General features: G+C 38.5%; 93 protein-coding genes and 1 other annotated feature. Of the genes, 61 read left to right on the top strand and 32 right to left on the bottom strand.

What is annotated here, in order from left to right; genetic code table 11:
• The first annotated feature begins 337 nt into the window (after window positions 1–337).
• From Q4489_RS12795 to Q4489_RS12750, 10 genes are all read left to right on the top strand, one after another.
• Window positions 338–898, top strand: a complete 561-nt coding sequence (locus Q4489_RS12795) for an LON peptidase substrate-binding domain-containing protein (RefSeq protein ID WP_303480978.1) — start codon at window positions 338–340, stop codon at window positions 896–898.
• Window positions 899–971: 73 nt separating this feature from the next.
• Window positions 972–1,598 carry a sigma-70 family RNA polymerase sigma factor gene (locus Q4489_RS12790; RefSeq protein WP_303480982.1) on the top strand — a complete coding sequence of 209 codons (627 nt, stop codon included), beginning with the start codon at window positions 972–974 and terminating at the stop codon, window positions 1,596–1,598.
• Window positions 1,591–2,268, top strand: coding sequence for a ChrR family anti-sigma-E factor (locus Q4489_RS12785; protein ID WP_303480976.1), 678 nt, complete (start codon window positions 1,591–1,593; stop codon window positions 2,266–2,268). The genes Q4489_RS12790 and Q4489_RS12785 overlap by 8 nt, the downstream gene beginning before the upstream one ends.
• Window positions 2,269–2,279: 11 nt before the next feature.
• Complete coding sequence (locus Q4489_RS12780; protein WP_303480974.1) at window positions 2,280–3,239, top strand: DUF523 and DUF1722 domain-containing protein; 960 nt, start codon at window positions 2,280–2,282, stop codon at window positions 3,237–3,239.
• A gap of 92 nt (window positions 3,240–3,331) precedes the next feature.
• Window positions 3,332–4,732 (top strand): deoxyribodipyrimidine photo-lyase, encoded by a 1,401-nt coding sequence (gene phrB / locus Q4489_RS12775; RefSeq protein ID WP_303480972.1) that lies wholly within the window; start codon window positions 3,332–3,334, stop codon window positions 4,730–4,732.
• A 34-nt stretch (window positions 4,733–4,766) separates the two neighbouring features.
• Complete coding sequence (locus tag Q4489_RS12770) at window positions 4,767–5,243, top strand: nuclear transport factor 2 family protein (protein ID WP_303480970.1); 477 nt, start codon at window positions 4,767–4,769, stop codon at window positions 5,241–5,243.
• Entirely contained in the window at window positions 5,240–5,956 is a 717-nt protein-coding gene (locus tag Q4489_RS12765; protein ID WP_303480968.1) for an SDR family NAD(P)-dependent oxidoreductase, read from the top strand. Before Q4489_RS12770 ends, Q4489_RS12765 begins: the two co-directional genes overlap by 4 nt.
• 14 nt (window positions 5,957–5,970) lie before the next feature.
• Window positions 5,971–7,239 carry an NAD(P)/FAD-dependent oxidoreductase gene (locus Q4489_RS12760; protein WP_303480967.1) on the top strand — a complete coding sequence of 423 codons (1,269 nt, stop codon included), beginning with the start codon at window positions 5,971–5,973 and terminating at the stop codon, window positions 7,237–7,239.
• Window positions 7,236–8,012 carry a DUF1365 domain-containing protein gene (locus Q4489_RS12755; RefSeq protein ID WP_303480966.1) on the top strand — a complete coding sequence of 259 codons (777 nt, stop codon included), beginning with the start codon at window positions 7,236–7,238 and terminating at the stop codon, window positions 8,010–8,012. Before Q4489_RS12760 ends, Q4489_RS12755 begins: the two co-directional genes overlap by 4 nt.
• 15 nt (window positions 8,013–8,027) lie before the next feature.
• The gene (locus tag Q4489_RS12750; protein ID WP_303480965.1) at window positions 8,028–9,260 is read left to right on the top strand and encodes a cyclopropane-fatty-acyl-phospholipid synthase family protein; all 1,233 of its coding nucleotides are present in this window, start codon (window positions 8,028–8,030) and stop codon (window positions 9,258–9,260) included.
• A gap of 41 nt (window positions 9,261–9,301) precedes the next feature.
• Here Q4489_RS12750 and Q4489_RS12745 read toward each other — a convergent pair whose 3' ends face one another.
• Window positions 9,302–9,811: a DUF2062 domain-containing protein gene (locus tag Q4489_RS12745; RefSeq protein ID WP_303480963.1), complete on the bottom strand. Its 510-nt coding sequence runs from the start codon at window positions 9,809–9,811 to the stop codon at window positions 9,302–9,304.
• Between the two features lie 37 nt (window positions 9,812–9,848).
• Between Q4489_RS12745 and Q4489_RS12740 the strand changes: the two genes are divergently transcribed.
• The 5 genes from Q4489_RS12740 to kdsB all read left to right on the top strand — a co-directional run bounded on the left by Q4489_RS12740 (window position 9,849) and on the right by kdsB (window position 16,105).
• Window positions 9,849–12,185 (top strand): DNA internalization-related competence protein ComEC/Rec2, encoded by a 2,337-nt coding sequence (locus Q4489_RS12740; protein ID WP_303480961.1) that lies wholly within the window; start codon window positions 9,849–9,851, stop codon window positions 12,183–12,185.
• A gap of 201 nt (window positions 12,186–12,386) precedes the next feature.
• Window positions 12,387–14,081, top strand: coding sequence for a lipid A export permease/ATP-binding protein MsbA (gene msbA / locus Q4489_RS12735; RefSeq protein WP_303480980.1), 1,695 nt, complete (start codon window positions 12,387–12,389; stop codon window positions 14,079–14,081).
• 9 nt (window positions 14,082–14,090) lie between these two features.
• The gene (lpxK, locus tag Q4489_RS12730) at window positions 14,091–15,131 is read left to right on the top strand and encodes a tetraacyldisaccharide 4'-kinase (RefSeq protein WP_303480958.1); all 1,041 of its coding nucleotides are present in this window, start codon (window positions 14,091–14,093) and stop codon (window positions 15,129–15,131) included.
• A gap of 4 nt (window positions 15,132–15,135) precedes the next feature.
• Window positions 15,136–15,321, top strand: a complete 186-nt coding sequence (locus Q4489_RS12725) for a Trm112 family protein (protein WP_303480956.1) — start codon at window positions 15,136–15,138, stop codon at window positions 15,319–15,321.
• 13 nt (window positions 15,322–15,334) lie between these two features.
• Entirely contained in the window at window positions 15,335–16,105 is a 771-nt protein-coding gene (gene kdsB, locus Q4489_RS12720) for a 3-deoxy-manno-octulosonate cytidylyltransferase (protein WP_303480954.1), read from the top strand.
• A gap of 28 nt (window positions 16,106–16,133) precedes the next feature.
• Here kdsB and Q4489_RS12715 read toward each other — a convergent pair whose 3' ends face one another.
• Together Q4489_RS12715 and lgt are read right to left on the bottom strand one after the other, a co-directional pair.
• Window positions 16,134–16,904 (bottom strand): ribonuclease H family protein, encoded by a 771-nt coding sequence (locus Q4489_RS12715; protein ID WP_303480952.1) that lies wholly within the window; start codon window positions 16,902–16,904, stop codon window positions 16,134–16,136.
• A 5-nt stretch (window positions 16,905–16,909) separates the two neighbouring features.
• Complete coding sequence (lgt, locus tag Q4489_RS12710; RefSeq protein ID WP_303480950.1) at window positions 16,910–17,704, bottom strand: prolipoprotein diacylglyceryl transferase; 795 nt, start codon at window positions 17,702–17,704, stop codon at window positions 16,910–16,912.
• A gap of 228 nt (window positions 17,705–17,932) precedes the next feature.
• On the opposite strand from lgt, the gene Q4489_RS12705 reads away from it, so the two are divergent.
• Both Q4489_RS12705 and Q4489_RS12700 read left to right on the top strand, forming a co-directional pair.
• Window positions 17,933–18,847, top strand: a complete 915-nt coding sequence (locus Q4489_RS12705) for an aldo/keto reductase family oxidoreductase (protein WP_303480948.1) — start codon at window positions 17,933–17,935, stop codon at window positions 18,845–18,847.
• A gap of 108 nt (window positions 18,848–18,955) precedes the next feature.
• Window positions 18,956–19,438 (top strand): MarR family winged helix-turn-helix transcriptional regulator, encoded by a 483-nt coding sequence (locus Q4489_RS12700; protein ID WP_303480946.1) that lies wholly within the window; start codon window positions 18,956–18,958, stop codon window positions 19,436–19,438.
• 184 nt (window positions 19,439–19,622) lie between these two features.
• On the opposite strand, the gene Q4489_RS12695 is transcribed toward Q4489_RS12700, so the two are convergent.
• Window positions 19,623–20,864 (bottom strand): MFS transporter, encoded by a 1,242-nt coding sequence (locus Q4489_RS12695; RefSeq protein WP_303480944.1) that lies wholly within the window; start codon window positions 20,862–20,864, stop codon window positions 19,623–19,625.
• Between the two features lie 197 nt (window positions 20,865–21,061).
• Here Q4489_RS12695 and recR point away from each other — a divergent pair, with 197 nt between their 5' ends.
• A complete protein-coding gene (gene recR, locus Q4489_RS12690) occupies window positions 21,062–21,664 on the top strand; it encodes a recombination mediator RecR (RefSeq protein ID WP_303480942.1) in 603 nt (200 codons plus the stop codon).
• Window positions 21,665–21,699: 35 nt separating this feature from the next.
• Here the strand turns inward: recR and Q4489_RS12685 are convergent, their stop codons facing one another.
• Window positions 21,700–22,080 (bottom strand): STAS/SEC14 domain-containing protein, encoded by a 381-nt coding sequence (locus Q4489_RS12685; protein ID WP_303480941.1) that lies wholly within the window; start codon window positions 22,078–22,080, stop codon window positions 21,700–21,702.
• Between the two features lie 337 nt (window positions 22,081–22,417).
• Between Q4489_RS12685 and htpG the strand changes: the two genes are divergently transcribed.
• From htpG to Q4489_RS12655, 6 genes are all read left to right on the top strand, one after another.
• Window positions 22,418–24,379, top strand: a complete 1,962-nt coding sequence (gene htpG, locus Q4489_RS12680; RefSeq protein ID WP_303480939.1) for a molecular chaperone HtpG — start codon at window positions 22,418–22,420, stop codon at window positions 24,377–24,379.
• A 460-nt stretch (window positions 24,380–24,839) separates the two neighbouring features.
• Window positions 24,840–25,274: a hypothetical protein gene (locus Q4489_RS12675; RefSeq protein ID WP_303480938.1), complete on the top strand. Its 435-nt coding sequence runs from the start codon at window positions 24,840–24,842 to the stop codon at window positions 25,272–25,274.
• A 13-nt stretch (window positions 25,275–25,287) separates the two neighbouring features.
• Window positions 25,288–25,587 carry a S24 family peptidase gene (locus Q4489_RS12670; protein WP_303480936.1) on the top strand — a complete coding sequence of 100 codons (300 nt, stop codon included), beginning with the start codon at window positions 25,288–25,290 and terminating at the stop codon, window positions 25,585–25,587.
• Window positions 25,588–25,609: 22 nt separating this feature from the next.
• Window positions 25,610–26,812 (top strand): putative manganese transporter, encoded by a 1,203-nt coding sequence (locus tag Q4489_RS12665; RefSeq protein WP_303480934.1) that lies wholly within the window; start codon window positions 25,610–25,612, stop codon window positions 26,810–26,812.
• A 238-nt stretch (window positions 26,813–27,050) separates the two neighbouring features.
• A complete protein-coding gene (gene adk, locus Q4489_RS12660) occupies window positions 27,051–27,695 on the top strand; it encodes an adenylate kinase (protein WP_286269355.1) in 645 nt (214 codons plus the stop codon).
• A gap of 183 nt (window positions 27,696–27,878) precedes the next feature.
• Entirely contained in the window at window positions 27,879–28,271 is a 393-nt protein-coding gene (locus Q4489_RS12655; RefSeq protein ID WP_074495541.1) for an MAPEG family protein, read from the top strand.
• A 5-nt stretch (window positions 28,272–28,276) separates the two neighbouring features.
• On the opposite strand, the gene Q4489_RS12650 is transcribed toward Q4489_RS12655, so the two are convergent.
• The 11 genes from Q4489_RS12650 to hisG all read right to left on the bottom strand — a co-directional run bounded on the left by Q4489_RS12650 (window position 28,277) and on the right by hisG (window position 37,365).
• Window positions 28,277–28,729 (bottom strand): GNAT family N-acetyltransferase, encoded by a 453-nt coding sequence (locus Q4489_RS12650; RefSeq protein WP_303480930.1) that lies wholly within the window; start codon window positions 28,727–28,729, stop codon window positions 28,277–28,279.
• A 76-nt stretch (window positions 28,730–28,805) separates the two neighbouring features.
• Window positions 28,806–29,099: a DUF6559 family protein gene (locus Q4489_RS12645; RefSeq protein ID WP_303480929.1), complete on the bottom strand. Its 294-nt coding sequence runs from the start codon at window positions 29,097–29,099 to the stop codon at window positions 28,806–28,808.
• Window positions 29,100–29,216: 117 nt separating this feature from the next.
• Window positions 29,217–30,095, bottom strand: a complete 879-nt coding sequence (locus Q4489_RS12640; protein ID WP_303480927.1) for a hypothetical protein — start codon at window positions 30,093–30,095, stop codon at window positions 29,217–29,219.
• 132 nt (window positions 30,096–30,227) lie between these two features.
• Window positions 30,228–30,851 carry a bifunctional phosphoribosyl-AMP cyclohydrolase/phosphoribosyl-ATP diphosphatase HisIE gene (hisIE, locus tag Q4489_RS12635; protein WP_303480926.1) on the bottom strand — a complete coding sequence of 208 codons (624 nt, stop codon included), beginning with the start codon at window positions 30,849–30,851 and terminating at the stop codon, window positions 30,228–30,230.
• Window positions 30,848–31,621, bottom strand: a complete 774-nt coding sequence (gene hisF, locus Q4489_RS12630) for an imidazole glycerol phosphate synthase subunit HisF (protein WP_303480925.1) — start codon at window positions 31,619–31,621, stop codon at window positions 30,848–30,850. Before hisF ends, hisIE begins: the two co-directional genes overlap by 4 nt.
• Window positions 31,603–32,340 (bottom strand): 1-(5-phosphoribosyl)-5-[(5-phosphoribosylamino)methylideneamino]imidazole-4-carboxamide isomerase, encoded by a 738-nt coding sequence (gene hisA, locus Q4489_RS12625; RefSeq protein WP_303480923.1) that lies wholly within the window; start codon window positions 32,338–32,340, stop codon window positions 31,603–31,605. Before hisA ends, hisF begins: the two co-directional genes overlap by 19 nt.
• Window positions 32,341–32,344: 4 nt before the next feature.
• Window positions 32,345–32,959 (bottom strand): imidazole glycerol phosphate synthase subunit HisH, encoded by a 615-nt coding sequence (gene hisH / locus Q4489_RS12620; RefSeq protein ID WP_303480922.1) that lies wholly within the window; start codon window positions 32,957–32,959, stop codon window positions 32,345–32,347.
• A gap of 9 nt (window positions 32,960–32,968) precedes the next feature.
• Complete coding sequence (gene hisB, locus Q4489_RS12615) at window positions 32,969–34,039, bottom strand: bifunctional histidinol-phosphatase/imidazoleglycerol-phosphate dehydratase HisB (RefSeq protein ID WP_303480921.1); 1,071 nt, start codon at window positions 34,037–34,039, stop codon at window positions 32,969–32,971.
• Window positions 34,040–34,041: 2 nt separating this feature from the next.
• Window positions 34,042–35,154 (bottom strand): histidinol-phosphate transaminase, encoded by a 1,113-nt coding sequence (gene hisC / locus Q4489_RS12610; RefSeq protein ID WP_303480920.1) that lies wholly within the window; start codon window positions 35,152–35,154, stop codon window positions 34,042–34,044.
• Complete coding sequence (gene hisD / locus Q4489_RS12605; RefSeq protein ID WP_303480919.1) at window positions 35,151–36,458, bottom strand: histidinol dehydrogenase; 1,308 nt, start codon at window positions 36,456–36,458, stop codon at window positions 35,151–35,153. The genes hisC and hisD overlap by 4 nt, the downstream gene beginning before the upstream one ends.
• 7 nt (window positions 36,459–36,465) lie before the next feature.
• Window positions 36,466–37,365 (bottom strand): ATP phosphoribosyltransferase, encoded by a 900-nt coding sequence (gene hisG / locus Q4489_RS12600; RefSeq protein ID WP_303480917.1) that lies wholly within the window; start codon window positions 37,363–37,365, stop codon window positions 36,466–36,468.
• Between the two features lie 76 nt (window positions 37,366–37,441).
• Window positions 37,442–37,573, bottom strand: a sequence feature (His leader region).
• A gap of 305 nt (window positions 37,574–37,878) precedes the next feature.
• Between hisG and Q4489_RS12595 the strand changes: the two genes are divergently transcribed.
• The 8 genes from Q4489_RS12595 to fadD all read left to right on the top strand — a co-directional run bounded on the left by Q4489_RS12595 (window position 37,879) and on the right by fadD (window position 45,512).
• Window positions 37,879–38,235 carry a hypothetical protein gene (locus Q4489_RS12595; RefSeq protein WP_303480916.1) on the top strand — a complete coding sequence of 119 codons (357 nt, stop codon included), beginning with the start codon at window positions 37,879–37,881 and terminating at the stop codon, window positions 38,233–38,235.
• Between the two features lie 210 nt (window positions 38,236–38,445).
• A complete protein-coding gene (locus Q4489_RS12590) occupies window positions 38,446–40,374 on the top strand; it encodes an ATP-dependent DNA helicase (protein ID WP_303480915.1) in 1,929 nt (642 codons plus the stop codon).
• Between the two features lie 9 nt (window positions 40,375–40,383).
• Entirely contained in the window at window positions 40,384–41,082 is a 699-nt protein-coding gene (gene tsaB, locus Q4489_RS12585) for a tRNA (adenosine(37)-N6)-threonylcarbamoyltransferase complex dimerization subunit type 1 TsaB (protein WP_303480913.1), read from the top strand.
• Between the two features lie 110 nt (window positions 41,083–41,192).
• On the top strand, window positions 41,193–41,489 hold the full coding sequence (locus tag Q4489_RS12580; RefSeq protein WP_303480911.1) for a hypothetical protein: 297 nt from the start codon (window positions 41,193–41,195) through the stop codon (window positions 41,487–41,489).
• A 17-nt stretch (window positions 41,490–41,506) separates the two neighbouring features.
• Window positions 41,507–42,190, top strand: a complete 684-nt coding sequence (locus Q4489_RS12575; RefSeq protein ID WP_303480909.1) for a M50 family metallopeptidase — start codon at window positions 41,507–41,509, stop codon at window positions 42,188–42,190.
• 12 nt (window positions 42,191–42,202) lie between these two features.
• On the top strand, window positions 42,203–42,787 hold the full coding sequence (locus Q4489_RS12570; protein WP_303480907.1) for a Slp family lipoprotein: 585 nt from the start codon (window positions 42,203–42,205) through the stop codon (window positions 42,785–42,787).
• 14 nt (window positions 42,788–42,801) lie between these two features.
• A complete protein-coding gene (locus Q4489_RS12565; protein WP_303480905.1) occupies window positions 42,802–43,653 on the top strand; it encodes an alpha/beta fold hydrolase in 852 nt (283 codons plus the stop codon).
• Between the two features lie 203 nt (window positions 43,654–43,856).
• Window positions 43,857–45,512 carry a long-chain-fatty-acid--CoA ligase FadD gene (gene fadD / locus Q4489_RS12560; protein WP_303480903.1) on the top strand — a complete coding sequence of 552 codons (1,656 nt, stop codon included), beginning with the start codon at window positions 43,857–43,859 and terminating at the stop codon, window positions 45,510–45,512.
• Window positions 45,513–45,660: 148 nt separating this feature from the next.
• Here the strand turns inward: fadD and Q4489_RS12555 are convergent, their stop codons facing one another.
• On the bottom strand, window positions 45,661–46,398 hold the full coding sequence (locus tag Q4489_RS12555) for a YciK family oxidoreductase (RefSeq protein WP_303480901.1): 738 nt from the start codon (window positions 46,396–46,398) through the stop codon (window positions 45,661–45,663).
• Between the two features lie 244 nt (window positions 46,399–46,642).
• Between Q4489_RS12555 and Q4489_RS12550 the strand changes: the two genes are divergently transcribed.
• The 3 genes from Q4489_RS12550 to Q4489_RS12540 all read left to right on the top strand — a co-directional run bounded on the left by Q4489_RS12550 (window position 46,643) and on the right by Q4489_RS12540 (window position 50,893).
• Complete coding sequence (locus Q4489_RS12550; protein WP_303480899.1) at window positions 46,643–49,045, top strand: VolA/Pla-1 family phospholipase; 2,403 nt, start codon at window positions 46,643–46,645, stop codon at window positions 49,043–49,045.
• A gap of 110 nt (window positions 49,046–49,155) precedes the next feature.
• Entirely contained in the window at window positions 49,156–50,199 is a 1,044-nt protein-coding gene (gene sohB / locus Q4489_RS12545) for a protease SohB (RefSeq protein ID WP_303480897.1), read from the top strand.
• A gap of 7 nt (window positions 50,200–50,206) precedes the next feature.
• Window positions 50,207–50,893, top strand: coding sequence for a hypothetical protein (locus Q4489_RS12540; protein ID WP_303480895.1), 687 nt, complete (start codon window positions 50,207–50,209; stop codon window positions 50,891–50,893).
• A gap of 68 nt (window positions 50,894–50,961) precedes the next feature.
• On the opposite strand, the gene Q4489_RS12535 is transcribed toward Q4489_RS12540, so the two are convergent.
• Window positions 50,962–52,302 (bottom strand): dicarboxylate/amino acid:cation symporter, encoded by a 1,341-nt coding sequence (locus tag Q4489_RS12535; protein WP_303480893.1) that lies wholly within the window; start codon window positions 52,300–52,302, stop codon window positions 50,962–50,964.
• A 168-nt stretch (window positions 52,303–52,470) separates the two neighbouring features.
• On the opposite strand from Q4489_RS12535, the gene Q4489_RS12530 reads away from it, so the two are divergent.
• Window positions 52,471–54,822 carry an Ig-like domain-containing protein gene (locus Q4489_RS12530; protein WP_303480891.1) on the top strand — a complete coding sequence of 784 codons (2,352 nt, stop codon included), beginning with the start codon at window positions 52,471–52,473 and terminating at the stop codon, window positions 54,820–54,822.
• Between the two features lie 63 nt (window positions 54,823–54,885).
• Here the strand turns inward: Q4489_RS12530 and Q4489_RS12525 are convergent, their stop codons facing one another.
• Window positions 54,886–55,989 carry an arginase family protein gene (locus Q4489_RS12525; RefSeq protein ID WP_303480889.1) on the bottom strand — a complete coding sequence of 368 codons (1,104 nt, stop codon included), beginning with the start codon at window positions 55,987–55,989 and terminating at the stop codon, window positions 54,886–54,888.
• Window positions 55,990–56,541: 552 nt separating this feature from the next.
• Between Q4489_RS12525 and topA the strand changes: the two genes are divergently transcribed.
• On the top strand, window positions 56,542–59,184 hold the full coding sequence (gene topA / locus Q4489_RS12520; RefSeq protein ID WP_303480887.1) for a type I DNA topoisomerase: 2,643 nt from the start codon (window positions 56,542–56,544) through the stop codon (window positions 59,182–59,184).
• An 86-nt stretch (window positions 59,185–59,270) separates the two neighbouring features.
• Here the strand turns inward: topA and Q4489_RS12515 are convergent, their stop codons facing one another.
• A complete protein-coding gene (locus Q4489_RS12515; RefSeq protein ID WP_074495583.1) occupies window positions 59,271–59,642 on the bottom strand; it encodes a ribosome recycling factor family protein in 372 nt (123 codons plus the stop codon).
• Window positions 59,643–59,713: 71 nt separating this feature from the next.
• Window positions 59,714–60,463: an SDR family oxidoreductase gene (locus Q4489_RS12510; RefSeq protein ID WP_303480884.1), complete on the bottom strand. Its 750-nt coding sequence runs from the start codon at window positions 60,461–60,463 to the stop codon at window positions 59,714–59,716.
• Between the two features lie 71 nt (window positions 60,464–60,534).
• On the opposite strand from Q4489_RS12510, the gene Q4489_RS12505 reads away from it, so the two are divergent.
• Window positions 60,535–61,257, top strand: coding sequence for an AzlC family ABC transporter permease (locus tag Q4489_RS12505; protein ID WP_303480882.1), 723 nt, complete (start codon window positions 60,535–60,537; stop codon window positions 61,255–61,257).
• Complete coding sequence (locus Q4489_RS12500) at window positions 61,254–61,565, top strand: AzlD domain-containing protein (protein WP_303480880.1); 312 nt, start codon at window positions 61,254–61,256, stop codon at window positions 61,563–61,565. The genes Q4489_RS12505 and Q4489_RS12500 overlap by 4 nt, the downstream gene beginning before the upstream one ends.
• A 38-nt stretch (window positions 61,566–61,603) precedes the next feature.
• On the opposite strand, the gene Q4489_RS12495 is transcribed toward Q4489_RS12500, so the two are convergent.
• Window positions 61,604–62,713: a 1-acyl-sn-glycerol-3-phosphate acyltransferase gene (locus Q4489_RS12495; RefSeq protein ID WP_303480879.1), complete on the bottom strand. Its 1,110-nt coding sequence runs from the start codon at window positions 62,711–62,713 to the stop codon at window positions 61,604–61,606.
• 126 nt (window positions 62,714–62,839) lie between these two features.
• Complete coding sequence (locus Q4489_RS12490) at window positions 62,840–63,184, bottom strand: DUF3718 domain-containing protein (RefSeq protein ID WP_303480877.1); 345 nt, start codon at window positions 63,182–63,184, stop codon at window positions 62,840–62,842.
• A gap of 207 nt (window positions 63,185–63,391) precedes the next feature.
• Between Q4489_RS12490 and Q4489_RS12485 the strand changes: the two genes are divergently transcribed.
• Together Q4489_RS12485 and raiA are read left to right on the top strand one after the other, a co-directional pair.
• Window positions 63,392–63,901, top strand: a complete 510-nt coding sequence (locus tag Q4489_RS12485) for a GNAT family N-acetyltransferase (RefSeq protein WP_303480874.1) — start codon at window positions 63,392–63,394, stop codon at window positions 63,899–63,901.
• Between the two features lie 138 nt (window positions 63,902–64,039).
• Window positions 64,040–64,396 (top strand): ribosome-associated translation inhibitor RaiA, encoded by a 357-nt coding sequence (gene raiA, locus Q4489_RS12480; protein ID WP_303480872.1) that lies wholly within the window; start codon window positions 64,040–64,042, stop codon window positions 64,394–64,396.
• A 66-nt stretch (window positions 64,397–64,462) separates the two neighbouring features.
• Here the strand turns inward: raiA and lepB are convergent, their stop codons facing one another.
• Window positions 64,463–65,119, bottom strand: coding sequence for a signal peptidase I (gene lepB / locus Q4489_RS12475; RefSeq protein WP_303480870.1), 657 nt, complete (start codon window positions 65,117–65,119; stop codon window positions 64,463–64,465).
• Between the two features lie 301 nt (window positions 65,120–65,420).
• On the opposite strand from lepB, the gene Q4489_RS12470 reads away from it, so the two are divergent.
• Both Q4489_RS12470 and Q4489_RS12465 read left to right on the top strand, forming a co-directional pair.
• A complete protein-coding gene (locus tag Q4489_RS12470) occupies window positions 65,421–66,215 on the top strand; it encodes a DUF2884 family protein (RefSeq protein WP_303480868.1) in 795 nt (264 codons plus the stop codon).
• Window positions 66,216–66,313: 98 nt separating this feature from the next.
• Window positions 66,314–67,048 carry a tRNA-uridine aminocarboxypropyltransferase gene (locus tag Q4489_RS12465; RefSeq protein WP_303480867.1) on the top strand — a complete coding sequence of 245 codons (735 nt, stop codon included), beginning with the start codon at window positions 66,314–66,316 and terminating at the stop codon, window positions 67,046–67,048.
• Between the two features lie 53 nt (window positions 67,049–67,101).
• Here Q4489_RS12465 and Q4489_RS12460 read toward each other — a convergent pair whose 3' ends face one another.
• Window positions 67,102–67,869 carry a PEP-CTERM sorting domain-containing protein gene (locus Q4489_RS12460; protein WP_303480866.1) on the bottom strand — a complete coding sequence of 256 codons (768 nt, stop codon included), beginning with the start codon at window positions 67,867–67,869 and terminating at the stop codon, window positions 67,102–67,104.
• A gap of 232 nt (window positions 67,870–68,101) precedes the next feature.
• Here Q4489_RS12460 and prsT point away from each other — a divergent pair, with 232 nt between their 5' ends.
• Window positions 68,102–70,897 (top strand): XrtA/PEP-CTERM system TPR-repeat protein PrsT, encoded by a 2,796-nt coding sequence (gene prsT / locus Q4489_RS12455; protein WP_303480864.1) that lies wholly within the window; start codon window positions 68,102–68,104, stop codon window positions 70,895–70,897.
• A gap of 252 nt (window positions 70,898–71,149) precedes the next feature.
• Here the strand turns inward: prsT and Q4489_RS12450 are convergent, their stop codons facing one another.
• Both Q4489_RS12450 and rpsT read right to left on the bottom strand, forming a co-directional pair.
• Window positions 71,150–72,814, bottom strand: coding sequence for a Zn-dependent hydrolase (locus Q4489_RS12450; protein WP_303480862.1), 1,665 nt, complete (start codon window positions 72,812–72,814; stop codon window positions 71,150–71,152).
• 400 nt (window positions 72,815–73,214) lie between these two features.
• Window positions 73,215–73,475, bottom strand: coding sequence for a 30S ribosomal protein S20 (gene rpsT, locus Q4489_RS12445; RefSeq protein ID WP_074499044.1), 261 nt, complete (start codon window positions 73,473–73,475; stop codon window positions 73,215–73,217).
• Between the two features lie 375 nt (window positions 73,476–73,850).
• On the opposite strand from rpsT, the gene murJ reads away from it, so the two are divergent.
• From murJ to Q4489_RS12385, 12 genes are all read left to right on the top strand, one after another.
• Window positions 73,851–75,434 (top strand): murein biosynthesis integral membrane protein MurJ, encoded by a 1,584-nt coding sequence (murJ, locus tag Q4489_RS12440; protein WP_303480860.1) that lies wholly within the window; start codon window positions 73,851–73,853, stop codon window positions 75,432–75,434.
• A 120-nt stretch (window positions 75,435–75,554) separates the two neighbouring features.
• A complete protein-coding gene (gene ribF / locus Q4489_RS12435) occupies window positions 75,555–76,493 on the top strand; it encodes a bifunctional riboflavin kinase/FAD synthetase (protein ID WP_303480858.1) in 939 nt (312 codons plus the stop codon).
• Between the two features lie 39 nt (window positions 76,494–76,532).
• The gene (gene ileS / locus Q4489_RS12430) at window positions 76,533–79,370 is read left to right on the top strand and encodes an isoleucine--tRNA ligase (RefSeq protein ID WP_303480856.1); all 2,838 of its coding nucleotides are present in this window, start codon (window positions 76,533–76,535) and stop codon (window positions 79,368–79,370) included.
• An 81-nt stretch (window positions 79,371–79,451) separates the two neighbouring features.
• Complete coding sequence (gene lspA / locus Q4489_RS12425) at window positions 79,452–79,958, top strand: signal peptidase II (protein WP_303480854.1); 507 nt, start codon at window positions 79,452–79,454, stop codon at window positions 79,956–79,958.
• Between the two features lie 2 nt (window positions 79,959–79,960).
• Window positions 79,961–80,407: an FKBP-type peptidyl-prolyl cis-trans isomerase gene (gene fkpB / locus Q4489_RS12420; RefSeq protein ID WP_303480852.1), complete on the top strand. Its 447-nt coding sequence runs from the start codon at window positions 79,961–79,963 to the stop codon at window positions 80,405–80,407.
• On the top strand, window positions 80,407–81,336 hold the full coding sequence (gene ispH / locus Q4489_RS12415) for a 4-hydroxy-3-methylbut-2-enyl diphosphate reductase (protein ID WP_303480850.1): 930 nt from the start codon (window positions 80,407–80,409) through the stop codon (window positions 81,334–81,336). Before fkpB ends, ispH begins: the two co-directional genes overlap by 1 nt.
• Before the next feature lie 276 nt (window positions 81,337–81,612).
• Complete coding sequence (gene pilV, locus Q4489_RS12410) at window positions 81,613–82,161, top strand: type IV pilus modification protein PilV (RefSeq protein ID WP_303480848.1); 549 nt, start codon at window positions 81,613–81,615, stop codon at window positions 82,159–82,161.
• On the top strand, window positions 82,161–83,162 hold the full coding sequence (locus Q4489_RS12405; protein WP_303480847.1) for a PilW family protein: 1,002 nt from the start codon (window positions 82,161–82,163) through the stop codon (window positions 83,160–83,162). The genes pilV and Q4489_RS12405 overlap by 1 nt, the downstream gene beginning before the upstream one ends.
• Window positions 83,150–83,659 (top strand): pilus assembly PilX N-terminal domain-containing protein, encoded by a 510-nt coding sequence (locus tag Q4489_RS12400; protein WP_303480846.1) that lies wholly within the window; start codon window positions 83,150–83,152, stop codon window positions 83,657–83,659. Before Q4489_RS12405 ends, Q4489_RS12400 begins: the two co-directional genes overlap by 13 nt.
• Window positions 83,660–83,679: 20 nt before the next feature.
• The gene (locus Q4489_RS12395; protein ID WP_303480844.1) at window positions 83,680–87,231 is read left to right on the top strand and encodes a pilus assembly protein; all 3,552 of its coding nucleotides are present in this window, start codon (window positions 83,680–83,682) and stop codon (window positions 87,229–87,231) included.
• Entirely contained in the window at window positions 87,231–87,638 is a 408-nt protein-coding gene (locus Q4489_RS12390; RefSeq protein WP_303480841.1) for a type IV pilin protein, read from the top strand. The genes Q4489_RS12395 and Q4489_RS12390 overlap by 1 nt, the downstream gene beginning before the upstream one ends.
• 18 nt (window positions 87,639–87,656) lie before the next feature.
• Window positions 87,657–87,974: a TapY2 family type IVa secretion system protein gene (locus Q4489_RS12385; RefSeq protein ID WP_303480840.1), complete on the top strand. Its 318-nt coding sequence runs from the start codon at window positions 87,657–87,659 to the stop codon at window positions 87,972–87,974.
• 90 nt (window positions 87,975–88,064) lie between these two features.
• Here Q4489_RS12385 and Q4489_RS12380 read toward each other — a convergent pair whose 3' ends face one another.
• The 3 genes from Q4489_RS12380 to nadE form a co-directional block, all read right to left on the bottom strand.
• Complete coding sequence (locus tag Q4489_RS12380) at window positions 88,065–88,643, bottom strand: GspH/FimT family pseudopilin (protein WP_303480839.1); 579 nt, start codon at window positions 88,641–88,643, stop codon at window positions 88,065–88,067.
• A gap of 202 nt (window positions 88,644–88,845) precedes the next feature.
• A complete protein-coding gene (locus tag Q4489_RS12375; RefSeq protein WP_303480837.1) occupies window positions 88,846–89,406 on the bottom strand; it encodes a GspH/FimT family pseudopilin in 561 nt (186 codons plus the stop codon).
• A gap of 63 nt (window positions 89,407–89,469) precedes the next feature.
• Window positions 89,470–90,303 (bottom strand): ammonia-dependent NAD(+) synthetase, encoded by an 834-nt coding sequence (nadE, locus tag Q4489_RS12370; RefSeq protein ID WP_303480835.1) that lies wholly within the window; start codon window positions 90,301–90,303, stop codon window positions 89,470–89,472.
• A 140-nt stretch (window positions 90,304–90,443) separates the two neighbouring features.
• Between nadE and glnB the strand changes: the two genes are divergently transcribed.
• Window positions 90,444–90,782, top strand: coding sequence for a nitrogen regulatory protein P-II (glnB, locus tag Q4489_RS12365; protein WP_074499028.1), 339 nt, complete (start codon window positions 90,444–90,446; stop codon window positions 90,780–90,782).
• A 43-nt stretch (window positions 90,783–90,825) separates the two neighbouring features.
• Here the strand turns inward: glnB and Q4489_RS12360 are convergent, their stop codons facing one another.
• Window positions 90,826–91,587 carry an outer membrane protein assembly factor BamD gene (locus tag Q4489_RS12360; RefSeq protein ID WP_303480832.1) on the bottom strand — a complete coding sequence of 254 codons (762 nt, stop codon included), beginning with the start codon at window positions 91,585–91,587 and terminating at the stop codon, window positions 90,826–90,828.
• A 159-nt stretch (window positions 91,588–91,746) separates the two neighbouring features.
• On the opposite strand from Q4489_RS12360, the gene rluD reads away from it, so the two are divergent.
• From rluD to clpB, 3 genes are all read left to right on the top strand, one after another.
• Window positions 91,747–92,721 carry a 23S rRNA pseudouridine(1911/1915/1917) synthase RluD gene (gene rluD, locus Q4489_RS12355; protein WP_303480830.1) on the top strand — a complete coding sequence of 325 codons (975 nt, stop codon included), beginning with the start codon at window positions 91,747–91,749 and terminating at the stop codon, window positions 92,719–92,721.
• Window positions 92,702–93,463: a peptidoglycan editing factor PgeF gene (pgeF, locus tag Q4489_RS12350; protein WP_303480828.1), complete on the top strand. Its 762-nt coding sequence runs from the start codon at window positions 92,702–92,704 to the stop codon at window positions 93,461–93,463. Before rluD ends, pgeF begins: the two co-directional genes overlap by 20 nt.
• 146 nt (window positions 93,464–93,609) lie before the next feature.
• Window positions 93,610–96,183 carry an ATP-dependent chaperone ClpB gene (gene clpB / locus Q4489_RS12345; RefSeq protein WP_303480826.1) on the top strand — a complete coding sequence of 858 codons (2,574 nt, stop codon included), beginning with the start codon at window positions 93,610–93,612 and terminating at the stop codon, window positions 96,181–96,183.
• Window positions 96,184–96,198: 15 nt separating this feature from the next.
• Here clpB and Q4489_RS12340 read toward each other — a convergent pair whose 3' ends face one another.
• The gene (locus tag Q4489_RS12340; protein WP_303480824.1) at window positions 96,199–96,624 is read right to left on the bottom strand and encodes a DUF4124 domain-containing protein; all 426 of its coding nucleotides are present in this window, start codon (window positions 96,622–96,624) and stop codon (window positions 96,199–96,201) included.
• A 172-nt stretch (window positions 96,625–96,796) separates the two neighbouring features.
• On the opposite strand from Q4489_RS12340, the gene pssA reads away from it, so the two are divergent.
• Window positions 96,797–97,639 carry a CDP-diacylglycerol--serine O-phosphatidyltransferase gene (gene pssA / locus Q4489_RS12335; RefSeq protein WP_303480822.1) on the top strand — a complete coding sequence of 281 codons (843 nt, stop codon included), beginning with the start codon at window positions 96,797–96,799 and terminating at the stop codon, window positions 97,637–97,639.
• Window positions 97,640–97,837 lie beyond the last annotated feature (198 nt).

Below are 97,837 nucleotides of genomic sequence, written 5' to 3'. Positions count from 1 at the left end.
ATGACTATGCAAGAATCCAAGTGCCGCGATCAGAAGGCGTTTACCTTGAACAAAACTCAAACAGCAAAGATCAACACTCTCTAGTAATGATTAATGCTGAAATAGATAACGAGATGTTTGGCGGCGCAAATTTTGTTATTTAAAATACCTTGGCAACTCATGGTGTTATTCACGTGATTGATACCGTTATTACCAGTGCTGAGAATGAGTAGTAATTATCCCGTAGAACTTTTTAAATGAATGCATGTTAATTTGCCCCTAGAACAGGGGCATTTTTTTGTGATCAAAATGTAGGTTGGTTACGTAATAATTACAAAGACAGCAAGAATAGATTTTAATGAAGTTACCGATATTCCCTTTACCTGTATTTCTATTACCACAAGGAATTACACGGTTACGAATTTTTGAACAACGCTATTTAAATATGGTGAAACTGGCGACGAAAGCGCAAGGTTTTGCCATTTTGTCGACAGCGACTAATGCGCAAAAAGGTGAAAGAAATTTGGCGAGTTGGGTAGATATTATAAATTTTGATCAAGATGAACAAGGCGTGTTGGTCATCGATGTGAAATGTAAGCAATTAGTCACGTTATCTGAATTAATAGTAGATAAAGATAACTTACATCATGGCGATATAACGCACGTAGAACATTGGCCTGAACGTATGCATGACGATAAAACAAGTCACCTGTCGATGTCATTATTGAAAGTATTCGAAGACAATAAATTACTTACTGATATGTATCAATCTGGCTTTAAAGACAATGCTAATTGGGTTATTGCTCGCTGGTTAGAGCTACTGCCAATTAACCTTGAAGATAAAATGATGTTCGCGAATCAGCATTCATTTAAGGCCGCAAAACAGTTTGTTCAAAATATCGTATTACCTGAAAAATAAAAACTAAATTTGTGATCCGTAACATAACCTTGTGCGTATTAATGTCTATCTGAGTTTTATGGAAGTAAAAATGATGGCGGTTAGGCAAATAAACTTGTCAGTTATTGGTTCAAGTGTTACACCTAAAGCTATGAACGATTCAGCTGAACATCAGCAATTAAGTCAGTGGCTTATATCTGTTGCAGAGCAACGTGACAAATTAGCTTTTAGTGAGCTCTTTAAGTTTTTTGCACCAAAAATATTACGTATTGCAAAGACGAAAATAGGAAGCGAAGCGCAAGCTAGCGAAGTTGTACAAGAAACAATGTCTAATGTTTGGCGCAAAGCGCATTTATTTGATGCGCAAAAAGGTGCAGCAACAACTTGGGTCTACACTGTAATGCGTAACGTTACATTTGATTTGCTTAGAAAAGTTAAAAGCAATAGAGAAGATACGTTAAGTGACGATATTTGGCCAATTGCAGAGCAAAGTGCAGCCGACGATGAATTGTTTGAAGATCATCTAGCGAGCAATAACATCATGTCTGTTATCGAAACACTTCCTGAAAACCAGCAACAAGTGATTAAAGGTTTTTATTTTATGGAGATGTCGCAAGAGCAACTTGCAAATCACCTTGGATTACCTTTAGGCACGATAAAATCACGATTACGCCTAGCCTTAGCGAAACTAAAGGCGCAGTTAGGAGCAGACCATGATTAAACATCATCCTACTTTTGAAATGTTAAAAGCTTATGTTACAGGCGACCTACCCGCATCATTGGCTGCAGGTGTATCTATACATGCCGATAAATGTGATGAATGTCGTAAGCAAATAGCTTTATTAACTGAGCAAATAGCTGAAGTGAGTTTTGAACCTGAACATGATCCATTACATTTTGGAAATGTAAGTGACGAAACTATGTCAGTTGATTTTGAGCAAATGTTAGACAATATTTGTAGTGATGACAGTATTACGTTAACCAAGCCAACTGAAGCGAAAACAATTACATTACGTGATACACCGTATCAGCTTCCCAGAGCGATGCAACATATGGAAATATCAAGTAGCGCCAATATTGGCAAATTATCGCGCGCTAGAGTCATGCTTGATGAAGGCGAAATCCATACAAGTTTACTTCACATTGAGCCTGGCGGTGGTGTGCCCATGCATACGCACAACGGCTTTGAATTAACAGTGTTAGTTGAAGGTAGTTTCACTGATGAAATGGGGGAGTATTTTCCCGGTGATTTTATTATGCTTGATGGTCAACATGTTCATCATCCTGTTTCAGAGCAAGGGTGCCTTTGTTATACCGTCGCTAATGCGCCGCAGAAGTTTACACAAGGTATCAATAAGCTTCTTAATCCTATAGGCAACTTTATTTATTAGTGGGTGAAAGCATGCATAATTTATTTGATAAAAAAGACATTACGATTGGTATTAGTGCTTGTATTGCTGGTGAAAAAGTTCGATTTGATGCCAGCAATAAGCCTTCAAGTTTTTGTAACAAAGAGCTTGGACAACACGTGACGTTTAAAACCTTTTGTCCTGAAGTTGCGATCGGCTTGCCTGTACCTCGACCTACCATTAGGTTAATTGAAAAAGATAATGTCATTAAGGTTGCAAGGCCTGATGGCAGCGGTGATGTGACAGAGGCGTTATCTGCGTATGGTAAGAAAATAGCCAAATTTTCTGATAGTTTTAGTGGTTTTATTTTCTGTGCCAAAAGCCCAAGCTGCGGCATGGAGCGGGTGAAAATTTATTCTGCTGAGGGTAATTCGTTACCATCAACTGGTGTTGGTGCATTTGCCAAGGAAATTATGAAAGCAAATCCATTATTGCCCTGTGAAGAAAATGGTCGGTTAAATGATCCGATTATAAAAGAAAACTTCGTCGCGAGAGTTTTTGCCTACAAACATTGGCAATCACTGGTAGAGTCAGGGCTGACAAAGCACAAACTAACTCAGTTTCATAGCCAGTATAAGTATACCGTAATGAGCCATGATCTTGTTGCTTACAAAGAATTGGGTCAATTACTGGCTGGGAATGACTTACCACTTGAAGAGCTTGCCCAAGCGTATATCACTGGTTTGATGACAGCGTTAAAAATTAAAGCGACCCGTAAAAAGCACGCTAATACCTTAGCGCATATTCAAGGGTATTTTTCTAAGCATTTATCGGCTGAAGAACGCCAAGAACTGTGTCAACAAATTGATGCATATCGTACTGGATTAGTGCCATTATTCGTGCCGTTGACACTCATAAAACACTATTTGTTGTCTCACCCTAAGGCCTATTTAGCTAAGCAGGCCTATTTAAACCCTTACCCTGAAAGTTTAAAACTTAGATACGGCTATTAAGCATAACATTACAATCAAACGACGATAGCTTAACCAAAAGAGTTCGTCGTTTTTCTTTTCAAATAATAAACATACTAAGCAGATGAGACGTTATGCAATTACTTTGGTTTAGAAATGATTTACGTATACATGATAACCCTGCTTTAAAACACTTTTTAACCCATTACAAAGCAGGTGATCGCGCTGTATATATTTTAACACCACTTCAATGGCAACAGCATCATTGGGCACGTATAAAAATAGATTTAATTAAACGTCACGTACATTTGCTGCAAACGCAGTTAAAAGCATTAGGTGTGCAGCTTGAAATACATCAAGTTGACGACTTTAGAGAGCAAGTTGAATTTTTAAAAGGTGAAATTTCACGCCAAGACTCGGTTAATATCATCGCTAACGAAGAACTTGAGATAAATGAAAGAAATCGAGATAAAGCATTAGCGGACTCGGGCCTTTCTTTAACACTTTTTGAAGCCGACGTTATTGTTAGTAAAGGTAAAGTGCTGAATAAAGCGGGAGATATGTTTAAAGTGTTTACCCCCTTTAAGCGTGCGTGGTTAAGTCATGTAAAAACTTATGGTTTTGAGTATCTGGGTAAACCAAGCGCTCAAACGTTGTCTGTTGATATGACTGATAAATCAGGTTACGCAGCAGATAATGACTTGTTGAACAGCGATAACACTTCTTTGCATTGGCCACTAGTTGATGACGTTGAAGCAAACATTATTCCTGATTTTTTTGCGAACAAACATGACCAATATCATCAATTTCGAGATATCCCCTCAATAAAAGGGACCTCAGGTCTATCTCCTTATTTAGCTATCGGCGCGTTAAGTCCAAGATATTTACTGCAGTTAATTTTGAATAAACACCCTGATTTATTAACTGCGCATGATAGCTCCGCGTTTTCTTGGCTAAATGAACTTATCTGGCGCGATTTTTATCGTCACTTGTTACATCACTTCCCTAAACTTTGCCGACATCAAATGTTTAATGACAAATATGCGAACATTACTTGGCCTTATGATAAAGCGAAATTCAATGCGTGGTGTTTAGGGCAAACGGGTTACCCCATCGTTGATGCTGCGATGCGTCAACTCAATCAAACCGGCTGGATGCATAATCGCTTGAGAATGGTTGTTGCCAGTTTTCTCACTAAACACTTACTTATTGATTGGCGATTGGGTGAGCAATACTTTATGTCAACGTTAATTGATGGTGATCTTGCTGCAAATAATGGTGGTTGGCAATGGGCAGCAAGCACGGGATGTGATGCACAACCTTACTTTAGAATTTTTAATCCGATACGACAAGGGGAAAGATTTGATCCAAAAGGAGAGTTTGTTCGTAAGTATTTACCAGAGCTTGATAAAGTGCCTGACAAGCATGTGCACTTTCCGCATGGTTATATGAAGTCTCATCGTGATATAGCTTACTGGCCGGCAATTGTTGACCATAAAGCGGCGAGAGAACAAGCACTGGCGTTTTATCGATAAACGAATTTTATAGAAATGTATTTGAGGATTCATTTTGCTACATCATATTGAGCAATTATCTGAACAAGATATCACGCAGAAACCAGCGTGGTTGGTCAAATTCTGTGAGACTTATCAATCACTTTCTGCAGATAGTACTTTCGAAGAGCTTGCATTAATTTATCACCATGATGTGGTGTTTATTGATCCGATGCACCAAGTCGAGGGATTGGTAGCCTTAACAAGATACTTTAGTGAACTCTACGAAAATGTACCCTATTGCCAATTTGAGATCACACACGCTTTCTATCAAAATGACCACGCCGCGGTGTATTGGTTGATGACGTATCAACATTCAAAGCTTAATGGTGGTAAGCCAATTGCTGTAGAAGGGCACTCCTTTTTGAAAGCGAGGGGAGGGAAAGTCATTTATCATCGAGATTATATCGATTTAGGTCAAATGCTGTATCAACATGTTCCTGTTTTAGGACGAATCATTTCTTGGTTAAAAGCACGAGTAAATACAGTATGAACGTCGGCAAAAATGTATTGATTACAGGTGCCACGTCAGGAATTGGCGAAGCACTTTTTTCACTTTTTAGTAAACACTGTCACACCATGTATCCATGTGGCCGCAATGAAGATAAGCTTCAACAACTCAAAGAACGCTCTGCAACTTGTTGGCCTTTATCGTTTGACATTAATGTAACCGAGCAAGTAAACCTTGCGGCTAGTCAGGTGGATTCCATCGATATACTGATTTTAAACGCGGGCGATTGTGCTTACATTGATGATGTTATGGCATTTAATGCCGCTGATTTTGCACGGATTATTAATACTAATTTAACTTCGTTGGGTAACGTATTGGCGGCATTTTTGCCAAAAGTAAACAAAGGTGGACAAGTAGTATTGGTCAGTTCAGCGGCAACATTATTACCGTTTCCTAAAGCTGAAGCATATGGCGCCTCAAAAGCAGGGATAAATTACCTTGCTAACAGTTTGAGACTTGATCTTGAAAAACACCAAATCGGTGTAAGTTTAGTGCACCCAGGCTTTGTTGAAATCCCACTGACCGATAAAAACACCTTCAATATGCCTTTTATACTTTCAGCACCAGAAGCTGCACAACGCATCTATAAAGGTGTAATGAAGAAAAAACAATACATACATTTCCCAAAAAGATTAACATGGCTATTGAAAGTTCTCGCTTTTATGCCTCAATTTTTAAGACATCGTTTGATGTAAATAGGTGATTATCAATGAAGCATATAGCAGTGATAGGTGCAGGTATTTCAGGATTAACCGCAGCACATGTTCTGTCCAAAAAACATCATGTTAGTGTTTTTGAAAGCCAGAGTAATATTGGTGGTCACACGGCGACTGTTGATGTAGAAGTAGACGGTAGGTCCTATGCAATTGATACGGGTTTTATTGTCTTTAATAATAAAACTTACCCCAATTTTTTAGCTTTACTGGCAAGTATTGGCGTAGATAAACAAGCCACTGAAATGAGTTTCTCGGTGCATAACTGCCAAACGGGATTAGAATATAATGGCCATACCTTAGCGACACTTTTTGCTCAAAAACGCAATCTATTAAACCCCAAGTTTTGGCGTTTAATTTTAGACATATTACGCTTTAATAAACTTTGCAAAGCTGTTTATCAAAAGCAAAGTATTTTAGCACACGAAACCTTGGGTAGTTTTTTGCAGCAAAATGGCTTTAATAAATACTTTTCAGAGCATTACATTTTGCCAATGGGAGCGGCGATTTGGTCAAGCTCTTTAGCACAAATGGAGCAGTTCCAGCTACGCTTTTTTATTCAGTTTTTTTACAATCATGGTTTATTGAACGTTACAAATAGACCTCAGTGGTATGTAATACCCAAAGGTTCGAGAAATTACCTTACGCCTTTAATCGCGCCATTTAAAAACAACATTTCGGTAGATGCACAGATACGTTCAGTGCAACGACGTGATAATAGTGTAACGTTAGTTTTTCAAGACCAATCTGAAAAAGTATTTGACGACGTGGTGTTTGCGTGTCATTCAGATCAAGCGCTTTCGTTGCTAGATGCCCCTAAACCTAAAGAAACCGAAATACTTTCAGCAATGCCTTATGCGGCTAATTCTGTAGTACTACATACTGATGACACTTTGTTACCCGTGCGTAAAAAGGCTTGGGCAAGTTGGAATTATCAATTAAGCGATAACCGAACAAAACCTGCGAGCGTAACTTATAACATGAATATATTGCAGGGATTAGATACTGAACACACATTTTGTGTGACACTTAACCAAAAAGAGGCAATCGCGCCAGAAAAAATATTGAGAGAGTTTACCTATTATCATCCTGTATTTTCAGTGCAGTCACTTGCAGCACAACAACGACGTAGTGAAGTATGTGGTGTTGGCAATACGCATTTTTGTGGTGCTTATTGGTATAATGGGTTTCATGAAGATGGTGTAAGAAGTGCGCTTGATGTTGCAGCCAGGTTTGATTGTTTTTTAGCGAAAGACCACCAATGAAATCATCCACAGGTACACCATTAAATTCTTATATTTATGTTGGTGATATCCAGCACAGAAGATTTACGCCAAAACGGCACCAATTCTCTTATCGCTTATATATGTTGGCACTTAATCTAGATACGCTTGAACAGGCGTTTTCAGCCTCGCGCTTATTCGGCAAAAAATGGTGGCAGCCAATAAGATTTGTTGAAAAAGATTACCTCGCAGGTGAACCAGGAACGCTTAAGGTACGTATTGTAGAGAAAGTAAAGGCATTGGGTGGTACAGCGGCGATCTCTCAAGTTGTAATGCTCGTTCAGGCAAGATGTTTTGGTATTTACTTTAGTCCAGCAAATTTCTACTTTTGTTACGATTCAGAAGGACAATGTCAATACATGCTAGCGGAAGTGAGTAACACACCGTGGAATGAACGCCATTATTATTTGGTTGACTTACTGGGTGAAAAGGTCAACGAAAAAGCCTTTCATGTCTCGCCATTTATGGATCTAGATATGCATTATGTATGGCACGTTAAGCCGCCAGTGAGTATGGACGATAATTTGTTGATCCATATAGAAAATAGAAAAATGAATCAAGGTGATACGTTGACAGTATTTGACGCCCACTTACGGTTGAAGAAACAACCCTTAGCAGCCAAAGCCCTATTGAAAACATGGTGTCAATTGCCTGCTATGTCGTTGTCAATTGTTACGGGCATTTACTGGCAAGCATTCAAGTTATTTTTAAAAAAAATACCCTTTGTTTCTTATCAGCAGAAAAAAAGATTGTAGCAGTAGGAGCTTAATGTGGAGCAACTTGTAGAAAGTAAGGTTAATGAGCCAACAGAAACTTGGATTAACAAACGTTGTCGTGAGCTCGTATTCTCGGTATTAGATAACATTCAATTTGGTTGCATCGATATTGTTCAAGGTGCTGCTACCTTTAGCTTTCCTGCTAATCGAATTAATTCTGATAGTATTACCGGCACCATTGTTATTCATGATACATCGACTTACCGAGACTTTGTGCGTGGCGGTAGTATAGGTGCAGCAGAAGCATTTATTGATGGAAAATGGACCTCACCAAACTTAACTCACGTTATTCAAATTTTCGCTAGGGCACAGCAACTTACCGATGAACTTGAGAAAAATGCTTCTTGGCTCGGTAAGTTAAAAAATGTGATTTTTCACCGTTTTAATCGAAACAGTCAGCAAGGCTCAAAGCGCAATATTCTTGCGCATTACGATTTAGGTAACGAACTCTATACACGCTTTTTAGATCCAGAAATGGTGTATTCTGCCGCTATTTACCCATCCGAAGAGGCGAGTTTAGCGCAAGCACAAAAACACAAACTAGATATTATTTGTCAGCGACTTTCATTGCACGAAAATGATCATTTGCTAGAAATTGGTACGGGGTGGGGCGGATTAGCCGTTCATGCGGCAATGCATTATGGCTGTAAAGTTACCACGACGACGATTTCAGATGCACAGTACGCTTATGTGAGTGATAAAATAAAGGCACTCGGTTTAGAAGATCGTATTACCTTATTGAAAGAAGATTACCGTGCGTTAACTGGTGAATACGATAAGCTAGTGTCGATAGAAATGATAGAAGCTGTTGGCTATGATTATCTACCAAGCTTTTTTCAACAGTGTCACGATCGGCTTAAGCCAGGCGGTAAGTTACTGATCCAATCAATAACTATTGCTGATCAGCGGTTTGATTATTACCGAAAGAATGTTGATTTTATTCAACGATATATTTTTCCAGGTGGTTTTTTACCTTCGATCAGTGAGTTAACAAATCAACTTACGAAGCATACGTCGTTAGTAATGGAAGAGCTGCACGATATTGGATTACATTATGCAAAAACCTTGGCAGATTGGCGTAAGGCTTTTTTAAATGCTTGGCCTGAACTATCAACCTTAGGATATGACGAAGAGTTTAAACGTTTATGGCTATATTATTTTGCTTATTGTGAAGGAGCATTTTTAGAGCGCTCAACCAGTACAGTGCATTTAATCGCGAGAAAATAATATCGAATCTACAAAGCGGTTATTGTTAACCGCTTTAACCATCACCTTTTCATTCGTTTTTTCCACGCTTTATTCACGGAGTAACGCCAAAGGCCATGAATTCCAAAATAGCCTATTAAAGAAAATAAGGTTGCCAGTACCGCACAGCCCAGTAAAAAAGACGGACCTATAGTTGAAACGCTGTCTACAACCCATTGCCAGCTTGGAACAAACGCAAAAGCTTGTTCTTGCTTACCTAGAATCCACGTGCCAACAACATAACAAAAATAAAAAATTGCCGGCATGGTGACAGGGTTAGTGATCCACACTAATGCGATAGATAGCGGTAGATTTGCATGTACTATAATAGCTAAGCCTGCTGCTAACACCATTTGAAAAGGGATAGGAATAAAGGCACAAAATAAGCCAACAGCAAACGCTTTAGCGACAGAACGACGATTTAAATGCCATAAATTACCGTTATGAATTAAGTCACCGAAGATCTGCAAATGCTTATTTGCTTTGATTTTTTGATGATCTGGCAGCAGCTTTTTAATCGTTTTCTTAGGCATGGACGTCTAATTTATCAAGTTAAGGATTTCAATCACGATGGATCGTTGGTTATCGTCATTTCTCATTGGGGCGCTATTGTCACTTTTTTTACCAATAGTGCCAAGTTTATTTTATGCGCTCTTGTTTACGCTTTTAAGTCTAATCGTTGGTATTTTTTTGACAAATAAAAGCTTAGTTTGGTTTTGTTTGGGAGTTGCATGGATACTTTATCATGGCGCCCAGTATGAAGACATATGGCAGAATAATAATATTTCAACTGAATTATTGCATAAATCGTCTTATACAGTGATAGGTGAGGTGCTCAGTATTCCTCAAATGAAGGAAAAAACTCAACGGTTTAATTTTTCAATAACACAATTTTCTGGGCAAGTGCTTAATCAACCGATTAATGTAAGGCTTAGCTGGAAAAGTCATAAAAATGCGTTGAAACAAGGGCAAAAGTGGCAATTAAAAATAAAAATAAAACCCGCATACGGTCTTGCTAATGAAGGCGGTTTTCATTACCAAACGTGGTTAAGACAGCATAATATTCACGCAACGGGTTATGTTATTAAAGGGATGTCGCCGATTAAATCTAAGGCTAGTGTCAGACAGCATCTTTATGAACATTATCAAAACTTATTACCAAAACATCAAAACAATGCTTTATTACTTGCACTAACCTTTGGTTTAAAACATCAAATATCAGAGGCACAATGGCAGGTGCTCAATGCAACGGCAACACAGCATTTAATTGCGATTTCAGGGTTGCATTTAGGTGTAGTTGCGATGCTGAGTTACGGGTTTAGTAAATTAATATTGCGTTTATTATCATTAATCGCTCTCAGTTCTCCGCGCATTTCGAAAAAATTAACTGTTAGTTCACAAGTGTTATTTATTACGTTATTAACCCTTGTTTTTGTGACGTTTTATGCCTACATAGCTGGTTTTTCTCAACCCACAATACGTGCCGCAATCATGCTCATTATTTTGTGGTGTGCAAAATTATTAGCAACAAAATTTACCGCGACAAGGTTAATTCTTTTAACGATGTTTATTATTGTTATATTTTCTCCTTTTAGTCTTTTATCTGCGAGCTTTTGGTTATCTATTTCAGCAGTAAGTACCATTTTTTTATTTATTTGGCGTTATAAAAAACACGTTAAATCTGAGCATGTTTCGATATTCATTCGTTATTTTCACGTGGTACTGTATGCCTTGTGCTTTCAAGGCTTTTTGATTTTCACGCTTTTGCCTTTAACGTCATCAATGCAATATCAAGTGTCGTTAGTTGCCATTTTGGCCAATATTATTGCGGTGCCATGGGTGAGTGTAGTTTGCGTGCCGCTGACCTTACTATCAGTTATTGCTAGCGTAATTAATGAAACCAGTGCAACAGTATTAATCTCGTTAGCACAGTTAAGTTTAACCGTATTGTGGCACTGGCTTGATAGCGTTGCCAAGCTTTCGTGGGCCAGTATATCAATCGATCATAGCACATGGTTAATCCTTGCTGTGATGGTGTTCGTGAGTGTAGTAATGCTATTGATTACTTTTCGAAAACGAACCTTTATCTACTCAGTATGTGGCGTTTCATTAACGTTAGTTGGTCTAGCATATCTGCATAATAAGCAAAGCAGAGACTCCATTTGGCTGGTCGATGTACTGGATGTTGGACAAGGCTTGTCTGTGGTAATTCGCGCAAATGAACAAACCGTTGTTTATGATACTGGCGCCACTTATCCCAGTGGATTCTCTATGGCTAAGTCAGTGGTCAAGCCTTATTTAACCTATCAGGGGATTTCTGATCTTGATTTATTAATCATCAGTCATGATGATAATGACCATGCTAGCGGTCAAGCATTCCTTGAAGCACACTTTCAAGTAAAAGAATTAATGTTTAATCAGAAAAATCACCATACACCATGCTTAACAGGTCAAATTAAAAAAATTGGCCGGTTAACTTTTGAAGTATTACACCCTACAGAACGACAAGCTGATCATAACGATGATTCCTGTGTCGTGAGAATATCTGATGATAAGTTTAGTGTGTTATTAACTGGGGACATTTCAAAAAAAGTTGAACTAGCATTAGTCGATAATTATGGAGAAAAATTAAACTCAGATGTGTTAGTTGCCCCGCATCATGGGTCGAAAACGTCTTCTTCAAAGTCTTTTATTCAAGCAGTATCGCCAAACGAAGTTATTTTTAGTGCTGGCTTTTTAAATCGCTGGAATATGCCTCATCAAGATGTAGTTAATCGTTATCATCAAGTAAACATTAAAACATATACTACCGCTACAGACGGACGGGTGAGGGTGATTGTCGGGCCTGAAGGTTATCAAATGCAAACCTACCGAGAAACACATTGGCCATTCTGGTTTGCTAATTAACATAATGGCTATCTCTTGGTATTAATGTTGTGATGTTATTGATTAAATCAAAGCTTGGTTGGCGTTCTATAACAAGCTAGAATAGTTAAGATTGAATTTAATTGATAAGAGTAGTAAATGTCGACGTCGACAGAAAGACAACCGTTACAAAACGCTCCAGAAGAAAACCAAGATAAAACTTGGCAAAACTTTAAACGGTTAATGGGGCACACGAAACAGTATAAAACAGCAGGTATTTTTTCAATTATTTGCATGCTTGGCTATGCCAGTATAGATGTGTATTTTCTTTCAAAACTTCCTACGTTAATTGATGAAGGCCTAACCGGTGAGAACCCTGAGTTTATGAAATGGGCACCTTTGTTTGTTATTGTGTGTTTTATTATTCGTGGTATTTGTCATTTTCTCAGTAACTACTGCTTAGCGTGGGTAGGTAATAATGTTGTCGCCGATTTACGTCAATCTATGTTTAGTCACATAATGGCGATGCCGGTAACCTTTCATGATAAAACCTCAACAGGTACTTTAATTTCCAAACTGACATTCGATACTGAACAAGTGTTACAGGCTACTAGTAAATCGTTATTGACGATAGTACAACAAGGTGGGCTTGTTATTGGCTTATTGGTCTTGATGTTTTGGCAAAGCTGGCAGTTGTCGGCAATATTTTTGGTGATCACGCCAATCATCGCATTTATTGTTACCTACGTTTCAAAGCGTTTTCGCACGGTGAGTAAGAATATTCAAGACTCCATGGGCGAAGTTACCCGTACTGCCGAGCAAACCTTTAATGGCCATAAGGTGGTATTAACTTTTGATGGCAAACATCGAGAAGATGAGCGCTTTGCGGCAATAAATAAAAATAACCGCCAACAACGAATGAAAATGGTAGCAACTATGTCTGCAAGTGTACCGTTTATTCAAATTATTGCTTCCTTTGCCTTAGCGTTTGTGCTTTACGTTGCCACCCTAGATGGTGTGGTAGATAACATTTCTGCCGGTGTTTTCATGGGGGTGGTTACCTACATGACAATGCTACTTAGGCCTTTAAAATTATTGACTAATGTAAACAGTGAATTTCAAAAGGGAATGGCAGCTAGCAACAGTATTTTTGGCTTATTAGATGAAGCACTTGAACAAGACACAGGAACAATTCCATTAAAACGTGCTACTGGTGAGCTTCGCTTTGAACACGTTAACTTTTTATACCCTGGGGATGAAAAGCTCGCGTTATCTGATGTTAATCTTCATGTTAACGCAGGAGAAACAGTCGCGCTTGTTGGTCGCTCGGGCAGTGGAAAATCAACAGCTAGTTCTTTGTTATTACGTTTTTATCAAGCCACGCAAGGGCAAGTGTTATTAGATGGACATAATGTGATTGATTATCAGCTGAATGACCTTCGAAAGCAGTTTTCGTATGTTTCACAGCAGGTGGTATTATTCAATGATAGCCTAGCTAATAATATTGCTTATGGTCGTCCTGAGGCGAGCGAAGCAGAAATTATTGAAGCTGCCCGTAAAGCGCATGTACTTGAATTTGCCGAACAATTGCCAGAAGGTTTACATACAAACATTGGTGATAACGGCGCACTATTATCCGGTGGTCAGCGCCAACGTGTCGCTATCGCGCGTGCATTACTCTGTGATTCGCCCATTTTAGTGCTTGATGAAGCAACCAGTGCGCTCGATACTGAATCAGAGCGCCATATTCAAGATGCGTTAAATGCGTTACAAGAAAATCGAACGTCTATCGTTATTGCTCATCGTTTATCCACCATTGAAAATGCTGATAAAATTATTGTTATGGAACAAGGTAAGATCGTCGAACAAGGTGATCATAAATCATTACTCGCTGCCGATGGCGCTTATGCACAGTTACATAAGTTTCAATTTGGATAACTGTTAATCATGCGATTAATTGAAAAGGTGTGGTTTCATCAACATCCAGCACGTTATTTATTGGTACCCATTTTATTACCACTATCAGCATTGTTTTGGTTGATTAGCAGCCTTAGGCGATTAAGCTTTCGTTATGGTTTGTTAGCACAGACTAGGGCGAGCTTACCTGTGGTAGTCGTGGGTAATATTGGTGTAGGTGGCAATGGTAAAACACCTGTAGTGTTATGGCTTGTTGAGCGTTTGAAAGCATATAATATTAACGTAGGTGTTATCAGCCGCGGGTATGGCGCAAAGGCGCCCTATTATCCTTATGTTGTGAATAAACAAAGTGATGCGACCATGGTAGGTGATGAACCGATGATGATTTTTAATCGTCATCGAATACCAATTGTCGTTGACAGTGATCGTAATGCCGCGATTGAACAGTTAAAAACGATGTCAGTAGAGCTAGTGATTAGTGATGACGGTTTACAGCATTATAAAATGGCACGGGATCTTGAGCTGATCATCGTCGATGGTAAGCGATTATTCGGTAATGGTTTATTATTACCTGCAGGGCCTTTACGAGAAACAACACAACGCTTAAAAGCCGTTGATCATGTGATCGTAAATGGAAATTCAACACCACTAAGTTGCGGAGATACGCCACAACATGTGATGACATTAAAAGCAAAGTACCTGATAAATGTTGCGACGGATGAAAAAATCACTGTTGCTGATTTTCTTTTACGGTCGACTCAGGTAAACGCTTGTGCAGGCATTGGCTCGCCAGAACGCTTTTTTACCCTGTTATCTACGTTAGGTTTTTCGGTTATAAAACAAAAGTCTTTTATTGATCATCATGATTTTCAACAAAGAGACTTCGGTGATTTTGAACAGAATCTCCCTTTGTTAATGACTGAAAAAGATGCAGTTAAATGTCAAATATTTGCAGATAATAATTGGTGGTATTTACCGGTAGATGCGGAATTTAATGAGCTATCTGCTACAACGTTAATAGAATCATTGCTCACTTTAGTCAGCAATGAACGAGAACAAAAAGAAGAGTGATAATATGGCTTTTGATATTAAATTGATGGAAATTCTTGCTTGTCCGGTATGTAAAGGCAAGCTGCAGTATAAAAAAGATCAACAAGAGCTTTGGTGTAATTTTGACAAGATAGCCTACGGTATTGAAAAAGGCATACCTGTTCTGCTAGAAAGTGAAGCGCGCCGACTCAGTGAAGACGAACGTAATTAATACGGAGCTAAATATGTCATTTGTGGTAGTCATTCCAGCCCGCTTTGAGTCGTCTCGTTTACCTGGCAAAGTATTAGCCGATATTCACGGTAAACCAATGATACAGTGGGTTGTTGAAAAAGCGGTAAAAAGTGGTGCAGAAAAAGTGATTGTCGCTACCGATAATCAGCAGGTTGCCAAGGTTGTTGAAGGCTTTGGTGGTGAAGTGTGCTTAACCCGAGCTGATCATCAATCGGGGACAGAAAGGTTGGCTGAAGTAGTTGAGAAGTACCAATTTGAGCCAGAGCAAGTCGTTGTTAATGTGCAAGGAGATGAGCCTTTCATCCCTCCAGAAAATATTGCACAAGTAGCAAGTAACCTTGCTAACCAACAAAAAGCAAAAATGGCGACACTGGCTGTACATATTGCTGATGCTGAAGAAGCCTTTAATCCGAACGCAGTGAAAGTGCTTATGGATAAACAAGGGTATGCTTTATATTTTAGTCGAGCGACAATCCCATACGATAGGGAGCGTTTTTTAACTGCTAAAGATACAACAACTGTTGGAGATTTTTATCTACGCCATATTGGTATTTATGCTTACCGCGCAAGTTTTATCAATGAATATATTCAATGGCCAGCAAGTGAACTAGAGCAAATTGAATCGTTAGAGCAATTACGCGTATTGTGGCAAGGCGAAAAAATTCATGTTGCTGTAGCACAAAGCCGTTTGCCAGTAGAAGGTGTTGATACCCCAGAAGACTTAGCTAAGGCAATTGCCTTTGCGGCACAAATAACAGTATAGTGTGAATGAGCCCGCAACGCGGGCTTTTTTAGCCAGAAGGCATTGCTAGAATGGAAGTGATGTTGAGCGCATTTTCGTAGGTTACAAAGCTTTTTTGTTTTGTCATTCTTGCATAAACAGCCATGCGATCTGCTAATTCATTACCTTCTATATTAGCGTGACCTTTAACGTGGCTAACAATGACTTGTTGTTTGATTTGCTGATATAGCTCAAAACATGCTTTGATTATTTCTGGATTCTTGATCGGTTGACCATCTGCTTTTTTCCATCCCTTGCGTTGCCAACCTGGTGCCCACTTAGTAATACAATCTATTGAATAGCGCGAATCACTTAATACCTCAATACGCATACCGCTGTTTTTTCGTAAATACTGCTGCGCAAGTTTAAACGATTCTAGTAAACCTAAGAGCTCTGCGGTGTTATTTGTACCGTTAGCATCATATAAACCATACCAAAGCTGAGCGAGCTTATTTTTTTGATAAACAGCTATGCCCGTACCAGCTTGGCCAGGGTTAGGTGAACAAGCACCGTCACTATAAATTTGAATGTCAGCGTTTACACCATGTGCACTGGTGTTTGACGTATTTTCTGGTTTAGCGCTCGGTTTTTTTTGTGTTAATGAGCGTTTAGTTAGTGCTTTTGTATAACTTTCTTTAAATGCTTTTTCTGCATCTTGTTTGGTAGAAAAACCCATATATTGGGCATCTGCTCGGCCTGAGGTTAACTGCTGTACTTCTGGCCAATTATCAAAAACACCTGTTTTTATACCTTTCCAAATGACGTAATATTTTTTTGCCATAAAATTTATTTTTTACCTGTAACGGCCGGAGTTTGCTTTGCGCGTAGAAATAAAAATACGCCAACGAAAAAGAACGGAATGCTTAACATCTGTCCGGTATTTAACGCGGACTCTAGTGTGTAAGAGGCTTGCTGTTGCTTAAAGAACTCAATGACAAAGCGAGCACTAAAAGTTAGTATCAAAAATAAACCGAGTAAAGCGCCAACACGCTCTTTAATAGCAGTGCTTCGATAAAGTAATGTTAATACAGCGGCAATTAACAAATAAGCGATCGCTTCATAAAGTTGTGCCGGATGACGCGCTAAACTGTCAACACGTTCGAAAACGATAGCCCATGGCACATCACTTGGATGGCCTAAAATTTCCGAGTTTACAAAATTTGCTGAACGAACGAATATACCAAAAACTGCGGTTGCAATAGCTAATCTATCAAGTAGCCATAGCGTATTAACGTTATGGCGTTTGCAAAATAACCAGGTACCGATGATAGCACCAAGTCCACCACCATGACTGGCTAATCCGCCTTCCCATATCGCCAATATTTTTAATGGATTAGCGAAGTAAAAATCAGGATCATAGAAGAAGCAATGACCAAGCCTTGCACCAATAATAATGCCTAGCACCACATACATTAATAGATTGTCTAAGGTATCCACGTTTTTATTCTCTAAGGTGAATACCCATTTCATATAATACAAACCAGCAAAAATTGCGCTGGCAAATAGTGCTCCATACCAATGTATAGTGACAGGGCCCAGCGAGAATAATACAGGGTCTACGTTCCAAACAAAATGTGACACAGGTTAACCTTATTGTGGAAAATTGCAGGCGCTAATATATCAGTCTATTGGTAATTTGTGCAGTGAAATTGAGTGGAAATGATAATTTTACATAATAAAAACAGAAGCCATTTAGAGCATTTAATCATTCAAGCGAAGGTATTGTTGTAGAGAATAGCTTTTACCTTGCCAACATCATATTACTTCATGTTATATTGAAGGTATACAAGACATACTATGTATTAATTTATGAAAAACGTACACTTAGCTCAAACACCATATACTTCATCTCGGTTAATTTATGGTTGTATGCGCATATGCGGCGACAACTCCTTAGCAGCACGTAACAAAGGAAAACGTGCTATACACGCAGCTATTGAAGCAGGTTATAACCACTTTGACCATGCCGATATATACGGCGGTGGTGAAAGTGAAAGTTTATTTGGCGAAGTGATAAAAGCGTCACCTGCATTACGAGATAATTTAATTATTACGTCTAAAGCGGGTATTCGTCCGAAAAAAGAAAATGAATATGCACCAACGCGATATGACTTTAGTAAGAAATATATCTTAAACGCTGTTGAAGGCTCATTATCGCGTTTAAATGTTGATTATTTAGACCTATTCTTATTGCATCGTCCTGATTTTTTAATGGATGTGCATGAAGTAGCAGAAACCTTTGCGTTACTGAAAGCTTCTGGCAAGGTTAAACACTTTGGTGTTAGTAACTTTTTACCATCGCAAGTTGAAATGTTGCGTTCAGGGATGTCAATGCCTCTGGTGGCGAACCAAGTTGAAATTAATATTCATAACATTGATACCCTGCTCAATGGCACCTTAGATCAATGTCAACAACATCAAATAGCGCCAATTGCGTGGTGTCCTCTAGGCGGCGTCGCCTATTCAGCATGGGGAAATAGCTTTACCACAAGCGATGAGCAACGCATTGAAAATGAGCTAAATCAACAGGCGGAAAACTATCAATGTCAGCCATGGCAAGTGATACTAGCTTGGTTATTAAAGCATCCTGCAAAGATATTCCCGATTATCGGCTCTACCACGCCTGAACGTATCGAAGCAGCAAAAGTTGCATTGTCACTCGAGTATACTCGTGAAGATTGGTATCGCTTATTTGAAGCGAGAAATGGCCAATCAGTACCTTAGGGGAGCTATATTATCAAATCACCAGCAAGGCGTTTAGCGTTTCAACTTACTACTGAACACAAGGAACCACTCGATCTTACTAATCATTTACCGTTTCAAATTGCGGTAGTGAGTAACTTACTTGCGCTCAACAGAGATTGGAAAATTCGTAACTTATCTGATCTTGATCCGCGAGAAATGCGAGTTTTGCTTAATATTGGTTCTTATATGCCGATCAAGTCTGCTGACATCGCCTATCAATCTCGTCTTGATTCTTATACGGTTTCCCGAGCGGTAAAAAAATTACTTTCACTAGGCTTGATAGAGTCGCAACCTGATCAATTTAAAAAGAATGTGAAAAACCTTGTACTTAATGAGCAGGGGCTGACGATATATAAACATGTTACAGCGGCAATGGATGACCGAAGTAAGCAGCTAGAAAGTGTATTAACTGAAGAAGAAAAATCATCTTTTTATCAAATGTTAGCGAAAATTGAAGATAAAGCTGAGCAACTGTTAGCAGAACAAGCAAAAGAGTTAATTGCCCAAGGTGAAGATGCCCCAGCAGATCAAAAAGAACTTATACGTTGGCGCAAGAAAAGCACTAGCTAGGCTCTGTTGAACTTTTGCGTTTATTTTTGCTGCAATTTACATGGCATAACCATGCGACATTGCCAAGCCTTGAATAAAAAGCGTTTAGCTCGAACAAAATTTTATCTCAAAAGATCAACATTACCTAGGTTGTTAACATCAACAGCAACCTTCTGAGTTAAAGTTCACAAGGCTGCAGTGATGGCTAAAGTGCTTTTTGACGATAATATTTAATACATAACAGTAATAAAATGGCGATAAACGGCAAGCTTGACGTGACAACTCCTGCCCAACCAAATTGATACAGTACGACACCGGCTAGCAGCGATGCACTTGCTTGACAGCCAAAAATCACAAAATCATTGAATGCCTGTACTTTGTGTTTTTCATCTTCGTGATAGCTTCTAGGAAGCAGTGACGTTCCGGTAAGGAATAAAAAGTTCCAACCAACACCTAACAATAATAAAGCCCACCAATAATGAATAACTTGCATGCCAGAATAAGCGATAACTGCCACCACTGCATACAACAAGGTACCAATAAACATCAAATGCTTTAAACCTATTTTCTTTACTAACCAGCCGGTAAACAATGAAGGAACAAACATCGCAGCAATATGTGATTGAATAACCCATTTGGTATCAAGTAATGAATGGCCATGCATATGATGCATACTGATGGGAGTGGCAGTCATTAAGTAGCTCATTAAGGCAAAGCCAATGGCAGCACTGAGCATGGCTATGATAAATAAAGGTTGGCTGATAATGTCTTTCATCGCACGACCACTTTTTTTACCCGTATTGATAATGGGTTTTGCACCATCAAATTGTGTAAATATTATCATTGCTATTACTAATAATACGGCAATAAAAGCAAAGGAACCCGTATAGCCGTGTGGTGATGAAATCCAGTCTTTTGCCGTTACTGCAATTTCAGGTCCTAAAAAAGCAGAGAATATGCCACTGAGCATCAGTACTGATAACATTGACGGAACATCTTCTTGATTCTTCGTACTTTCAATTGCTGCAAAACGTAACTGCTGTACAAAGGCAGCGCAAAACCCTAATGACAGAGAGGCAAGACTAAACAATGTAAAACTTGCTATTTGAGTGGCGATCATTGCTAAAACGCAACCGACTAACCCTAAAGAGAAACCAAATAGTGTAGCCGCTTTTCGTCCAAGCTTTTTGGCTAACATTGCCGCTGGTATCGCAGCTGTTGCGACACCCACTATCATTAAAGTGATAGGCAAGGTTGCAAGTGATTTATCGGTAGATAACTCAGACGATAAAATACCGCCAATAAAAACGATCACTGGTGATGAAGCCATCACTAACGGCTGAATAATGAAAAGTAGGAAAATATTGTGCGGCAGTGCTAACCATTTTTTTAAGATAAATGCGGTGGTGATTAACAACACAAGAGTAATAACTACATTAGATAACATAAAAAATCTCTCGTATATAAAATTGAAATGGGAACAAAGGACAAACGCTTAGCAAGCTATAGCTCTGTTTAAGACGAATGATTTTATCGTTGATATTAAGGCAAATACTTATGAGTAGATAGAAAAATATCACATATAAATTTAACTTTTCTTGCTGAGTGGTTAGACTAGCGAAAATTGCTTTTCGTAAACTGTGTATGAAATTTAGTCCTCTGGTACAAGAATTAATAACCGCATTGAAATATTTGCCGGGTGTTGGTGCAAAGTCTGCTCAACGTATGGCGTTTCAGCTGCTTGAACGTAATAGAGTTGGCGGTAAGAAACTAGCCGATGTATTGCATCAAGCAATGGAGCATGTACAGCATTGCCAGCAATGTCGAAATTTTACTGAACAAAATATTTGCGATATATGTGCGAGTTCAAAACGACAAGATCGTGGTCAATTATGTGTAGTAGAATCGCCCGCTGATGTCATTGCCATTGAACAAACCGGTGAGTTTCAAGGGGTATATTTTATTTTAATGGGTCATTTATCACCGCTAGATGGAATTGGTCCGGAAGATCTAAAACTTGAGGTATTAGAAACACAACTTGCCACACAGCAATACAGCGAATTAATACTCGCGACTAACCCCACCGTAGAAGGGGAGGCAACTGCGCATTATGTTGCTGAGTTAGCGAGGAAATATCAAGTAAATATCTCGCGTATTGCGCATGGTGTTCCCGTTGGTGGCGAACTAGAATACGTTGATGGTAATACTTTATCACACGCATTTTCAGGTCGAAAAAATTACCAATAGCAAGGCGCTAGTTGTAGTAAAAGCATGGTTAATCGTTATTCTGCTAACCATGCTAATGCTTTAGCAGGGTCAGTAAAGTGCTTAACTTCTCCTGTTACAAACCAATTGCCTAGTTTAGAAACCGATTCTAGCCAGTCTTTATCACCATAGATTGCCACTTTTCTAAATTCATTGTTATGCTTTAAGCCAAACACTAAATCATCCCAAGCAGCACGCACTTCCCACCCTTCAAATGCTGATGCGTCAATAAATGCATCTATATTTGGTGAAACAACTTTAGCGAGTGCTGATTCAACAATTGGAATGATGGCTTGGTAATCTTCATGGGTTAATTTACCGGTGAGTTTTAATGAAATAAAGAAGTCATTGTTTGTGCGTTCAAGACCTATTGTCATGCCGTTTGAAAGTGATGTCATGATACCTGCCTTACTGTTAACGTTTGAAAATTTTAACGCTTACTTTGAGTGTAACACTAAATCGACAACCTGCTAAAAAGAGTGACAACTTAGTAAAATTTCCGAGGGTAATCGGTTAGAAATTTTAGCATTGCAATGGCTTTCTTATTGAATTTAAAGATAAAGCTATCACATATAGCGTCAGGTAATTGTGGTAAGGAAGGGGTGATTGATAAATAAATTTTCCGAATATATTTTTTGTGCTTGATTTTATTTTCGCTATCCCCATATCTGCTCTATCAAGAGGCGTTGTCCTCATTAACACCAATAACAGATAGTAAGATAGGAGATAGCTCGAATGTCTGATGCAGGTCAACCAGAAGTTCATGGCTTTCAAACTGAAGTAAAACAACTTCTTCAATTAATGATTCATTCTTTGTATTCAAACAAAGAGATTTTCTTGCGTGAATTAGTCTCAAATGCGGCAGATGCTTCCGATAAACTTAGATTTGAAGCATTAAAAAATGCCGATTTGTATGAAGGTGATGGCGATTTACGCGTTCGCGTAAGTGCTGATAAAGAGAATAATACGGTTACTATTTCAGATAACGGTATTGGTATGACCCAAGAGCAAGTGATTGAGCATTTAGGGACGATTGCAAAATCAGGCACCGCTGAATTCTTCTCTAAACTCTCTGGTGACCAAGCCTCTGATTCACAATTAATCGGTCAGTTTGGTGTTGGTTTCTATTCAGCTTTTATTGTCGCTGATAAGGTAACCGTTCGTTCAAGAGCTGCTGGCGCTAATGCTGATGAAGCTGTTGAATGGCAAAGTGAAGGCGAAGGCCAGTTTACGACTCGTCAAATTGAAAAGTCGAATCGTGGTACCGATATTATTCTTCATTTAAAAGATGATGAAAAAGAATTTTTAGATGACTGGCGCTTACGTTCAATTGTGACAAAATATTCAGATCACATCTCGATATCTGTTGAAATGCTAACACCAGAAGTTCCTGCTGTTGAAGCACAAGAAGAAGTAAAAGATGATGAAGGTAATGTTGTAACGCCAGCGGTTGACGCTAAAGATGCGGTTCCAGCTAAGTGGGAGGCGGTTAATAAAGCAACAGCGCTTTGGACACGTGAAAAAGCAGACGTTACCGAGGAAGAGTACAAAGAGTTCTACAAGCATGTGTCACATGATTTTGCAGATCCATTACTTTGGGAGCACAACAAAGTAGAAGGTAATACTGAATACACCTCGTTACTTTACATTCCAAGTAAAGCTCCATTCGATATGTATAACCGCGAAAAACAACACGGTTTAAAACTGTATGTTCAACGTGTTTTTATCATGGACGATGCAGAACAATTCATGCCAACGTATCTTCGTTTTGTGAAGGGGTTACTTGATTCTAATGATTTACCACTAAATGTATCTCGTGAAATATTACAAGATAACAAAGTAACACAAGCGATACGTAAAGGTTGTACTAAGCGTGTGTTAAAAATGTTAGAGAAGTTCGGTAAAAAAGACAAAGAACAATATCAAGCATTTTGGAATGAGTTCGGCCAAGTATTAAAAGAAGGCCCAGCAGAAGACATGGGCAACAAAGAAGCGATCGCTAAACTGTTGCGTTTTGCGTCAACACATGAAGATTCTTCAGTACAAAATGTGTCTTTGCCAGAATACATTGAGCGGATGAAAGAAGGCCAAGATAAGATTTACTACGTTGTGGCTGACAGTTTTGAAGCGGCTAAAAATAGCCCACACCTTGAAGTGTTCCGTAAAAAAGGGATTGAAGTATTATTACTTTCTGATCGTATCGATGAATGGTTAGTGAGTCATTTAACCGAGTTCGATGAAAAGCAATTGCAATCAGTCGCTCGTGGTGGTGTTGATTTAAGCGATTTAGAAGATGAAGAAGCAAAAGAAGCGCAAGAGAAGTTAGAAAAAGAATTCGACTCTGTTGTTAAACGCATGAAAGACGCGTTAGGCGATAAAGTTAAAGAAGTGAAAATTTCTAATCGATTAACTGATTCTCCTGCTGTTATCGTAACGGCCGAAGATGATATGAGCATTCAAATGCAGAAACTAATGGCACAAGTTGGTCAAGAAGTTCCAGAAGTAAAACCAATTTTTGAAATTAACGCTGAGCATGATCTAGTAAAACATGTGGCTGATGAAGCAGACGATGATAAATTTAACCAGTGGGTTGATGTGTTATTTGAACAAGCAACATTAGCTGAACGTGGTAACTTAAAAGATCCAGCATCATTTGTTACTAAATTGAATAAACTAATGATGAGCTTAACCAAATAAGGTTGTTCATTAAAAATAGTGAGTAGTTGATACTTGTTATACAAAAGCGCCGAAAGGCGCTTTTTTTTGTGCGTGCTCGTTGCTTCAACAGGTAAGATTCATTGTTGAGCTACACTTAACGATGATGTTGAAAAGTAAATTTTTTAACATGCGATGAAAAGCTAACAAAGCTTATCTACATTTATTCATTCCATCAGTTTAATTTCAACAATAAATTAAATAAAAATATTGCAAATACAAATAACAATGATTATCATTTGACTTAGTTGGTTTCATCTATTTGTACTGTTTGAACAGGGTTTTATTACTCTCGCTAACAGCAATACACGTTGTTCTAGAAGTTTGGGTGTTATCAACCTTTTAAACGCCATAATGTTAGTTTAATCGCAATAATGATGTAAATCTGTACTAAACAGTATGTGAACTTAGCCCGTTAATATTGTGAAAAGAAGGAGAGAAAATGCAGCATGAGCAATGGCAAGCATTATTAAACAATGGTAATGAATGCTTTTACGATAGACGTTGGTTACAAGCTGAATTCTATTACAAAGAAGCGTATGAGTTGTTGGCGGATAATTACCAAAATAATCCGTATGAAACTGATATTTTATTAGCTTGGATCTGCGCATGCCATAACCTTTCCGCACTGTTTGAAGTACAGGGTGATCTTGATGTGTCACTTCGTTATTTATTAGTTCCTCATGAATATTTGCAAGCATTGTCTGATGACAGTGTACGTGATGAAGATGTCAAGCTCATTGCCATTAAGGCGCTTAATATTACCTTACAGCGGCTATTATCTTTTTCAAAAAAATATCCAATTTGCCAAGACTGTGTAAACAAGTTAATGGCGTTAAAAGTGCGCTTAGCTCAGAACGAAGAAGTGTTGCATTAAAAGAGGAATAACGATGCTTGGCTTAAAGTTTTGGAAGGTAAAAGGCCACAGTATGGCACCACTATTTCCTCAAAATAGTGCAGTATTGGTGTGTAATTGGTTAAATTTTTTGCCAATAAAAGAAGGGCACCGAGTACTGATAAAGCATCGACGATTTGGCATAGTGGTAAAAACTGTTGCCGTGATTGATAGAAATGGTTTTATTTGGGGGAAGGGAGAGAATGAAACTAGCGAAACAATCGAAGAGTTAGGGCCAATGAATAAAGAGCAAATCATTGGTCGCATTATTTATGTTAATAAAGTGGCAATGTAATCCCTATCAGGGGTGATTATTCATGGCGACTTCACTTTATCAAAAAGCATTGCTATGGCGAAATACGAAAGACTTCCCACAGTATCGTAGACTCTTCTTACCTAGCTTTTTAATAGCACTTTTAATAATACCAGCAACGCAATCGTTAACTTTAAACGTGTTGTCTGATGCTTTTTGGCAAGTTGCTGTGTTTGTTGCAATGTCTCTTTCCCTTTACCACTTAGTGGTGAACTCAGTTTCGAAGACATCGAGTTACGAATATTTTGTTTCTACCTTCATAAGTACTCCTAATAGGCAAATTATATTGGCTGCTTTTTTAGGGTTATTACCTGGTTGTGGTGGGGCAATTATTGTTATTTCGCAATATGTTTCAGGCAGTATGAGGTTTGGCGCTGTTGTCGCCGTGCTAACGGCTACGATGGGAGATGCTGCTTTTCTGTTACTTGCTGCACAACCTAAAGTGGGTATTGCGATAATCGCTGCATGTTTTATCGTTGGTGTGTTATCTGGGATCATGGTTAATATGATCCATGGTGATGACTTTCTTCGACCAATATTAACAAACACTAGATACCAAAAAGGTTGTAAAACATCAACAAATAAACCGTTAAAACGAGTAATGCTACAAGGTAGATTATGGCAACTATTGTTAATCCCATGCGCAATTATCGCTGTTTTGATGGCTGCACAAATAGAGCTTCCATGGTTTTCGAGCCAACAAAATCGTTTTATACATAGCGGTGGTGCAATGTTGGCGTTTTTATTTATTCTATTATGGGCAACCACACGTGAAACAAAAAGCTTTAAGTCGATAGTCGCTGAAGATGATAAGCCCAAACAACATGCTATTTTCCAAAGGGTTGCTTTAGATACAAACTTTATTATTAGTTGGGTGGTTATTGCGTTACTTTGCTTTGAGCTCATCGTTTTTTTTACTGACCTGCAATTGACTCACCTTTTCTCAGCACTTCCGGCGATTACACCACTGATCAGTGTATTAGTTGGTATGATCCCTGGTTGTGGACCACAAATTTTAACAACTACCTTGTATCTGAATGGAGCTATTCCATTGTCTGCACAGCTTGGCAATGCGATTAGTAATGATGGCGATGCTTTATTTCCTGCAATTGCGTTATCACCGAAAGTTGCCGTTATTGCAACGTGTTACTCTGCTATTCCTGCCTTGCTAGCTGCCTACGGATACTTTCTACTTTTTGAGTATTAAATTGCTATTTTTCTAACTACCCTTGGCAAGAGACTTTAGACATTAGTCGAAGATCAGTGTTTAAGCGCTATTTTTTGTTAACTACGAGTAAATTCTTACTTGTTTGCTCTCTGTCTAAAATGTATAGTGTTGCTCGTTCAAATGAAGGTAGTTAATGTACTCATTTGGCGGGTTAATTGGCGCTTATACAGCAGTTAAACGGCCAAATTAGTATTTTTATAAGATAGGGCAAAGTTCTATGCGCATAATTTTGTTAGGTGCTCCGGGTGCAGGTAAAGGTACTCAAGCACAATTTTTAATGACCAAATATGGTATACCACAAATATCTACTGGCGATATGTTACGCGCTGCTATTAAGGCAGGTACCGAACTTGGTAATAAAGCGAAAGCCGTAATGGACGCAGGTCAGCTAGTCTCTGACGATTTGATTATTGGCTTGGTTAAAGAACGTATAGCACAAGAAGACTGTAAAAAAGGCTTCTTGCTTGATGGTTTTCCGCGAACAATTCCTCAAGCTGACGCAATGAAAGAAAATGGTGTTTCAGTTGATAGTGTTATTGAATTTGACGTAGCTGATGAAGTGATAGTTGAACGCATGGGGGGCCGTAGAGTGCACCCAGGCTCAGGCCGTGTTTATCATATCGTTTATAATCCGCCTAAAAATGAAGGTAAAGATGATGAAACTGGCGAAGAGTTAATCATTCGTCCTGATGATGAAGAAGGTACTGTACGTAAGCGTTTAGGTATTTATCATGATCAAACAAAACCTTTGGTTGATTATTACAAAGCAGAAGCTGATGCAGGTGCTTGTCGTTACATAACGATCGATGGCACTCAGCCCGTTGAGACAGTCAGTCAAATATTGGCAGAGAAATTGTCTTAACAAACAGAATAAACAAGATCAGGCCTACTTTTTAGTAGGTCTTTTTTTTGCTAATTTGTCAGTTTTTCACTGATATTTGTCTTTTTCCACCGCTGTAATTTTTATTCAGCTACGATACATTTTAACGTAGAGTTATTGTATTTATATTCAAAGTAGATCTCGTTTTATTTTTTAAGGAAGTTTATGTTAAACATATCAATTACCGGCTTTTATCTTGCGCTATTAGCGTTACTTTATATTGGCTTTGCTATACGCATCATTAAATTGCGCTATAAATACAAAACTGGCATCGGTGATGGTGGTCATGATGAGTTGGCACAAGCAGTGCGAGTGCATGGTAACTTTGCGGAATACGCACCCTTAGCCATGTTGATGCTTGCTTGCGCAGAAATTAATGGTAGCTCACAACTATTAATTCATGGCGTAGGCGCTGCATTTTTTATTGGTCGTATATTACATGGTATTGGTATTACGCAAACGCAAGGGCCAAGCAAAGGTCGACAAGCCGGTATGCTCATTAGCTTTGCAACGCTATTAGTGTTGGCAATTGAAAATATCCGTTTGTTTCTTGGCTAGAACGACTATGTTTCTTGTATCATGCTGATATGGGGAATACCGTCTTCCAAATAACCACTAGAGCATTTTACAAAGCCGTGTGTGTTGTAAAATGTTTCTAGGTGTTCCTGTGCTGACATTTTAACCGTCTGTTGAGGAAAATATCGTTGGCATGAACTTAATGCTCTTTGCATCAATTGATGCCCTAAACCATTACCTCTAGCATCGTTAGCAATAACGACTCTGCCAATCGCTGGGTTTGTTGAGTAGGTTGTACCAGCAGGTAAAACCCTTAAATACGCGGCAAGTTTTTCGTTTTTATACGCCATAATATGACGTGTTTGTGCGTGTCTGTCTAAATTATCAAGCTCTGGGTAATAACATGTTTGTTCAACAACAAATACATCTACTCTGAGTTTCAGCAAGTCATATAATTGATCAAGTGTTAATTCATTGAATGTAGAATCAAGCCAATGCATAAAGCGCCCATAAAAAACGGTCAAATAAGCGTGATGTTATTTGACCGTGTAAGATAACTCAATGGTTTTTACTGCTTTATTGCAATATTTGTAAAAAACCACGGTAACTTTTTTGTTCAAGATACGTCAGAATTTCTTTCTTATACTCGGCTACATTTAACGAGGGAAATTCTTTATCTAGCACTGTATTCAAATCATTTTGATCTAAAAATAGAATATAACCTAATGGCAAATATTCAGGATTAAAATCTTTTTGATAAACGACAGTTCTAATTTGTGAAGCGGTATAAGCATATTGAACGCCATACTGCTTTTCGAGTAATGGTAAAAGCTTACTACCATATTTTTTGATAGACCAATATTTAAACATAGCTAATCCTTAGCAGTGACATTGAATCCGTGTATTTTAGGGGCGCTATATTACATATTTGTTAATAAAATATCAATGATTTTTGACTATTTGGTTAGGAAAAAAGGCTTGTTTGCGTTACTTATTGATAATTTTGATGTTATTTTTATCAATAAAGAATCCCGCCTGGGTATAAGCTTTTGTGATCAATTGTTTCTTTCTTAATAGGGTTAAGCCTTTATTAATTGCGATGAAGGCTTGTTGACCTAATGGGTGCTTTTTACTGATGACAAAATGTCTGCTGTCATTCAATACAACGCCAACACCTTTAACTGGCACTAAATGAATTTTATCAAGGGTAAAAGATTTATCAGGTGTTGAATGAAATGCCATTAACATAAAATCCACCCACTGAATGTGTGTTAATCGTGCCTGGCTAAGCCATTCATCTTCGCTGATTAATTGTTTAATCGGTAAGCTTTCTAAAGTTCTCCAATCTGTACGCCATTTTGGTGTTGAAATAGCGGTAAACTGCTTGAGATCATCGAGTGAGTTAATCGCTAGTACAGCTTTATTATTTGGACTAGTATATATGCCTGCAACATATTCCCCATGACGAATAACCGGAGCTGAAATATAAACATGCTCGGCAAGTGCGTTAGCATCAGCAAGCCAATAGGAATCAAAACTAATTAATAATGTTCCTTGTTGGATCATTTTGGTATTTCGAAAATTTAATTTTCCTGGATGATATTTAAAGGTGTGGTTAAAGCCACCAAGGGTTAATGCTTGTTGAGCGATAATCATATCAACAACATCTCGCCTTATCGTTTTACCGGAAAAATCGTTGATGTCTAATACATTGCGGCCGTTCAAAAAACGTTGATAGTCATGATATACATCGTCACGAATTGAAATAACAATATCGTTCGCTAATGTCGTTGTTATGTTTAAAAGATAAATGAAAAGTACAGCAAGGGTAACAAGAAAGGTTTTTGTATGTGTTAATGAATGCATATAGACCTCAACAGCTAAGCCAGTGAAAGTCCATATTCTTTATTGAGTATAAATTGGATTAAGCAAAAAGAGTAGTGCCTACATAGTTTTTATTGCATGACACTACTTATTAGGGATTATTGATCTTACGCGTTAATTTTTTTGATGTCTGTTTTGTAACACTTGCATCACTTCGCTTAGATCTATGTTTTTGTCTCTTAACAACACAAGTGTGTGGTAAAACAAATCGGCACATTCACCTAATAAATCTTCTTTAGTTTCTGCCACAGCAGCAAGTGCAACTTCAACGCCTTCTTCACCAACTTTTTGTGCTATTTTCGTTGTTCCCTTGGCAAATAAAGAAGCGGTATAACTATCTTCAGGGTTTTCACCGTGACGCGCAGCAATGACTTGTTCTAGTTGGCTAAGAAAGTTCTGTTGAGTAAGCTGTTGCTCAGGGTAGCAAGATTCAGTACCTAAATGGCAGGTAGGGCCTATAGGCTCACATGCAATCAACAGACTGTCACGATCACAGTCGGCAACCACTTGTTTAACGTGTAAGTAATGACCAGAGGTTTCTCCTTTAGTCCATAACCCTTGTTGTGAGCGGCTGTAAAAAGTAGCTTTATGCTGCTGAAGTGTTTGCGATAGCGCTTCAGGTGTCATAAATCCTTGCATTAAAACAGCACCCGTTTTGTGATGTTGAATAATGGCGGGGATCATGTTTTCCATTTTTTGCCAGGCTAATTCAGCCAAATTGTCTTGAGTTACTATCATTGTCTGATCGCTATTTTATGGTTGTTTAAAGATTGTTTAAGTTCATCCATCGCAATGATGCCTTTATGAAAAACACTCGCCGCTAACGCTCCATCTACATCTGCTTGTTGAAATACATCAATAAAGTGTTCTATTTCACCTGCACCACCTGATGCAATAAGTGGAACTTGGCTTGCTTGCCTGGCTAAGGTTAATTGTGCAATATCGTAACCTTGGCGAACACCATCTTGATTCATGCAATTAAGCACTATTTCACCTGCGCCACGGTGTTGTACTTCTTTGATCCAATCAAAGGTATTCCATTTCGTTTTTTGCGTACGTGTTTCATCACCGGTAAATTGGTAAACTTGGTACTCTTTTGTTTCTTGGTTATAAAAACTGTCTATACCCACCACGATACACTGTTGGCCGAAAATATCAGCAAGTCGAGTGATCAATTCTGGTTCTGCTAATGCGGGTGAATTTATACTAATTTTATCCGCACCCATTTTTAAAATGAGTTGCGCGTCTAACTCTGTTTTAATACCACCGGCGACACAAAAAGGAATATCAATGACTTCAGCAATGCGACTTACCCATGTTTTGTCAACAACACGTTGATCTGAACTGGCGGTAATATCATAAAAAACTAATTCATCAGCACCTGCTTGTGCATATTGTTGTGCAAGGGGAACAATATCACCAATGATTTCGTGGTTGCGAAATTGAACACCTTTAACCACTTTTCCATCGCGTACATCAAGACAAGGTATTATGCGTTTGGCCAACATGCAATCGCCTCCTCTAAGGTAAATTTCCCCTCTAATAATGAACGGCCGAGTATCACGCCACTTACGCCAGTTGGAATAAGCGCCTTGATATCGTCTAAGGAGCCAATGCCACCAGAGGCTTGCCAATGAATATTAGGATATGCTGAACACATTTCTTGATAAAGTGCGACATTAGTGCCTGTTAACGTGCCATCTTTACTGATGTCGGTACATAAAACATGTTTTAATCCAGCATTTTGGTATTGTTCGAGTAGGTCTTCAAGTACTACACCGCTATCTTTTATCCAACCATGGGTGGGTAGCGTTTTACGGCCTTGCGTGTCAATTTTAATGTCTAGTGCTAGTACAATTTTTTCATTACCGTACTTTTCTAACCACTGGCTAACTAGTGTGGGTTCTTTAATAGCAAGACTACCAATAACAACGCGATTTGCACCGAGCTCAAGTAAGTCGATAACATCTTGCTCTGAACGCACACCACCACCCACTTGAATAATCATATTTGGGTGATCTACTACTGTTTTTAATGTGGAAAGTTGTCGTTTTGTACTGTCTTTTGCACCATCTAAATCAACAAAGTGCATCACGGTTGCACCCGCATTAAAATAAGCGTCTTGGCGCTCTTTAGGGGTATAAGCGTACTGAGTTTTCTGGGCGTAATCACCTTGAAATAAGCGAACTACTTCGCCATTTATCAGGTCAATTGCGGGGATCATCATAAGGCTACATCTCTATAAAATTTTGTATGATTTTGCTGCCAAGCTTGCTTGAACGTTCAGGATGAAATTGGCAACCAATGAAATTGTCTTTTGCAATCGCAGCTGAAAAGGGTTGTTCGTAGTCACAACTGGCCACGGTAAATTCACTTACTGGAGCCGCAAAGCTATGAACAAAATAAAAATAGTCGCCAACGTTGATGCCATTAAATACAGGGTGATCACTTATTGCCGTTAAGGTATTCCATCCCATATGCGGCAATCGAACATCTTTTGCTTGTAAAGGTTTTACCCTTGTTGGGATCAGCCCTAGGCAATCAATAGGTGTTGTTATACCGCCTTCATCAGATGAAGTTGTCATCAGTTGCATACCTAAACAAAAGCCTAAGGTTGGTTGTGTTAACTGTTGTAGGGTGGATACTAAGCCTTTTGCTTTTATATTGGCCATGGCGTGTTTTGCGCTGCCAACACCAGGTAATATTACTTTATCAGCTGCATTTATTGCGCTGATATCATCGGTTATGCTCGCTTGATAGCCTATTCTTTTCACCGCAAACTGCACGGAAGATAAGTTTGCACAACCGGTATCGACAATAACGACTTGTTGATTTTTGATACTCATATTTTACCTTTATAGCGTGCCTTTTGAGCTTGGTAATACATCACCACTTACGGTAATTGCTTGGCGAAGTGCACGACCAAACACTTTAAATAAGCTTTCTACTTGGTGATGACAATTACCTTCAGTAGTTGATAAGTGCAACGTGATCGCCATTGAATCTGCTAATGAACGGAAAAAGTGTGAAACCATCTGCGTTGACATTTTTCCAACATTATTGTCGGTAAACTTGGCATCAAATTCTAACCAAGGGCGTCCTGATAAATCGATAGCGCATTCTGCACGGCACTCATCCATCGGCAATACAAAACCGAAGCGACCGATACCGCGTTTGTCACCTAATGCTTGTTTGAGTGTTTGCCCAAGTGCTAATGCTGTGTCTTCAACACTGTGGTGTTCATCAATATGGTAATCACCATCAACACTTACTTGCATCGAAAACCCACCGTGGGTGGCGATTTGCTCAAGCATATGGTCAAAAAATCCTAAGCCAGTATTAATTTGTACATCACCAACTTTGTCTAAATTCACCGCAACCGAAATGTCAGTTTCTTTTGTGGTTCTCGTCACTTTTGCTTTACGGGCTTTAGTAAGCAACTGCTCGGCAATATCTGACCAGTTCATGGTTTCTCTGTCATATTTAATGCCTTGAATTCCCATATTTGCAGCCAACTGCAAGTCTGTTTCTCTATCGCCTATGACAAACGATTGAGTAAAGTTGACTTTACCTTGCTGCAAATAATCACTGACCAAACCTAGTTTTGGTTTTCTGCAATTGCAGTTATCTTCTTCAAAATGAGGACATAACAATACATCATCAAAAATAACGCCTTGTGAAGTGAAGAAATCCATCATTTTGTTATGGGGTAAATCGAAATCAGCTTGTGGGTAGCTATCGGTACCTAAACCGTCTTGATTAGATACCATCACAAGGCGAAATCCTTTCTTTTGTAATGACAACAACACAGGGACAACAGCAGGTTCGAAGACAAGCTTTTCCAGTGAGTCTACTTGTTTGTCGCTAATCGGTTCTTCAATTAACGTTCCGTCTCGGTCGATAAATAAAATATTTTGTTGTGACATGATTACTCTACTACTTCGTTAAATGCTTGTGATGGGGTAAATGTTGCTAGGGTTTGTTTTAACACCGTTAACTCGCGCTCACTCCCTATGCTAATTCGCAAGCAATGCGCAAGTTGCATTTGCTTTGATTGGTCACGAATTAAAATGCCTTGTTCTGCCAATATCGTAAATATACTGTTTTTTGTTTTTTCATCCGTACAACGAAATAACACAAAATTTGCGTCAGAATTAAAAACTGCTTTACACCAAGTTTGCTCATTAAGCCAACTGGTTAGCGAGTTTCGCTGTATAATTGTTTCTTGTACTCGTACTTTTACTTGTTCCAATCCTTTGTTTGATAATACTTCTGATGCAATTTCAGCAATAGGAGCAGGGACAGGATATGGAGCAATGACTTTACTTAATAGTGTAATAATATCGGTATTTGCTAAAGTAAAACCACAACGTAGGCCAGCAAGAGCAAAAGCTTTAGACAATGTTCTTAGTACAACAACATGTGGGTATTTCGCCAATAGGTTTGCAGCTGTGTTTTGCGGAGAAAATTCAATATATGCTTCATCAACCACCACAATGGCTGTGTCTGCAAATAGTTCGATGGTGCGAATGATATCGTCTTTATTCAACAAGTTGCCAGTTGGGTTGCCAGGTGAACAAAGAAATACAACGTTTACTTTACCTACTTGTTGTTCAAGCGCTGTAATATCTAATTGTTGTTCAACTAATGGTACTTTAACAATACCTGCGCCGTGATTTTCAGCGCTTATGGCATACATGCCGTAAGTTGGCGGACAAATAAGGATATTATCTTGATAGGCACGACAAAAAGTGCGAATAATTAATTCGATCCCTTCGTCAGCGCCACGGGTTGCTAAGATGTTTTCATTGTTAAGCCCACTATACTGACTATAGGCATCAATTAAATTATTTGGCTGGAAATCAGGGTAACGATTAATGCAATCACCATTGATTGAATAAATGCCAGGGCCTGAGGCTTCATTGGCATTTAACCAAATTTTTGAATTAAATTCACCGTTGCCTGCTTCTAAACGGCGAGCAGACTGGTATGGCACCATATCAACAATTTCTTGTCGTGCTAAGGCATTGATGTTTTTCATGCTGTTGTTTCCTCAAGCCTAATTGTGACTGCTCGTTTGTGAGCGTCTAGTCCTTCAGCGTCTGTTAGCTCTTTGATGCAGTCTGCAATATTTGCCAAGCCTTCCCGTGTAAGCTGTTGTACGGTAAAGCGTCGGGAAAAATCAGCTAACGACAAACTTGATACTACTTTAGAGTAACCATAAGTAGGTAAGACGTGGTTTGTACCACTAGCATAGTCCCCAGCTGATTCTGGTGTGTATGCACCAACAAATATTGAACCTGCATTACGCAATGAGCTAAGTAACTGCTCAGCGTTGTCAGTTTGTATGATCAAATGTTCAGGTCCATACAGATTCGACACTTCACATGCTTGAGCTAAGTTTTCGGTTAATATTAACCGGCTTTGTTTTAATGCCTCTAATGCAATGGCTTTACGTGATAGCACCGATACCTGTTTCGTCAGCTCATGATTTACTTGTTCTATCAGTACTTTGCTGTCTGATAATAAAATGACCTGACTATCAGGGCCGTGCTCTGCTTGAGATAATAAATCAGCGGCAACAAAAGCAGGGTTTGCATGCTCATCGGCAATCACTAATACTTCTGAGGGGCCAGCTGGCATATCAATAGCAAATCCGAATACATGTTGTGACAGTTGGGTTTTTGCTTCAGTAACGTATTTGTTTCCTGGTCCAAATATTTTATTAACTGGTGCGATTGAATCAGTACCATAGGCAAGTGCTGCACATGCTTGTGCGCCACCAACAGCATAAATTTCATCTATTCCACATAACTTGGCAGCGGCTAACACTTCAGGAGCAATATTGCCTTGTTTGTCAGGTGGGCTAACAAGCACTTTTCGATGACAACCAGCAAGCTGTGCTGGAACACCAAGCATGAGAGCCGTAGAAGGGAGTGGAGCACTTCCAGCTGGAATATATAGCCCAACGCTTTCTATTGCCTCCGTTTTTAACGTACACACTACACCTGGTGTTGTCTCCACGGTAATATCTGTAGGTTGTTGTGCTTGGTGAAACCGTTTGATTTGCTGATATGCTGTTTCAATAGCGGCTAAACGCGATTCACTTAATGATGCGATTGCTTGGTTAATTTGTTCATCGTTCACGCGTAAATTAGTTAAGGTAACGCCATCAAATCGCTGACAAAAATTGTAAAGCGCCTCGTCACCTTTCGCCTTTACTTCGTTAATAATATTGGCCACTTGAGTCGCAAGTAAATCACTTTCAGCAAGTGCTGGACGCATGAGAGCGGTTCGCTTTTCTTGCTTATTTAATGATGACCAATTAATAATGCGAATAGACATGATGTTACTACCCCATCATTTTTTCAATTGGCATGACTAAGATCGAGTCACAGCCGAGGTCTTTTAACCCTTCCATTGTTTCCCAGAAGAAGGTTTCTGTCGCTACTACATGCACAGCGACTAAATCGTCACGGCCCGCTAACGGTAGAATAGTTGGTGTTTCTTTTCCTGGCATTAATGCACTGACTTGATTAATTTTATCTTTAGGCGCGTGTAACATAATGTATTTGCTTTCTTTCGCTTTCATTACACCTTGAATACGAGGTAATAACGTATCTAAGATACTTTGCTTATTTGCAGCTAAAGGTGTTGCTGTTTGAATTAATGATGCTTTTGAGCGGAAAATTTCTTCAACTTCTTTTAAACCATTAGCTTCTAATGTTGCGCCGGTAGACACTAAATCGCAGATACCGTCGGCTAAACCAACTCTTGGTGCTACTTCTACTGAGCCTTTAAGTAAACAAAATTCAATATTAATACCTTGTGCATCAGCATAACGTTGCAACAATTGTGGGTAAGTGGTGGCAAATCGTTTGCCGTTAAGACTTTCAACACCTTGATAATTGAACTCTTCAGGCATGGCTATTGAAAGTCTACAGCCACCAAAGTTTAACTGTGAAGTTTTTATGTACTTTGATTTGGCACCTAAACGTTCGCGTTCTAATGCTGTTTCCTCAAGGGTATTATCACCAACAATACCCAGATCACAAACACCGTCCATGACTAATCCAGGAATATCTGAGCTACGTACGCGCATAATATCGATAGGCATATTGGCGACATGTGCAAGTAAGCGACGATCAGAAACGTTAATTTTTAATCCGCAACGTTTTAATAATGCTTGTGTGTCATCACTTAAGCGACCAGATTTTTGCATCGCAATGCGTAAGCGAGTATCAGTTGTCATTGTTTTATTCCTAATTTATTAATGTGTAAATTTAAAAGCCTAATTACCCTGTATATACAATTCGTTTGCCTTAAAAACGACAAAACCCCCGAAAGAGTTGGACTCTTTCGGGGGTTTTGGTAATGACTTTTACTTTATTCCGCTGAAAGGTCCAATAGCCCTTCAGCGAATAAACCTGAGTGGCTAATTCGTATGATGGTGATGATGAATTGCGTTCAGGTTTAAGTACATTTATTTCGTTCTCTTTTCTCATGGTATGTATAGCTTGAGGTAATTATTGTTACCTGTGCCACTACACAATCTAGTATTAAGTCGTTAATTGCTTTTTACATTACGGGTAAAATGAAATATGCGCAAGTAATAAATGTGAAAGTTTTATGAATAAATGGTCTAAATGTGTAAACTTTAATCTATCAAAGCCGATACAGAAGTTAATGGTATAGGCAATCTATGGTAATAGGTGTAAAGTGAAATCAGTTATCTAAACAAGGTGGCTGTCTATAAAGGTGAATAATGGATATTTTTACAACAGCGTTAACTAAGGTAAGGCCAACGCCGATTAAACCAGACAAACTACGCGTTAAGTCACTATCCAAGCAAGCGGCAACAAAAGCGCTATCTGATGATGTTGATCACGTGGAAGATCATCATTTATATTTTGTTAAAGACTCTCAATCTGACCAAAAATCCGCACATTCAAATGTTCAAGCGCCTGAGGCGGATCAAGAACAAACACCACCCCAATATGTCGTTGATGAAGTGGTAGAACCTGAAATTTTGCACAAACAAGATGTGTTACACCCTAAACCTTCACAAGATAAAAACGACAAAGACGATGATGAAAAACCCCATCTAGACATCTACGTTTAACACAGTTTTTCTCGATTTTTACATACTTTGATAATTCATTATGTATGCCTTTTTCGACCGGTAATAAACAAAGATCGTAGGTTATTAAAGGTTGGCCATTAAGGTTTACCTACGTTAATTCCATATTGAGATAATATTTCCATCAATGGTAACTTCCAATTCTACGTTGGCGCTTTATAATGGGCGAAAATTTCTTCTGCCTAGTACCCTATGACACCTGTAGAACAAGCATTTTCAACTTCTGGCGTATTAGCGAAAGTGCTTAATGGCTATTCGCCGCGCCAAGCGCAAATTGATATGGCAATCGAAGTTGAACTTGCGATAGAAAATCAATCAAGCTTAGTGGCGGAAGCTGGAACAGGTACAGGTAAAACATTTGCTTATTTATTACCGGCGTTACTTTCTGAAAAAAAAGTGATTGTTTCAACCGGTACTAAAAACCTCCAAGAGCAGTTGTTTCACAAAGATATTCCATTATTGCGGAAGGCAATGGCAACTAAAGCACAAATGGCTTTACTTAAAGGTCGAGCAAATTATTTGTGTTTATACCGTTTAGCGTTATATCAGCAAGAGAGAGGGCAATTAGATGCTCAATCATTAGCTGATTTTGTTAAAGTTCAATCGTGGAGTACGGCAACTCACACAGGAGACATTGGCGAATTAGTTGATGTTGCGGAAGATTCGCAAATATTTCCTTTTGTCACCAGTACCGTTGATAATTGTTTAGCGAAAGATTGCCCTAATATTGATGACTGTTATTTAGTTAAAGCGCGTAAAAAAGCAATTGATGCCGATGTTGTGGTGGTTAATCACCATTTATTTTTTGCTGATATGGCATTAAAAGACACGGGTTTTGGCGAGCTTATCCCTAAAGCAGATGTAGTGGTATTCGATGAAGCGCATCAAATACCTGATATTGCCAGTGAATACTTTGGTGATGCTTTTTCTACTCGTCAAATATTAGAGTTGTGTTCAGATGTATTACAGCTTTACCGCACTGAACTGACCGATGTAAAGCAACTCGGTAAAGCAGCAGAAAAATTACAAAAAACGGCAATGGAATTTCGCTTGCTATTTCCTCATGATCCAGGAAGAGGAAACTGGCGAGAAAAAATACAACTGCCTCGTATTCATCGTAGCTTTGAAAACATTAAGACCGATCTCGATTTTTTATATCAGGTGTTAAAGTTATGTATTTCACGTAGCGAAGCTATTGATAATTGTTTTGAACGAGCGGTAGCAACCTTATCAAAATACGATATTATGGCGAATGTTGAACAATTTGGCATGAGTTTTTGGTATGAAACTACACGTCGACATGTCGTGCTTCACTTAACCCCTTTAAGTGTTGCCGATAAATTTAGCGATTATATTACACAATCGAATGCCGGTTGGATTTTTACCTCTGCGACTATTGCTGTTAATGGTGGTTTTGAACACTTTACTGAACAATTAGGTATATCTAGTGCCAATACATTATTGGTTGATAGCCCATTTGACTACTTGCATCAATCGCAATTAATCGTACCGCGTTATTTACCTGATGCACAAAACCCAGCTAGGGCTAATGCACTGGCAGAGATTGCTATCCCGCTAATTGAAGCGAGTAAAGGCGCGTGCTTTATGCTCTTTACTAGTTATCGGATGCTGAACCTAGTGGCTGATTTATTAGCTGAACGCATCGATAATTCGTTATTAGTACAAGGGCAAATGAGTAAACGCAAAATGCTCGATGAATTTATTGAAAATGAAAGTGCTGTGTTATTAGCTACTGCTAGCTTTTGGGAAGGCGTTGATGTGCGTGGTGATAAACTTACTTGTGTGATCATTGATAAATTACCTTTTGCATCACCAGACGATCCTATGTTGCAAGCACGAAGCGAAGATGCACGTAGACAAGGAGGCGACCCTTTTCAAGATATTCAATTACCACAAGCCGTAATTGCTTTAAAACAAGGGGTAGGGCGGTTAATTCGTGATGTATCCGATCAAGGCATCATGGTAATATGTGACGATAGATTAGTGAACCGTCCTTATGGACAGGTTTTTTTAAGCAGTTTGCCAGATATGAAACGCAGCCGTGATACTTACGCTGCTGAACAATTCTTGGCTAATCTGCACCAAGTTAACAACCAGTAGTAAAATGTTATGTTAAATTTGATCGCAATAGATACTTCAACAGAAGGGTGTTCAGTCGCATTATCGTGGCAAGGTCAGCTCATTGAGCAATTTGAATTATGTCCACAATCTCACAGTACCATTTTGTTACCGATGATTGATGCAGCATTGAAACAAGCAGGTTGCTCATTACAGCAGTTAGATGGTTTGGTGTTTGGTCAAGGGCCCGGTAGCTTTACTGGTGTAAGAATAGGTATTGGCGTAGCTCAAGGCTTAGCGTTTTCTGCAGAATTGCCCGTTGTAGGCGTTTCAACTTTACAAGCTATGGCCCAGCAAGCGCTTGAACAATACAAACAAACTGAAGTTATCGCCGCAATCGACGCTAGAATGTCAGAAATATACTTATCTGCATACCGTGCAGATGAACAAGGTATTATGCAACCGATTGTTGATGAAACCGTTATTTCGCCAGATAAAGCTGCAGAATATTTAACTGAAGAATTAAGTCAACCCTTTGCCGTTGGCACAGGTTGGCAAACTTATCAGGAAATTTTAGCACCGCTAGCAGGTAATGCAGAGAGCATAGACATATTATTCCCTAATGCCGCAGCAATGTTGACCCTAGCTACGAAGCAATTTCAGGCGGGTAATGCGGTAGCCGCAGAACAGGCACAGCCGGTTTATGTGCGTGATACGGTTTCTTGGAAAAAACTTCCAGGTAGAGAATAGATTTGGCGAATAGCTGAAAATTTGTTACCTTTATACTTATGTTAGTAAATAGTTCGACAGCATACACGCCGCAGGTTAACCAGAACGTTAGTATTGAAAGCCCAAACAGGGTGAATAAAGAAAGCGAACAGTTAATTGTTCGTGAACAGCAGCAAAAGTCTGCAGAGCGTGAAAATAATAACGCACAACAACAACGGTTTGATGTTGATGAGCAATCGATCGCGTTAGTTGAACAAGAACAACAGCGTTTGTCGGCGCAAGATGAACCTACTACTTCTAATGAGCAGGCACAATATGATCAACCTTCGCAACGTCATCAAGTTGCAGTATCTGCCTACCAAGCGATCAATAATCATCAACAACAAGAGACTATTTCACAGTCTTTTGGTGTTGACTTATACGCTTAATCTAAAGAGCTACTTTATTGGTCCACGATAAACATTCTTTGCCCAACGTAAGCTTTTTTCAACGTTACCAACTTATATTCGTTTTTTTGATCGCTTTTTTTGTCGTTGAAATTCCTTTTATTTCTATTCCTTTAAAATGGTTTGAAAGTTATTTCCATGAACTCAGTCATGGCTTAGCTGCTCTTATTACTGGCGGTAGTATTGTTAGTATTCAATTAAACTTAGATGGCTCTGGCTTGTGTACCACGCAAGGTGGCAGTCGATTATTGATTAGTTTTATGGGGTATGCTGGTGCAAGTTTATTTGGTTTTGGTTTAGTCAAAGTGTCAACGATGCACCAAACACTAATGAAAGTTTTTATTGGTGTTTTATCCGTTGTCATTGCGATTAGCTTATTGCTTTGGGCTAAAAATTTATTAACGGTAGTGATTATTCTGTTTTTATGGATTTTTGTCACTTTAAAATTGTTTTATTTTAAAAAGGTTTATTTACCTTTTTTATTTCAACTCACTGGTGCTACAGTGGTACTTAATAGCATAAAGAGCCCATTATACTTATTTGACGGTCGTTCATTAGGTGATGGAGCTGCTTTAGCGCAGCTTACTTTTATTCCAGAATTTATCTGGGTGGTGATTTGGTCTGTACTCGGTATGATGACCACTTATTTATTAATAAAATCACAAGTGTCTCAGCAGTATTAAAAGGAGAATATTATGACAACTCGAATTATCGCTTTAAGTTTATTAACTTGGTTAACAGCTGCTTGTGTTCACATACCTGAAAAGCTATCAGTGGCAGACGATGCGAGCTTAACCAATTTTGAGCAAGCTAAAAGTCAAGAAAATGCCTTAAAAGGTTCAGTAGCCAGATGGGGTGGAGTTATTGCAAAAGTGAATAATGAAGCTGATAGAACGGTGATAGAAGTGGTTCATTTTGATCTTAAAGGTTCAACGAGGCCAAAAGTAAAAGATGAAACGAAAGGACGATTTAAGGTTATTTATTCTGGCCTATTAGATCCGGTTATTTATAAAGAAGGTCGCAGTATCACTGCCATTGGTCGTATAGGTGATCTAACGGAAGGAAAAATAGGCGAACATAGTTATCAATACCCAACATTGGTGGCTGATTATGTACATTTATGGAAAGAAGTAAAGCAAGTTGATATCCGTGTAGAACATTATCCACACTGGTATACCCCTTCACTTTGGCACTACGCTAACCCTTATTATCACAGACCCATTTATCGTCGTGTAAACAGCCCGACAAAAACCAATGCTACAAAAACTAACAATAAGTAAATGAATTAACAGCGATGATCAGCGAGTATACCGCGAGCCCTCATGGCATGCACATAGCAGGGCTTACTTCTGGCCCTCATAGCGAGCGGCCGATATTGTGTTTACACGGTTGGTTAGATAATGCCGCAAGTTTTACCCCATTGATGCAATGTTTATCTAATCACTCTATCGTGGCAATTGATTGGCCAGGGCATGGCCATTCAGATCATAGAAGCAAAGATGCCCATTATCATTTTTTAGACTATGTTTACGATTTAGTGTTGTTATTTGAACAACAAAAATGGTCGACGTTGGATATCATCGGCCATTCCATGGGGGGAATGATCGCACAAGCTTTTGCTGCTGCGTTCCCAGAAAAAGTTGCCAGTCTAACGCTAATAGATGCGATAGGGTTTATAACTGATGAACCCGATAATACAGCTGAGCAGCTGAGGAAAGGATTACTCAGTAGGATTAAATCCACAGATAAAAGTAAACCGTTACATCCAACAATAGAGTCAGCAATAAAAGCGAGAATATCGGTATCAGATTTAAACGAGAAAGATGCCTCACTCATTGTAAATCGCGGTCTAAAAAAAGTTGAACATGGTTATACATGGCGAGCTGATAGCAAATTGAAAAACATTTCACCGTATCGCTTAACTGAACCTCAAGCAACGAGTATAGTGAACAATATTGATTGCCCTGTTCAGCTTATTAGCGGTGATAAGGGATTAGGCTTTGTTGCGCGCGCGATTGACATTTTTAAGCCATACTTTAAAACGTTAACGATTAATCAATTGAGTGGAGGGCATCATGTTCATATGGAATCGCCGGAAAAAACAGCAAAATTGGTTGACGAATTTATTCAAAAACCTATTAAATAGTAAAAACTGTTGTTCAAATATGATTTTTTGCCGAAAAGTTATAGACATTAGACCAGTATTACAGTAAAACTTGCTGATTCAAACAAGTGTTTAAATTCGCTGGTCCTTATCTCTTGTAAAAATAACATTAAAAAAGAGATCAATATAAAATTATTAATAGCAAAGACTAGTGTTAAAGTTGCGTGCAAGAGAGGAGATGCATAGTGCAAAAAGTATGGCTTGAAAAAAGTTATCCGCCCGGAGTGTCTCATGAAATAGATCCGGATAGATATAGCTCGTTAGTTGAGATGTTCGATAAATATGTTGGCATATACGCAAATCGTGCTGCATTTATCAACATGGGAGCGGAAATAACCTATGCTGAGTTAGAAGAACAAGCTAAAGCATTTGCCGCATATTGCCAACAAGATCTTGGTCTTAAAAAAGGCGATAGATTTGCTATTATGGTGCCTAATTGTTTGCAATATCCCGTAGCACTATTTGGCGCTCTACTTGCGGGGTTAACGGTAGTTAACGTTAACCCATTATATACTGCTCGAGAACTTGAACATCAACTAAATGATTCAGGTGCAAAAGGCATGTTAATCATTGAAAACTTTGCTCATACTCTTGAGCAAGTCATTGATAATACCAATGTGCAACATATAGTGATGACATCGTTAGGGGATCGTTTAGGCTTCATTAAAGGTGCTATTGTTAATGCGGTCGTTAAGTATGTGAAGAAAATGGTCCCTGCCTTTAAGTTAAAAGGCACGATTCGTTTTAATACTGTGTTATCAAAAGGAAAAACGCTTCCTTATACACCCGTATTGTTGAAAGGTGACGACTTAGCATTCTTACAATATACAGGTGGCACAACAGGCCTTTCTAAAGGTGCAATGTTAACGCATCGAAATATGGTTGCGAATTTAGAACAAGCGAAAGCCGTTATTAAACCTCAACTGGAAGAAGGTAAAGAATTAGTTGTTACAGCATTGCCGCTTTATCATATCTTTGCGCTTACCGCGAACTGCTTAACGTTTTTAACGCTTGGTGGTACAAACTTACTGATCACAAACCCTAGAGACATGCCTGGGTTTGTTAAAGAGTTACAAAAGTATCAATTTACCGCCATTACTGGGGTTAATACGTTATTCAATGGGTTACTTAACACGCCAGGCTTTGCAGATTTAGACTTTAGCTATTTAAAAGTGTCACTGGGTGGCGGTATGGCGGTACAACGTCCGGTAGCTGAAAAGTGGGAAAAAGTCACTAAAACACGTTTATTAGAAGGCTATGGTTTAACGGAATGTGCACCATTGGTTACCCTTAGCCCCTACAATCAAGAACATTATAACGGCAGTATAGGCTTACCTGCGCCATCTACAGATATTAGAATTATTAAAGATGATGGTACAGAAGCAGATGTAGGCGAAGCTGGTGAATTGTGCGTTAAAGGCCCACAAGTAATGGCGGGTTATTATAATCGTCAAGACGCTACAGATGAAATTTTAAAAGATGGTTGGTTGGCAACTGGTGATATTGCAACGATGGATGAAAATGGCTTTTTTAGAATTGTTGATCGTAAAAAAGACATGATAATTGTTTCCGGTTTTAATGTTTTTCCAAATGAAATCGAAGAAGTTGCTGTTTCGCATGAAGGTATTTTAGAAGCCGCTGCTATTGGCATACCTCATGAAGTATGTGGTGAAGAAGTTAAGTTATTTGTCGTATTAAAAGATACTACGTTAACCAAAGAAGACATTATTAAACATTGTAAAAGTGAGTTAACCAACTACAAAGTACCTAAACATGTAGAAATAAGAGATGAGCTGCCAAAAACCAATGTAGGCAAAATTCTTCGAAGAGAATTACGTTAATTAGGGGCTGTTGAACTTTCCGTTTAGTTTGAACAAAATTTAATCTCTAAAGTTAAACAAGTTCTATTCTTTATGATTTAAAAATGCCGAGCAATGCTCGGCATTTTTGATTGCACGAAGCGTAGATATTTATTTAATAATCACACCCTTATTGCGCTTTAATAATTTGTCCAGTAGTTGATTGACTCTCATCAGCCATTAAATAAACATACAGGGGCATAATATCCTCGGGTGAAGCTAAAGTAGATTGATCTTCAGCGGGATACGCTGTTGCTCTCATGGGAGTAGCTGTAGCGCCAGGGTTAATTGCATTTACTCGTAAACCCGTTTCATCATACTCATCTGCAATAACTTGAGTTAACCCTTCAGTGGCAAATTTAGAAACACTATAAGCTCCCCAATAAGCTCGCCCTTTACTACCGACACTTGAAGTTGTGAATACTAATGATGCACTCTCTGCTTTTAATAAAGTAGGGATCAATGCTTGTGCTAATAAATGCTGTGCAGTGATATTAACTTGAACAATATCATCCCAAATTTGTTGATGAATATGTGTGTATGGGGTTAACTCACCTAACATCGAAGCATTAAGTAACGCACCATCTAACCGACCAAATTGCTGGGCTATAGTGTTAGACATATCAATATAATGTTGCTGAGTCGCCCCTTTTAAGTCTAAAGGAATGATTGCTGGTTCTGTGCCACCATTTGCCAGTATTTCATCGTAAACTTGCTCTAATTTGCTCACGGTTTTTCCTAACAGAATAACCGTTGCGCCTAGATTAGCGTATGTCAAAGCTGCTTGGCGTCCAATACCGCTGCCTGCACCGGTGACCAAAATAACTTTATTGATTAGGCAATTGTCTTTTATCGTGTAGTCGAACATGGTGATTATAAAATTTCGAAAATGAAAGGTTATTTTACTGATTGACAGTGCCTATGACGAGGAAAAGTTAAGCAAACAACCCTACTTTTGACAAAATATGCGGAATTTATGAAAAAAGCGCTAGCGAAAAGCCTTTTCATGAGTTAAGTTTAACTGGTCTAACTTGTTAAACTTGGCTGAGTCTTAATAATAAAAAACAAGTACTAATTACAATTATAAAAAGACTCGTCTATGGGGAGAAAAAATGAAAAAGCTAGTTCTGAGTCTCGCAATTGCAAGCACACTTGGCTTAGCTGCCTGTGATAGCGAAACTGTTAAAGATGTTAAAAAAGATGTAGCAAGCGAAACGCCTGCTGTTATTACGCCAGCACGTATCGTGTTTGATCCAGCCTCTGGTATTGAGGGGCTTTCTGTACCAAATGATTTGATTTTCTCAGGTTCGATAGATGGTACATTAGAAATTCCAGTAGAAGATCCTACAGACGGTTCTGATCCTTTTGTTGCTGCCAGCGCTTTAGATGGTTGGTCAACTGTTAATCCATTTGTGATCAATATTGATATGCCCGAGGGGCGCATGCTCGATGGCGACAGTGTTTTTAACCCGTCTTCAGTACGTGTTTTTGAAACAATTATGGGTGGAGATACAACTGATGCTGACTGCGCAGCTGTTGAGCGTGGCTTAGCTTGTAAAGTTGTTAAAGAATTAACCTATTTAGAAGATTTTGTTACGCAAAAATCAGGTAATTCGATCGCATTTGTGCCGTTAAAGCCTTTAAAAGGTAAAACTACCTATGTTTTTGCGTTAACAAATAGCTTACAAGACAGTGATGGTAATGCCATTGCAGGCTCTACAACTTATGAGCTGGCAAGACAAGATATCAATGAAAAACCATTAGGTAGTGAATCGCAACTTGTTCTACAAGGGGTGATTAACAGCTATGAAAAAGCGGTTGTTTCCGCTGGTGTCACTAGCGATGACATTATATACACCATGGCGATGACTACTCAGTCAACAACTGACGTACTATTTACCTTGAAAAGTTTAATGGCAAATAATTTACAGCAGGGCATATACCCGTCAATTGCTATGTCAGATACAGGCATGTCGGTTGCTGATGTATTAGCAGGGCAAATACCGCCACAAGCTGTACCATTATATTCTGCGGCTAATTACATGAAGGGTAGTATTACTTTACCGTACTATTCAGGAGTGCCATCAGCTGATAACCCAACAGCACCGGCAAATACTTGGTGGACAGCTTTATGTGATTCAGCGGCTATGTTAGCTGGCCTAGCTGCGCAAAATCCTGCGGCTATTCCTGCAGAGCCAATAAGCCCAACTGACGCACAATGTATGGCAATATCTCAGGCTAGCGGTTTGCCAGCTCCAGGTTTACGTGATTTAGGTATTGATACTGAGCGTAACCTAACGAAATATAACCCTGTACCAAAAGTGAATGCAATGATGCCACTGGAAGTACAAATGACAACGCCTGATTTAGCTTGGGTGAACCCTGTACGGGCTAGTATGGGAATGGATCCTATTACTGAACCTGCTGAAGGTTGGCCAGTTGTGATATTACAACACGGTATCACTACACAAAAAGAGGTAATGTTAAACCTCACGGGTATGTTAGCTGTTAACGGCTTAGCCACTGTTGCAATTGATTACCCTATACATGGTACTCGTGGGTTTAACCTTGATGGTGCACCGGGCGATGAAATTAACGCTACGACCGTCAGTGCGCTACATTATATGAACTTAGGTAGCATGTTAACGATGCGTGATAATACTCGTCAAAGTGCCATTGACCTACTGGGCGTTCGCTTAGGGCTGAACTTCTTTGGTGGTGTAGACAGTAATGGTAATGCGATAAACATTAACAGTAATGAAGTGCATTTTCTTGGGCATTCTCTTGGTGCTATTTACGGAATTAATGCGGTGACGTTAGCAAATACACCTTTAGCACCGACGTTTGATCCTTTGTTAAATATTACTTCAAATATTTTGGCGATGCCTGGTTTAATGTTAGCTAACTTTGGTATTGAATCACCAGCATTTGAAGGTTTAGCAAAATCAAACTTAGCGTATAGTGCATCGGAAGACTTTAAAAACTTCGTTGATATGAGTTTCCCTACTGGCTATACCCAAGAACAATTAACGGCAACCTATGAACAGTTTTATGCGGGCTTAACAGCTGCTCAACAAGCTGAGCTTGACGCCGTATTTGCGCAATTTACTTTAATAGCGCAAACAGTTACAGACTCAGGTGACCCGGTGAACTTTGTGCAACAGTTAGCAGCTACAGGTACGCCTACTTTATTATTTGAAATTGTCGGTAATGGTATGGATAACTTGCCCGATCAAGTGGTAACGAATACAGCACCGTTTACACCATTAGGCGGTACTGAACCTGCAATTGCATTACTAGGATTGCCAGGGGTTAATGAAACAACTCAAGGGTCAGGTGCTGTAAGGTTTCTATATGGACACCATGGTTCATTATTAGACCCAAGAGCTAATGCAGCATCACCAGATGAAGAAAAAAGTGCTGCTGTGATGACTGAAATGCAAAGGCAACTGATTAGCTTCATTTTAAGTAAAGGTCAAATGATTCAGGTTGAAAACACTGAACTTGTGAAATAATACTACCCTTTACATTATTCAAAAAAGCCTCAACGTATTGTGTTGGGGCTTTTTTTATTGAATATTATCCCCATTTACATGATAGAAGAACCATATATAGGGAGTATCCTTTGGAATTTATATACGATTATGGATTGTTTTTAGCGAAAACCATTACGTTTGTGTTAGCGTTCGCTGGTATTGTTGCCATTATTGCGGCTTCTGCGATGAAACAAGCTCAGAAGCGGGGTGAGTTAGAAGTTACTGATATTTCAGAACAACTTAAAGAAGTGGAAGAAGAAGTTACCCATCATTTACTCAGTAAAGAAGCGTTAAAAGAAAAAGAAAAGCAAAACAAAAAAACCGCAAAATTAAAAGCAAAAGAAGCGAAAAAATCACAGACTGATAGTGAAGAGTCAACAAAGCCTCGATTATTTGTGATCGACTTCAAAGGCAGTATTGATGCGAAAGAAGTTTCTGCGTTACGCGAAGAAATAACAGCTGTGCTAATGGTGGCTAAACCGCAAGATGAAGTTTTAGTAACCTTAGAAAGTGGTGGTGGTATGGCACATTGTTATGGTTTAGCAGCATCACAGCTAGCGAGAATTAAACAAGCAAACATACCGTTAACGATTTCTGTTGATAAAGTAGCTGCGAGTGGTGGTTATATGATGGCATGTGTTGCAGACAAAATTGTTAGTGCACCATTCGCGATTCTTGGTTCTATCGGTGTTATCGCACAAATTCCTAACTTTAATAAAGTTTTGAAGAAAAATGATGTTGACTTTGAGCAATTAACAGCAGGCGAATACAAACGTACCTTAACAATGTTTGGTGAAAATACCGATAAAGGTCGTGAAAAATTTAAAGAAGAGCTTGAAGAAATGCATGCGCTATTTAAAGAGCATATTACTGAGCATCGTCCAGCTTTAGATGTAGAAAGCGTAGCAACAGGAGAAACATGGTTGGGTAAAAAAGCGATCACGGTGAATTTAATCGATGAACTTATCATAAGTGATGATTACATTTATCAAGCGAATCAAAACCGTAAAGTGATCGGCATAAAATATTCGGTTAAAAAAGGCTTGGCAGAAAAGTTATCTAAGGCTGCATCGTTATCAATAGATAATACGATTAGTAAACTTTGGCAACACAATCGTATTTTTCCTAGTTAAATAACTAATGGAAGCAAACTTTTGGCATAAATGCTGGGAACGTAATACCCTAGGATTTCATCAATTAGACTATCATCCTTTACTTGAACGGGTCATATTGCCTGAACTGTTAAAGGATGAATGTTCAACAAAACAACCCGCGAGTTTCGTGCCTATTAAACGAGTTTTAGTGCCTTTATCTGGTAAATCAGATGATATGATCTGGTTTGCTGAATACGCTAATGTGGTAGGCTCAGAATTAAGTAAAATTGCTTGCCAAGATTTTTTCAAAGAAAAAGAGATTAACGTAAATTCACAACGTGTAGGCGATTTTTATGTGTATCAACATGAAAATATCACTTTATGGCAAGGTGACTTCTTCTCGTTAACCACAGAACTAGTGGGTGAGTTTGATTGGATATATGACAGAGCTGCATTAATTGCATTACCTGAGTCTATGCAACAGGCTTATATTCATCAGCTTCAACGTTTCATAAAGCCTCAGACCAAATTATTTTTATTAACATTAGAGTTTCCTGCTAATGAGATGTCGGGTCCACCTTTCCCTGTTGATGAACTGACAATATCAGAGTTTTTCTCAGGTTATAATGTGACTTGTTTGCATGCGGAAAGTTTGCCTGATAAACGCTTTGCTCAGCGAATGTTTAATGTCAGCCACTTAGTAGAAAAGCTTTATTTAATCACCCAAAACTAATAAAAGGGGTCAGGTACAATTAAATGTTAATGAATTTAATTGTACCTGACCCCTTTATAATATTCTTTTTATTGTTTTAAGTGATGAAAGTCGATTTCTTCAATTTTTCGACCTGCATTTTCGTTCTCAAACACTGATTGGTCTAGTTGGCCTTCAGATTTAGCCACAACTGTGGTTACCATACAGTCGCCAGTAACATTTACTGCAGTACGTGTCATGTCTAAGAGACGATCTACGCCTATAATTAACGCGATACCTTCAACCGGTAATCCAACTTGTTCAAGTACCATGGCTAACATGATCAACCCAACACCAGGGACTCCTGCTGTACCAATTGATGCCAATGTTGCGGTAAGTATTACCATTAAAAAGTCAGCAATTGTCAGCTCAACGTTAAACACTTGTGCAATGAATACGGTTGCCACACCTTGCATAATTGCTGTGCCATCCATGTTTATCGTAGCGCCTAGAGGCACTGTAAATGACGAAATTGCGTTATTAGCGCCAATCTTTTTCGTCGCCGTTTCCATGGTTACTGGAATAGTGGCATTACTGCTTGAAGTGGAGAAGGCAAATAACATTGCATCTCGCATTTTCTTTAAAAACGTTAGTGGGTTGAGGCCTGTTAATACTTTTAATAATACTGAATATGTTACCGTGCCGTGAAGAATTAATACCACGAATACAACCATGAAGTAGGCGAAAATATTTAAGAAAACACTAAAATCCATGGTAGCAAACAGTTTAGCCAGCAAACAAAATACGCCATAAGGGGCTAGGTTCATTAAAATGGTGACTAAACGCATAATAACAACATTTAAATCTTCAAACATTTTGGCTACGCGGCTACCTGTTTCTCCAGATAACGCAATGGCAATACCAAAAAGTAGTGCAAAAATTATCACTTGTAACATATTGCCTTGCGCGAATGCCGCAAAGGGATTCGTCGGAAACATCTGAATAAACACTTGCGCTAAACTCGGCGCTTCTTTTGCTTCAAAAGTTGTGTTAGTTGTCATGTTTACGCCTTCACCTGGCGCTACAACAAAAGCCATGAACATGGCAAAACTAATAGCAATAGCTGTTGTAACCATATATAAGCTAATGGCTTTACCGCCAATTCGGCCTAATTTTGTTGTATCTTGTAACGAGCAAGTACCACAAATTAATGAAACAAAGACGAGAGGAACGACTAACATTTTTAAACTTGCGATGAAAATTTGACCGCCAATTTCAAAGATACCATCAACGAAAAATGCTTTAAATGAAAACTCAAATAAGGCTAAGTCTAAGGTGAAATCTCCAGACTTGCCCATAAGTAGTTGAAGAATAAGGCCTACAGTTATGCCTAGCGTCATACCGATGACGATACGCGCTGTTAATCCAAAAGGTTTTTTAGTTGTTGTCATAATAATATTTTTTGGGTGAGGAGTTATATTTTTCGTAAAGAGTATCAGTTAATGGCGTTTTAAAAAACCTAGTGTTAAGATTTTTTAAATAAGTTAGTGACCTTTTTCTTTTTTTTCGGTTAGTATTAAACTGTTACCTAATTAACACAACATCAGGGAGATGCTTGTATGGCAGTAATGAGAACCCTCTTTTATATCATTAGTTGCATGGCTTTAATTGGCTGTGGTGGTGGAGATGGGGGACTTAGCCAAGAAGGCTCCTCTGATCCAACTACGCCTGATCCAATCACTATTTCACTAAGCTTATCAAGCACAGAAGAGGTGTCAAAAGACTCACCTGTGGATGTGATCGCTACGGTAATGCAAGGCAATAGTCCTGTGACCAATAAGCTAGTGACTTTCGATTTATCAGTTAACGATACCAATATTGCTTATTTTGAAAATAATGGAGCAAGCGCTACTAACAGTGATGGGGTTGCCAAAGTTACCTTATATGCAGGTACAAGTGAAGGGGGTGGTGAAATTACAGCCTCGTTAGCTTCGGGTGAAGAGTCAGAGGCAATAGGCTTTAACAGTGCCGGTGATGGTAATGTTGTGACTGGCCCGACAGTGAATGAAATTTTACTTTATGCCAGCAATCAACAGATATCATCGAGTGGTGCCCAAGGGGTGTTATTAACGGCAATCGCCAAGAATAGTAATAATGTGTTACTTTCTGGTATTGATATCTCTTTTGTTTCACAACCTTCAGGCTCAATACTTGTGTCTAATTCTGAGGATGGCGTACCAAGTTCAACCACGAACGCTAATGGTCAAGCGACGGCTATATTAACCACGGTAGGTAATCCTGAAAATAGAACGATTGTGGTTACTGCGAGTAATGGCGACATCAGTGATGATGTCAATGTATATGTTGTTGGTACAGAGGTTCAATTAACAGGCTCAGCTTCTTTAGCGTTGGATGATGCAAGTTCGTTTAGTATTAACGTACTTGATTCTGATAGCCGTGGTGTAGCTGATGTTGAAGTTGCGTTATCGTTAGCCAATACACCAACGGGTGGTATAGCATCATTAGAGTTTCCAGCAAGTGTCACTACTGACGCACAGGGGAAAGCGTTTGTTAATGTAACTGGTAGAACCGGTGGTACTAATGCAATTGTAGCAACGGCCCTAGGTGCTACAGCCTCTAAAAGTGTTTCTGTGCAGGCCGATTCTTTTACTTTTACTCGGTTCAATAATGGTGATGGCCAAATAATCAATCCTTCTACGGGCACAAGTACTCCTGACGTTTTATTATCAGATACGGCAACGGTGACACTTGATTGGAATCGCTCTGGTTCGCCAGTGGCTGATGGTACTAAAGTAGAATTTTCAACAACCCGCGGTAGTTTAGCTTCATCATCAGGTGTTATTGCTAATGGACAAGTTTCTGCTTCGTTAACATCAAGTGATGCAGGCAAGGCAATTGTCACCTTTACTGGAACAGATGACAGCGTTGAAATTTCTAATCAACTTGAGTTTGAATTTATCGCTGAAACCGTTGAACGAATTGTCGCTCAAGCTTCGCCGAATTCAATAGGGCCTGACGGGCAAACCTCGACTATTTCCGTGGTGGCAAGAGATGCTAACGGTAACTTAGTTAAAAATAAAACTATTGTCTTTAACTTAAGTGATGTAACTGGTGGCAGTATTTTCCCAGCTGAGGCGGTGACTGATAGTAACGGTAGTGCTTCAACCGTATATACTTCAAATACGGTGTCGGCCCAAGATGGTATTGAAATTAGTGCTACGGTTAAAGATCAACCAACGGTGACTGATACGGTAACTATGACCGTTGCAGACAGAGAACTGTTTATTGCTGTTGGTACAGGTAACGAAATAGAAGATAATGAGACAACGTATACTAAACGTTTTGTCGCCTTCGTTACTGATGCTGACTCAAATCCTGTAGTAGGTCAAAAAGTGACAGTATCTTCAGTGCCCGATGCTTATTATAAAGGCCGTTGGGTACCATTTTACGTGGGTGGTGAATTCCAAGTTTGGACAACCGCAGGTGAGTCTGGCGCTGCACATGCTGCAAGCGCACATGACAGAGATACCGCCACGTTCTTACAAGATACGCCGCCAATACGTTGTAATAATGAAGATATTAATTTAGATGGCATACTTGACCCAGGTGAAGACACCAACAATAGCGGCACATTAACCCCAGGTAATGTGATTTCTTCACTGCTAACTGTAACAGTTGAAGATGATAATACAGTACCTGTTGAAGCGGTAACTGATAGTGAAGGTAAGGTGCTAATTGATTTAGTGTATGCACAAAGTTATGGCAGTTGGGTCGATATTAATTTAATTGTCTCAGCAAAAGTTTCAGGTACAGAAAGTCATGTTATGACAACTTATACCTTGCCTAATTCAGCAGATGATGTGAATGATGAAGATATTTCACCACCTACTGCTAGTATCGGAATGAGTGGGCCATTTGGTGAACACTTCTCGTGTGATGGCATTCAATAAAAAATAAGCAAGTATAAAAAAAAGCCGCACTGCGGCTTTTTTTATGGGCTTTACTACGGCTCGCTATCGGCCCATTGCTTCAATTAAAACCGCTGAAATATCTGCGCCATGTTTTAAAGTTGTTTGTGCACTGGCATTGCCTTGCCCTGTACTATCAGTAAAGGGGGCAATTTCCATCATATCTGCCCCCGTAACTGCAAACTGCTCTGCAAGCGTTGTTAATATGTTAATTGCTTGTTCAGGCGATAAACCATCAGGTTCTGGTGTACCTGTCGCTGCTGCAAATGATTGATCTAACGCGTCAATATCAAAACTTACATAAAGCTCTTCTATGTTTTCTGATTTAAGGTGCGAAATAATATCTGCAAGTACTGCATCAACACCACGTTCAATAATTTCATGTGCCCAATGTTGTTGTACACCAAAGGTAGATTCCCAATGTGACTTTGGTTTGCCGCTAGAGCGTATACCTAATTGAATAAGGTGGCTAGGATCATGTAAATCATTAAGTATGTGCGTACACCATGAACCAAAACATAAATCGATACCAAGCCTTTCTACGAGTAAATCGGTATGCGCGTCAAAGTGAATAATTGCGGCACGTTTACCTTGTTTTTTCTTCGCTTGCAAATACGCTTTGGTTAAAGGGTAACTGTTTGAATGATCACCACCGATACCAAAAATACCTTTTTCAGGATATAGGGTGTAAAAATCATGTAAAACATCTTCGGTGATCGTTAACGGACTTACCGCTAATGGGCTGTGTTCGTCATTGTAAAGCGCTTTACGACAACTTGTAATAGTCCCTTCATTTAAATATTTATCGTGCAACAGGTGAGGTATCACACGCACATCACCCAAATCAAAACTCACCGACTCTGGATGATGTTCAAGTAACGCTGAACGAACAAATAATGGCCCCCAGTTTGCACCTCGTAAAATGCCACCGCCACAATCAGATGCAATGCCAAGTACAACAGCTTTGCTTGCTGTTGTGAGGCCTTGTAAACTTTCTTGCCATTTTTGTTCAATGTTTTCGGTAGTGCCGAATAACTTTTGATGAAGTTGTTCTTTGCGCTCCTTTGCAGTATTAACCGTGAAAACTCCATTTCCTGGAGGACATAAACTTTGTTGTATCTTCTGTAAAAATGCGGCATGCGTTGTCATAAAAAATCTCTAATGTTAAGCGTGGGAATTACCACGTGTGAGGTTTCATTGATGGTTAATTATTTATTGTAGTTATAATTTATACCAATTCGCATAAATATTCGGTCATTCAGCGAGAATTAAACGCTTTAGAGGCGCGATAATTGCGCAAAACGTGTTTGATGTAGAACAACTATACCTGCACACGTTTCGCTTATTCTCCCACCTCTGACATCGCTCTGAGCTGACTTAATCTCTATGCGAATTGGTATTAGTGAAAAATTTAGCGGATTAACGCTTATCATTCGGCGAAAACTCTACTATGATTACGCCAATTTTCTCACGCTAGCATTATAAAGCAATCGTCGTGATAGGTTAATCTAAAAAATTATTGCTTGTAAGCTTGCTTATTTACAGATATATCTAATAGTAATTTGTAAATTTATAAATATTGTTTTCAAAATTAGCGCTGTAATTGGTTAAAATTCGCTCGCAAACCAATCAGTTAAATACGTCAAGCTAGCGCAACGATATCTGACGCGTTACGTCAGCACATGTAGGATCAAATAGACTATGTCGAAATCTCTGGTAATTGTCGAATCACCGGCTAAAGCCAAGACAATTAACAAATACCTTGGAAAAAACTTCGTCGTAAAATCTAGCGTCGGTCATATTCGTGACCTTCCAACAGGTAGTACTGGGAAGAAAGCAGCCACCAAATCTCCGGCTGAAGTAAGAAAAATGTCTCCTGAACAAAAGGCCAAATATAAGGCGAAACGAGACCGTCAAGCGTTAGTCAACCGTATGGGAATTGACCCAGATAAAGACTGGAAGGCGGATTATCAAATCCTTCCAGGTAAAGAAAAAGTAGTTAGTGAGTTACAAAAACTTGCTGCGAATGCCGATACCATCTATCTCGCAACCGATTTGGATCGCGAGGGAGAAGCGATTGCATGGCATTTAAAAGAGATTATTGGTGGCGAAGACAGTAAGTTTAAACGCGTTGTGTTTAATGAAATTACTGAAAATGCTATCCAACAGGCTTTCTCCGCCCCTAGTATTTTGAGTATGCCTGGGGTTAACGCTCAACAAGCACGCCGTTTTTTAGATCGTGTTGTTGGCTTTATGGTTAGCCCACTATTGTGGAAGAAAGTTGCCCGAGGTTTGTCTGCTGGTCGCGTACAATCTGTTGCTGTTAAACTTGTAGTCGAAAAAGAACGTGAGATAAAAGCTTTTAATCCCAAAGAATATTGGGAGATAAATGCACACACTAAAACACAGCAAAAAGAAGAACTTGTATTAGGCGTAACGCATCATTTAGGCAAAACGTTTAGTGCGACTAATGAACAACAAGCGATGCAAGCTGTTGCGACATTAGAAAATGCATCATATCAAGTTGCTAAACGAGAAGATAAACCTTCGAAAAGTTCACCTTCGGCACCTTTTATTACCTCTACACTACAACAAGCTGCAAGTACCCGTCTTGGTTTTGGTGTTAAACGCACCATGAGCTTGGCTCAACGACTATATGAAGCGGGCCATATTACGTATATGCGTACAGATTCAACGAATTTGAGTAAAGATGCCGTTGAAATGTGTCGTGATTACGTACGTAAATCATTTGGTGATAGCTACTTGCCTGAAAGCCCTCGCACATATGGCAGTAAAGCGAATGCGCAAGAAGCGCATGAAGCAATACGTCCTTCTAATGTGAAGTTAGAAGCTGCATTATTAGAAGGGGTAGATGCTGACTGTAAAAAGCTATATGAGTTAATTTGGCGTCAATTTGTTGCGTGTCAAATGACGGCTGCTCGCTATACCGTAAGTACTTTAACAATTTCAGCAGCAGATTATGACTTAAAAGCAAAAGGTCGTGTAATGCAGTTTGACGGTTGGACCAAAGTGCACCCGCAATTGTCAAAAGGTGATAAAGATACACATTTGCCTGATTTATCAGTCCGCGATAACTTAACACTAGAAAAGTTAGATCCTAGTCAACATTTTACTAAGCCACCCGCTAGATTTGGTGAAGCGTCATTAGTTAAAGAGTTAGAGAAACGTTCTATTGGCCGTCCATCGACTTATGCCTCTATTATTTCTACTATACAAGATCGCGGCTATGTACGTTTAGAGAAGAAGCGTTTTTACGCCGAAAAAATGGGTGAAATTGTCACTGACAGCCTCTCAGCAAGTTTTAATAACTTAATGAGTTATAACTTTACCGCTGAAATGGAAAAAGAGCTTGATGAAATTGCCGAAGGTAAATTGCCTTGGAAAGATGTATTGGATGAGTTTTATAAAAACTTTACCCAACAGTTGCAATTAGCAGATAAACCTACTGATGAAGGTGGTATGCGTGCTAACGAGCCTATTTTAACGGATATTGATTGTCCAACCTGTGGCAGAAAAATGGGCATTAGAACGGCGTCAACAGGGGTGTTTCTTGGATGTTCTGGCTATGCATTGCCGCCAAAAGAGCGCTGCACAAAAACCATGAATTTAACGCCAGGTGAAGAAGCGGTTAGCGTATTATCTGAAGATCAAGAAACAGATGCATTACGTGCGATGCATCGCTGTCCTAAGTGCGATACCGCCATGGATAGTTATTTGATTGATGAAAAGCGTAAATTACACGTATGTGGTAATAATCCAGTTTGTGATGGTGTAGAACTCGAGCAAGGTACGTTTAAGATTAAGGGATACGATGGCCCTGTTTTAGAATGTGATCGATGCCAAAGCGATATGGAATTAAAAAATGGTCGATTTGGCAAATATTTTGACTGCACCAATAGTGAATGTAAAAATACACGTAAACTATTAGCTAATGGTGAAGCTGCGCCACCTAAAGAAGACCCAGTGCAATTACCTGAGTTACCTTGTGAAAAGTCAGATGCCCATTTTGTACTACGTGATGGGGCTGCGGGTATCTTTTTAGCTGCAAGTACGTTTCCTAAGTCAAGGGAAACTCGTGCGCCAAAAGTTGCAGAGTTAAAACGTTTTCGTGATCGTATTTCACCGAAGTTTTACTATTTAGCTGATGCACCTGAAAAAGATGCTGACGGAAACTTAGCGGTTGTACGCTATAGCCGTAAAAATAAGTCACAATATGTAATGACTGAGGTTGACGGTAAAGCAACCGGGTGGACAGCAACTTATCAAGACGGTAAATGGCAAGAAACCCAAGCGAAGAAAAAAACGACACGCAAGAAAAAATAAGCACTTTAATGTGTCAGTTAATAAAAAAAGCACTCAATGAGTGCTTTTTTTACGCTGGTAATTGTTTTTAAGGTTATTACGTGAGGTTAATCATCTAACCATTCAAGTTCATCGATAACTTTCCTTGCTTCTAAAACGGTACAGTCTGTTTTAGCCATTAATTCATTGACGGTTATACCATCATTTTTTTTGGCAATGGCTAATAAAATTTCATGACTGAGCTTATCGGTTTCTAGTCTTAATTTTTTTGCGAGCCAAAGCCACGAGTTTTCTCCTGAGTTTTCGATGAACAATACCACATCATTCAGTTGCTCAGCGGTACCTGTTAATTGCCAGTTTCTAGAACGACCAACCCTGTTTAGTTGACAGCCTATAGCTCTGATTTCAGCTTTTAAGGCAAATGCACGCATTGTTCGTCGTAAAAATGAAGGTAGCGTTATGGTGGTTGTGCGGATCATACAGTGATAATTAACATCAAGTTTAATGAATTTATTCTAATAATTTCTCGAGACGAAGACAAATGGTTATGCTATTTACCACCTGCTAGATCTAACTGGCTTCCGGTGCAATATGATGCTTCTTCGGAGAGTAACCAGCAAATAGCATGCGCTACTTCATCAACATGGCCACCACGCTTCATTGGAAGATTAGGTGACAGTCTATCAACTCTATTAGGCTCTCCGCCCTGCGAATGAATGTCAGTGTAAATTAACCCAGGCCTTACGCCGTTCACGCGTATATCTGCGTCAGCTACTTCTAATGAGAGACCTGTTGTTAATGTGTCGATGGCACCTTTACTTGCTGCGTAGTCAATATATTCATGTGGGGCTCCTAAACGAGAAGCGGCAGAAGATACATTAACGATTGCCCCACCATTACCACCGTGCTTAGTAGACATACGCTTAACGGCTTCGCGGCAACATAGGAAATAACTGGTGACATTGATACTTAACACTTTGTTTATGCGTTCAGCGGTCATATTTTCTATGCTTGATTGTTCAAATAAAGTCCCTGCATTATTGACCAATTGTGTAAGGTTACCATTTAGCAGATCAATTTCATCAAAAAGCGCTTTGATGTCACCTTCTTTTGATACATCGGCTTGAATGGCTTTAGCATTTCCGCCACTCGCTAATATCTCATCAACAACGTTATCTGCTGCTTGTTGATTACGTAAATAATTTACGATTACTGTAACATTCTGTTTTGCTAACATTTTTGCTGTTGCAGCACCAATACCTCTACTTGCACCAGTCACTAAAGCAATTGTGTTGTTCATAGTTTTTATTGACTTAATTTGTGTCAAGATACTGTATCATAACTATATGATAAACACGTCATTGTTAACGAATGAGAAACATCAAACGAAAGTATTTGCTAAAAGGTTTGCTAGACATGATGCCGTTGAACCTAGCGGTATTACCCTGGGGGATATTGTGTGGTTCATTAGCAATTCAACGAGACTTTACAATTTTTGAAGCGTTGTTAATGCCTTTGATTGTTTTTGCTGGGGCAGTGCAGTTAGTCTCTATCGAGTTAATTGCTGGAAATGCGTCATTGGCAACCATATTATTAACGACGTTTATTATTAGTTCACGACACTTTCTTTACGGACTTGCCTTACGAAATAAACTAAAGCATTTACCTAAACGTTGGCGTTTACCCCTAGGTTTTTTACTCACTGATGAGTTATTTGCGTTTTCAGGGCGAAAGCAGGCTTATCAAAACAGCAATCGTTTATATTATGCTTTGTCAGCTGGCGGTAGTTTTTATATTACTTGGTTTATATGGAACCTAATTGGCGTGTTAGCTGGGAGCTTCTTACCTGATTTAACTGAATTAGGATTAGATTTTGCGATAGCGGTTACCTTTATAGCTTTGGTTGTTCCAGGAATTAAAAATCTCTCAATTTTTATTGCTGTACTTGTTTCAGGCGTACTCGCTATTATTTTTAATTTATGGCAGTGGCAAATGGCGCTTATTTTATCAACGCTTGGTGGTATGTTTGCTGGTTATGCGGTCTATCAATATACAAGTAGGCAACAACTTGTTTCTCAAGGAAAAAGCAAATGACGTTACTTATTATTGTATTGATGGCTATGATTACTTTTCTCTCTCGATACCTTTTTATACACCCTAGTTTACCGTTAAAATTAAGCGATCGTGTTGGAGTTTTTCTAAGTTACAGTGCGCCAACGGTGCTAACGGCCATTTGGGTACCTATTATTTTCATTAGGGATGAGCAGTTATCATTATCAGTCAATAATCCGTATTTACTTGCTGGAGTCATTGCTATTTTTTGTGCCTACAGGTTTAAAAGCATCTATTTAACGCTTGGCATTAGTTGTTGTATTTTTATGCTTGCAAAGTTTTTCTTTTAGCCAAATAACCGTTAATCCGCAAATAAATGATTATTGCATTATGAAGAATGCGATGAAATCTCTCGTTCCTTTGCAATAACAGGGTTCGCGTACATTTGGATCAGTAATGATTTTTCTTGAGTGTTTAGTTTTTCAAAACGATGTGCTAGATGATCCAATGTGTTCATATCACCAGATTTTAGGTATTCATATGCATTTTGATTACTGGAAAATAAGTGATAATTGCTAATGATTTGTTGATCAATCGCTGCTGCAATAGCTTTACTGTCAAGGTAATCACCTTGTATTGCTTCACCAAACGCTAAATGAACATTACCTTTATGACCGACAATACCTTGCGTAATGCTGTGTAAGTCTTCGTGCTCTTGTTTCTCATAGCTGCCTTCTGTTTGCATCTTTGCTAATTCTTGCGCTTTATGTTGATCACAGGGATCAAATTCGTAAGAAATAGATACGGGAATAATATTTAATTGCTCAAGGTAGTCAGCAATGCTTTGATCTTTGGACTTATTGAGCAATAACATTGAGATTAATGCTGCATTTGTTTTATCAATACCATCCTTAGCACGACCTTCTTTTTGTGCAATCCAAATATTTTGTTTTTTATCAGTAAGACTATGCAGTATATACGCAGATAATTGCTTGGAAGCGGTTAGCATAGCGCGTTTGGTTTTTTCATTACGTTTAACAATAAAACTTTTATTGATCCGCATTAAGTCAGCAACCCATTGTTTGCTTAATAAATTATCCCCTACAGCAGCTTCAACAGTTGCGCAATTATTATCATGTAATACATAATTAATTAAAGCGACATCTAAGACAATGTCTCGGTGGTTACTAATAAATAAACATGGCTTGTTTGTAGGAATGTTAGCTAAACCACTATGCGTTAGAGAGGTGATTGTGCTTTTTACCAACGCGTTTAAAAATCGCGAAACATAACGTTGAATGTCATCTACATTATTAAATTTACGAGCTTTCTGTTTTATTTTAAACTTCACAATGAGTCGAGCAAATGCCGGAAAGGTAGAAAAAGTTTTAGGTAATGAAAAGGTAGCTATGGCATCGATAAACTCTTGTTCTGCAATTAAAGCATGTACTACGCTTTTAACTTCACTATCGTTATAGGGGCGAATATCGTCAAACATGAAAACTCAAAAAAAATAAACGGTTAGGCTGCAGAATTATAACTAAAAATCTACGTCTAAAAAATAAAAATACAAAAAAAAGCACCAATAAATGGTGCTAAGGGAATAAACAAATAGGTTAGATGACTAAGGAGCGGTTACATCTTTAATTGTCACTTGCCCATGACGGTACTTAGGGTCTAATATTCGTTGAATTTTTTCAGGTGATTTTCCGTACTTTGCAACAAAGTCACTAACGGGTAAATCGTTACAGTGTAAATTATTTTTAATATATTGACGTGAATAGCCAGACTGCTTTATCGATGTTAATAAAGCCACTCGACTGCCTTTTGCAGCTGACATACACAACGCAGTTGATACGCTATCGTTTGCAGAAAATAATGTGGTAGAAGGTAATGCTGTACTATTTGCGCTACTGTTAAATGCGATTGAAAGTGCTGCTACGGTGATTGCTGTTGTGATTAATTTCATTCTAACTCTCCTGTTTCATGATTCAATAAACCTATAGCAGTGAAAGTGCCAATATTTTAAAGTTTAATTAAAACAGTTGGTTGTAGATTTTTGTCGTGTTTTTCATGTCATCCGGATACAACATTAATTTTTAATTATTGGTGAAATTAACTAAAAAATAGTGAAATCTTCATAAGTATAAAATCATCGAATGAATTAGGGGATATTGTGATAACCATCGAGACAAAACGGTTAATCTTACGTTTATTAACGCATAAAGATGCCAACATGATCTTGGCTTTACTGAATGAGCCTGCATTTTTAAAAAATATTGGTGATAAAGGGGTTCGTGACTTGCAAAGTGCGAAAAACTATATTGATACTGGACCACTATCACAGTTATCACAATATGGCTTTTGTTTACTTTGTGTGGTGCAGAAAAGTTCGAATAGGGCTATAGGACTATGCGGTTTGATTAAGCGTGATGGTATCAAACACCCAGAGATAGGGTACGCATTATTAGCAGATTTTCATGGAAAGGGGTTGGCATATGAAGCGGCTGAAAGTGTAATTTCTTCTATCGAAAAAAGCGCTAAACTTAGTGCTATTCAAGCAATATGTCATCCAAACAATAGTCGTTCAATTGCTTTATTAACTAAGTTAAAGTTTATGCAAATAGCAATGATAGCGTTGCCAGATCAAGATGAAGATGTATTATTATTTGAACGTAAAATGTAAGGTGAGAATAATTATTATACTAAATGTGTATCAATAATATGCACTTGGGTTTTTTTGCATGATTTATTCGCGATTATTACTTGCGTTTTAGCTTTTTTACCCCAGTCTTATAGTAGGTAATTAAAAAAAGGAAAAGCTATGAAAATAAACGTTTCTGGTCATCACGTTGACGTTACTGATTCTGTAAAATCACATATCGAAGAAAAACTTGAAAAGATTGCTAACCATTTTCCTACATTAATATCGCTAGAGGTTATTATTACGAAAGCACATGGTAAACACCATGTGGAATTAACTACCAATTATGAAGGCGCACCTGTTGTTGCTTCAGCAAAAGAAGAGGTGATGTACCCTGCAATTGCAAATGCAGTGAAGAAGCTCGATGCTGCACTTAAGCACAGAAAGGGTTTGTTGAAATCGAAGCTTCATCAAAAACCAATTGTTACTTCACCTGATGTTGCTCATGAAAAAGTTCAGGAATTAAACTTAACCTAATCTATTTAATCAAATAAGCGCGATCTAATGTCAGTGGTATTAAAGCCTTTTTAGATCGCACCAATGTTAAATTCTTTTAAAAAATCGTGTTAATCGCGGTAAATAATAATTTTCATAATCAAGCGAAAACGCCACCCGATTTGTTCGGCCAATAATTTCATTTCTTGGTATAAATCCTATCATTCTAGAATCAGCACTTTGGTTTCTATTGTCACCGAGTACTAGGTAATGATCGTTTGGTACTACAACGGGGGAAAAATTACCGTAGCCTTCGTCTTGTTGCGTTATTTGAATTTTGTGAGACACATCGGTTAACTGCTCTTTTAGTATTCGAAATCCAAGATTCTCATCTTGTTTATTGTGTTGATAATCAATGGCCTTATTGTTAATGAATAAACGATTGTTAATCATTTCTATTGTGTCACCTGGTACGCCTATCACGCGTTTTACTAAACGCTTTTGAGCGACTGCAGATTCAAAAATGATGATGTCATTTGTTTGCGGGTCACTTAGCTTAAATAGGGAATATTGCATAAAAGGTAACTGAATATCATAAGCAAGCTTATTAATAAAAATGCGATCCCCTTCAACGATTGTTGGTTTCATTGAGCCTGTTGGAACATCATTCCAGTCAGCTACCGCACTTCGAAACACTAACATTAAAAAAATAAATAGCACGAAACGTTTATTATTATTCCAAAAGTTATTAATGTATTTTTGCATTACCTTCAACCTTAAAGATTATTTGTGAATTCATTTAGTCGGCTAGTCGGCAAATGCGCACTTTTATTACGCCTACTTTTAAAAAATGTTGGATTATTGGCCTAGTGTAAAGCTAATGGAATAACTTGCTTTGTATTGGTTAAATAAACTAAAAAATAGTTATTTGACCTAAGTATGCAGTTATAAAGAACATCCTCACTAGAAATAAATGCAATAAATCCTTATATTTCAACTAGATAATAGTTGGCACTTCATTTGTATTGTTTATGGGGTAACAACTTGATTGATAAAGGGTAATAACATGAAAACAATGATTGCAGGCGCAGTATTATTATCGACCAGTGCAATGGCACATGATACACATTTTTCAACAGATTCATGTGACATTGATTTAAACTCAGGGTTAAGCATTCAAAATGACGTGATCAGTTTTAGTAAAAAGGGGGATACGCTTTACCAGCTTATCAATGATCAACAGTTAGTGATTAATGATAAAACAATAGTTTTAACGACAGAACAACAAGCAGTTGTTACACAATATTCTCGTGAAATTAGAGGCTTAGTACCAGAGGTTAAAAGTATTGCTATTGATGCAATAGAACTAGCATCTGAAGGGGTAAACTTAGCGTTTGATGAACTGTTGGGAGCAGGTAACAAAGTTGGCGCTGATTTATCTCAGCAATTAAACACACTAAAAGATGATGTAGAAAGCAATTTTGATGTTAACCGCTTTGCAATTGATGAGCATGGTAGCTTGGACGCTGACTTTTTAGGGGAAGACTTTGAACAAAAAATTGAAAATATAGTTGAAGAAACCGTACAAAATTCAATGGGCACATTACTGATAGCTGTTGGCCAAGAGTTATTGCTTGCTGGGGGTAATATGGACGCTTTTGAAGAGAAAATGGAAAAGTTTGGTGAGCAGGTTGAGTATGAGATGGAATCTCGCGCTGAAGTGATAGAGCAAAAAGCTGAAGGACTGTGTAAATCGGTTGAAAGTATCGATCAGTTGGAAGAGCAATTAAAGCGTTTAGTGGCTGAAATGCCTCAATTAGATGTTATTACAGTACAAAGTAGCGACCGTAAAAAAGCGTAGCTCCCTTAAATTAAACAATAGTAAGGCATGTTTACATGCCTTTTTCTTTTCTGAATAAACCCGTAAAATAAGCGCCTCTTTGTTCTTAAGACACAATCATGCACGCTGTTCATCAATTATATTTTCAACGGAAATCGCAATCCACAAAGCCTTATAACGCTAGAGGTAAAGGTGTTAAGCGTTGTGAACTATGCCAATTAGCACAAGTACATTGTTTTTGTCTGCTTAGACAAAATCAACAGAGTAACAGTAGCTTCTTGTTATTGATGCATGATTGTGAGGTATTAAAGCCAAGTAATACTGGTCGCTTAATAGCGGATGTTATTACCGACACCTATGCATTTCAATGGCATAGAACCGAAGTTAGTGAAGAACTAATCAATCTTATTAATCATCCTGATTACCAGCCTTATGTTGTTTTTCCACATCAATATGCTACTGATGACAGAAACGTGTATCACCATTTACCTGAAAAGAAATCTAACAAGAAACCGTTATTTATTTTACTTGATGGCAGCTGGCGTGAAGCTAAAAAAATGTTTAGAAAAAGCAAATATCTCTCAGCATTACCTGTGCTGTCATTGTCATTAGATGCGTTAAGTGCTCGTGGTTATATATCAACTTATAGCTTGCGTAAAGCAGAACAGGGCTTTCAATTATCAACGGCAGAGGTTGCAAGCTTATTGTTGATTGAAGCAGAAGAGATTAAAGCTGCGGAGCATTTATCGCTTTGGCAGCAACTTTTTGAATATCGCTATCGAAAAAGTGTGTGTCAGCCAAACCATTTAGATCCTGCGATTGAACAGACTTTTATAACCTTTATCAAAAGTTGAAGATAAAAATAAAGCGCCTAGGTAGGCGCTTTATCGAATGATATTCTTAATTGTTAAACCGTACGCTTTCTTAATGCAAGTCCTGCAAAACCTAGCAACAACAACATTAATGATTGTGGCTCTGGAATTTCAACTGACTGATCATCGGCGATTGAAACCAAACCTTCAATAATGTCGTTCGCACAAGTCATTGACCAACGAAATGCGATTTGAGTGGCTGTTTCTAATGCGGTACCTGCAACATCAAACGAGAATGTAATCTTGTTATTGTTAGCATGCCAGTTATAATCACCGTAACGCGCATGTGTTTCACTGTAACCACCTAAAGATACAGCTTGATTATTTCTATGTGAACTAGAGTTTGATATTCTAACGTTACTGTTATCAAATCCCGACACTAAACGGCCTTCACCTTGAGTGCTATTATCACGATCACTTTCATAAAGCTCGTAAGCATAATTCCAGTTTGTTGTGGTATTATTATTGTACCTTGAGTAACGATCAGTCTCACTTTCTTGCGATGTTTTCCAACCACTTAAATTCACTGGCAAGTCAGTTGACATAAATAAGTCACCGAATTCAATGCCGTTGTACCCATTTTTGCCAGCAAAATTAGTGAAAATATCAACGGTTAGCATAGTGCCTGTGCGTTGCACGACCATGTTTTGAATGTCATAGATGCTACTTGAGCCGTTAACATCACTATGATGTCCAGCACCAATATAATTATCATTTATCTGTGTAGCAGGAATATCCTGTGCTTGAACTAATACTGAGCTTGCTGAAAACAGTACCGCTCCAATCCATTTTAAAGCTTTCATTTTAATCACCATTAAATATTTTTAATTAGATTACTTTTATCTAACACTTGGTTAGCATTTTTTGTGCCAAAGATTTAACCTGTTGTTTTGTTTGTGTTATTTTTTATTTTTAATTTAAAAAACAAAAAAACTGTAAAGTTACCTGACACTGACTAATTAACAAGCTGCTATTGCTGTTTATCTATATGCTAGCTTATCATACGATATAAAAGGAATAATGAGAACTTGATTAATGAATCAATTTACACAATATACGTTTTGTTTTTTATTAACCCTAACGAGCGTAGGCATTGAAGCAGCAGAATATACTAGCCAACCGTATGAAAATGCATTAAAAAGCTTTTATGTGGATGACTTAAATGAAGCCGTTATTCATTTAAAAAATGCACTGAAAAACAATCCTGACCATCTGCCATCAAGAATTTTAATGGCGGAAATTTTAATTGCACAAGGTAATGGTGCAGCAGCAGAAATTGAGCTTAACAACGCGAAGCAGCAAAACGCGGATGAAAAAAAGTTAACGCCGTTATTCCTAGAAGCGTATTTACTACAAAATCAATACGAAAAAGTGATCAATAACGCAACTCTTACCCTTGGAGATACCAAATTAAATAGCCAAATCCTCGTGTTAAAGGGGCGAGCATTGTTCAAAAAAAATAATGCCAGTTTAGCCGCTATTGAGTATAGAAAAGCGTTATCACTGAATGAAAACAATGGCGATGCATTAATGGGTTTGGCTCAAGTTGCGCATAAAAAGAAACAGTTTAATGAAGTGTTGTCACTAACTGAGCAAGCATTAAATGTGTCACCGTTAGATATCAATGCCTTACGTATGCAAGCAGAAGTATATCAACTTCAAGGAAAGCTTGATCTAGCTGAACAAGCGATATCAAACGCGATTTCATTAAATGACCACCATATTCCTGCTTTACTCACTCGCGCTAGTATTTTAATTGAACAGCGGCAATATCAGATCGCTTTAGAAGATGTTAATACCATACTAAAAGAGATCCCCAATGAACCTCGAGCAAACTTTTTAAAAGCGGTAATTACTTATACTTTAGGCATGGATGAAGCGTTTAAAGAAACTACCTCTCATTTAGAAGTGGTGTTATCAGGCTTACCTAAAGATGTGATGGATGAAAATCCGATTTATCATTATTTAGCTGGTGTGGTCAATTTTAATCAGCAGCAAATGCTTAAAGCGGATGAAAGTTTGCGTAAATATTTAGCGATTATCTCTGATGACGTAAGAGCCTTGAAACTACAAGCTAAGGTATCAATGGCTCTGAATGAGTACTTTAATGCTAAAAATAACTTAGTTAAGGCTCGATTAATTACACCGAATGATCAAGAGATCTGGTCATTACTTGGAAAAGCGTATTTGGCAACGGGAGATGTAGAAAAAGCATCTCGATATTTTCAAGACGTTATTGCTGAAAACCCTAACTCTGTTGCTGCCAAGCTAGATTTTGCAAATCTTTTAGTCGTTAAAGGTGATTATAGTAATGCTATTGACTTGCTGCAGGAAACAGAAAAATTAGCTGATAATAATCAACAATTGTTACAAATTTTAGCTAATGCGTACCAATACAATAGAGATTACCAAAGTGCTGAAAAAGTGCTTAAACGTTTAGTTGAAAAACAACCTGAAAACGATTTTTTCTATCAACAGCTAGGCGTGGTAAAAGGACTATTAGGTGATCATCAGCAAGCGAAAACATATTTTCTTAAAGCAGCAGATTTAGCACCTAACAATGTAAAAACGACTATTCATCTTGCGCGTATTGAATTAATGGCTGGAAATGTTACTGATGCAAGAAACATTATTGAACAAAAGTTGGCAAAAAATAACGACCAAACGAGCTTGCTTGTAGAGCTTGGTGATACCTATTTAAGCGAAAGTAATTTAGAAGTTGCAAGTCAATACTATGAAAAAGCGTATAGTCTTGAAAGAGAAAGCTCGCTTGCTGTAAGTAAAGTTGTTGATGTTCATGTGTTAAAAAATGAATTAACTAAAGCGATTGAAGTGTTGGGTAACTTTATTAACCGCAATAAAGCTAACTCAGCGCTGAGTCATCGCTTAGCACGACTCAATATGCAGATTAAAGATTATGAAGAAGCGGTGAGACATTTTCAAATAGCAGTAAAAGATACGGAAAATAAGTCACCTGTGCTTTTAAGTTTTGCTCAAGCACAATTACAAATGCAAGATCAACAAAGTGCAATTTTGAATTTACAAAAGGCGATTGCATGGAATGAAAACTTCTTTCCACCTTACAGCCAATTAATTACTTTGTTTGCGCAACGAAATGAACAAGAAAAAGCATTTAATTTGATTGATGCACTCATTGAGAAGGTTTCGGTTCCTGGGCTTGAAGATACCTTAAAAGGTGAAGTGTTGGCTCAAGTTGGAGATACTGGGCAAGCAATTAAACGATTTGAACAATCATTAAAACAAGATAATTCCCAACGTGCTACGTTGGGCTTATCGAATGTATATATTAGTATCAATGAGCATAAAAAAGCTGTTCAATTATTATCAAATTGGCTTGATAACAACAAGCAAGATCTAGTAATAGGGGTTGCACTTGCCAGTATTTATAAGCAGCAAGAAAATTATGATGCTGCCCAAAACTTATATGAAAAATTACTGGAAATGCATGGTGAAAAACCTAGTTTATTAAACAATTATGCGGGTGTATTAATTGCTCAAAAACAATACCAAGAAGCGGTAACTGCCGCGGAGAAAGCTTATCAATTAGCTTCAAATAATATCGCGATCGCTGATACCTTAGCGTGGGCCTATACTCAGAATAATCAAGCTGACAAAGCGTTACCTATTTTTAGAAACGCCATAGCAAGAGAATCAGATAACCCTGAAATTAAATATCATTTAGCTGTTAGTTTAATCGCTTTAGAACGTAATGCAGAAGCAAAGATGTATTTACAAGAGGCAGTTGAATCTACAAAAGATTTTACCGGTAAAAACGAAGCTAAAACGTTGTTATCATCACTAGTATTGTAATAAAAGCGCTAGGGTCTGTAGATCTTTCGAGATTAAAATTTGTGGTACCGAAAAGGAAGCTTTTTGTCATTAATGCTTTGTGGTTTTTTTGATATAGAAGAACCACGCATGTGTTGCAATGCTTTGTCTAAAAATCAATAAACTGCCACAATAATAAACGTGACAGGTCAACAGCCCTATTTAAATTAACTAGCGTAATTAAACGCTAGCAGTAAAGCTGAGGTATACACATGTGTATACCTCATTTACTTATTAGTGTAATCCCAATTGTTTCTTCCCTTGCTGATAAGTGATATCAACAGGAATATTTGCTTGATTTAAACGTGCAAGATCTTGGCTCAATTGCTCGGTAATAATGCCTGACTGTTTTACTAGGTTATCAACCCCTTCGTAATCACCTGTGCCTTGTAGTGTTAATATCAATGTGGAAAGGCTATTAATCGCTTCAGTCATCTTTTGATAATTCACTTGATACAAGCCTTTTTCATTTCGAGTAAACGCACCTTGTTCAGCGAAATAATTAAAGCGTACCATATTGGCTTTACCATGTGCTGAACTTGCACCAAAACGCACTGAGCGGAATATCCCAGCTAAAAAAGTGGTGTAGTAGTCCTCTAGCTCACCTTCAGTGATCACTTTCTTCTCGAGCAGTTGACGAACCATATACAACCCTAGAATATCGGCTTTGCCTTCTTCTAATGCCGATGCATGTTCTTTAAGTGCTTGTCGTACTGTTCCCTTGTTATTTATAGTATTCTTAATACCAAGACCATGGGCAACTTCATGAAACATCGTGTTTGCAAAAAAAGCAGTGAAAGTAACGTGTTTCCTTTGCTCTGGTACAATTAATACTTCGGCAATAGGCTCCATAATGGCGTCGTATTTTGCACGCATAGCATTTTTAAGTTGCAGGCGTCGAGTGCCTTTTTCAAGTTGAACTTGCTCATCATTAGGTAAATTAATGGCAATTGTTTTGCCGCCAGCATTAGCATGCCCTGTGGCATAAATTACTTCATATGCGTTTAAGTCAGCATCTGTACCGGGCATTTCTTTGCGGTATTTTTTACTTACGGGTAAGCCTTTTTGTAACTCTGGCAGGTATTCAGCATACTTCGCTAGCTTTTCACTCCATGCCATGTCTTTAATGAGCACGTATGATTCAAATGCTGCACGATAGCCATAAAGTTGATCTTCATAAGTCTCGATAGGGCCAATCACAACATCAATAGGATTATTTTTCATATCCATCCATGCAAAGTCTGATGGTTGGTAATCATCTGTTAATAATGCTTCAGCACGCATAGTCAGGTATTTGGCAAAATCTTTATCTTCAGCAAATGTTGCAGCTTTTTGTAAAATTGCGGCGATACGTTGTAGTTCATCGTGGTAAGCTTCAGAGTAAGCAATAGCGATTAGTTCTCCTTGCTCATTTCTTCTCACTAGTGAATATAACCCTGTTTTGTCTTCAAAATTTGCTTGCTCAAATTCTTCTTTGCTCATATCGTGCGGATAAAACTCTGCGCCCAATGATTTTTGTTTAATATCTTGCAGAAAAGGAGTGTCGCCATTCATTCGGTCCCAAGGGCCGTAGTTGATGGAAGCAAACGTTTTTGCTTGTTTATTCTCAATTGAGTTTAAGAATTGAGTTTTGTTCTCACTGAATGCTTGTTGCCAAAAAAGTTGATCAATAATATCTGACGCTTCAATTAATAGTGCTAACATTTTATGTTGTTTTTCGCTCAAATGAGAGAGATCAGCAGAAAGTGTGACATCTTTATAAATATTGAGTTTACCTTGATAAGATTCGGTAAGCTGTCGAATTGGTGCGTTCTTTTGTGGTTCTGCTTGTTCGTTACATGCGGTTAATAACACAGAAGAAGCAAGTATAATTGTGCAAGCCAGTATTGATTTTTTCATTATTTTTTAGCCTATTGAAACAGATGTTCAAGAGACTAGAGAAATTTTTATCAATTGGCAACTAATGCCTTGCCTCTACGTCTTTAAATTTTTACTAAAAGAACGCTGATATGCTACGTTATTGATTTTAATCATTACGCTATAGGGGTGTAGCTTATTAGATAATGCAGGAGCAGATCCTCCTGAATAACTATTCTCTGCAATCAATGCCTTGTCTACATGGATGTAGGTACCTAGGTTAGATCGGGAACAACTAACCTGTGCTTTTAAACCTTTAAATTCTCGCTAAGCGATCACTTTCTTAGGCGGCATAGTATTATTATCAATCAATGAATTGAGTTAAAAAAAGACGAAAAAAAACCGGCGTTAGCCGGTTTTTCAAATCATGCCACAGAACAAATTAAAGTGCTTTAATTCTTGCATTTAAACGGCTCTTGTTACGAGCAGCTTTGTTCTTATGAATTAAACCTTTACTTGCGTAACGGTCTAAAATTGGTGAAACAGCTGCAAATTCTTTTGTTGCTGTGTCTTTGTCACCGGCTTCAATGGCAGCGATTACTTTTTTTACTAAAGTGCGCATCATTGAACGACGACTTGCATTGTGTTGACGGCGCTTTTCAGATTGTACTGCGCGCTTCTTAGCTTGCTTTGAGTTAGCCAAGGTGAACTCCTAAAAAATGATATCAAATATAGCCTAAATTTAAGGCGTCGAAATATGCCTTTTTTTAAGCACAAAGTCAAATGTTTTTCGGTCTAATGCGTAAGATTATACGTGATTGGTTAATGTATGACCATTTAAAGGTGTGATTTAGTCATTTTAAAGCGAAATATTCAAATTTCATCTTTTGAACAATAGGCGAATATTAGGCGTTTTTTAGTAGATGTTAACCTACATATTTAATGCTTTTGTACGTTCTATAGTAAGGAACGTCGAGTAAATATTTGTTTTGCCTTAATATGACCTTGTGTTCATTGTAGTAAACAACGCATAATTATGAGCTAATAGTTTCATCGACAGCTAGTTCAAGGAAAGTAGTTGAGCCGTAAGTTAGTAAAATCAGGCATTATTGTGAGTGCAATGACCTTAATATCAAGGGTATTAGGGTTAGTACGTGACGTTGTCATTGCGAGTATAATGGGAGCAGGCGCAACGGCTGATGCTTTTTTCTTTGCAAATAAAATTCCTAACTTTTTAAGGAGGCTCTTTGCTGAAGGAGCCTTCGCACAATCATTTGTACCTGTACTCAGCGAATACCACCATAAAGACATTGATAATAATACTCAAAAAACACGTGAGCTTATCGCTAAAGTGTCTGGAACTTTGGGGGTCATTGTTACCTTAGTAACCTTGATTGGCATGATAGCTTCGCCTTTTATTGTCATGCTGTTTGGCCCTGGTTTTTATGTCGAACATGTACAAGACTCAGGTAGTGAAAAATTTGACTTAGCGTCTGATTTATTAAAAATCACTTTTCCCTATTTATGGTTTGTTAGTTTTACGGCACTTTCTGGTGCTATTTTAAATGCCTATGGAAAATTTGCCGTTTCCTCTTTTACGCCTGTATTGTTAAACGTTGCAATTATATCGATGGCAACCTTGGGTCGTGATTATTTTACCAACCCAGAGTATGCGCTTGCATGGGGTGTATTTTTAGGTGGTTTTGCTCAATTTATTTTCCAAATTCCGTTTTTGTATAAAGCAGGGGCGTTAACCATGCCTAAATGGGGATGGGCACATGAAGGCGTCACTAAAATAAGAAAGTTAATGGCGCCTGCTTTGTTTGGGGTATCGGTTACCCAAATTAATTTGTTATTGGATACCCAAATTGCCAGCCTATTAGAAACAGGAGCTGTCAGCTTTTTATATTACGCTGATCGCTTATTAGAGTTTCCACTAGGGCTATTTGGTATTGGTATCGCCACGGTTATTTTGCCTAGCCTTGCCCGCTTACATACGAAAAAAAGTGTGCAAGAATTCTCCGATACTTTAGATTGGGGGATCAAAATTATTAATTTATTAGGCTGGCCTGCGTTGGTTGGTTTAATGGTGCTTGCGCAACCGATCATTATGATTTTGTTTATGCGTGGAGAATTTACGCAAGTTGAAGTGTATCAAGTATCTTTTGCGCTCTATGCGTATTTATCAGGGTTAGTTAGTTTTATGTTTATTAAAATATTAGCGCCTGGGTATTACGCGAGACAAGATACGAAAACTCCTGTGAAAATTGGGATTAAAGCGATGGTGGCAAATATGGCGTTTAATATTATGTTAGCGCCGTTCTTTGGCTATGTAGGATTAGCAATAGCAACCACGTTATCTGCAACATTAAATGCTTACTGGCTTTACCAAGGTTTGAAAGCACAACAAGTTTATCAATTGTCTAAGCAGGTGAAGATGTTCATCTTACGCTTGGTATTAGCGTCGTTAGTTATGGCTTATGTGGTTTATCTATTATCGCCTAACTTTGATTATTGGTTAACTTTGTCTTTAACAGCCAAAATCATCATGCTTTGTAAATGTATATTTTCTGGCGTTATTTGCTATTTTGCCTGTGCGTATTTATTCGGCGTAAGGTTTGCTGATTTTACGGTACAACAACAAGTAGAAAAAAATCATTAATAATGGGCTGATTCTTCTAGTTGACTAAGCTATAATTCGTCGATTTTTTAATTTGATTGGCGAGTACTGCGTCGATTGAGACTCGTTTTAGATACTTTCAATAAAAGGTTAACATTTTTAATGCGATTAATTCGTGGGATCCATAACATTCAGTTAGCGAACCAAGAAAGCGAACAAGGCAGTGTGTTAACCATTGGAAACTTTGACGGTGTTCATCTTGGACACCAACGAGTAATAAAAGCGTTGGTTGAAAAAGCCAAAACTTTAAATGCTGTGCCTGTTGTAATGGTGTTTGAACCTCAACCACAAGAATTATTTTCGCCTGAAAATGCACCAGCGAGATTAACACGGTTAAGAGACAAATATGCGTTATTGAAAAAGCATGGTGTTAAACGCTTGCTATGTGTGAATTTTAATGCCAAATTTGCCAATATATCAGCGGAATCTTTTATTGAGCATCTACTCGTTGAGCAGTTAAACATTAACCATTTAATTATTGGTGATGACTTTAGATTTGGCAAAGGGCGCACGGGTGATTTTAAGATGCTGTGCAAAGCTGGTAAGCAATTTGGCTTTGGTGTATCAGATACAGCAAGTTTTAAATTAGAAGATTGCCGAATAAGTAGTACTGCTATACGTGAAGCTTTGCAGCAAGATGCATTATCAGAAGCTGAAAAAATGCTAGGCCGCGAATACTCAATTATCGGCCGCGTATTTCATGGTGATAAACGCGGAAGAACGTTGGGTTTTCCAACCGCTAATGTGCATTTGAAAAGACGAGTTTCTCCTGTGTCTGGCGTATATGCGGTAAAAGTACGGATCAATGGCAGTGAGTTTACCGGTGTGGCCAATATTGGCTCAAGGCCAAGTGTTAACGGAATTCGACAACAGCTTGAAGTACATATTTTTGATTTTGAACAAGATATTTATGGTCAATCAATTGAAGTTGTCTTGATGAAAAGTTTAAGAAAAGAACAGCGATTTTCTTCATTAGCACAATTAAAAGACCAAATACAGATAGATAGTGAACAAGCCCGAAGCTTTTTTGGGGCGACATAAAATTTTAGCAGTAATTGATTATTAATGGATAAACAATAAATGAGTGACTACAAACATACCCTGAATTTGCCTGCTACAAGCTTTCCTATGAAAGGTAATATGGCAAATCGTGAACCGCAAATGCTAAAGGATTGGGCAAACAAAGATCTTTATAGCAAAATTCGCGCAGCTAAGAAGGGTAAAAAATCATTTATTTTGCATGACGGCCCTCCATACGCTAATGGGAATATTCATTTAGGCCATGCTGTTAATAAAATTCTTAAAGATATCATTATCAAAGCAAAAACCTTATCTGACTTTGACTCTCCATACGTACCTGGCTGGGATTGCCATGGGTTACCTATTGAGTTAATGGTAGAGAAAAAAGTTGGTAAACCTGGCCATAAAGTATCTGCGGCAGAGTTTCGTCAAAAGTGTCGTGAATACGCAATCAAACAAGTAGACGGTCAGCGAGAAGACTTTAAACGCTTAGGTGTTTTTGGTGATTGGGATAAACCGTATTTAACCATGAACTTCGATACTGAAGCGAATATCATTCGAGCGTTAGGTAAAATTGCTGAAAATGGCCACTTACAACAAGGCTTTAAACCTGTTCATTGGTGTACAGACTGTGGTTCAGCATTAGCTGAAGCTGAGGTTGAGTACCAAGATAAACAATCACCTGCGATTGATGTGAAATTTGATGTGCTTGACACTTCAGTTGCCGATAAGTTTTCACACCCTGAAGGCAAAGTTGGTGAAGGAAATATTTCAGTGGTTATTTGGACAACTACACCATGGACATTACCGGCAAACCGAGCAATCTCTGTACACCCTGACGTTGAATACTCACTAGTACAATGTGAAAAAGAGGGGAAAAGCTTTCGCCTAATTTTAGCCTCTGAACTGGTCGCTGAATGTGTTGATCGTTTTGGCATTGAAAAATACCATGCACTAGGATTTTGTAACGGCGAAGCGTTAGAGCATGTTCAACTTCAACACCCGTTTAATGATATTAGCGTACCTGTTATTTGCGGTGACCATGTTACTACTGACTCTGGTACTGGCTGTGTGCATACAGCAGGTGGTCATGGTGTTGATGATTTCAATGTCAGCAAAAAATATGATTTAGAAATTTATAATCCAGTTGGCGCTAATGGTGTTTTCATTGAAGGTACGCCGATTGTTGCTGGACAACATGTCTTTAAAGCAAACGCTGGTATTGTTGATTTATTGAATGAAAAGGGTGCATTGATGCATCATCATGCTTATGAACATTCATATCCTCATTGCTGGCGACATAAAACACCTATTATCTTCCGTGCAACACCACAGTGGTTTATCAGCATGGATAAAAAAGGTTTACGTCAAGATTCGTTAAAAGAAATTAAAAAAACACAATGGATCCCAGAGTGGGGCGAAGAACGCATTAAAGGCATGGTCGAAGGCCGACCAGATTGGTGTGTCTCGCGTCAAAGAACTTGGGGTGTCCCAATTGCTTTGTTTATTCATAAAGACACTGGCGCATTACATCCCCGTAGCATAGAGCTGATTGAAGATGTTGCAAAGCGTGTTGAAAAAGAAGGTATTCAAGCATGGTTCGATTTAGAAGCTAAAGAACTGATTGGTGACGATGCACAAGAGTACGTTAAAGTACCAGATACCTTAGATGTTTGGTTTGACTCTGGGGTTACTCATTATACTGTAGTTGATGCTCGAGAAGAGTTTACGAAAGCTGCAGATCTATACTTAGAGGGGTCAGATCAACACCGTGGTTGGTTTATGTCTTCTATGATGTCTAGTGTTGCAATGCACGGTAAAGCGCCATATTCGCAAGTATTAACACATGGTTTTACTGTTGATGTAAATGGTCGAAAAATGTCTAAGTCACTTGGTAATGTGATTACGCCTTCTGAAATTACTAATAAACTTGGTGCAGATATCCTACGTTTATGGGTAGCATCTGTTAACTACACTCAAGAAATCACAGTATCTCAAGAGATTTTTAATCGTCAAGCAGATGCATATCGACGTATTCGTAATACTTCACGTTTTCTATTAGCGAATATTAATGGCTTTGAACCTGCGAAACACTCAGTTTCACCAAGTGAAATGGTAGAACTTGATAGATGGGTATTAGCGAAAGCAGCTGAACTGCAAACTGAGATTGTCGCAGCTTACGATAATTATGAATTCCATAACGTGGTACATAAATTAATGAATTTCTGTACCACAGAGTTAGGTGGCTTTTATTTGGATATTATTAAAGATCGCCAATATACGGCAAAAGCCGACAGTGTGGCGCGTCGCTCATGCCAAACTGCAATGTATATTATTGCTGAAGCCATGACACGTTGGATGGCACCTATTTTATCGTTTACAGCACAAGAAATTTGGCAAGCACTACCTGCTCCAGTATCTGGAGAAAGAGGTGAGTTTGTTTTTACTGATGTGTGGTTTGATGGTTTAGCTAATGTTGATGACGCTAGTGCCTTTAACGACGATTTTTGGCGTACTATTTTACAAGTTCGTGGTGAAGTAAATAAAGCGATTGAAGTAGCACGTAAAGAGAAAACAATCGGTAAAGGTCTAGAAGCAAGTGTAACGTTATATGCAAGTCCGCAACTTGCTAAACAATTACAAACGTTAAAAGATGAGCTCAGGTTTGTATTGATCACATCAGGAGCTTCGGTTGAAGAGGTCACAGAACAACCCAGTAATGCACAAAGTACAGAAATTGATGGGCTGTGGATCAGCATTGCTAGCAGTTCTGGAACCAAGTGTGAGCGTTGTTGGCATTATACTGATGATGTTGGTTCTGATGATGCCTACGATGATTTATGTGGTCGCTGTGTTACCAACGTAGATGGCGAAGGTGAAACACGTCAATTTGCTTAATTAGCGAATTGGTTGTATTGATTAAATGCTCAGTTAGCTTAGGTAACTGAGCATTTTGTGTATCTGAAATGAGAAGTTTTCATGAAAAAAATGAGCCAACATTCAAACTTAAAATGGTTATGGTTAACATTAATTTTTTTGCTTGCTGACCAAGTTAGCAAGTATTGGGTTGTTAATACAATGAACTTGTATCAGTCGATAGAAGTACTACCCTTTTTTAATATTACCTACGCGCAAAACACTGGAGCAGCTTTTAGTTTTTTAGCTGACCAGGGAGGGTGGCAACGTTGGTTTTTTACTGCTATTGCTGTTATCGCAAGTGTGATATTTTTTGTTTGGTTATTCAGGGTACCTAAACAACAACAGAAACTCGCTATAGCACTAGCGCTTATGCTAAGTGGTGCATTGGGTAATTTAATTGATAGGGCTTTATTTGGCTATGTTATCGACTTTTTGGACTTTCATTTACAAGGATATCGTTGGCCTACGTTTAATATTGCTGATTCAGTAATTTTTATTGGTGCAGCTTTAATGATCTGGGATTCATTTTCGCAGGAAAAACAACGTAAACATTCAGCAAAGGCTTAAAAATGACAGAAGTTATAAAATCTGATTCTCATGTAATTGTACATATCACCATGAAACTTGCTGATGGTTCAGCGGCTGATAGTACAAAAGTACATAATAAACCTGCCAAAATAATTATGGGTGATGAAAGTATTTCACCGGCATTTGAAGCCCAGCTTTTAGGTTTACAAAAGGGTGAGTCAAAAGAATTTACCTTACAAGCGGTTGATAGTTTTGGCGAAACAAACCCTGATAATATTCATTATGTTGATATTAATAAGTTTTCATCAGATGCACCTGCTCAAGTGGGGAATATTGTTACCTTTACGCAGCCTGGTGGTATTGAATTACCAGGTATGATCACAGATGTGTCGGGTAGTTCAGTTACCGTTGATTTTAATCACCCGCTTGCAGGACAAGCGGTTACTTTTGTTATTGATGTTGTCGACATTTTATCAGGAGATGCTTAATGGAAATTGTTTTAGCTAATCCACGTGGTTTTTGTGCAGGTGTAGATCGTGCCATTAGTATTGTTGATCGTGCGCTAGATTTATTCGACGCCCCTATTTATGTAAGACACGAAGTTGTTCATAATAAATTTGTCGTCAATGGTTTAAAAAAACGAGGTGCTAGATTCGTCGATGAACTGCACGAGGTACCAGATGACGCTACCGTTATTTTTAGTGCTCATGGCGTTTCAAAAGCGGTTCGCGAAGAAGCTAAAAACCGTGGCTTAAAAGTATTTGATGCAACTTGCCCATTGGTAACTAAAGTTCATATGGAAGTTTCACGAGCTAGCCGCAAAGGTGTTGAATGCGTGCTTATCGGTCATGCTGGTCATCCAGAAGTTGAAGGTACGATGGGGCAATACGAAAGTGCAGAGGGCGGTATATATTTGGTTGAATCTGCCGCAGATGTAGCATCGTTAACGGTAAATAATCCTAAGCAACTTTATTATTGCAGCCAAACCACACTTTCAGTAGACGATACCAGTGATGTAATAGACGCGTTAAGAGCAAAATTTCCTGATATAGAAGGGCCACGCAAAGACGATATTTGTTATGCTACTCAAAATCGTCAAGATGCTGTTAGAGCTATTGCGAGTGAGGTGGATCTTCTATTAGTCGTTGGTGCTAAAAATAGCTCTAACTCAAACCGTCTAAGAGAGCTTGCTGAGAAAATTGGAACGCGATCTTTTCTAATTGACGCCGCAGAAAACATTGAAACTGCTTGGTTAGATAATGTCAAAGCTATCGGTGTAACTGCAGGTGCTTCAGCGCCTGAAGTATTGGTAAAACAAGTTATTGATAAATTAAAAAGTCATGGTGGGAGAGAAGTTATTGAATTTCCAGGCCGTGAAGAAAATACTGTATTTGCGGTTCCTGTCGAATTGCGCTAGTCTTTAAACAGGCTAAAAGTTGAGCGGTTGAACTAGATTGTCGGCTGCTCACTTTTCTATTAGATGATAGTAAAGCAAGTAGCTACGCTTAATGATAATTAAGGATAGTTTTTTGCTGTTAAGAAGTAAGGTATGGGTTAATGCGGTTCACGTTTGTGATGTTTAACACATATTCCCCCACATATGTTTTGCAAAATAATTACGGTTATTTTGCTGTTTCTACTCGCCTTTTATTTTCATACCTATTTCCTTTTTGCTTGTTGAGAGGACGTGCCGATGCGTAACATTCGTCAAACGAATCGCCATCAAGGTATGACGTTTATTGAAGTGCTTATAGCGTTATTTTTACTACTCGTTGGGCTGTTAGGCGCAGTTGCCATGCAAGCGACGGTAAAGAAAAGTAGTTTTGATGCGATGCAGCGTTCGTTAGCTTCATCACTTGCTCAAGATATGTTAGAACGTATGCGCAGTAATGATCCTACCGCACTAGCAACCTATGAGAGTAACGATTATGGCGTTGCATTAAATGCTGTTCCCGCGAACCGTTGCAATATTCAAGGAGCACCTTGTACAGCTGCGCAGATGGCAACGAATGACATTTATGAATGGGAATTAGCGCTAATGGGAGCTGATGTAATGTCTGGCGGTGATCGCCGTGGTGGTTTAATAGGCGCACGCGGTTGCGTTAGCCATAATGCAAATGCGGTGCAAGTTGTCGTGACTTGGCAAGGACGAGTGTCTACGGTTGATGGTCAAAAGGTTAATAACTGTGGTGCTGCTAGTGATAAACGACGCCAAGTTGTTGTTGAGGCATTTATAAATTGATGATAACTCTTACACAAGCAATACGTATTAACCAAAAGAATCAACAGGGGTACACCATTGTTGAATTGCTTGTTTCTATGGCTATCGGACTTCTGCTTCTTGCAGGTGTGCTTTCCATTTTTGTTGGTATGAGGGTTACTTCGGAAGAAACATCAAGTTACGGTGAGCTACAAGAGAATGGCCGTTTCGCGATAAGTTTATTAACAGAAGATCTACTCAGACAAGATTTTTGGGGCGACTATACCGGCACGCTAAATATCTCTGCTTTAAATGGCCAAGCGCCGGGTGCACCGGCAAATGAATGTGTTGGAGAAGGTGTGAATAACGGCACCTTCCCTGCAGCAGCTGGTCATTTTAGAACGTTATGGGGCCAAACTGCGGCAACTGCCGACCCTCTTGGTTGCTTTGCTGCCAGCGCTCCAGCATTTATTGGTTCTGATATATTGCAATTAAAACGTGTTATTTCTGACGAAGTGTTACCTGCTCAAGTGAATCCTAATAATTATTATCTTATTACCAATATAAACGATGGTGAAATATTTTTAGGTAATGCAGCTATTCCTACTATTGATAATGCTAAGATTTGGCAATATCAACATCATGTTTATTATGTGACTGAGCAAGCCCAAGGTGGGTATGACGTGCCAGTGTTGATGCAGGGCCGTTTAACAACCACCATGTCTTTTGCTCCAATCATTGATGGTATTGAATATATTCGTTTTATGTATGGGTTAGACACAGATAATGACGGTATTGTGAATAACTTCTTATCAGCTGGAAATATGAGTCAAAATGATTGGGATAGGTCAGGGAGTAACAGCATTATTTCCGTTAAAATTTATGTACTAGCAAGAAGTATTTCCCCTGATAATGATTATACTAATGATAACACTTACACCTTAGGTGATATTCAGGTAACTCCCAACGATAACTTTAGACGTTTATTGTTTACTTCGACGGTAACATTATTTAATGCGAGGGTAGATTCATGGCCACGGTAATCGCTATAAAGCCAAAGTCATTACCATCAAAGCAACAAGGTGTTGTGTTAATTGTTTCTTTGGTTTTTTTAATTTCACTGACTGCTGTTGTTGCTGCATTAATGCAAAATACTACTTCGGATGTGAAAATGTCAGGTGCTAGTGAAGAAAAAATGGTAGCAACGCAAGCAGGCGTTAGCGCGATAGATGAAGTGATTTACAATCAGCTGTTACCAGGGAATACAAACGTATTTGCCCGAACAATCGCTGATAATAACTTTCCAAATGCTAACCAAGGAGAGTTATTGCCAAATACGAAAACAGCAGCAACAGCAAGTGTTGATATTACGAATAACGAATTTAAACTGGAAGCAGATTGCCCCCACTCTAGATCTGCTTCTTCGGTTCAGGTGTTTACTTGTAACGTATTAAATGTCCAAGTAAATCGAAATTATGGTCGAGGGAACAATAGTACTGTACGCGTCAACTCTGGTGTGTCGCAACAGTTACTTAGATAGATGACCTTTTGGGGAAAATTATGAAAAAACTCATCTTGTTAGTGGTAGCTTGCGTGGTTTCAAGCGTATCATTTAGTGAAGATATTGAATTATATATAAGTGATACGGTAAAAGCCTTATCAAGTAGGCCACAAGTGCTGATCATTCTTGATAATTCAGGCAGTATGAGAACGGAAGATACCGTTACCGCTCCGTACGATCCATCAGTAACGTATCCTGCGGTTGGTGGTCTTAACTCTTTATCAAGTAAGTTTATTTATTTTAGGAAGGGTGGCGTTGATGGAACTGCGATGCCTGTACCTGATAGCCCTAGTGAGTCAAGACGCTTCTTAGATTCAATTAATAGTTGCAAGACTGCTGCTGATATACTGGCTTCAAATGGTTTTTATACCGGTAGAGTTCGTGAATATGAAAGAAGGGGGAATAATGGTACTTGGGAAGAAATTCCAGATAGCAATGGTGCAAATATCGAGGTAATTGATTGTGAGGATGATGTGACTGCGCAAAATCCCAATAATATTGCATCAATTCCACAAGGTTATCCTGTAGATAGTCTAGGTACCAGACAAAACCCAATTTATCATACTGGCGATGTTGCTGATTCTAATGTTGAGTGGAACGGACAACTTGTTACGCTTTACACAGACAATTTTTTGCGCTGGCATCACAATGCCTCACAGAATCAAACGTTGATGTCTCGTTTAGATCAAGCGGTTAATAGTATCAGTAGTGTTATTAGATCAGCTCCGTCTGTGGATTTTGGTTTAGAAATTTTTAACTATAATGATGGCAACAGCTCAAACGATCCTAATGGGGGGCGTGTTGTCTTTGGCATTAAAGAATCAACGGCGGCGAATAAAACGGCCTTATTGGATATCATTGAAAATAAACTTTCTCCTCAAACTTGGACACCACTTTGTGAAAGTCTCTATGAAGCATCGTTATATTTTTCAGGCAAAAATGTAGATTTCGGCGACGCTGATGAAAATAGAGGTAGTTATAAAAAGAATAAGCCACCCATGGATAGCAGCGTTGTCAGCAACGGTAAATACCAAACACCGGTGAGAAAATGTAATAGTAATGTGTATGTTATTTTAATCACGGATGGTGAACCTACTTATGATTCAGGCGCAAACAGTAAAATTAGGGCGTTTACCTCAAAAGATGCTGATGGAAATACGGTTAACTTTAGTGGCGGCACTTATGCAGGAAGTTATTTAGCCTCGTTAGCAGGGTGGATGCAAAATCAAGATATTAATTTGAATTTAGACGGCATACAAAAAGCAACAACATTTACCATTGGGTTTTCTGATGGTGCCTCTAGTGCAGAATCTCTTCTCAAGGAAACAGCAAGACAAGGGGGAGGCGAATATTTTTATGCCGATAATCACACTCAGTTAACCAGTGCATTAACGTCTATTTTTGAACAGTTAGAGCCGAGTAATGAGAGTTTAACATCAGCGTCTGTTGCGGCGAATAATTTTGATCGCACCGAAACACTCAATGCAGTCTACTACGCAATGTTTGAACCACAGAATTCGCCAAGGTGGCAAGGTAATGTTAAAAAATATAAAGTGCTAAATGGAAAGCAAGTTGGGCAAGGCGGAGTGCCAGCATTAAATGACTCAACAGGGCACTTTTCTGATACTGTCACGAGCTTTTGGTCACCATCAGGCGCTAAAGATGGTGTTAAAGTGGCTGAGGGTGGTGTTGCTGAAATGCTAAGGAATGTTAATTCTAGAACCTTGTATAGTAATGTAGGTACAGGTAGTAGCTTAACAGCTTTTAATCGTTCAAATGTTGAAAACTTTTATGGCAGCGCTGCAACATTAGCTGCTGAGTTAGGGGTTGCAGAAGCTGATATAGATTCTTATCTTGATTGGCATAAAGGCATTGATGTTGACGATGAAGATAAAGATTCGTTAAAAAATGATATGCGTTACGATGTGTTTGCGGATCCTTTACACTCTAAACCCTTAGTGATTAATTATGGTAATAGCATTCGTATTTTAATTGGTACTAATGCGGGTGTATTACACATGTTTGAAGATAATACCTCTTCTGATGTGGTCTCAGAATCTTGGGCATTTATGCCTAATGAGTTTTTTAACAATATTAAAGCACTTCGCGATAACTTTGCCGGCGGGGATAAAGTTTACGGTATTGATGGCAATTTAACGCCTTATATTAAAGATGCTAACGGAGACGGAATCGTTAACGGTAACGATAAAGTTTGGGTGTTTTTTGGACTACGTCGTGGCGGCACATCATATTATGCATTAGATGTTACTTCTCCTTCATCCCCTCAATTAATGTGGCATATTGATAGTAACACTCCTGGTTTTTCAGAATTAGGTCAATCATGGTCGCAACCGAAAGTAACCCACTCTGAAATAAACACTTCTGGTTCAGGCGCTACTGCTGTAGCGTCGCCAGTTGTTATTTTTGGTGGTGGTTATGATACGGCTAAGGATGCTAAAGGTGCAGGACTTGCTGATGGTGTCGGCCGAGCAGTTTATATGGTTGATGCCAAAACTGGCAGCTTAAAGTGGAGTCTTGCACCAAGCGGCGGTACTACTGCCTTTACTGGCGATCATAGTATCCCTTCTTCTATTGCTACTTTAGATAGTGATGGTAATGGCTTAGCTGATAGACTTTATTTTGGTGATACTGGTGGTGATTTATGGCGGGTTGATATGCCGAGTGGTAACCCTCAGGATACAACTGAGCCTTGGACGTTTTTTAAACTGGCGTCACTTGGTGGAAACGGTGTAGATAATGCGATTGATAGACGCTTTTTTAATGAGCCATCGATAGCGCGCACGTTCATTTCAGAAACAATAGAAACGCAGCATACTGACGCAAATGGAGTTCAATCAACGGTAATTTCACGTCAAGAAAAACCGTATGATGCGGTATTGATTGGCTCTGGAGATCGTTCTAATCCGTTAGGTGTTGATACACAAGATACTTTCTTCATGATTAAAGATGAATATATTCGTTCACAATCCTTTACTTCTTCATCTACGCCAGCAAAACCCTCTCCAATTTTACTAACAGATTTGTATGATTATACCAATAACCCGTTTGATCAAACGATGACAACTCAGCAGAAAGAAACGCTAGAAGTTGCCGTGAGTAAAAAATCAGGTTGGTTTTTAAATTTTGATAGTATTTCTGGTGAAAAAAGTACTTCATCAGCAAGTGTTATTAATGGCGTGGCGTATTTAACGTCATATATTCCACCGTCTGCTGCGAGTAGCAGTGGTGTGTGTAAAATACCAGGCGGTCAAGGTTGGCTTTATGCAGTTGACTTAGCGCTGGGTACGCATGTATACCAATGGACAGATGCAGAAAATCCAAACGGTATAACCGATGGCGATAAACGAAAAGTTTATATTAGTGAACAGTTTTTAGGTTCCCCTACTTTAATTGTTGTACCGGAAGATGATGGTGATCCGAATACCGTTGATGATACTACGGGAAATATTATTGTGGGAAGACGCATTATCCCAGTAGGTTTTACGTTAAAAACCATGCGCACTAATTTGTACATAGAAGAGGCACAATAATGAGGAAATATGTTAAGCACATATATGGCTTTACTATCATTGAACTGCTGTTGGTGGTCGCTATTATAGGTATTTTAGCTGCAGTCGCTTATCCATCATACAATAACTTTGTCCTACAAGGTAACCGAACGGAAGGACAAAGAGAGTTGCTGAGATTAGCAAATCTACAAGAGCAGGTTTACGTTGATACAAGAGCCTATACTGCTGACATGACAGACTTAGGAATGAGCGCGGATCCCTTTATCACAGAAAATGGAAATTATAGCATTGACGCAACGGTTGCTGGTGACACTTTTGTTTTAACGGCAACAGCGAAGTCAACTCAAATGAATGATACTGCATGTAAAACAATGACCATAAATGAGGTAGGTGTTAAAACTCCTACTTCAGGTTGTTGGGAAAAATAGCATGCGAGGAGAGGCAAAATGAAAAAAACGCTATGTCTTTATACTGCATTAATTGTTTCATCTAGTGCATTAGCGCAAGAGGGTACTAACTTAGTCAGCGATAAAATATTGGCTAAATGTTACGTTGAAGTATTAGGTGGTCAACGTACCATTCATAAGGTGACGATTAAAGAGGAACAATTATCATCACTTGCTGATCGGTTATCAGGTAGAAATATTCGTGTATCAGGAAAACAAGGATTTAGTACAGTGCATAAAGTGTTTGAATGTTTACCTAACGATGATGCTTTCAAAGCTGGGAGAGCTCGGCATTTAGAAAAGTCACAGGTTAAATAATGCGGTAGTATTTAAAGCTAAGCAAAAAACGTATTTGCTTAGCTTTATTAAACATCATGGATTTGTCGAGAAACTTCTTAAATACATGAGTTAACAGTTTAACTCATTTCCAGCCCTATCTTCATCTTTATTATCATTATCAGTGTCTTGTGTAATATATGCTCGCCCTGACAGTGAGATAGTAATTCCTCTGGCCATACTGTGGTGATCTTTAGGGCAGTAAGTTAAGGAGATATTCCTTCCATTTACTAAACGACCTGTTGGGGAATAGACAAGGGTGGCACCATCATTAAAAAGCAACTTATCACCTGATGATATTTGATCTTTTACTTTTACCATTGTTTCCGCTGCTGCATCGTACTTACTTGGATCTGTGGTATTAATAAACATACTAATATCTTTACTCCAATCATTTGTGCAAGTGCCGGCATTTAACGGGCAAATGGTCACTTGCTGACCTGAATTGATGGCAGCGTTTCGAGCTGTTAATACAAAGCGTTGTAAAGAAATTGCTTCATTGTCAGTTTTATTTTTGATGATAAATTGATTTAACGCCGGTATCGCAATGATTGATGCAATGCCAAGTATGGTTACTGTGACTAATAACTCTATCATGGTAAAGCCGGCGTTATAGTTGTTCGACATCACTGTTTTAGTTAGTTGCTTCATACTACGTTTTCCTTCAAGCCACATTACTTCATTTATACCATTGAATTGGATATTCAGCTAGTTTATTAAATAACCAAATACTAATAAAACTTTTTGCTCGTTATTAAAAATTATTTTTTGCACTTGTAGCGAGAATTAAAAAATCCGTAGTAAGACAAAGGTTTCAAACAAGGTGCTTTGCTTGAAAACCTTTATTTTTTCATTAATTACATTGAAGATATCGATACGAACGAGTTTGCTCTTTTCCAAGTGAAGATTGAAAGGTTTGGTAAATACGTCCAGAGGTTGCCACAATTATCCCGCGTGCTTTATCAAAGTGTTGAAATGGGCAATACTTAAACGTGCCGTTTTGCCCCCAGCCGGTTAAATGCCCCGTAGGACCATATGTTACGCCAACTCTTCCTTGAGCATATTTTATTTTATCGCCAGTAATAACTTCAGGTTTACTGGCAAGTAATTGTTCATTTAAGGAAGGTTCAAAGGTCTTATTGTTGTTATTATCAGTAAAAACACTTAAAGATTCTGACCATGAGTTAGCACAACGACCATTGTCTAAGGGGCAGACTGTTACAGGGGTGCCGTAATGTATCGCGTAGTTACGTGCAACTTGCAGCAATTTAGATAGTCGATAAATTTCATTATCAACTCGGTTACGAATAATAAAATCAGAGAAACTCGGTACAGCTACTGTGATGATCACGCACAGCATTGCAATTGTGATAAGCAGCTCAATTAAAGAAAACCCTTGAGTACGAACGTTCATTTCTACATCCTTGTAGTGTGAATAGTCGTAATAAGGTATAGCGCACCTGTTAATTTACGCCAATTATTTATCGTAAATTGTAGGTATAGCAGCTCTTTTATGTTGTGTTTTCAAGTAAATACTAACAATTTTTTCACTTACTTGGGTGGAAACCGTTCTGCCTTCTAAAAAGTCGTCAAGTTGATCGTATGTTATTCCAAGTGCATCTTCGTCTTTCTTACCTGGGTTTAAATCCTCTAGATCAGCTGTTGGTGCCTTATGGATAAGCACATCAGGTGCGCCTAACTTTTCTGCAAGCGCTCTAACTTGGCGTTTTGAAAGACCGAATAAAGGAGCAAGATCGCAGGCTCCATCTCCCCATTTGGTAAAAAAGCCGGTGATATTTTCTGCAGAATGATCTGTGCCGATAACTAATCCGCCTAATATACCAGCGATATGATATTGCATTACCATACGGATTCTGGCTTTAACATTACCTTTTGAAAAATCTAAAGCGTGTTCATTGGCTTCAAGAATACCTGCTAAGTTAAGTGCTGTGGTAATTTCATGATGAACACCCTCAGCCCCAGGCTGTACATTTGCAGTTAAACAATGACTAGGTTTTATGAAATTGAGGGCTAATTGAGCTTCGTCTTCATCCGCTTGAGTTTCATAGGGTAGACGTACTGCAATAAATTGATAATTTTTGTTCGTTTCAGTGTTTAACTCATCTACGGCGAGTTGTGCTAGTTTTCCACAGGTTGAAGAATCCACACCACCACTGATACCCAATACTAAATGCGTTAACCCTGAATTGATTAATTGGCTTTTAATAAAGTTTACTCTTCGGTTAATTTCAAATTGCACGTCAATAACCGGTAACACTTTCATTTCGTTGATGATGTCTTTCGGATTCATTCTGTTTCCCAATTGATACTACTTCATAAAAAAAACGAGGTAAGTGTAACAAAAAATTCTATTATTTTACTGTGTTTATTTTTGTTAGATGGCAACAATTGTGTAAAATAAAGGTAGATGACAATCCAATGGAAGTGAAAATGAAAAAAATCGAAGCCATAATCAAGCCGTTTAAGTTAGATGATGTCAGAGAAGCACTTGGGGAAATAGGTGTTACCGGTATGACTGTATCAGAAGTTAAAGGCTTTGGCCGGCAGAAAGGCCATACTGAGCTTTACCGAGGAGCTGAATATATGGTCGATTTTCTTCCTAAAGCGAAAATTGAAATTGTGGTGGCTTCGGAAAACGTAGAAAGATGCGTTGAAGCAATTATTGAAACCGCGCAAACAGGTAAAATAGGTGACGGTAAAATATTTATTACTGATGTTGAACGCGTGATCAGAATCAGAACTGGTGAGGAAGATGCGGAAGCAATTTAATTGCTTCGCACCATTAAAGTAAAAGGGCCTTTAGCCCTTCTACTTATTTAACTAAATAGTTGTCAGGGTAATTAGCCGCTAACACTTGCATCGCATTTGTTTTTAAGTCTTCTAAGCCCATTTGATCGTAGCACTCAACCATAATTTCTAATGCTTGTTCTACTTCAATACTTGGCGAGTAATATTCAATAATATATCGACCACGGTTAGCTGCTGAAGCATATGCTTCGCGTTTCAAATAAAATTTAGCAACGGCTAACTCGTATTGTGCTAAACGTGATTTAATTGCAATCATGCGCTTTCTTGCGTCAGCGGCATATTTACTTTCTGGAAATTCAGTGATCAATGTTTTTAAATCACTAAAAGCACTTCTTGATGCGGTAGGATCTCTATCGGAACGATCAATTCCAACGATGTCTTGAAACAAATTTGTTTCTGTTGTTAAGTTTATCAATGCTCTCATGTAATAAATATAATCAACATTAGCATGATTAGGGTTTAGTTTAAGAAACCTATCAGCTAAGGCTATACCTTGTGCAACATCACCACTTTTGTAGTAAGCATAGATAAGATCTAATTGAACTTGGTGTGATATTGGGCCAAAGGGGAAGCGCGAATCAATAGCGGATAAAATTTGTATCGCTTTTTTATAAAGGCCATTATCGAGCGCTTCACGAGCATCTACAAAAAGTGCTTGCGCTGATTTATCAGGTACTTTATCTATTTCTGAAACCTCTGAAGAAGAACAACCTACTAGAAAAAGAAAGCTGGCGAAAAATACTGTTTTAATTGTCAATTTGTCCATAGACCTTGTTATCACTACTTTTATTTAATAATTTTAATTACAAAAATACCACATGAGGCTAATTACTTAATGTAATTATCACTTCAAACAGGTAAAATAATATCATGCATTCTAACCTAGCATTTTATCCTTGCACAGTGCTAATTCACAGAGAAATTCATGGCTGAGAAAATTCAACATCAAGAAACCGTTCCCGACACATTGTTAGGCAAGCGATTTGACCAAGCGTTAGCAGAAATGTTCCCTGAATATTCTAGATCTCGATTAAAAGAGTGGATATTAGCTGGTGACGTGTCTGTTAACGGCGAAGTGTTAACAAAAGCCAGAGAAAAAATGTATGGTGGAGAAAATATTGCCATTAACACCGAAATTGAAGCAGAAGTACGCTTTGAAGCACAAAATATTCCGCTAAACATTGTTTACGAAGACGATGATATTTTAGTGATCAACAAACCAGCTGATTTAGTGGTGCATCCGGGGGCTGGTAATCCAGATGGCACAATACTTAATGCATTGCTTCATCATTGCCCAGAAGTTGATGTAGTGCCGCGTGCAGGTATTGTGCACCGTTTAGATAAAGATACTACTGGATTAATGGTGGTGGCAAAAACCATTGAAGCACAAACGCGTTTAGTTGATGCATTGCAAAGACGAGAGATCACCCGAGAATATGAAGCCATAGCAAATGGTGTGATGACAGCAGGTGGTGTTGTTGATGAACCCATTGGTAGACATCCAAGTAAGCGTACTCATATGGCCGTTACTTTATCAGGCAGACCTTCAGTAACACATTACCGTGTGATGGAAAAGTTCCGAGAACATACGCGTTTACGACTTCGTTTAGAGACAGGGCGCACGCATCAAATTCGTGTTCATATGGCGCATATAACACACCCATTAGTGGGTGATCCTGTTTACGGTGGTCGTCCACGTCCTCCTAAAAATGCTACCGAAGAACTACGCTCTGTGTTACGAAGCTTCAAAAGGCAGGCTTTACATGCTGCAATGTTGTCTTTATATCACCCGATTACGGGGGAATTAATGAAGTGGACTGCCGATATCCCCGATGATATGGTCGCGTTAACAGATATATTCAGAGAAGATACTAAGTTAAATGCACGAGACGAATACTAAAAAAGCCATAGACCGTATTCATTTTGGTATCGAAAATATTGTCGCGATACAAACATCGCGACTCTCTCCCGATATAAATTGTCAAAGTAGAAGTCCATTCGATAGTTTTAATCTTGCCTTACATGTTGATGACGATTACCAACAAGTTCTCAAAAACAGAGCTATGCTCTCAGAGTGTTTTAACAGTCAAACTCAAATCCAATGGTTAGAACAAGTCCATGGTAATAAAGTTATCACGATAAATTCTGTCAGTGATAAGCCATTTGTTGCCGATGCGATGGTAACTCGCCAGAAAAATATTGCGTTAGCAATCATGACAGCTGATTGCCTCCCTATTTTAATTTGTGACAAGTTTGGAAAAGAGATAGCGGCTATTCATGCTGGTTGGCGTCCGCTTGCTGCTAATATAATCGCACATACATTAAATGAATTAACTAGCCCAACCTCTGATTTACAGGCATGGTTTGGACCTTGTATTGGACAAACAGCTTTTGAAATCGGCGATGAAGTAAGAGAGGCATTTTTGACTATAGATGCCGAACTAGTTGTTTGTTTTAAAAAGTACCAACAACGTTGGCATGCAGATTTAACATTAATTGCCCAGCATTTATTACAAAAGCAGGGTGTCACGAATATTCACATATTAGACGAATGCACCTTTCAACAAACTGACAAATACTTTTCATATCGTAGAAATAGTCGAACGGGTCGAATGGTTTCTGTTATTGCGATTAACCGCTGATTAGTATGAGAGCTATAGATTCTCTATAGTTTTTGTTTTTATAGCGTTATTTCTTGATGTGTATGCACTTGAAATAGACTCAAAAGCCCATAACTTATTATCAGAAACAATTGTAAGACCAGTAATATGGCAGTAGGAGTATTGATATGCGATTAGACCGTTTTACCCAAACTTTTCAAGTGGCTATATCAGACGCACAATCGATTGCGTTAGGTAAAGATCATCAATTTATAGAGCCCTCTCATTTAATGCTCGCGTTATTTAATCAAAATAACAGCAGCACAATTCCACTTTTAAAAAGTGCTGGTATTGATATTTACTCATTACGAACTCAAGTTGAAGATGTCATATCTTCGTTGCCCCAGGTGTCAGGTACTGGAGGTGATGTACAGTTGTCATCTGCAATGGCAAACATTCTTAATTTGTGTGACAAATACGCACAAAAACTTGGTGATCAATACATATCATCAGAAATATTTTTGCTAGCTGCATTAGAAGACAAAGGTAAACTTGGTCAAATTCTTAAATCTTTAGGCGCGACAGAGCAACGTATTAAAGATGCTATTACGCATATCAGAGGTGGGCAAAGTGTCAATGACCAAAATGCCGAAGATGTTAGGCAAGCGCTAGAAAAATACACCGTAGATGTAACAGCTCGTGCAACAGAAGGTAAATTAGACCCTGTTATCGGTCGAGATGATGAAATACGTCGAACTATACAAGTATTGCAACGGCGAACAAAAAACAACCCTGTGTTGATCGGTCAACCTGGAGTGGGTAAAACTGCCATAGTGGAAGGTTTAGCACAGCGTATTGTTGATCATGAAGTACCAGAAGGCTTAAAAAATAAGCGTGTTTTATCATTAGACATGGGAGCCTTAGTTGCTGGAGCAAAATACCGTGGTGAATTTGAAGAGCGGTTAAAAGCTGTTCTCAATGATCTAGCGAAAGAAGAAGGTCAAATCATCCTATTTATCGATGAATTGCATACCATGGTAGGCGCAGGTAAAACAGATGGTGCAATGGATGCAGGTAATATGTTAAAACCTGCGCTAGCGCGTGGCGAGTTACATTGCGTTGGCGCAACTACGTTAGATGAATACCGTCAATATATTGAAAAAGACGCTGCCTTAGAACGCCGCTTTCAAAAAGTATTAGTGGAAGAACCGAGCGTTGAAGACACCATTGCAATCTTGCGTGGTTTAAAAGAGCGTTATGAATTACATCATAATGTTGAAATCACAGATCCTGCCATAGTTGCCGCGGCGAGTTTATCGCATCGTTATATTAGTGATCGCCAGTTGCCAGATAAAGCGATTGATTTAATTGATGAATCAGCATCGAGCATACGATTGCAAATGGATTCAAAACCAGAAGAACTTGATCGGCTGGAAAGAAAAATTATTCAACTAAAGCTTGAAGCAAAATCGTTGGAAGATGAAAGTGATGATGCAACCGTAAAACGTTTAACGCTAATTCAAGAGCAATTAGTAGATTTTGAAAGTAAATATCATGAACTTGATGAAGTGTGGACTTCTGAAAAAGCGGCTATTCATGGAACACAAGCGATAAAAGCTGACTTAGAACAGGCGAGAATTGATTTAGATTCAGCAAGACGCAATGGCGATTTAAATAAAATGGCTGAATTGCAATATAGCCGTATTCCAGACTTAGAAAAGCAACTTGATTTAGCTTCCCAAGCTGAAATGCAAGAAATGAGTTTATTAAAAAATAAGGTTACTGATGTAGAAATTGCTGATGTGTTAAGCCGCTCTACAGGTATACCTGTGGCCAAAATGTTAGAAGAAGAGCGTGATAAATTATTGCACATGGAAGATGACTTACATAAGCGTGTGATTGGCCAGTCAGAAGCAGTTATCTCTGTTTCAAATGCTATTAGGCGTTCAAGAGCTGGTTTAGCAGATCCTAATCAACCAATAGGATCATTCTTATTTTTAGGGCCAACCGGGGTGGGTAAAACAGAGTTGACCAAAGCTGTCGCGCACTTTTTATTTGACAGTGAAGATGCATTGATACGTGTTGACATGTCTGAATTCATGGAAAAGCATTCAGTGGCACGTTTAGTCGGTGCTCCTCCAGGTTATGTTGGTTATGAAGAAGGGGGCTATTTAACTGAAGCTGTTAGAAGAAAGCCTTATTCAGTTATTCTACTTGATGAAATTGAAAAAGCGCATCCAGATGTTTTTAACATTTTATTGCAAGTATTAGATGATGGACGTTTAACCGATGGACAGGGACGCACGGTTGATTTTCGTAATACTGTTGTCATCATGACATCTAATATTGGTTCTGACATTATTCAAAGTTTAAATAATGAAAGCCAATATAATGAAATGAAAACTTTAGTAATGAATGAAGTAGGACAACATTTTAAACCTGAGTTTATTAATCGTATTGATGAATCTGTCGTTTTCCACCCATTACAATCAGAACAAATAAAACAAATAGCAAGTATTCAGTTAGAAGGGTTGGCAACGCGATTAGCGCAAAGAGATATTACCCTTGAAGTATCTGAACAGGCTTTATCGCTAATTTCAGAGGCGGGTTTTGATCCGTTGTTTGGTGCTAGACCTTTAAAAAGGGCGATTCAACAATCAATAGAAAACCCACTTGCACATAAAATATTAGCGAACGAACTTGACGGAGTTCAGAGAGTTAATATTGATGTAAAAGATCAACAGTTGACGTTTAACTGTTAAAGCTGTTGTCGAGGTTTACGGTATATCACAGTAAACTTCGACTTGCTTCTCATTTATGGCGAGTTGTTGTGATTTTTCTGTTGCTGAAAGCACTTTAAGTTCACCATTTCCATCGGTGTACTGGATATTGTCATAACTTTGTAATGTGTGCACATTGGCTTTTGCTTCAGTACACTTATCTATCGTTTCATTCTCAATAGCTTTTGTATTACTTGTAGTCTTAGTCTTTGGTTTTTGAACAGTTGTATCCGAAACTTTGGGTGTACTTACCGACTTTGGAATTGCAGCTAATGATAGCTCCGTGTAATTATTATGCTCTGGTTGATGTTGGCTAAAATGCACGACGTTATTTTTATCTACCCATCGATATACAGTAACATTGTCCGCATAACTGAGCGTACTCGACAACATTGTCGATATTGTTAATACTAATAATTTCATCCTACTACTGTACTCCATTTCATGCGTGTTATGCTTGTTCAGGTTATATCAACTTCTGCTGCTACTGACAAATCGTTAAAGGGAATTCCTATAATCAACCAATTAATTATAGGACTAGATATTGAGATATGTTAAATTACCGCGAATTTAATAAAAGAGACAATTGAATAACATGGCAGAAAATAAAAAGGTATCAAACAGCCCAAATCGTGGGATTTATTTACTACCTAACTTATTAACCACAGCGGGTCTGTTCTCAGGATTCTTTGCTGTTGTTTCATCAATGAATGGACATTTTGAAAGTGCTGCAATTGCTATTTTCATCGCGATGATTTTTGATGGTTTAGATGGCCGTGTTGCAAGAATGACAAATACTCAAAGTGAATTTGGGGCCGAATACGATAGTATGGCCGATATGGTTTCATTTGGTATCGCGCCAGGTCTTGTTGCTTATAATTGGGCGTTATCAGACATGGGCAAGTTTGGTTGGCTAGCTGCATTTGTTTTTGTGGCAGCGGCAGCATTACGACTTGCTCGTTTTAATACTCAAGTTGGCGTTGCTGACAAAAGATACTTTCAAGGCTTAGCAAGCCCCGCTGCTGCTGGTGTGGTAGCAAGCCTTGTTTGGTTAGGCACTGAATATGAAATTAATGGCCATGATATTGGGTTTATTATGGGGCTTATTACCATAACAGCTGGTTTATTAATGGTTAGTAACTTTAGGTATAACAGTTTTAAAGAAGTTGACTGGAAAGGAAAAGTTAACTTTATCGTTGTGCTGCTCATTGTACTTGTTTTTGTTATTGTTGCGGCAAGTCCAGCTGAACTACTTAGCGCAATATTTGTTTTATATGCGGCGTCAGGACCAATAACAACTATTCGTAGTGTCAAAAAGTTAAAATTAGAGCATGTTGTTGGTGATGATCAAGATGCGGAATTTAACACTGAGAAAACAGAAAACTCTCCGAAGCAGCAAGAAGTAGATAAAAAAGACAAGCAACCCGAAGATTTGTAGCGTAAATAAGATATATTTAAAAAAAGAGGAAAATGCATATTTTCCTCTTTTTTTGTTTATAAACTTTGATAAATCACCAAATCTGTACTATTTTTGAACATCCATGAAGCTTTTTTTAATAAATTGAAAATAGTTGTTGACGGGGCGATATAAATCCCTAAAATGCGCATCCACTTCTCGGGGACAAGCCAAGAAGCT

The sequence above is a fragment of the Thalassotalea sp. 1_MG-2023 genome, assembly GCF_030546745.1.
Classification (GTDB): Bacteria; Pseudomonadota; Gammaproteobacteria; order Enterobacterales; family Alteromonadaceae; genus Thalassotalea_C.
This window is presented reverse-complemented; position numbering and strand designations above follow the sequence as displayed.

What these genes read in the sequence shown, in the direction of transcription:
- lspA (WP_303480854.1), top strand. Translation starts at nt 79,452, where the DNA reads ATGAAAAAAATGAGCCAACATTCAAACTTAAAATGGTTATGGTTAACA.
- hisA (WP_303480923.1), bottom strand. Translation starts at nt 32,340, where the DNA reads ATGATGATCCCCGCAATTGACCTGATAAATGGCGAAGTAGTTCGCTTA.
- ribF (WP_303480858.1), top strand. Translation starts at nt 75,555, where the DNA reads ATGCGATTAATTCGTGGGATCCATAACATTCAGTTAGCGAACCAAGAA.
- Q4489_RS12530 (WP_303480891.1), top strand. Translation starts at nt 52,471, where the DNA reads ATGGCAGTAATGAGAACCCTCTTTTATATCATTAGTTGCATGGCTTTA.
- hisG (WP_303480917.1), bottom strand. Translation starts at nt 37,365, where the DNA reads ATGACAACTGATACTCGCTTACGCATTGCGATGCAAAAATCTGGTCGC.
- phrB (WP_303480972.1), top strand. Translation starts at nt 3,332, where the DNA reads ATGCAATTACTTTGGTTTAGAAATGATTTACGTATACATGATAACCCT.
- Q4489_RS12510 (WP_303480884.1), bottom strand. Translation starts at nt 60,463, where the DNA reads ATGAACAACACAATTGCTTTAGTGACTGGTGCAAGTAGAGGTATTGGT.
- Q4489_RS12725 (WP_303480956.1), top strand. Translation starts at nt 15,136, where the DNA reads ATGGCTTTTGATATTAAATTGATGGAAATTCTTGCTTGTCCGGTATGT.
- pssA (WP_303480822.1), top strand. Translation starts at nt 96,797, where the DNA reads ATGGCAGAAAATAAAAAGGTATCAAACAGCCCAAATCGTGGGATTTAT.
- ispH (WP_303480850.1), top strand. Translation starts at nt 80,407, where the DNA reads ATGGAAATTGTTTTAGCTAATCCACGTGGTTTTTGTGCAGGTGTAGAT.
- hisH (WP_303480922.1), bottom strand. Translation starts at nt 32,959, where the DNA reads ATGAGTATCAAAAATCAACAAGTCGTTATTGTCGATACCGGTTGTGCA.
- Q4489_RS12780 (WP_303480974.1), top strand. Translation starts at nt 2,280, where the DNA reads ATGCATAATTTATTTGATAAAAAAGACATTACGATTGGTATTAGTGCT.
- Q4489_RS12640 (WP_303480927.1), bottom strand. Translation starts at nt 30,095, where the DNA reads ATGCATTCATTAACACATACAAAAACCTTTCTTGTTACCCTTGCTGTA.
- Q4489_RS12595 (WP_303480916.1), top strand. Translation starts at nt 37,879, where the DNA reads ATGGATATTTTTACAACAGCGTTAACTAAGGTAAGGCCAACGCCGATT.
- Q4489_RS12715 (WP_303480952.1), bottom strand. Translation starts at nt 16,904, where the DNA reads ATGGCAAAAAAATATTACGTCATTTGGAAAGGTATAAAAACAGGTGTT.
- Q4489_RS12540 (WP_303480895.1), top strand. Translation starts at nt 50,207, where the DNA reads ATGGAAGCAAACTTTTGGCATAAATGCTGGGAACGTAATACCCTAGGA.
- Q4489_RS12500 (WP_303480880.1), top strand. Translation starts at nt 61,254, where the DNA reads ATGACGTTACTTATTATTGTATTGATGGCTATGATTACTTTTCTCTCT.
- hisB (WP_303480921.1), bottom strand. Translation starts at nt 34,039, where the DNA reads ATGTCACAACAAAATATTTTATTTATCGACCGAGACGGAACGTTAATT.
- Q4489_RS12555 (WP_303480901.1), bottom strand. Translation starts at nt 46,398, where the DNA reads ATGTTCGACTACACGATAAAAGACAATTGCCTAATCAATAAAGTTATT.
- Q4489_RS12385 (WP_303480840.1), top strand. Translation starts at nt 87,657, where the DNA reads ATGAAAAAAACGCTATGTCTTTATACTGCATTAATTGTTTCATCTAGT.
- Q4489_RS12470 (WP_303480868.1), top strand. Translation starts at nt 65,421, where the DNA reads ATGAAAACAATGATTGCAGGCGCAGTATTATTATCGACCAGTGCAATG.
- fkpB (WP_303480852.1), top strand. Translation starts at nt 79,961, where the DNA reads ATGACAGAAGTTATAAAATCTGATTCTCATGTAATTGTACATATCACC.
- Q4489_RS12695 (WP_303480944.1), bottom strand. Translation starts at nt 20,864, where the DNA reads ATGTTATCTAATGTAGTTATTACTCTTGTGTTGTTAATCACCACCGCA.
- nadE (WP_303480835.1), bottom strand. Translation starts at nt 90,303, where the DNA reads ATGAATCCGAAAGACATCATCAACGAAATGAAAGTGTTACCGGTTATT.
- Q4489_RS12795 (WP_303480978.1), top strand. Translation starts at nt 338, where the DNA reads ATGAAGTTACCGATATTCCCTTTACCTGTATTTCTATTACCACAAGGA.
- hisIE (WP_303480926.1), bottom strand. Translation starts at nt 30,851, where the DNA reads ATGATAGTAACTCAAGACAATTTGGCTGAATTAGCCTGGCAAAAAATG.
- Q4489_RS12785 (WP_303480976.1), top strand. Translation starts at nt 1,591, where the DNA reads ATGATTAAACATCATCCTACTTTTGAAATGTTAAAAGCTTATGTTACA.
- pgeF (WP_303480828.1), top strand. Translation starts at nt 92,702, where the DNA reads ATGCACGAGACGAATACTAAAAAAGCCATAGACCGTATTCATTTTGGT.
- Q4489_RS12705 (WP_303480948.1), top strand. Translation starts at nt 17,933, where the DNA reads ATGAAAAACGTACACTTAGCTCAAACACCATATACTTCATCTCGGTTA.
- Q4489_RS12390 (WP_303480841.1), top strand. Translation starts at nt 87,231, where the DNA reads ATGAGGAAATATGTTAAGCACATATATGGCTTTACTATCATTGAACTG.
- Q4489_RS12495 (WP_303480879.1), bottom strand. Translation starts at nt 62,713, where the DNA reads ATGTTTGACGATATTCGCCCCTATAACGATAGTGAAGTTAAAAGCGTA.
- kdsB (WP_303480954.1), top strand. Translation starts at nt 15,335, where the DNA reads ATGTCATTTGTGGTAGTCATTCCAGCCCGCTTTGAGTCGTCTCGTTTA.
- tsaB (WP_303480913.1), top strand. Translation starts at nt 40,384, where the DNA reads ATGTTAAATTTGATCGCAATAGATACTTCAACAGAAGGGTGTTCAGTC.
- Q4489_RS12360 (WP_303480832.1), bottom strand. Translation starts at nt 91,587, where the DNA reads ATGGACAAATTGACAATTAAAACAGTATTTTTCGCCAGCTTTCTTTTT.
- Q4489_RS12525 (WP_303480889.1), bottom strand. Translation starts at nt 55,989, where the DNA reads ATGACAACGCATGCCGCATTTTTACAGAAGATACAACAAAGTTTATGT.
- recR (WP_303480942.1), top strand. Translation starts at nt 21,062, where the DNA reads ATGAAATTTAGTCCTCTGGTACAAGAATTAATAACCGCATTGAAATAT.
- Q4489_RS12380 (WP_303480839.1), bottom strand. Translation starts at nt 88,643, where the DNA reads ATGAAGCAACTAACTAAAACAGTGATGTCGAACAACTATAACGCCGGC.
- Q4489_RS12760 (WP_303480967.1), top strand. Translation starts at nt 5,971, where the DNA reads ATGAAGCATATAGCAGTGATAGGTGCAGGTATTTCAGGATTAACCGCA.
- Q4489_RS12550 (WP_303480899.1), top strand. Translation starts at nt 46,643, where the DNA reads ATGAAAAAGCTAGTTCTGAGTCTCGCAATTGCAAGCACACTTGGCTTA.
- Q4489_RS12395 (WP_303480844.1), top strand. Translation starts at nt 83,680, where the DNA reads ATGAAAAAACTCATCTTGTTAGTGGTAGCTTGCGTGGTTTCAAGCGTA.
- Q4489_RS12670 (WP_303480936.1), top strand. Translation starts at nt 25,288, where the DNA reads ATGCTTGGCTTAAAGTTTTGGAAGGTAAAAGGCCACAGTATGGCACCA.
- Q4489_RS12405 (WP_303480847.1), top strand. Translation starts at nt 82,161, where the DNA reads ATGATAACTCTTACACAAGCAATACGTATTAACCAAAAGAATCAACAG.
- Q4489_RS12790 (WP_303480982.1), top strand. Translation starts at nt 972, where the DNA reads ATGGCGGTTAGGCAAATAAACTTGTCAGTTATTGGTTCAAGTGTTACA.
- Q4489_RS12765 (WP_303480968.1), top strand. Translation starts at nt 5,240, where the DNA reads ATGAACGTCGGCAAAAATGTATTGATTACAGGTGCCACGTCAGGAATT.
- Q4489_RS12535 (WP_303480893.1), bottom strand. Translation starts at nt 52,302, where the DNA reads ATGACAACAACTAAAAAACCTTTTGGATTAACAGCGCGTATCGTCATC.
- Q4489_RS12490 (WP_303480877.1), bottom strand. Translation starts at nt 63,184, where the DNA reads ATGAAATTAATCACAACAGCAATCACCGTAGCAGCACTTTCAATCGCA.
- Q4489_RS12740 (WP_303480961.1), top strand. Translation starts at nt 9,849, where the DNA reads ATGGATCGTTGGTTATCGTCATTTCTCATTGGGGCGCTATTGTCACTT.
- Q4489_RS12460 (WP_303480866.1), bottom strand. Translation starts at nt 67,869, where the DNA reads ATGAAAGCTTTAAAATGGATTGGAGCGGTACTGTTTTCAGCAAGCTCA.
- htpG (WP_303480939.1), top strand. Translation starts at nt 22,418, where the DNA reads ATGTCTGATGCAGGTCAACCAGAAGTTCATGGCTTTCAAACTGAAGTA.
- Q4489_RS12645 (WP_303480929.1), bottom strand. Translation starts at nt 29,099, where the DNA reads ATGTTTAAATATTGGTCTATCAAAAAATATGGTAGTAAGCTTTTACCA.
- prsT (WP_303480864.1), top strand. Translation starts at nt 68,102, where the DNA reads ATGAATCAATTTACACAATATACGTTTTGTTTTTTATTAACCCTAACG.
- hisC (WP_303480920.1), bottom strand. Translation starts at nt 35,154, where the DNA reads ATGAAAAACATCAATGCCTTAGCACGACAAGAAATTGTTGATATGGTG.
- Q4489_RS12570 (WP_303480907.1), top strand. Translation starts at nt 42,203, where the DNA reads ATGACAACTCGAATTATCGCTTTAAGTTTATTAACTTGGTTAACAGCT.
- ileS (WP_303480856.1), top strand. Translation starts at nt 76,533, where the DNA reads ATGAGTGACTACAAACATACCCTGAATTTGCCTGCTACAAGCTTTCCT.
- Q4489_RS12450 (WP_303480862.1), bottom strand. Translation starts at nt 72,814, where the DNA reads ATGAAAAAATCAATACTGGCTTGCACAATTATACTTGCTTCTTCTGTG.
- Q4489_RS12590 (WP_303480915.1), top strand. Translation starts at nt 38,446, where the DNA reads ATGACACCTGTAGAACAAGCATTTTCAACTTCTGGCGTATTAGCGAAA.
- hisD (WP_303480919.1), bottom strand. Translation starts at nt 36,458, where the DNA reads ATGTCTATTCGCATTATTAATTGGTCATCATTAAATAAGCAAGAAAAG.
- msbA (WP_303480980.1), top strand. Translation starts at nt 12,387, where the DNA reads ATGGGGCACACGAAACAGTATAAAACAGCAGGTATTTTTTCAATTATT.
- topA (WP_303480887.1), top strand. Translation starts at nt 56,542, where the DNA reads ATGTCGAAATCTCTGGTAATTGTCGAATCACCGGCTAAAGCCAAGACA.
- Q4489_RS12655 (WP_074495541.1), top strand. Translation starts at nt 27,879, where the DNA reads ATGTTAAACATATCAATTACCGGCTTTTATCTTGCGCTATTAGCGTTA.
- pilV (WP_303480848.1), top strand. Translation starts at nt 81,613, where the DNA reads ATGCGTAACATTCGTCAAACGAATCGCCATCAAGGTATGACGTTTATT.
- adk (WP_286269355.1), top strand. Translation starts at nt 27,051, where the DNA reads ATGCGCATAATTTTGTTAGGTGCTCCGGGTGCAGGTAAAGGTACTCAA.
- Q4489_RS12745 (WP_303480963.1), bottom strand. Translation starts at nt 9,811, where the DNA reads ATGCCTAAGAAAACGATTAAAAAGCTGCTGCCAGATCATCAAAAAATC.
- Q4489_RS12400 (WP_303480846.1), top strand. Translation starts at nt 83,150, where the DNA reads ATGGCCACGGTAATCGCTATAAAGCCAAAGTCATTACCATCAAAGCAA.
- lepB (WP_303480870.1), bottom strand. Translation starts at nt 65,119, where the DNA reads ATGCAAAAATACATTAATAACTTTTGGAATAATAATAAACGTTTCGTG.
- rluD (WP_303480830.1), top strand. Translation starts at nt 91,747, where the DNA reads ATGGCTGAGAAAATTCAACATCAAGAAACCGTTCCCGACACATTGTTA.
- clpB (WP_303480826.1), top strand. Translation starts at nt 93,610, where the DNA reads ATGCGATTAGACCGTTTTACCCAAACTTTTCAAGTGGCTATATCAGAC.
- raiA (WP_303480872.1), top strand. Translation starts at nt 64,040, where the DNA reads ATGAAAATAAACGTTTCTGGTCATCACGTTGACGTTACTGATTCTGTA.
- Q4489_RS12515 (WP_074495583.1), bottom strand. Translation starts at nt 59,642, where the DNA reads ATGATCCGCACAACCACCATAACGCTACCTTCATTTTTACGACGAACA.
- Q4489_RS12565 (WP_303480905.1), top strand. Translation starts at nt 42,802, where the DNA reads ATGATCAGCGAGTATACCGCGAGCCCTCATGGCATGCACATAGCAGGG.
- lpxK (WP_303480958.1), top strand. Translation starts at nt 14,091, where the DNA reads ATGCGATTAATTGAAAAGGTGTGGTTTCATCAACATCCAGCACGTTAT.
- Q4489_RS12675 (WP_303480938.1), top strand. Translation starts at nt 24,840, where the DNA reads ATGCAGCATGAGCAATGGCAAGCATTATTAAACAATGGTAATGAATGC.
- Q4489_RS12665 (WP_303480934.1), top strand. Translation starts at nt 25,610, where the DNA reads ATGGCGACTTCACTTTATCAAAAAGCATTGCTATGGCGAAATACGAAA.
- Q4489_RS12650 (WP_303480930.1), bottom strand. Translation starts at nt 28,729, where the DNA reads ATGCATTGGCTTGATTCTACATTCAATGAATTAACACTTGATCAATTA.
- Q4489_RS12505 (WP_303480882.1), top strand. Translation starts at nt 60,535, where the DNA reads ATGAGAAACATCAAACGAAAGTATTTGCTAAAAGGTTTGCTAGACATG.
- Q4489_RS12685 (WP_303480941.1), bottom strand. Translation starts at nt 22,080, where the DNA reads ATGACATCACTTTCAAACGGCATGACAATAGGTCTTGAACGCACAAAC.
- Q4489_RS12755 (WP_303480966.1), top strand. Translation starts at nt 7,236, where the DNA reads ATGAAATCATCCACAGGTACACCATTAAATTCTTATATTTATGTTGGT.
- Q4489_RS12340 (WP_303480824.1), bottom strand. Translation starts at nt 96,624, where the DNA reads ATGAAATTATTAGTATTAACAATATCGACAATGTTGTCGAGTACGCTC.
- Q4489_RS12465 (WP_303480867.1), top strand. Translation starts at nt 66,314, where the DNA reads ATGCACGCTGTTCATCAATTATATTTTCAACGGAAATCGCAATCCACA.
- hisF (WP_303480925.1), bottom strand. Translation starts at nt 31,621, where the DNA reads ATGTTGGCCAAACGCATAATACCTTGTCTTGATGTACGCGATGGAAAA.
- glnB (WP_074499028.1), top strand. Translation starts at nt 90,444, where the DNA reads ATGAAAAAAATCGAAGCCATAATCAAGCCGTTTAAGTTAGATGATGTC.
- Q4489_RS12375 (WP_303480837.1), bottom strand. Translation starts at nt 89,406, where the DNA reads ATGAACGTTCGTACTCAAGGGTTTTCTTTAATTGAGCTGCTTATCACA.